Genomic DNA, 115,343 nt, shown 5'->3' with positions numbered 1-115,343 from the left:
TGCTGACAACTGTCGAGATCCAGCGCATCGGTGTTCGCCATGCTCAGATCGTTATCAATGGTCAGACGCTCGACGATGATTTGACGACAGCTAACCAGATGCACGGTCCACATTGGGGCGTGCTCAATCGTAAAATCACACAGGCGAACGTGTTCGCAATCCTCAAAGACTACAATGCGTGGTCGATGTTGCGCAGGCAGGCGATAGCCCTGATCGTCAGATTCTGCCGAGAAATAGGCGTCGGCATTTCCCATGATCTTACCCTGACCGCAGATCGTGACATTGCGTTGCTGATAAGCATAAAGAAATGCACGGTGCGAGAGTTCGGCCATGCTGATGGTGGTGGCCTGCGTAAATTGCTCATAGTCACCGCTGACGATTAACTCTGCTCCCGCTTCCAACAGCAGGCAAAAATTGGACGGCAGCAGCAATCCTCCTAATAGATAGCGCCCTGGCTCGACCGTCAGGGTGCCGCCGCCCTGTGCCGCAATCCGATCGATAGCCTGTTGAAAGACGGCGGTATCCAGCGTGATGCCGTCGGCAGCGGGGGAGTATGACTGAATAGAGTGTTTCATCGTGTCATCCACGGTTTGCCATTAATGAATGGATTGCAGCACGTTTGCTGGTCTTTGGCTGCGCCTGTTGTGATGAAATCTGCGGAGGTTGGAGCGGGCTTCACAGCGTATGGCATGTGGCGTAAGAGAATGTGAAAGGCATAACGAAGAAGGTGAGGCGGTGTTTTATACGATGTGTGTTTCATCACGTTTTTACGCTGCTTTTTCTCTTTTACCGCCCGCGCGGTGCAGTTTTGTTGTTTTTGTGTTTCTTATTTGTGAATTAAATCTCTTTTTAGTGTGGTGCGTCAGTTAATGATGTGAGGCACCTCCCTGCTGTGCCAGATAGCGCTCGCGTCGCGTGGTTGAAACGCCGACTAGCGCGACGCGGCCATCACCATTTCTTCCGCCAGTCCCGCAAATCACGCGTTTTCCCGCCATCGCGGCTGGCGCGACGAAAAGGGTTCTGCCTATCTTGTCAGGGTGAGGGATAGGTTGATTCCCAAAATGCCAGGCGGTTACGTACCCGACCCGCTTTCTCATCCACACACCACACCAGTACGCCAAACACACACAATAATAATGTCGTTGGGGGAAAAATGAGATTACTTGGACTGATTTTCATCGCCTTCTCTGCGCTCTGTTCCGTTGCGCAGGCTGCTGATCCAGTGGAATTACGCCTCTCCTGGTGGGGAGGAAACAGCCGTCATCAGGCGACGTTGACTGCGCTGGAAGCGTTTCAGAAAAAATATCCGCACATCAGCGTGAGGCCGGAATATACCGGCTGGGACGGGCACTTATCCCGTCTGACCACGCAGATTGCCAGCGGTGAAGAACCGGATGTCATGCAGGTAAACTGGAACTGGTTGCCGATTTTTTCCAAAACCGGTACTGGTTTTTATGACCTGAATAAGCTGACCGATACGCTGAAATTGCAGGATTTTCCCGAAGATGCACTAAAACCTGCGACAATTGACGGCAAAGTAAACGCGATTTCCACCTCGCTGAATGCGCTGGTGATGTATTACAACGCGGAAACCTGGAAGAAAGCCGGGCTACCGTATCCCACCACTTGGGATGAGCTGTTCCAGGCGGGCAAGGTATTTAAAGAGAAACTGGGCGATAACTATTTCCCCATCGCCTCGCCTGCACAGGACAGTGGTGAAGGATTACTGGAACTGCTCAACTATTACATGACGCAGAAATACCAGATTGGCATGATCGACGAAAAGAACAAACGCTTTAACTACAGTGATGCGCAATGGATCGAGGCATTTCGCTTCTATAAGCGTTTGATCGACGAACATGTGATGCCGTCCTCGAAGTATTACAATGCGTTCGGCAAAGTCGGGATGTATGAAACGCGTCCCTGGATTAATGGGGAATACGGCGGCGCTCATCTGTGGATTTCGGTTGTGAAGAAATACGCCGATCCGCTGGCGGCACCCGGCAAGCTCGAATTAGGGCCCTACATCATGACGCCGGGGTCGGATAATTCCGGGCAGTTCTTCAAACCCTCCATGCTGTTTGCTATCAGTAAAAATACCAAACATCCGAAAGAAGCGGCGCTGTTGCTGAACTATCTGATGAACGATCCTGAAGGCGCGCTGCTGATGGGCACCGAGCGCGGTATTCCGCTCAGCCGTATTGCCAGACAAGCGTTGGAAGAAAAGCAGAAGCTGGATACGAACGATCTGTCGGTTGTCGGATTATCACTGGCGCTGGAAAAACCGATGCAAACGCCCGTTTCCTCCTATCTTGAAGATCCTCAGCTTGCCAGCTTGATCCTGCAAACTATCGAACAGCTCGACTATGGCAAGAAGAGCGTGGAAGAATCGGCGAAAAACTTCAGCAATTCAGGCGAGCGCATTCTGAAGCGGGTGATTCGCTAAGCATTGACCAGAGAAGGTCGTTACTGACTAAGGTATTTTATTGGCCGGTGCGTTACGTCAGTTCAGCCAACTGCTGTTGCAGGCTATCGGCTAACGCGCGTGGACGCCCGGCATCAAACATCACATGCATGCTCACCGGGTACGCCCGGTGTTGCAGGCAGAAATCTTCCATCTCATGCCCGATCCCGTACAGCGCCTGAATATTGGTTTTGGCGATTTCCCGCAGCGTCCAGTTGTTCTCCACCTGTTTGCAGTAGTGCAACGTAAAGAAGGCTTTCTGCGCGTGAACAAAAGCGCGGCAATACAGCGTCAGGCCGCGCCATTCCTGCTGCCAGCGTTGCCTGAGCGCTTCTGGCATCGTGTGTTCACGAGAAAATTGCAGAGCGGCCTGCTGGCACTGCTCCGCCAGTTGCCACGCGGCATCTTTCTCTTTCGCGATGTGGTAGAGGTTCTGCGAAGCCAGCTCCGCATGCTGCGGATCGAACGTAATATCCTGACCAGAGCCCGGCAACCAGTGGTTACGATTGAGCTGACCGTACAGGCTCCAGATCGCCTGACCAAAGCTGGTTGGCAGCAGGCTGTGGCGATGAAACACGTGGTGGCGTGTGTACAGCGACAGGGAAATGGCCTGATGCGCCTGATCAAGCAAGGCTTGCATTGCGTGCAGCACCGCCTCATCCGGTTGCCACTCATAGCGTGTCATCAGCCATTGTGCAAACAGCGCACTTTCGTTGGTCGATGTGGTCTGGTGAGTGAGTAAACGGGAACAGGCGAACAGCGTAAATTCGCTGAGCGTGCCGATCACGCTGTGATTATCTACGCCCTCCCAACTGATACGACACAGTGCGCTGACAATGGCGGGATTTTTCTCCCGACACCACAGTAGCCGCCCTTGCACTTCGGTGTAGCGCAGGAAGGGGAGGTTACCCCAGCCGACTTCTTCCCCAGCCAAATCCAGCTCAACCCAGACTTCGCGTCCGCTGACATCCAGCAGCGCGGGGTTATTGGGAAACTCAGGCCAGAAGCGTTCCGGCGTGACTTTGATCGCGACAGAGACGGATTCCGGCAGCGTGCGAATGGCGTTCAGGACATTACCGATATCCTGATGGCTGGCGGGAAAGGCACGCAAGACCAGGTGGCGCTGATGGTAGTGCATCACGCGTGCGACGGCGGAGAAGAGGCGGTGATAGATCTGTTCGCTGTCGGCGTTGGTTGGCCAGTGCGTGGTGACGGGAACGACGCCGTTGATCTCATCGCCAGAAGGCGCGGAAAAGCGCAGCAGGCTATCGCTATTGGAGATCGCCAACAGCAGGCCGCTTAACCGCGGGATCTGCTGCATCAGCAGTTCGACTTTGGCGGCAAGGTAGTCGCACCAAAAATCGGTATCCATACGGAGGCTATGTTTGTCGTCCAGTAATTCCGGGTGATGGAGCAGTAAATCCGTAGGGAACGACAGCTCTTTGCATTGCAGATACAGCGCCAGCCCCTGTTCACGGCAGTGCGCCGCGACCTGATTCAGGTAAACACAGCGAGAACGTTGCTGGCTGCTGATGCGATCGTCAAAACGCGCGTTATTGTAGGCTTCTGGCGTGACCAGCTTATCCAGCAAATCTGCTGCGCCTAGCACCAGCGTATTGAAACCCTGTTCGCGGGCATAATCGATGACCGCAAGGACCTGTTGCCAATGCCAAATATCTTGCGTATTGAGTTCCAGCGCGCGCCGTTGCCACATCATTTTTCTCCCGTTGCCACTGGTATGAGTATCGCATTGATGTGCTATCGCAAAGGATAAATTCCTGGAGCGAACGCCAGAAATGTGAGCCTGTTCGCTAATGTCGATCGTGTAAGAGGTTGTTGGTGGGGCGGTTATTGTGGGGATGTCGATTATCGGCGGCATGATGACGCGTTCACCAGCCGACGTAGGGTGACAGAAATGAAGGATATCGGCTAAAAGCCTTCCAACAGCCTTAATTGGCTGAATGTGAGTGGCCGATAGAAGATATATCCTTGAATCCCAATGGGGTGGTATTTGTTTAACCTGTTCAAATCGGTCGCCTTCTCCACGCCTTCACAGATAATGTTTACGCCAAGAGGAATGAGTTTGTTTAATAAGACCTTTAGTTTTTGTGATTTTGTCTCTTCTTTACCGATGCCATCGATAATAGAGCGATCGATTTTTATGGTATCGAAGTCAAACAGGCTCAGGCTGTCTATTTGTAGATTTCCTGCGCCGAAGTCATCTAATGAAAGCATAAAGCCATATTTCTTGGCCTGATTTAAAAAGGGGATCCCGTCTATTAACTGCTGTCGGGTCGTTTTTTCACTGATCTCTATTTCTATATTCTTTGGGCTAACCTGATGCATGACGCATTTTTGGTATAACGTTTCCAGATAGGCAGAGTTATTAAACAGTAAATGTGAAAGATTGAATGATATTGTCATGCTGCTTTTGTTTTTTATTACCTGACAGACTACATCAAACATAAAGTCTGTCACTTTATCAATTGCTTTATACTTCTCTATTTTATCTATTGTTTGTTGAGTCGATATGAGCGTCCCTTCCGAATTATAAAACCTGGCGAGGGCTTCATAGCGGAATATTTTATTGTGAGGGAGATGGATGATAGGCTGGAACTCTGCGGTCAGCCTAAGAATTTTTCCATCAATATTCAATGTTGTTGTATTCATTTTACTGATTACTCACCCTCTCCATAGAAATAGGAATTCCATAGCTTTGCTCGTCTGGATTCTACACAGCAATTTGGAATAGTTGGAAATTGTTTAAAATGATCAATAATTCTCATTTGATAGTTATTGGCTATTGAATGAAAAATAATGATCGTTTAAATCTATGTTGTGATTGGTGTTTAATTCTTATTTTATTAATTTACTTGGTGCTTTAAATTGATTATTTTTGTTTAATTAGTGGTTAAGTTGTTTTTGTTTGAATTTAAATCAATCTGACAGTGGCGTGTGACCGTTGTGACTTCATAGCATCCTTGTTAGGATGATAAACGACGTTAAGATTGCCGTTTCGTAATCCTATCAGGAGGGAGAAAAACTCAGAATTGAATCTGGGTGATGTTCTACTCAGTAAGAATCAGCATTTAATTCCGTGTGAGCATTCATTTTATTAAAAAGAGAAGTCCTTTTTGGATTTTGGGGTATATCACCATCGCGTTAATAGGTAGATATTATAGTGGAACATTTTTCTCCTCCTCCCGCTAAAGTGATTAGCGCATTGCTGCAACATCCCTATGTGATGTCTATCTATGCCAAGGATATGCTATATGCATTAAAGGCTGACGTTGCGGAATTGAATCTGGATAAAAACCGTATTGTGTTGGCAGTAGAATATTCTGGTTCAGATATCGACAGATATCTTGCCGATGGTGGTTTGAATTTTGATTTGGAGGCGCTCAAAGGTACGGAGAACATCGAACGAGAAACTTACAGTCTGTGTAATATTTCTACGCAATTATTCAAGACGGACAGTATGTTTTATCGTCTGGAGTGTCGCCTGCCAGACTCGGTTTTCGTCACTGAAAACCGAGGGGCGATTCGTATTCCTTTTATTCTTGGCATGCAGGCTCGTGTCCGTATCGAAGTTTATATGCATACGCTTAACGTGCCTGGAACGCTGCGTAATTTATCGACCGGTGGTTGTCTGGTTGAAATCGATCTGGTGGAAAGTATTGCGATTGACGTCGGTCAGGATATTCCCGGCATTACGCTGGAGTTTCCTAACGGGGAAAGCTTTTATGCCGAAGGAAGAATCCGCCACATACGGCCCTTTGGGAATAATGGCTATGCGGCTGTCGGTATCCAGTTTATCAATTTGTCTTCATCCCAGTCTGAAGCCCTGCTTCATTATACGCATGAGTCGGAAAGAGAGGCGGCATATCGAACTGGCGTCACTGGCAGCATGGTGTATTCGTCCCCGTTGTTCATTCCGGGCAGCAAGGAGAAAAACCTCTTGCTGCGAGAAAGCCAGGAACGTGAGAAACGTACTCGCCAGACGCCTATGGAACGAGGCGTCATGGAGGTTGCCCATCGGCTTCAGATTGGGCTGATGTACATCAAAACGCGCAATCAACTGCCTGTTGAGATTTTCTATGACTGCGTCGACACCCTGATCTATATGGTCAAAAAAGAGAGAAAGGCTTTTCTGTATGCGCTGTCGTTCCTGCGCGATGAGGCGGATTGGGTCAGGCATGCGGTACAGGTTGCAGGGCGGCTGGCGGATATGCTGCTTCTTGCCGATCCGCACGATCCCCATGTGCGCGAGGCGGTGTTGGGCGCGTTACTCCACACGATGGGCAAGCCGCTGCTGGTTAACGCCCGTCTGCCATCGCTAAAGGTCAACATGAATCCGACGCAGAAAGCGATCCTTAGCGGCCATGTGGAAGTGTTGTGTGCGAAGTTACGTGAACTCGACTGGGCGATCAGCCCCACTTGCCGTGATGTGATTGAGAATGCTAACGAGCGTTTGGACGGAAGCGGCTATCCGCAAGGTAAACGCGCTGAACAATTGTCGCCTTTAGTCCGACTGGTCTCTGTAATCAAGGCGATTAATAAGCTCAGGCATGCGCGCAATGGCGTTTCGCCCCGCACACCATTGGCTGCCTACCGCAAAATCTATGAGGTGAACGCCGCCTATGACAAGGGCGTGTTGGTCAAATATGTCCAGATTTATGGTCTCTACCCGATAGGCAGTCTGGCGAAATATTCGGGAGGCTTCCTCGGGTGGGTAATGGATATTGATAGAAAGGGCCGACCTGTTGCGGTACACCTCGTTAAGAACCTGCGCTTTCCTGATACCAATATCAGCAGCGTCGTCTCTAAAGGCGACTTGTTGCAGGTCGGCCAGCTCGAAAACATCGTGAATCCAGATGATTTCGGCATGAAAGTCCTGAAAATTTAACTCACATCCTGTCTGTATGGGGTTGCGTGGCAGCCCCGCTTTCTCGAATGCATTCTTACTGATATCGCCATGTAACGCGCGTGCCATCAGCCATAACACTTTAAGCAATAAGGATTATCAGAAAAACCATTTAGTCATTTTGGTTATTTAATATTTCCATCATTTCTTTAATTGTTAAGATGCAGATCGTTACCCTTATCCTCCATCCATCTTTTTATTGCATGTTTTTGTATTAGCGTCGTTGGCTAACTGCACAGGCACAAGGAAACAGACATCACAATGACTACTCCGGTTTCCCCCACTTCATTGCTTCCGCTGAGTGCGGAGCAATTAACGCGTTTACAGGCGGCAACCGGTGATTTCTCATCGACTCAGCTGGCCTGGCTATCCGGTTATTTCTGGGGGCTGGTTCAGCAGCCTGGGAATGTGCAGCCGGGGGCGATAACCGCCACGGCAACGACCGCCGCCGCAGTCACGGTGCCAGTACAAACGATCACACTGATCTCCGCCTCACAGACTGGCAATGCGCGCCGGGTCGCGGAACAGCTGCGTGACGATCTGCTGGCGGCCAAGCTGTCCGTCAATCTGGTCAATGCGGGTGATTACAAGTTTAAGCAAATCGGGCAGGAAAAACTGCTGTTGATCGTGACGTCGACGCAGGGAGAAGGGGAGCCGCCGGAAGAGGCGGTTGCGCTGCATAAGTTCCTGCTGTCCAAAAAAGCGCCGGCGCTGAAAGACACGGCATTTGCTGTGTTTGGTCTGGGTGATACCTCTTACGAATTCTTCAGCAAGGCAGGTAAGGATTTCGACAGCCGTCTGGCTGAGTTAGGCGCTGAACGTCTGCTGGATCGCGTTGATGCCGATGTGGATTATCAGACGCTGGCCGAGCAATGGCGCCGCCAGTTAGTTGATATTTTGCAGGCGCGGGTCCCGGTGCAGGGAACGGCGGTAGCACAGCTCGCTTCTCAAGGGGCACTGGATGAAATTACCAGCAGCCCATACAGCAAAGTGTCCCCGCTGCATGCCACGTTTGCGGTGAATCAGAAAGTCACCGGACGTAACTCCGAAAAAGATGTGCGCCATATTGAGATCGATCTCGGGGATTCCGGTTTGCGTTATCAGCCAGGTGACGCGCTGGGCGTGTGGTTTGATAACGATCCCGCGTTGGTGCAGGAACTACTGGAGTTGCTGTGGCTGAAAGGCGATGAGTCTGTCAGCGTTGACGGCAAGATGCTGCCATTATCGCAGGCGCTGAAAAGCCACTTCGAGCTGACGCAGAACACGGCGCCGATCGTCGAGAAATATGCGGCACTGTCGCGTAATGAAACACTGCTGTCGCTGATAGCCGATAAACCTGCGCTGCAACAGTTTGCACAGCGTACGCCGCTGGTGGATATGATGCGACAGGCACCGACTGAACTGACGGCGGATCAACTGCTGGGTCTGCTGCGTCCGCTGACGCCGCGTCTTTATTCCATTGCCTCGTCGCAGGCGGAAGTCGAAAGCGAAGTGCACATCACCGTTGGTGTGGTGCGCTACGACTACGAAGGGCGCGCGCGCGCGGGTGGCGCATCCAGCTATCTGGCCGACAGGCTGAGCGAAGACGATGAAATCCGCGTGTTCATCGAACATAACGATAACTTCCGTCTGCCTGCCAATTCCGACACGCCGGTTATCATGATTGGGCCAGGCACGGGGATTGCGCCGTTCCGTGCGTTTATGCAGCAGCGCGATGCCGAAGGAGCCGGGGGGAAAAACTGGCTGTTCTTCGGTAACCCACACTTCACGGAAGATTTTCTGTATCAGGTTGAATGGCAGCGCTACGTTAAAGACGGTCTGCTGACCCATATCGATCTGGCCTGGTCACGCGATCAAGCACACAAGATCTATGTACAGGACAAACTGCGCGAAAAAGGCGCAGAAGTCTGGCGCTGGATTCAGGACGGGGCGCACCTGTATGTATGTGGTGATGCCAACCGTATGGCCAAAGACGTCGAGCAGGCGCTGTTGGATGTAATAGTTGAGCATGGCGGCATGGACAGTGAACAAGCCGATGAATTTTTAAGTGACCTGCGCCTTGAGCGCCGTTATCAGCGAGATGTGTACTAATGAGTGAAAAATACGTTTTCAGTGAAAAACACCCTGGTCCGTTGGTGGTAGAAGGGAAACTCGCTGATGCTGAGCGCATGAAGCTGGCAAGTCACTTTCTGCGCGGCACGATTGCTGAAGACCTGAATGATGGTCTGACTGGCGGCTTCAACGGCGATAACTTTCTGCTGATCCGCTTCCACGGGATGTATCAACAGGATGACCGTGATATTCGCGCTGAGCGTGCCGAACAGAAGCTGGAACCTCGCCATGCGATGATGTTGCGCTGCCGTTTACCCGGCGGGGTGATGACGCCGGAACAGTGGCTGGGAATCGATAAATTTGCCAGCGAAAGTACGCTGTACGGCAGTATTCGTATTACTAACCGTCAGACTTTTCAGTTTCACGGCATTCTGAAACCGAACGTGAAGCCAGTGCATCAACTGCTGAATCGTCTTGGGCTGGATGGACTGGCGACGGCAAACGATGTGAATCGTAACGTGCTGTGTACGTCCAACCCGGTGGAATCTGAGCTGCATCAGCAGGCGTACGAGTGGGCGAAAAAGATCTCTGAGCATTTGCTGCCGCGCACGCGCGCCTATGCTGAGATCTGGATGGATCAGGAAAAGGTCGCGACGACGGATGAAGAGCCGATTCTGGGGGCGACGTATCTGCCGCGTAAGTTCAAAACCACGGTGGTGATCCCGCCGCAGAATGATGTTGATCTGCACGCCAACGATCTTAACTTTATTGCGATTGCTGATAACGGCCGTCTGGTGGGCTTCAACGTGTTGGTGGGCGGTGGGCTTTCTATCGCCCACGGCGACAAAGAAACCTATCCGCGCACGGCCAGTGAGCTGGGCTATATCTCCGTTGAGCATACGCTGGCCATCGCCGAAGCGGTGGTGACGACGCAGCGCGATTGGGGTAACCGTACCAACCGTAAAAACGCGAAAACCAAATACACGCTGGAGCGTGTGGGTGTCGAGAACTTCAAGCAGGAAGTGGAAGCGCGTGCCGGTGTGAAATTTGAAGCCGTACGTCCTTATGAATTCACCGGACGTGGCGATCGGATCGGCTGGGTAAAAGGTATCGACAATAAATGGCACCTGACGCTGTTTATCGAAAATGGCCGTATTCTGGATTACCCGGGGCGCCCGTTGAAAACGGGTCTGGCGGAAATCGCTAAAATCCATAAAGGGGATTTCCGCTTAACGGCGAACCAGAATTTGATCATCGCGGGCGTTCCTGCACGCAGTAAAGCGAAGATTGAGGCGCTGGCACGTGAACACGGTTTGATTGATGACGGCGTCAGCGAGCAGCGCAAGAATTCGATGGCCTGCGTGTCGTTCCCGACCTGTCCGCTGGCGATGGCGGAAGCAGAGCGTTTCCTGCCAGAGTTCGTCACGAAAGTGGAAGACATCATGCAGCAGCACGGCGTGGGGGATGAACATATCGTTCTGCGCGTCACGGGCTGCCCGAACGGCTGCGGCCGTGCGATGCTGGCGGAAATCGGTCTGGTGGGCAAAGCCGTGGGACGTTATAACCTGCACCTCGGTGGAAATCGCGAGGGAACACGTATTCCCCGCATGTATCGCGAAAACATTAATGAAACCGAGATCCTGGCAGAAATCGATCGGCTTATCGGGCTATGGGCGCAGGATCGCCAGCCGAATGAAGGCTTTGGTGATTTCACCATTCGTACCAACATCATTAAACCGGTGCTGGATCCCGCCCGCGATTTTTATGACTGACAGGAGAGCCTGATGGCCGAATTTAATCTTGAGGCGCTCAACGCGTTACCGAAAGCGGAGCAGGCGGCAGCGCTCGCTGGCGTGAATGGTCAGCTTGAACAGCTGTCGGCGCAGGAAAGAGTGAGCTGGGCGCTGGAGAATCTGCCGGGCGACTATGTTTTGTCGTCCAGCTTCGGCATTCAGGCTGCGGTATCGCTGCATCTGGTGACGCAGCAGCGGCCGGATATTCCGGTCATTCTCACTGATACGGGCTATCTGTTTCCTGAAACCTATCAGTTTATTGATGCGCTGACGGAGCAGTTGAAGCTGAATCTGCAAGTGTTTCGCGCTGCTGAATCTCCGGCCTGGCAAGAGGCGCGCTACGGTAAGCTGTGGGAACAGGGCGTGGAAGGCATCGAGCGCTACAACCAACTGAATAAAGTCGAGCCGATGAATCGGGCGCTGAGCGAATTAAAGGCGAAAACGTGGTTTGCTGGCCTGCGCCGCGAGCAGTCCGGCAGCCGAGGCGAATTGCCGGTGCTGGCGATTCAGCGTGGCGTCTTCAAATTCCTGCCGATTATCGATTGGGATAACCGCACGGTTTATCAGTATCTGAAAGAAAACGGCCTGAGCTATCACCCGCTCTGGGATCAGGGCTACCTGTCTGTTGGCGATACCCACACCACCCGCAAATGGGAACCGGGCATGAGCGAAGAGGAAACCCGCTTCTTCGGCCTGAAACGCGAATGTGGGCTGCACGAAGGGTGAACAGAAACCGGGCACCGCCCGGTTTTTTATCGCCTGAATAACGCTTGTGAACGTATTGTTATTCCATTACGGAACTTGTCATTCCAATTCGGCATTTCATAAGTGTTCTGTCCTCACCGTATAGTCGCATTATCTACTTTTTTGCTTAGTTAAGGCGATTGTGAACTATCTCCCTATATTTGCCGATCTTCGTCAGCGTCCGGTACTGGTTGTCGGCGGCGGCGAGGTTGCTACGCGCAAAATCGATCTACTGCAACGCGCGGGTGCGGAGGTAAAAATTGTCGCGCAGGCACTGGCTGAACCGTTGGCTGTGCAACATCAGGCTGGGCAGATTGAATGGCTGGCGCAGACGTTTACGCCAGAGCTGTTATCCGGCGTGTTTCTGGTGATTGCCGCAACGGATGACGCTGAGCTGAATGCCGCGGTGTTTGAGGCGGCGAATCAGCGTCATTTGCTGGTGAACGTGGTGGACGATCAGCCTAAGTGTTCGTTTATTTTTCCTTCGATTGTCGATCGTTCTCCGCTGGTGGTGGCGATTTCCTCCGGCGGTCAGGCGCCCGTACTGGCGCGTTTGCTGCGTGAAAAACTGGAATCCTTACTGCCGACCAGTCTGGGCACGATGGCGGACATCGCCGGAAGTTGGCGTGACAGAATTAAAACCCGACTGCATTCGATGCCGGCACGCCGTCGTTTTTGGGAGCGGCTATTTGTTGGACGCTTCGCTTCGCTGGTGTCCGCTGGGCAGTTGGCGCAGGCCGAAGATGAACTGCAACAGCAACTGGTTAATCAGCAAGACGAGCAGCAACTGCCCGCGGCAGCACGTGGTGAAGTGGCGCTGGTTGGCGCAGGCCCCGGCGATGCTGGGCTGCTGACGCTGCGTGGATTACAAGTGATGCAGCAGGCGGACGTGGTGCTGTATGACCATCTGGTCAGCCCCGACGTGCTGGATCTGGTGCGCCGCGATGCCGAACGCATCTGCGTCGGAAAGCGCGCCAGTGCCCATTCGCTCCCGCAGGATGAGATTAATCAGCTATTGGTGACGCTGGCGCAAGAAGGTAAGCGTGTAGTGCGTCTGAAAGGCGGCGATCCCTTTATTTTTGGCCGCGGTGGCGAAGAGTTGCAGGCGGTGGCGCAGGCTGGCATCACGTTTCAGGTGGTGCCCGGTGTGACGGCTGCGGCGGGCGTCACAGCGTATGCGGGGATCCCGTTAACGCACCGTGACTACGCACAAAGCGTGCTTTTTATTACCGGTCACTGTCGTCCAGATGGCGACGAACTGGACTGGTCAACGCTGGCCCGTGGGCGTCAGACGCTGGCGATTTATATGGGAACGATGAAAGCTGCGGAAATTGCACAGCAGCTTATCGCGCATGGCCGCTCATCACAGACCCCTGTCGCGGTAATCAGCCGTGGCACTCGACACGATCAGCAGGTGCAAATCGGCACGCTGCACGAGTTAGAACATTTGGCACGGCAAGCGCCGACACCGGCGCTGCTGGTGATTGGCGAGGTGGTGGATTTGCACCATCAGATTGCCTGGTTTGGTCAGACAACGCCGACGGTGCCGCAAGACAGCCGCCCAGCGGTAGTAAACTTGGCTTAAGGAAAGGGTATGGACGAGAAACGACTCACGCATTTACGGCAGCTTGAAGCCGAAAGCATTCACATCATCCGCGAAGTGGCGGCCGAGTTCAGTAATCCGGTGATGATGTACTCCATCGGTAAAGACTCTTCGGTGATGCTGCATCTGGCGCGCAAGGCGTTCTATCCGGGTTCGCTGCCTTTCCCGCTGCTGCACGTTGATACAGGTTGGAAATTTCGTGAAATGTACGAATTCCGCGATCGGACGGCGAAGGCCTACGGCTGTGAGCTGTTGGTACACCGTAACCCGCAGGGCGAAGCATTGGGGATTAACCCTTTTGTACACGGCAGCGCCAAGCATACCGACATCATGAAAACCGAAGGGCTGAAGCAGGCGCTGGATAAATACGGTTTTGATGCCGCGTTTGGCGGCGCGCGTCGTGATGAAGAAAAATCGCGTGCCAAAGAGCGCATTTACTCCTTCCGCGACCGTTTCCACCGTTGGGATCCGAAGAACCAACGCCCGGAACTGTGGCATAACTACAACGGCCAGATTAACAAAGGCGAAAGCATCCGCGTTTTCCCGCTCTCCAACTGGACCGAACTGGATATCTGGCAATACATCTATCTGGAAAACATCGAGATTGTCCCACTCTATCTGGCCGCGCCACGCCCGGTGCTAGAGCGCGATGGCATGTTGCTGATGGTGGATGACGATCGTATCGACCTGCAACCGGGTGAAGTTATCGAACAACGCATGGTTCGTTTCCGCACGCTAGGCTGCTGGCCGCTGACGGGCGCGGTGGCATCCGAGGCGCAGACGCTGCCGGAAATCATCGAAGAGATGCTGGTTTCCACTACCAGCGAGCGTCAGGGAAGGGTAATTGACCGCGATCAGGCCGGTTCAATGGAACTGAAAAAGCGTCAAGGGTATTTCTGAGGAATCGTCGAATGAGCCAAATTTCGTTAAAAGACACAGCCGCAGAAAATGGGGCTGAGAAAGATGCTGTTGCCATCAACAATGCGATTGCACAGCAGATCGCCGAGCAGGGCGGTGTGGAAGCGTATTTGCACGCACAGCAGGATAAAACGCTGCTGCGTTTCCTGACCTGCGGCAGCGTCGACGATGGAAAAAGTACGCTGATTGGCCGTTTACTACATGATACGCGCCAAATTTATGAAGATCAGCTCAGCACGCTGCACAATGACAGCAAGCGTCTGGGGACGCAGGGTGAAAAGCTGGATCTGGCGCTGCTAGTCGATGGGCTTCAGGCCGAACGCGAGCAGGGCATCACGATTGACGTGGCCTACCGCTATTTTTCGACGGAAAAGCGCAAATTCATCATCGCCGATACGCCGGGACACGAGCAGTACACGCGCAACATGGCGACCGGTGCATCGACCTGCGAACTGGCGATTCTGCTGATTGACGCTCGCAAAGGCGTATTGGATCAAACCCGTCGTCACAGCTTTATTGCGACCCTGCTGGGGATTCGCGATCTGGTGGTGGCGGTGAATAAAATGGATCTGGTTGATTATCAGCAAGCGGTATTTGAGCAGTTTAAGCAGGATTATCTGGATTTTGCCCAGCAACTGCCTGCCGATCTGAATATCACCTTTGTGCCGATTTCTGCGCTGGATGGCGACAATGTCGCCACGCCAAGCACAACGATGAGCTGGTATACCGGCCCGACGTTGTTAGGTGTGTTAGAAACGGTAAATGTGGCGCAGCGTAGCCTCGAACAGGCAATGCGCTTCCCGGTGCAGTATGTTAACCGTCCGAATCTGGATTTCCGCGGCTATGCGGGTACGCTGGCCTCCGGCATTATCCGAGTCGGGCAACGGGTTAAGGTGCTGCCGTCTGGCGTGGAATCGACCGTTAGCCGTATTGTGACCTTTGATGGTGATTTACCGCAGGCACAGGCGGGAGAAGCGATTACGCTGGTGCTGGCGGACGAGATTGACATTAGCCGTGGCGATCTGCTGGTCGATAGCAGTGAATCACTGAAAGCAGTGCAGCATGCGTTGGTGGATGTCGTCTGGATGGCGGAGCAGCCGCTGGTGCCGGGACAGAGCTACGACATCAAGATTGGCGGTAAGAAAACGCGTGCCCGAGTCGAGAACATTCAGTATCAGGTTGAGATTAATACGCTAACGCAGCGCGTCGCGGAGAACCTGCCGCTGAATGGCATCGGTTCGGTTGAGCTGATTTTTGATGAGCCGCTGGTGCTGGACAACTATCAGCACAACGCGGTGACGGGCGGGATGATCTTTATCGATCGTCTGAGCAACGTCACGGTAGGCGCGGGTCTGGTACGGGAACCTATCGAGCAGGTGTATCAGGAGCCGGGCGCGTACAGTGCGTTTGAGCTGGAACTGAATGCGCTGGTGCGTCGTCACTTCCCGCATTGGGGTGCGCGCGACCTGCTGGGGGGCAAATAACGTGTCTTTACGCGATGAACCGACTGACGAGAACGTCGTCTGGCATGCGCACGATGTCACCCGTGAGTCGCGCGAGAAGTTGCATGGTCATCAGGGCGTGGTTATCTGGTTTACCGGGCTGTCAGGTTCCGGTAAATCCACGCTGGCGGGAGCGCTGGAGCAGGCGCTACACGCTCGCGGCGTCAGCACTTACCTGCTGGATGGCGACAACGTCCGGCACGGTTTGTGCCGGGATTTGGGCTTTACCGACGACGATCGGCGCGAGAATATTCGCCGCGTGGGTGAAGTTGCCAAACTGATGGTGGATGCCGGTCTGGTGGTCCTGACCGCGTTTATCTCGCCGCACCGCGCCGAGCGTAAAATGGTGCAGGATTTGCTGGGTGAAGGGCAATTCATTGAAGTCTTCGTCGATACGCCGTTAGCGACCTGTGAAGCGCGCGATCCTAAAGGGTTGTATAAAAAAGCCCGTGCGGGAGAACTGCGTAATTTCACGGGGATCGACTCGGCGTATGAAGCGCCGGACGCGCCCGATAGTCACCTGGATGGTGAACAATTAGTAACAAATTTGACAGGCCAATTGTTAGATCTGCTTGGCAAGCGAGCTATTATCAAGCTCTGACATCCCCGCTTTTTTTCACCGCGCTGTTGGGTGATGCAGGGGAAGAATGGGAAAGATTATGCAAAATGCCACGCAGTTAACGATTAGCAAGACTCGGCCAGCGCAAGAAGAGGATGACGGCGTTTCCTACCTGTTTATGGGGGCGGTGACGGGGTTCTCCTTCTATTGGTTGGCCTTTAGCATTCCCTTTCTGGTATACGGCTCCAATACCACGTTTTTCTTCATGCTTTACACTTGGCCGTTCTTTCTGGCGCTGATGCCGTTTTCGGTGCTGGTTGGCGTCGGGTTTAGTTTTTTGCTGAGAGGCTATATTTTTTATACGCTTTTTGCGACGGGGCTGACGGTGATCTGTCTGTTCTGGCTGGTGTTTTCTTTTCTAACGGGGTGGTAAAAGAACAGGCTGCCAGCGCGGAAGACGCTGACAGCCTGATTTTGTAGTATTGAGCGAATTTACAGCACTTTGCTCAAAAACGCCTGCGTACGCGGATTACTTGGATGTGTAAAGATCGCCTCTGGCGTCCCTTGTTCCTGAATGATCCCCTGATCGATGAAGATCACTCTATCGGCGACTTCTTTGGCAAATGCCATCTCATGGGTCACAATGACCATGGTCATACCTTCGTTCGCCAGCGTTTTCATGACGGCCAGCACTTCGCCAACCAGTTCAGGGTCCAGCGCGGAGGTCGGTTCATCAAACAGCATGATGGCCGGTTCCATCGCTAACGCGCGGGCAATCGCGACGCGCTGCTGCTGTCCACCGGACAGGCTGTTCGGCCAGGCATCTATTTTATCCAGCAAACCAACCTTGCTGAGCAAGGCTTTAGCCCGTTCAACGGCCTGTGCACGGGGTAATTTCTTCACATCCATCGGCGCCATGATCACATTTTCCAACACTGTCATGTGCGGGAACAGATTAAAGCGCTGAAACACCATTCCCACGCTTTCACGCATGCGGTTGATGTCGGTTCTCTTATCGTGAATGGCAAAGCCGTTGACCGTAATCTCGCCCGCCGATAGCGTCTCCAGCGCGTTAATACAGCGCAGAAAGGTACTTTTTCCTGAGCCCGATGGGCCAATCAGGCAGAGCACTTCCTGAGGCGCGATGTCACAGGAAATACCGCGCAGGACGTGTGTATCCCCAAACTGTTTTTGCAGGTTTTTAACGTGAATCACTTTTGCCAAACCTCGTTTCCATGTGCCGCACCAGCAGCGAAAGCAGGAAAGTAATAACCCAGTAGACGATAGAGATCGCCAGGTAGGGCTCCCAGTACGTGGCGTAAGCCCCTGATACCGTGCGAGCGGCATAGGCAAGATCGGCCAATCCGATTGCCGACGCCAGCGATGAATCTTTCACAATCGCGATGGCGTTATTGCCCAGCGGTGGCAGCATACGGCGAAATGCCTGTGGCAGAATCACTTTGCGCATGGTTCGGCCATAGCTCATGCCGAGCGATCGTGATGCTTCCATCTGACCACGGTCAATGGATTGAATACCGGCTCGGAATATCTCGGAGACATAGGCTCCCGCATTCAGCGTAATCGCCACAATGCAGGAGAGGAACGCGCCATAATCGGCACGCAGCGTGCGGGCGAAATCGGCCGACATAATATTGCTGGTGACCAGCAGGCCATCACGTGGATTGATGAACAGCGGCACCAGAGCGAAGTGCACCACCATGATTTGCACAAATAGCGGCGTACCGCGAAAGGCGCTGATGTAGATGCGTACTGGCCATTGAACGCCGTAGTGCAGGATATATTTCCACGGGCCGTGCGGCGCTTGCGCTAAGCGGCCTAACCCGAGTGTTAATCCCCAGCAGGTGCCAAGAATGACACAGATAATGGTGCATTTGATGGTCATCCAGGTGCCTTCCATAAAGAGAGGCGCATATTCCTGAATGATCTCCCAACGAAATCCCGTCAAGATCGTTTCCTTTTTTGAATAGGCTAACGTAATGATTGTTCTAAATTAAACCGGACAGGTTGGCTGTCCGGTGAGTGCGATGTCTCGCGTGAGGCGATGGAGACCAGGAGAAGCGCGCCGTGCCTTACTGGCGTTATTCTGCGGGTAAAGTTGGTACGTTGTTATCAAACCAGGTTTGGTAGATCTTGGCGTAGGTGCCGTCAGCAACGATTTTTTTCAGCCCGGCGTTAATCTTCTCACGCAGTTGATCGTTGCCTTTCGCGACGGCGATTCCAAAATACTGACGTTCGAATTTGGCATCGGAAACCAGATTGAACTGTTTTTCAGGGTGAGTCTTAATGTAAAACTTCACCACGCCCACATCGCCAACCGCTGCACCCACGCCATCTTCATACAGCTCTTGTAACATTAACGGCGTGTTATCGAAGCGCTTAATCGATGTACTGTTTTTCCCTAATACATCGGAGACCACGATATCGGCGGTACTGGAGTTTACCACGCCCACTTTGTGATCTTTCAGCGCGGCGATCGAGTCGATCGTTGAGCCTTTAGGAACGACGATCGACTGTTCGGCAGGAAAGTAAGGCGCGGAGAAATCGACCATTTGCTTACGTTTGTCGGTAATCGTGATACCCGAAATGATAATGTCACGGTCACCGGAATTAAGGGTCGCGAAGATGCCTTCCCACGGCGTATTGATCAGCTTGATATTAAAATTCTCTGCCTTGGCGATAGCTTTAATAATATCAATATCAAAGCCTTCCAGCTCTTTCTGCGCGTTTTCAAACTCAAAGGGGCGATAAGTTCCACCAGAACCGACAACGTAAGTAGGCTCAGCGGCGAAGGCGCTGGTAGAGAGTGCGGTGGCGAAGAGCGCACCAACAAATAACAGTTTCTTGAACATTGTGTCTCCTGGTTTAGATATAAAAACGTAAAGGTGAAATTTTCTTTTTTTATGCACTTTGAATGCATAAAAATACACAGATAGCACGAATGGTTCAACCGACGTTTTCCGGTGAACGGTTTTATCTACGTTATTTCTGGACATCTGCGTCTTCTGACAACTGGCGGAGAGTGGGGGATGAATAGAAGATACGAGGGTTTCTGGGAGTGTTGAGTGGGACTTCTTGCCCGAAATCTCCCCCATTTAGGTACGCGGCAGAGCGAATCTTGCCTTCCACTGCCGGACACAGTGGAGTCGAAACAAAAGTTATGGGATGATTAGGCGGTTTTTCAGGGGGCGGGATGGGAAAGCTTACGCTGTTATTATTGATATTGCTTGGCTGGCTTCAGTACTCACTGTGGCTGGGCAAGAATGGCATTCATGATTATGTTCGGGTGAAGGATGATGTTGTTGTCCAGCAGGGGAACAACGCCAAATTAAAAGACCGTAACGAACAACTGTTTGCCGAAATTGACGATCTCAATGGCGGACAGGAAGCGATTGAAGAGCGCGCACGCAATGAACTGGGTATGATCAAACCCGGTGAAAGCTTCTATCGTCTGGTACCAGAATCGAACCACCGTAGCGCGAATACGACTTCATCTAATCCTTCTCCATCCAACAATACACAACGTTGACGCATGCAGACACCGAGCCTTTCCCCGCCTGATATTGTTGCCGTTTTGCCCGCCGCGGGTAACGGCAGCAGAATGCAAAACGATCGTCCTAAGCAGTATCTGACGATTGGTAATGACGCAACCGGCCATAAAACCATTCTTGAACACACTATCGACGCGCTTTTACGCCATCCGCGCGTGCAGCGTGTCGTTGTCGTTATTAGCCCTGATGACGCATTTTTTCATACTCTGGCGATTGCTAACGACCCCCGTATTTTTCCCGTTACGGGAGGGCGGCATCGTGCTGATTCTGTGCTGGCTGGCCTGTCCGCCGTTGCGGATAGCGCGTGGGCGCTGGTGCATGACGCGGCGCGTCCGTGTCTGCATCTGGACGATCTGACGCGTTTGCTGACGATTGTCGAACAGAGTGACGTTGGTGGAATTTTGGCCGCCCCGGTTCGTGATACCATGAAGCGCAGCACGGATGGATTTATCGATCGCACGGTAGAACGTAACGATTTATGGCATGCACTGACACCGCAGCTTTTTCCTGCGGCGCTGTTGAAACAGTGCTTGCAACAGGCGCTTCAGGATGGCGTTGCCGTCACAGATGAAGCCTCCGCGTTGGAATATTGTGGCTATCGCCCGCAAATTATCAGCGGACGTTCGGATAATATCAAAGTCACTCGTCCAGAGGATTTGGCATTAGCCGAATTCTATTTAACCCGTTTGCAGTAACCTCATTTTATTCGCTAAATTTATTCGTTAAATATAGATAAGGAGAATGCGCGATGCGTATCGGTCACGGTTTTGATGTCCATAAGTTCGGTGGAGAAGGTCCGCTGGTGATCGGTGGCGTGCGAATTCCTTATACTCAGGGCCTGCTGGCGCATTCCGATGGGGATGTGGTACTGCATGCGGTGACGGATGCCCTGTTGGGTGCCGCCGCACTGGGCGATATTGGTAAGCTATTTCCTGATACCGATCCGGCGTTTAAAGGCGCGGACAGCCGTGGCTTGCTGCGTGAAGCCTGGCGTCGTATTAATGAAAAAGGCTATCAGTTAGGAAATCTGGACGTCACGATTATTGCGCAGGCACCGAAAATGGCACCGCACATTCCGCAAATGCGCGTGAATCTGGCAGAAGATTTGCTGTGCCATATGGATGACGTCAATGTGAAAGCCACGACGACAGAACAGTTGGGCTTTACCGGTCGTGGTGAAGGCATTGCCTGCGAAGCCGTTGCCTTGCTGGTGAAAAAAGAAACGGGTGAAATTGTTGCGTGGTAAGCCGTTTTCTATCAGTAATGTCTTATCAACATGATCCTATTAATCATAGAAAATTAACAGTATAAGAAACAAGGTCATGGCTGCGCGTCATCCGGCCATGATCGTGTAGGATAACGATGGAAAATAGCGAACAACTCGTTTGGTTGCACGGTGAACCACAGGCTACCGGCTCATTGAAATCGGCTGCGGAAGATTTTGTCGTCGTTGAAGATCTGGGGTTCCAGCCAGACGGTGACGGTGAGCATGTGCTGTTGCGCGTGCGCAAGCGTGGCTGCAATACGCAATTTGTAGCCGAAATGCTGGCGAAATTCGCTCGCTTGCCGCTGCGGGCCGTGAGCTATGCAGGCCTGAAAGATCGTCATGCTGTCACCGAACAGTGGTTCTGTCTGCATATGCCGGGAAAGGACACGCCAGATTTCTCCTCGCTGACGCTTGAAGGCTGTGACGTGCTGGAGTCCGTTCGCCACCGCCGCAAACTGCGTATCGGTACGCTGCGGGGTAACTATTTTACTCTGGTGCTGCGTCAGGTCAGCGATCGACGCGAGGTGGATGCGCGCTTGACGCTGATTGCCGCGAACGGCGTCCCTAATTATTTCGGTAGCCAGCGTTTCGGACGCAACGGAAATAATCTTGAGCAGGCGCGTCTTTGGGCGAATAACGAAATTCGGGTAAAAGAACGTAATAAACGTAGTTTTTATCTTTCCGCCAGCCGCAGTGCGATGTTTAATCAGGTTGCCAGCGCAAGACTGGCGGGAGCGCAGGCGAAAACCGTTTTGTGTGGTGACGCATTGCAGTTGACCGGTCGCGGCAGCTGGTTTGTTGCTAAGCCTGACGAACTGGAAGCCTTACAGACGCGCCTTGATGCTGGCGAACTCCAGGTTACCGCGCCGCTGCCCGGTGATGGTGAACTGGGTACGCAGGATGAGGCGCGAGCATTTGAAGAGCAGGCTTTGGCGGGACAAGAAACGCTGTGGTCGTTGGTCAAGCGTGAACGGGTTGAATCGGCCCGGCGTGCGATACTGCTGTATCCGCAACAGATGCATTGGGAATGGCAGGACGACGCGACTGTTGAAGTGACATTCTGGCTACCTGCGGGCAGTTTTGCGACCAGTGTGGTACGTGAATTGCTGCATTCAGATCAGGATGCCGATATCGGTGTCTGATGTACTTAATGCTGTTCGTTTAAGGCTGAATGTATTAGAGGGAAACACGGTGATGAGGTTCCCGCAGGGAGACCTCACACCGTGGTCGCCCTCGGTATCTCGATCCTTAGGTGGTCGGTATGAGTCTGATGTGCTGCGATGTTTTTGCAGAAAATTGTTGAGAGAAGAAATGCCAGCAACCGCGTGGTCGTGGCGGCGGGCTGGCTCTTGTGCGGTAAAATTGCTGTATTGGTGACGAGGTTAACCAGAGCTGAGGTCGGCGGGGAATGGTAAACAAGCGTATAGAAACGTTGCTGGCGCAGTTGCGTCAGCAGGGCATTCAGGACGAACGTCTGCTGAAGGCGATAGAAGCCGTACCCAGAGAACGTTTTGTTGATGAAGCTTTTGAACATAAAGCGTATGAAAACACCGCTCTGCCTATTGGTTCCGGCCAGACTATCTCGCAGCCCTATATGGTTGCGAAAATGACGGAGCTACTCAGCCTGACGCCGGTATCCCGCGTGTTGGAAATTGGTACGGGTTCGGGGTATCAAACGGCGATTTTAGCGCATCTGGTGCGACACGTTTGCTCGGTGGAGCGCATCAAGGGGCTGCAATGGCAGGCTAAGCGCCGCTTAAAGCAGCTGGATTTGCACAATGTTTCTACCCGCCATGGCGATGGATGGCAGGGCTGGGCGTCGCGCGGACCGTTTGATGCCATTATCGTTACCGCGGCGCCACCGGAAATTCCCCGTGCGCTGCTGGAACAGTTAGATGAAGGCGGCGTAATGGTGTTGCCCGTTGGGGAACAGTCGCAAATACTGCAAGTTGTACAGCGCCATGCCGGTGAATTTATTATTCAAACGGTTGAAGCTGTTCGGTTTGTTCCGCTGGTCAAAGGGGAATTAGCCTGATACCGTGGCGTTGGTGTGCATTTGTTGTTAAGTCTTTAAAATTTCAACACAACTGTTTTATAGTGCGAACTTGTTGATATTGTTAGCCTCTAATCATCGCGGTGCCTTTCCCGTTTTGCTTATGCGCCAGCGATGGTGAAGTAGCGATCTTTCTCGTTCCAATTAACGAATACATGAGCGGATATCGTTTACGCTACAATCAATTACGCAACGGCAGCAATTACGCAACGGCAGTAACTATGCACCGGCAGTAACTACGCAATGGGCAGTTGGGCTACAGCCAGTAAAACGGCAGCAGATGCGAGGCAAACATGTCCGAATTGGGTTCTGAGTATTACGGTTTCTTGAATGTTATCGACACTTTTTTGAACGCTATTTTTTTGAACGTTATAGTTATAGGGGAGTAAGGCGCATGGGAAGCCGAATGATGAATTTGCGTCACATTGCTGCTTGTACGGTGATTGTCTTAGGATTGGCTGGATGTACCAACAATAATTCCAAATCCGCACCGATCAGCAGCGTTGACGGAAATACGGGCAGCCGAGGGGGAATGTTATCTGCGCCACCATCGCGTATTTCAACGACGAGTGAAAGTGTGGCAACGACGCCCGATGGCCGGATCGTTTATAACCGCAGCTACGGTAATATTCCAAAAGGCAGTTACAGCGGTGGCAATTCCTACACCGTTAAACGTGGCGATACCCTGTTTTATATCGCTTGGATCACTGGCAATGATTACCGGGATCTGGCGCAGCGCAACAATATTCCTGAACCGTACAGCCTGAATGTGGGGCAATCATTGAGTTTAGGCAATGGGTCCGGCAACAACGCTTCAGGCGGTGGTCTGACGAGCGGTGGTGGCATGCTGGCAACAACCGATGCCACCCGAGGGGGAGTACCAACTCCGCCATCGAGTGCTCAAATACAAACTACATCGGTTGATTCTCAGTCAACTAATGCGTATTCTGGTAATCAGGGTAAACAGAATGTAGGTAAGATGTTACCTACGGCAGGGGCAACGACAACCGCTCCTGTTTCCGCACCAGCGGCTGTTGCCAGCAGCAATACGGCTGCTGTCGGCAGTTGGCGTTGGCCTACCGATGGGAAAGTCATAGATAGTTTCTCCGATTCCGAAGGGGGAAATAAAGGGATTGATATCGCCGGCTCACGTGGGCAACCGATCACCGCAACCGCCAGTGGGCGCGTGGTGTACGCGGGTAACGCGCTACGTGGTTACGGAAATCTGATAATCATCAAGCATAATGATGACTACCTCAGTGCCTATGCCCATAACGATACGATGCTAGTCCGTGAGCAACAAGACGTCACGGCAGGACAAAAAATCGCTACGATGGGCAGTACAGGCACCAGCTCAGTTCGCTTGCACTTTGAAATTCGTTACAAGGGGAAATCCGTAAACCCGCTGCGTTTTCTGCCGCAGCGATAAATCGGGCAGAGTATTTCGGTATTCTGCCAAGGGATCACGGGTAGGAGCCACTTATGAGCCAAAGTACGCTGAAAGTTAACGAGTTACATGAAGATACCGATTTCGACGAGAATGGACTTGACGTTTTTGACGATAAGGCGCTGGTAGAGGAAGATACCAATGATAATGACTCGGCGGAAGACGAGCTGTTATCACAAGGGGTCCCACAGCGTGTCCTGGACGCAACACAGCTCTATTTAGGCGAAATCGGCTATTCGCCGCTTTTGACCGCAGAAGAAGAAGTTTATTTTGCCCGGCGTGCGTTGCGTGGTGATGTCCCATCGCGCCGCCGGATGATTGAGAGTAATCTGCGGTTGGTGGTGAAAATTGCCCGCCGTTACAACAATCGTGGTCTGGCGCTGCTGGATCTGATTGAAGAGGGTAACCTCGGCCTGATCCGTGCGGTTGAAAAATTCGATCCAGAAAGAGGATTCCGTTTTTCAACCTACGCAACCTGGTGGATTCGACAGACGATAGAACGGGCGATCATGAATCAAACCCGTACCATTCGCTTGCCGATTCACATCGTCAAAGAACTCAACGTTTATCTGCGCACCGCGCGCGAACTGTCTCACAAACTGGATCACGAGCCGAGTGCGGAAGAAATTGCCGAACAGCTCGATAAGCCCGTTGACGACGTCAACCGCATGCTGCGTCTGAATGAACGTATTACTTCCGTCGATACCCCGCTGGGCGGTGATTCGGAAAAAGCGCTGCTGGATATTCTGGCAGACGAAAAAGACAACGGACCTGAAGACACCACTCAGGATAACGATATGAAACAGAATATCGTTAAATGGCTGTTTGAGCTTAACGCCAAGCAGCGTGAGGTGTTGGCGCGTCGTTTCGGCCTGCTAGGGTATGAAGCGGCTACGCTGGAAGATGTCGGTCGTGAAATAGGCTTAACGCGTGAGCGTGTTCGTCAGATTCAGGTTGAAGGCTTGCGCCGCCTGCGGGAAATTTTGCAGGTTCAGGGGTTGAGCATTGAAGAACTGTTTCGTGAATAATGCACGCTAAGTTACTGAAGCCTTGAAATAAAAAATGGTGGGGAAACCCACCATTTTTTTATGTCTGCATTCGCCCTTTCCTGTGAAAGGGCGGTTCGGCAGCGATTAGCGGACGATATTTGCCAGCAGGAAATCGACGATTTCGCTGGTTTTAATCATCTGCTTTTCACCAACCCGGCGGTGCTTATATTCAATCTCTTCACTATCCAGATTGCGATCGCCAATAACGATGGTGTGCGGTACGCCAATCAGTTCCATATCGGCGAACATCACGCCTGGACGCTCTTTGCGGTCATCAAGCAGAACTTCAATGCCCTTAGCGCGCAACTGCTGATAGATATCCTCAGCGACTTCCTTCACGCGGAAAGATTTGTGCATGTTCATCGGCAGAATAGCAACGTGGAAAGGGGCAATCGCGTCTGGCCAAATGATGCCGCGTTCGTCATGATTCTGCTCAATCGCCGCAGCGACAACGCGCGTGACACCAATACCGTAGCAACCCATCGTCAGCGTCTGGTTACGGCCATCTTCACCTTGAACCGTGGCTTTCAGCGCTTCAGAATATTTGCTGCCCAGTTGGAAAATATGGCCCACTTCGATACCGCGTTTAATTTGCAGTGTGCCTTTACCGTCTGGACTGATATCGCCTTCAACCACGTTACGGATATCTGCAACCTGCGGCAGCGCAACGTCACGCTCCCAGTTGATGCCAAAATAGTGTTTGCCATCAATGTTCGCGCCAGCGCTGAAGTCGCTCATGGCTGCAACAGAGCGATCGACAACGACTGGAATCGACAGCTTGACCGGACCCAGTGAACCTGGGCCCGCGCCGATGGTAGCGCGAATTTCTTCTTCCGTTGCGAATGTCAACGGGCTGGCTACCTGAGCAATTTTCTCAGCTTTGATTTCGTTCAGTTCGTGATCGCCGCGAACCAGCAGAGCAACCAGTTTATGGCCGCTTTCTTCTGTTGCTTTAACCAGCAGCGTTTTCACGGTTTTTTCTACCGGCAGCTTAAACTGCTCAACCAGCTCGGCGATGGTCTTGGCGTTTGGCGTATCAACCAGACGCAGCTCTTCCGTCGCTTCGGCGCGGCCTAACTTCGGCGCAACCGCTTCTGCCAGTTCAATGTTTGCCGCGTAGTCGGATTCCGTTGAGAAAACGATATCGTCTTCACCGCTGGTCGCCAGTACCTGAAATTCATGGGATGCATTGCCACCAATAGAACCGGTATCTGCCTGAACGGCTCTGAAATCCAGATCCATACGGCTGAAAATCTGGCTGTAGGCGGCGTACATCGCGTCGTAAGTGACCTGCAATGATTCCTGTGAAGTATGGAAAGAGTAGGCATCTTTCATCAGGAATTCACGTGAGCGCATTACACCAAAACGCGGACGAACTTCATCGCGGAATTTGGTTTGAATCTGGAAGAAATTGAGCGGCAACTGCTTATAAGAGCTGATTTCATTACGAATAAGGTCGGTAATGACTTCTTCATGTGTCGGGCCGAGTACGAAAGGGCGCTCGCCACGATCGACAAAACGCAACAGCTCTGGGCCATATTGATCCCAACGTCCACTTTCTACCCATAAATCGGCAGGCTGAACAACGGGCATGGACACTTCAATCGCGCCTGCGTTATTCATCTCTTCGCGCACGATGTTTTCAACTTTTCTCAAAACACGTAAACCTGTCGGCAACCAGGTGTAAAGGCCGGAGGCTAGTTTACGAATCATTCCTGCCCGGAGCATCAACTGATGGCTGATGACTTCTGCATCGGCTGGCGTCTCCTTGAGTGTGGAGAGCATGTATTGGCTAGTACGCATGGGGTTTTAGTTCCGTTAGAACGACAAATAGCATAGGGCTGCCGCGCAGCCGAAAGCACATAAAAAGTGGCTTAGTTTACCAGCGCAAACGGCACGTCAAAAGAGAGCAGGAACAATTTTAGAATATATTGCTGTGGTTAATGTATTAACACGCGTTTGACGGGGCGAGGCTTAGCACTTCGGTTTGTTCTCCACAGACGCGCCAGCGCACATTGAATTCCAGCAGTAAAACGGCGTATTCCCGCGTGGTGCTTTCACCTTTGCGGTAGGCCGGGCGTGGATCTTGCGCTAATACCTGTGAGATAAAGCGCTTTAAGTTGGGATATTTCTTTTGATGCTGGGCTATCTGGTTTTCCGCAAGGGGCGAAAAAATCACCGGCATTGCCGCATCGGGAGCCATTTGGGCAAAACCCGCTCGTGCCTGAGGATGGCTTTCGGCAAATGGCAAGTAAGGTTTGATATCGATGACCGGCGTGCCATCGACCAGATCAAGGCTGCCTAATTCGAGCGTAATCGCATCGCCTTTTACCCGAATCTCTTTTAATTCAACCAGCGACATGCCAACGGGGTTAGGGCGGAAAGTCGAACGCGTAGCGAAAACGCCTGTCCGTGTGTTTCCTCCCAGACGAGGTGGCCGAACGGTCGGACGCCAGCCGCCTTCCATCGTTTGATGAAAGATGAAGACTACCCATATGTGACTGAAATCTTCCAGCCCTCGCACGCACTCCGCTTGGTTATATGGCGGTAATAGCTGAAGTTCTCCTCCTCCATCTTCAATCAGACCCGGCTGCCGCGGAATGGCAAATTTTTCTTTATACGGTGAGCGGATAATCCCGATCTGATTGAAAACAAACTGACTCATTGTGCAGAGACTTTCAGCGCAGTGCCTTGGCAAACGACCTGACTGTAGCAACCCGCTACACCACTGACGGTTTGGCATTCATGCAGCAAAACTGCATTGGCTTTCATGGCAGTGGCGCGGTTTTGCATTCTTTTACGCGCATTTGCCGCATTAGGAGGGGAATCCTGAGCGCTGACCTGGCATGAGGAGCCTGACACTTCACCCATGTCGCGGAAAGGCTTACCGACTAACTCTTCTGCACTTTTATATAGCACTGCGGGCGTCGGTCGAGCGACTGGCTTCGGTTTAGGCGCGGGTTCTGCGGTTTTGGTTTCAATAACTGGTTGAGGAGCAGGTGCCGGTGGCTTCTGAAATAAAGAACAGCCTGTCAGCGACATTGCCAACAATATAAAGGGAACAGCACGCATTAAGGATTCCTCTGCTTTTTCTCAAAGAGCGAGTATTGAAGCAAGCAATTGCATAAATAACAAGACGGGCCGTAGCCCGTCTTAACAATATCTTTTAATTAAACGCGTTAGGTCTGGATTACCAGCCTTTTACCGCGCCGCCATTAAAGATTTTATTTGCCGCGTCGTTTACTTCATCAGACTGGTAGGCCTGAACGAATTTCTTCACGTTTTCAGCGTCTTTGTTGTCTTCGCGTGAAACCAACAGGTTTACATACGGAGAGTCTTTCTCTTCAACAAACAGGCCATCTTTAGTTGGCGTCAGGTTAATCTGGCTAGCGTAAGTGGTATTGATGACAGCCAGTGCAATTTGCGCGTCATCTAAAGAACGCGGCAACTGAGGTGCTTCCAGTTCAACCAGTTTGATATTTTTCGGGTTCTCGGTCACGTCCAGTACGGTTGGCAACAGACCAACGTTGTCTTTCAGTTTAATCAAGCCGACTTTTTGCAGCAGCAGCAGAGAGCGGCCTAGGTTGGTCGGGTCGTTTGGCAGTGCAACCTGAGCGCCATCTTGCAGTTCATTCAGCGATTTGATTTTTTTGGAGTAACCCGCAATTGGGTAGACAAAGCTGTTGCCGACAGAAACCAGTTTGTAGCCACGATCTTTAATCTGCTGATCCAGATAAGGCTTGTGCTGGAAGGCATTCAGATCGATGTCGCCTTTGCTCAGGGCTTCATTTGGCAACACGTAGTCATTAAATGTGACTAATTCAACGTCCAGACCGTATTTGTCTTTTGCCACTTTCTGCGCGACTTCCGCAACCTGCTGTTCTGCGCCAACAATAACACCGACTTTAATGTGATTAGGATTCTTTTCTTCCTGACCACATCCCGCTAGCGCCAGAGCACCAATAAGTGCACCAATGGTCGCAATAGATTTCAGTTTAATCGCCATATCCTTACCCCTAATTAACTATTCTCTTGGCAAATGCCTTCAGGCAAATGCGTATTGTGGTGATTACTTGTGTGTGACAGCTTTTACTGCTCTGTCGCCGCAGAATTGAATCAGGTACACCAAAACAACCAGTAATATTAATACCGTATTCATGACCGTCGCGTTATAACCAATATAACCATACTGATAACCAATTTGACCTAAGCCGCCTGCGCCCACGGCTCCACCCATAGCAGAATAGCCTACGAGCGTGATTAGCGTGATGGTTGCGGCATTAATAAGGCCTGGTAATGCTTCTGGCAGGAGTATCTTTCTGACGATTTGCATCGGCGTTGCGCCCATTGCACGGGCAGCTTCAATCAGGCCGGTTGGAATTTCAAGCAGCGCGTTTTCCACCATGCGGGCAATAAACGGTGCGGCACCGACGGTGAGAGGAACGATCGCCGCTTGCAGGCCAATGGAGGTTCCAACAATCATGCGAGTGAAAGGAATCATCCATACCAGCAGAATAATGAATGGAATCGAGCGGAAAATATTTACCAGTGCAGAAACGGTCCGGTAGAGCTTTGGATTGGCGATAATCTGCCCTGGACGCGTGGTATACAATAAGACTCCCACGGGTAAACCAAGCACAAAGCCAAAGAAACCAGAAACGAACGTCATTGCGACGGTTTCCCATATTCCCTTAGCCATTAACCACATCATTGCTTCAGACATAACCCAGAACCTCAATTGTAACGTGACTTTCCTGCAGGAATTGGATTGCGGCTTTGATATCCGCATCGTTGCCGTGCATTTCTGCCAGCATGATGCCGAACTTGACGCCACCGGCATAATCCATCTGGGCACTGATAATGTTGTTGTTGACGTTAAAGCGTCGAGCAACCTCGGAGAGCAGCGGGGCATCTACCGATTTGCCGGTAAATTCCATCCGTAATAACGGCGTGGTATCCGGGCGAGAGTCGGGGGACAGACGGGTAAGGTAATCGTCAGGGATGTCCAGGTGTAGCGTTGACTGAATGAACTTCTGTGCCAGTGGTGTTTTCGGATGTGAAAAGACTTCGCTGACCGTGTCCTGTTCGATGAGTCGTCCGTCGCTGATCACCGCAACCTGATCGCAAATGCGTTTCACCACATCCATTTCATGTGTAATAAGAAGAATGGTCAGCCCGAGACGGCGATTGATATCTTTCAATAATTCAAGAATTGATCGGGTGGTTGCAGGATCCAACGCGCTGGTTGCTTCGTCACACAGCAAAACTTTGGGATTGCTGGCCAACGCACGGGCAATGGCGACGCGCTGCTTTTGTCCGCCGGATAGATTGGCGGGATACACGTCGTGCTTATCCGCCAGCCCAACCAGATCCAACAATTCATTGACCCGTTGGGTAATCTCAGCTTTTGGCGTGTTATCTAATTCCAAAGGGAGCGCAATGTTGCCAAAAACGGTGCGCGAAGAGAGCAAATTGAAGTGCTGAAAAATCATGCCGATTTGACGGCGCGCGCGCGTCAACTGGCTATCTGACAGTTGGGTCAGCTCTTGTCCATCTACCAGCACTTTCCCTTCTGTCGGGCGCTCCAATAAATTGACGCAGCGGATGAGTGTACTTTTACCTGCGCCTGATGCGCCGATGACACCATAGATTTGCCCGGTAGGAACATGAAGGCTGACATCAGCAAGTGCGGTAATGGTCCGCCCGTTTTGCTGAAAAACCTTAGTAATATTAGAAAGTTCAATCATATTTTTTATCGTGAGTGCCTATGGCTGGATAAATCAGTTTCTGTATTAACAGAATATGAAATGGATGTTAGGGCGTCTAGACGTCTAAGTCAATCTGGATTGTCACGGCTCTGCATTCTCCCTATGGGTGAAAACATGCGATACTACCGCGTAATTTAGGCCATTCAGGAGCAAAGTCAGTGGCACAAAGCGTTCCAGCAATTTTTCTTGATCGTGACGGCACGATCAATGTCGATCACGGTTATGTTCATGACATTGACCATTTTCAATTTATTGATGGCGTCATTGATGCCATGCGTGAGTTGAAAAGCATGGGGTTCGTGCTAGTTGTTGTGACCAATCAGTCCGGCATCGCCCGCGGCAAGTTTACAGAAGATCAGTTTATGCAACTGACGGAGTGGATGGACTGGTCGCTGGCAGATCGCGGTGTTGATCTGGATGGCATCTACTTTTGTCCGCATCACCCTGAAGCAGGAGAAGATGAATACCGCCAGACTTGTGATTGTCGTAAACCTGAGCCAGGCATGTTCCTTTCTGCACAGCGCGATCTGCACATTGATATGGCGGCGTCTTATATGGTGGGTGACAAATTAGAAGATATGCAGGCTGCAATTGGTGCAGGGGTAGGAACCAAACTGCTAGTTCGCACGGGCAAACCTGTTACTGAACAAGGCGAAACGCTGGCTGATAGCGTGTTGGAAAGCCTCGCAGACCTGCCAAAATGGATAAAAACGCGCACTTAACCAGCGGAACGAATGAAAGATGCGCAAACGGAAAAAACTTTACGAGATTTGCTTGCGCTTCTGAATTGGCTCCCTATAATGCGCCTCCATCGACACGGCGCTGTGAACACACAACCGGGTCGATAAAGAAAGAGAAAACGCTTTAAAATAAACGTTGACTCTGCAGGTGATAAGTGTAGCATACGCCACCTCGCGAAGTGGTTAAGGCCGCAACGCAACGCTCTTTAACAATTTAATCAGACAATCTGTGTGGGCACTCACAAGACCGTATCTTGACGATATAAAAAGTCTTGAAGAGTGAACAACAGTAAATTCATTACGAATAAACAGTGACTAATTCTTTGAGCATCGCTGACGAGTTCAGCAAATCAAACAAATCTTAAATTGAAGAGTTTGATCATGGCTCAGATTGAACGCTGGCGGCAGGCCTAACACATGCAAGTCGAGCGGTAGCACAGAGGAGCTTGCTCCTTGGGTGACGAGCGGCGGACGGGTGAGTAATGTCTGGGAAACTGCCTGATGGAGGGGGATAACTACTGGAAACGGTAGCTAATACCGCATAACGTCTTCGGACCAAAGCGGGGGACCTTCGGGCCTCGCGCCATCAGATGTGCCCAGATGGGATTAGCTGGTAGGTGAGGTAATGGCTCACCTAGGCGACGATCCCTAGCTGGTCTGAGAGGATGACCAGCCACACTGGAACTGAGACACGGTCCAGACTCCTACGGGAGGCAGCAGTGGGGAATATTGCACAATGGGCGCAAGCCTGATGCAGCCATGCCGCGTGTGTGAAGAAGGCCTTCGGGTTGTAAAGCACTTTCAGCGGGGAGGAAGGCGGTGAGATTAATACTCTCACCGATTGACGTTACCCGCAGAAGAAGCACCGGCTAACTCCGTGCCAGCAGCCGCGGTAATACGGAGGGTGCAAGCGTTAATCGGAATGACTGGGCGTAAAGCGCACGCAGGCGGTTTGTTAAGTCAGATGTGAAATCCCCGAGCTTAACTTGGGAACTGCATTTGAAACTGGCAAGCTAGAGTCTTGTAGAGGGGGGTAGAATTCCAGGTGTAGCGGTGAAATGCGTAGAGATCTGGAGGAATACCGGTGGCGAAGGCGGCCCCCTGGACAAAGACTGACGCTCAGGTGCGAAAGCGTGGGGAGCAAACAGGATTAGATACCCTGGTAGTCCACGCTGTAAACGATGTCGATTTGGAGGTTGTGCCCTTGAGGCGTGGCTTCCGGAGCTAACGCGTTAAATCGACCGCCTGGGGAGTACGGCCGCAAGGTTAAAACTCAAATGAATTGACGGGGGCCCGCACAAGCGGTGGAGCATGTGGTTTAATTCGATGCAACGCGAAGAACCTTACCTACTCTTGACATCCAGAGAACTTAGCAGAGATGCTTTGGTGCCTTCGGGAACTCTGAGACAGGTGCTGCATGGCTGTCGTCAGCTCGTGTTGTGAAATGTTGGGTTAAGTCCCGCAACGAGCGCAACCCTTATCCTTTGTTGCCAGCGGTTAGGCCGGGAACTCAAAGGAGACTGCCAGTGATAAACTGGAGGAAGGTGGGGATGACGTCAAGTCATCATGGCCCTTACGAGTAGGGCTACACACGTGCTACAATGGCGTATACAAAGAGAAGCGACCTCGCGAGAGCAAGCGGACCTCATAAAGTACGTCGTAGTCCGGATTGGAGTCTGCAACTCGACTCCATGAAGTCGGAATCGCTAGTAATCGTAGATCAGAATGCTACGGTGAATACGTTCCCGGGCCTTGTACACACCGCCCGTCACACCATGGGAGTGGGTTGCAAAAGAAGTAGGTAGCTTAACCTTCGGGAGGGCGCTTACCACTTTGTGATTCATGACTGGGGTGAAGTCGTAACAAGGTAACCGTAGGGGAACCTGCGGTTGGATCACCTCCTTACCAAGAAGATGTGGGTTGAGTGAAGTGCTCACACAGATTGTCTGATGAAAATAACGAGCAGAAATACCTTAATAGGCTTGTAGCTCAGGTGGTTAGAGCGCACCCCTGATAAGGGTGAGGTCGGTGGTTCAAGTCCACTCAGGCCTACCAACTCTTCCGTGAGTGGTATGTAAGGTATCTGTAAGCAACGATGGGGCTATAGCTCAGCTGGGAGAGCGCCTGCTTTGCACGCAGGAGGTCTGCGGTTCGATCCCGCATAGCTCCACCATTAAAAAGACTTCAGAGCGTATTGGAAACAGTATGCTGCGAAGTATTTTGCTCTTTAACAATCTGGAACAAGCTGAAAATTGAAACATGACAGCTGAACATGCATGACTGCCTTCGGGTGAGTTGTGATGATTCTGTCTGTCAATGAGTCTCTCAAATAATCACAGCACGATGATGACTTTGATTTATCAAAGACACCTTCGGGTTGTGAGGTTAAGCGACTAAGCGTACACGGTGGATGCCTAGGCAGTCAGAGGCGATGAAGGGCGTGCTAATCTGCGATAAGCGTCGGTAAGCTGATATGAAGCGTTATACCCGACGATACCCGAATGGGGAAACCCAGTGTGTTTCGACACACTATCATTAACTGAATCCATAGGTTAATGAGGCGAACCGGGGGAACTGAAACATCTCAGTACCCCGAGGAAAAGAAATCAACCGAGATTCCCCCAGTAGCGGCGAGCGAACGGGGAAGAGCCCAGAACCTGAATCAGTTTGTGTGTTAGTGGAAGCGTCTGGAAAGTCGCACAGTAAAGGGTGATAGTCCCGTACACAAAAATGCACAAGGTGTGAGTTCGATGAGTAGGGCGGGACACGTGACATCCTGTCTGAATATGGGGGGACCATCCTCCAAGGCTAAATACTCCTGACTGACCGATAGTGAACCAGTACCGTGAGGGAAAGGCGAAAAGAACCCCGGCGAGGGGAGTGAAATAGAACCTGAAACCGTGTACGTACAAGCAGTGGGAGCCTACTTGTTAGGTGACTGCGTACCTTTTGTATAATGGGTCAGCGACTTATATTCTGTAGCAAGGTTAACCGTTTAGGGGAGCCGCAGGGAAACCGAGTCTTAACTGGGCGTTAAGTTGCAGGGTATAGACCCGAAACCCGGTGATCTAGCCATGGGCAGGTTGAAGGTTGGGTAACACTAACTGGAGGACCGAACCGACTAATGTTGAAAAATTAGCGGATGACTTGTGGCTGGGGGTGAAAGGCCAATCAAACCGGGAGATAGCTGGTTCTCCCCGAAAGCTATTTAGGTAGCGCCTCGTGAATTCATCTTCGGGGGTAGAGCACTGTTTCGGCTAGGGGGTCATCCCGACTTACCAACCCGATGCAAACTGCGAATACCGAAGAATGTTATCACGGGAGACACACGGCGGGTGCTAACGTTCGTCGTGAAGAGGGAAACAACCCAGACCGCCAGCTAAGGTCCCAAAGTCATGGTTAAGTGGGAAACGATGTGGGAAGGCACAGACAGCCAGGATGTTGGCTTAGAAGCAGCCATCATTTAAAGAAAGCGTAATAGCTCACTGGTCGAGTCGGCCTGCGCGGAAGATGTAACGGGGCTAAACCATGCACCGAAGCTGCGGCAGCGACACTCAGGTGTTGTTGGGTAGGGGAGCGTTCTGTAAGCCTGCGAAGGTGGCCTGTGAGGGCTGCTGGAGGTATCAGAAGTGCGAATGCTGACATAAGTAACGATAATGCGGGTGAAAAACCCGCACGCCGGAAGACCAAGGGTTCCTGTCCAACGTTAATCGGGGCAGGGTGAGTCGACCCCTAAGGCGAGGCTGAAAAGCGTAGTCGATGGGAAACAGGTTAATATTCCTGTACTGGGTGTTACTGCGAAGGGGGGACGGAGAAAGCTAGGTTATCCGGGCGACGGTTGTCCCGGTTTAAGCGTGAAGGTGGGTGACTTTGGTAAATCCGGGTCATCGTTAACACTGAGGCGTGATGACGAGTCACTACGGTGATGAAGTAACTGATGCTACGCTTCCAGGAAAAGCCTCTAAGCTCCAGGTAACACCGAATCGTACCCCAAACCGACACAGGTGGTCAGGTAGAGAATACTCAGGCGCTTGAGAGAACTCGGGTGAAGGAACTAGGCAAAATGGTGCCGTAACTTCGGGAGAAGGCACGCTGGTGTAAGGTGAAGTCCCTTGCGGATGGAGCTGAGACCAGTCGAAGATACCAGCTGGCTGCAACTGTTTAATAAAAACACAGCACTGTGCAAACACGAAAGTGGACGTATACGGTGTGACGCCTGCCCGGTGCCGGAAGGTTAATTGATGGGGTTATCCGTAAGGAGAAGCTCTTGATCGAAGCCCCGGTAAACGGCGGCCGTAACTATAACGGTCCTAAGGTAGCGAAATTCCTTGTCGGGTAAGTTCCGACCTGCACGAATGGCGTAATGATGGCCAGGCTGTCTCCACCCGAGACTCAGTGAAATTGAACTCGCTGTGAAGATGCAGTGTACCCGCGGCAAGACGGAAAGACCCCGTGAACCTTTACTATAGCTTGACACTGAACCTTGAGCCTTGATGTGTAGGATAGGTGGGAGGCTTTGAAGTGTGGACGCCAGTCTGCATGGAGCCGACCTTGAAATACCACCCTTTAATGTTTGATGTTCTAACGTGGGCCCGTAAACCGGGTTGCGGACAGTGTCTGGTGGGTAGTTTGACTGGGGCGGTCTCCTCCCAAAGCGTAACGGAGGAGCACGAAGGTTAGCTAATCCTGGTCGGACATCAGGAGGTTAGTGCAAAGGCATAAGCTAGCTTGACTGCGAGAGTGACAGCTCGAGCAGGTGCGAAAGCAGGTCTTAGTGATCCGGTGGTTCTGAATGGAAGGGCCATCGCTCAACGGATAAAAGGTACTCCGGGGATAACAGGCTGATACCGCCCAAGAGTTCATATCGACGGCGGTGTTTGGCACCTCGATGTCGGCTCATCACATCCTGGGGCTGAAGTAGGTCCCAAGGGTATGGCTGTTCGCCATTTAAAGTGGTACGCGAGCTGGGTTTAGAACGTCGTGAGACAGTTCGGTCCCTATCTGCCGTGGGCGCTGGAAGATTGAGAGGGGTTGCTCCTAGTACGAGAGGACCGGAGTGAACGCACCACTGGTGTACGGGTTGTGATGCCAATTGCATTGCCCGGTAGCTAAGTGCGGAAGAGATAACCGCTGAAAGCATCTAAGCGGGAAACTTGCCTCGAGATGAGTCTTCCCTGGACACTTGATGTCCCTGAAGGGCCGTTGAAGACGACGACGTAGATAGGCTGGGTGTGTAAGCGTAGCGATACGTTGAGCTGACCAGTACTAATGACCCGAGAGGCTTAACCTTACAACACCGAAGGTGTTTTGTGAGGCGACTCATAAAAAACAATACTCAGCTTGTTCGAAGATTGGTTCTGATGGTTGTGCAGAGAGAAGCGAAAGCGACTAAAGTGCGACGGTTGGAATGAAACAGAATTTGCCTGGCGGCGATAGCGCGGTGGTCCCACCTGACCCCATGCCGAACTCAGAAGTGAAACGCCGTAGCGCCGATGGTAGTGTGGGGCTTCCCCATGTGAGAGTAGGGAACTGCCAGGCATCAAATTACACAGGTGCGCTGATATGGCTCAGTTGGTAGAGCGCACCCTTGGTAAGGGTGAGGTCCCCAGTTCGACTCTGGGTATCAGCACCAGTTATTTGGGTTAATGTTCGGCTTAAAAAAGAATTTATCTGGCGGCGATAGCGCGGTGGTCCCACCTGACCCCATGCCGAACTCAGAAGTGAAACGCCGTAGCGCCGATGGTAGTGTGGGGCTTCCCCATGTGAGAGTAGGGAACTGCCAGGTATCAATTAAGACAAAAGGCCATCCTGTTAAGGATGGCCTTTTGTTTATTTCTATTTTGGAATACTGGCTCGTTTCCTTTATCTGAATAAACTCTACTTATCTTCTTATTAACTCTCCTCATAATAACGTTCTGTTTATATCTGCTTTATTTATCCCTGTTTCATTTACGAATAATTAAAAGTGCTGCCTGCGTTGTTACATTAATAAATTATTACAATCAGGAACTTTTTGCCTCAAAGTTTAAGTGCTGCTTTACTATAGCGGGCATCGTTTTATGCCCAGAAAAACAGGAGAATAAAATAGGATGACTGATCTAACGGAAAATGCGAAAGATGCGCGTCAGCGTATCCGAGCTATAGTTGGCGCTTCATCGGGTAATTTGGTTGAGTGGTTTGATTTTTATGTTTATTCCTTTTGCTCAATCTATTTTGCCCATATCTTTTTCCCTTCGGGAAATACCACCACTCAATTACTACAAACCGCAGGGGTTTTTGCAGCAGGCTTTTTAATGAGACCGATAGGCGGTTGGCTTTTCGGTTACATTGCAGACAAGCATGGTCGTAAAAATTCAATGCTAATTTCGGTTTGCATGATGTGTCTTGGATCGCTGGTTATTGCATGTTTGCCGGGATATGAAACTATTGGTACCTGGGCTCCCTTTTTATTGTTATTAGCTCGCTTATTTCAAGGTCTTTCCGTCGGTGGAGAATATGGTACCAGTGCAACATATATGAGTGAGGTTGCCGTTGAGGGAAGAAAGGGATTCTATGCGTCTTTTCAATATGTCACGCTGATTGGAGGCCAATTGCTGGCACTGTTAGTTGTTGTAATCTTGCAGCAGATTCTGAGTGATGAGGATTTGCATGCGTGGGGATGGCGTATTCCTTTTGCTCTCGGTGCTATTTTGGCGATTGTGGCGCTTTATTTACGCCGCTCTTTGAATGAAACATCGGATAAAACGACTCGCGAACATAAAGATGCTGGTTCTCTTGCGGGGCTGTGGAAACATCGCCGCGCCTTTATTACCGTACTGGGTTTTACTGCCGGTGGTTCCTTAGCCTTTTATACGTTTACCACTTACATGCAAAAATATCTGGTGAATACGGCGGGAATGCATGCGAAAACGGCGAGTGGGTTAATGACTCTCGCCCTGTTCATTTTTATGCTGCTGCAACCGTTCTTTGGCGCGCTGTCGGATAAGATTGGGCGGCGTAGTTCAATGCTTTTCTTCGGTGGGCTTGCGGCACTGCTGACGGTGCCTATTCTGACGGTGCTACAGAGTGTGACTAGCCCTGTCATTGCTTTCGCGCTGGTGATGCTTTCACTGATTATTGTCAGTTTCTACACGTCCATTAGCGGTATTTTAAAAGCAGAAATGTTCCCGCCTGAAGTCCGTGCGTTAGGCGTTGGTTTATCTTATGCCGTGGCGAATGCCTTGTTTGGTGGTTCGGCTGAATATGTTGCGCTTTCGCTGAAATCGTTTGGTATGGAAACGGCTTTCTTCTGGTACGTATCAGGAATGGGAGCGATTGCGTTTATTGTATCGCTAACGTTGCACCGTAAAGGCAAAGGGATGAAGCTTTAGTGTTCAGATAATTGCCATAGTGCATAGCCGGTGGTGGCACCGGCTATATCCCAAACAAGATCTTGCCAGCTCCAGCCCGTTCCGCCTTCTCGGCTATCATAAAGCTCTTTTGCCATCCCCATGCTGATTGACAACATAATGCCGAATCCGCCGCTACGATCTGAACTCCAGCGCTGATGCGTGCCATATTCATATCCGGCGGCGCTGATGGCGGCTGAGGCGAGAAAATGTTGGGCTTTATCCTGGCCTGTCCAGCGATCTTGCGCGATGTGACTGCATCCAGAGCAGCAAATTATTGCGGCGACGCACAGTAAGCGCATAGAGCCTCCCCAGAGATAATAAAAAACCCCGGAAGCCGAGGTTTTTCAAAGTATAGCGTGAGTCTTAGAGAATGCGACTGATGAGCCGATCGATACGAATACGGCGCAGGCGTCGTATTAGCTTACGGACTTTCACCGGATATTGCGCGATGCTTTCCAGTTCCATATAGCTTTTTACGATGTGGGTATGCGTTCTGATTTTATCCAGTTCGTCCAGACGTTGCTGTAATAAAACCTGCTGAGGATCGTGAATCAGGATGGCGTTTTCCAGATCCAGACGCCATGCGCGAGGATTAAGGTTATTCCCCGTCAGCAGTTGCCATTTGTCATCGATCCACATGCCTTTCAGGTGGAAGCTGTTGTCGCCGTCTTTCCATAACCGCACAACAAGCTGCTGATTCTCAATGTAGCGTTCCAGACGGCTCAGGAAGCGTCGCAGGTTAATCTCATAGAGATAGGGTAGTGCACCGATGATTTTGAAAGGCTGGTCTTCTGGAATATAGAAATCGTTAGCGGTCTTATCGCCAATAATAATTTCTACTTTCTTGCCGTCCCGCAATAGCCTGATGATATTTCTGACCAGCAGTGCTGGCAGATTGAAATAAGGGGTACAGATGACCAGATGCTCATCAGCGCAATACATCAGGTGATGTATGGTCTTATTCAGCGGGCTTTGCTTTCCCAGTCCGACCAATGGTGTGACGGTTAATTCATTCACATCCGCACGGTGTTCCGGGGCCTGATAACTGGCGGTGCGTAACGCTTGGCGGAACTGCTTGATATCATTTTTGATTTCCAGACTCTTCGGGCGATCAGTATGATCCAACCGCTGCACTGCCGGTGCCGACAGCATTGTCTGGATGTATTGCACCATCGTATCAGCCAATACCGGATTATGGATCAGCTGATAGCGATCATAGCGGTACTTCTGATGCTGATGCAGATAAACATCATTCAGGCTGGCTCCGCTATAGATGACCGTGTCATCGACAATGAACCCTTTCAGGTGCAGCACGCCCAACGCTTCGCGCGTGTTGACTGGAATACCATAGATAGGGAAATGCGTGTCTGGATGTTTTTTCGCCATGTCGCAGTACCAATCGGCATTGGTATTTTCTGCCGCTGCGCCGATCCTGCCACGCTGAGCACGATGCCAGTCTACCAAAACACGGACATCCAGCTCTGGACACTGCCGTTTGGCTTCATAAATTGCGGATAGAATCCCCATGCCGCCATCGTCACGTTCAAGATACAACGCCACGATATAGACGCGCTTTTTAGCGCTCAAAATGGCGTTAATCAGCGTCGTGCGGAAAAGCTCAGGCGAATGCAACGTCTGAACATCATCTGCGTTCTGAGGGATTCTGGGCAGTTGTGCAAGGTGCTGTTGGTATTTATTGCGTTTAAAATTTGACAGCATCACAGTGCGTTTCTTCTCTCATCAGTTTATACCCACCATACTTCGAGCTGCACTAGGGTATATGACCTTCTGGTCATTATCAAAAGTTAAGGAGTAGCCGAATGGGCGATAATACCATTACTTTCCGGCTGTTGTGACCCTGTTTTGTGATAACAATTCCCGCGGCAAGAGCCATGTCACGTCGTGCGATCAGTCTTTCAGCGGCAAGTCCAGCGTCACAATACCCTCTTCTAATTGCACGTCGATATGAAAACCGAGCTTTTTGGACAGCTGGATCATGCCTTGATTATGCGGCATGGTAATGCCGGTCAAGCGAGAGAGACCGTGCGCCCGTGCGTAATCGATCAGCTTTTCTAACAACCGTCTGCCAAGGCCCAGCCCTTTTAGATCGGAGCGTACCAGCACGGCAAATTCCGCGTCCGTATTATCCGGGTCGGAAATTGCGCGCGTCACGCCAATAATCTCTGTTTCCTCACCGAGCTGGCGTACGGCAACAAATGCCATCTCACGATCGTAGTCAATTTGCGTCATATTGGCTAAGTCTTCGTGAGTAAATTCATTAATTTCGCTGAAATAACGGTAATACAGGTCTTCTTTTGTCACCCTTGCGATGAACGAGCTGAGCAGCGGTTCGTCTTCCGGCAAAATCGGCCGAAACAGGCAGGTATCACTATTTTTGAGGATGACCGTTTCTTCCAGTTCATGTGGGTAGGGGCGGATTGCCAGCCTTGATTGGGGATCGCCACTGAACGGTGTTAGATGCAGCGTGACGTCCAGCAGCGTGAACGCATCCCCGGACGCCAGCAAGGGGTGAATGTCTAGTCGGGAAATTTCAGGGCAGTCGAGAATCAGGTTAGAAACCTGAACCAGCAAGCGGCTGAGCGCGGGAATATCCAGCGGGCGCAACGCGCTGTATTCACGAATCTTGCCACCTTTCACGGCTTGCAGCACCAGATAGCGAGCCAGCGTCATATTCAGCGGAGGCAGGGCGACGGCAGCCTGTTGTTCTCGCCACTCAACGCCGCCTTCGCCCAACATAATCAGCGGGCCGAAAACGGGGTCTTGTTCGACGGCAATCCTGAGTTCCTGCGCACCGGCGCGATTTGCCATGCTTTGTACCAACAGGCCGTAAATACGCGCCTGCGGATAGGTACGTTTCACCCGGTCAAGAATGGCATCTGCCGCCTGCTGGACTTCTCTGGCGGTTCGCAGGTATAGCATGACGCCCTGCACTTCCGATTTATGCGGAATATCTGGCGATCTCAGCTTAATCGCGACCGGGTAGCCAATCTGCTCGGCAATATGGACGGCTTCTGCACTGTCGCCAGCAATCCAGGTGGGTAAGGTATTTAAACCATAGGCTTGCAGAATTGGCTGAACTTCATGCGTATCGAGCTGAGTGACGCCATCTGACAGTGCCTGATGAATTAGCGCATGTGCCTGACTGGCGTTGATGCCCAAATCCAGCGGCAGCGCTGGGGTTTCCTTTAACTGTTTCTGATTACGCCGATATTCGACGATATGCATAAAGGCGGTTACCGCGCCTTCTGGCGTGCGATAGGTCGGAATGCCAGCGTCATTAAATAAGCGCCGTGCTTCCTGCGAGGAGAATTCGCCACACCAGTTGGTCAGTAGCGTAATTCTTTTCCCACGCGGATGTTGTTGAAAGAGCGTAATCAGTTGGGCAGCGCTTTCGGTGCTGGGGGCGGCAGCGCTGGGCGCGTGAATGATCAAGAGCGCATCGACGTCGTCACTGTCCAGTAGGACCGAAATCGCTGCCTGATAGCGAGCGGCTGTCGCATCATCACGCAGATCGAGCGGATTACCGATAGTAACGGTCTGCGGCAATGCTTCCTGTAGCGCTTGACGGGTCGCCTCGCTGAGCTGTGCCAGTTTGCCTTGCCGGCTGAGAAGCTGATCCAGTGCCTGTGCGGCCGGTGATGCGCCGTTGCTCACTAGCATCAAGCGTTCACCGCGTAGCGGTCGCAGGTGGCTTAAGGTTTCCACTGCGGAAAACAGCTCATGCGTATCCCGTACTCGCAGCAAGCCTGCTCGTTGAATGGCTGCATCATAGGCGGCATCCAGACCGTGGCGCTGGTCATTCAGTAGTTGCTGTGCCTGCTGGCTGCGCCCGCTTTTGATCACCAATATCGGTTTATTTCGGGAGGCGCTCCGAGAGGCGGAAAGGAAGCGGCGTGCATCGCTAATGTGTTCCAGGTGCAGCAGAATCGCGCTGGTTTTGCCATCGCGTGCCAGAAAATCGAGCAGGTCGTCGACATCAATATCCAGGCTGTCGCCCAAGGCGATAAAATAGGAAAAGCCAATACCGCGCTGCTGCGCCCAATCCAGTATCGTGTTAGAAACGGCGGCCGACTGCGAGATAAATGCCAGTTTGCCTTTCATAATCGGTACTGGCGAGAAACTGGCATTCAGGCCTTGCCAGGGCGCGAGTAGTCCTAAGCTGTTGGGGCCAAGCAAGCGCATGTGATAGCGCACGGCGCAGGCCTTTAATTCGCTGAACTGGGCCGGCGGCGCGGAGAGAATAATGACGGTTTTGCAGCCCTTTTGCCCCAGTTCCTCTAACAGCGTCAGATTACGGCTCGCGTTGGTACAGATCACGGCAAGGTCGGGTGTCATCGGCAGGCTGGTGACTGTCGGATAGGCCAGCACGCCGCAAACCGCGCGATATTTCGGCGTAACGGGCAGCACAGGGCCGCTGAAATGGCCGTCCAGCAGGTTTTTCATCATCAGAAAACCGGCTCGTCCCGGCTTTTCTGATGCGCCGAGAACGGCAATAGACTTAGGGCGTAACAGTGCTTCCAATCCGCGCTGGCTCATGCGTCACTCCTTACACAGCAATCCCCTTTGATACTAAACGCTTTCTGCCGCTTGTGCTGTGACGATGGGTAAATTTTCCCGCACGCTGTGGTGTGATTTCCCGGCCAGATAGTGTCGCCGGAAACGGTCAAAGTGTTGCGATAGCGCGTCAGCTGCAACGGTATCGCCTGCCTGAGCAAGCAGGGCGATAGCAATCTCGGCGGTGCAGTGTTGTCCTGCGCTGCTGGCTTCACGCAACTGATAGCGGGAAAGGGCCTCTACATTCAGCGACAGGATTGGCAGATTGTCCAGATAGGGGCTTTTGCGGAACATCTTGCGCGCTTCCGGCCACGTACCATCGAGTAAGACAAATAGCGCAGGCTTTTCCGTGGCGGGAAGCTGGTGAAACACCTGGCGCCCTTCTTCCGCGGTATCGGCGAGGAAGACCAGATAGGGCTGAACATCCGTGTCTTGCAGAGCCACAAGCAATTGGGGATCGGGCTCGGTGCGTGACCAGAGAAACGCCTGTGTCTCAGGCAGGATATCGGCGATGAGGCGTCCGGTATTGCTTGGCTTTAGCGGCTCGGTATCAAACATCACCAGACAGAAGCGGCTGCGGGATGGCTGTGTCTGAAAGGTGTGGCACAGACAGGTGGTTGCGGGCAACAAACACTGCTGGCAGCGTACGACGCGGCAGCCACGGGCGCGGAACGGTTTGGTTGACTGCTCAAGACGCTGCTGACGCAGGCGAAGTACGGCATTGTCCAGGGTAGGACGGTTGGCCATTAAAGGATGGTTGATCATGAAATAGGTGACGCCATGAGATTCTGCAACGAACCTGCTTCGTTGTAATCATCGGGAAGCAGGTTCAGAAAGGCGACATTCTAATCGACAGGCGGGTTGACCAAAAGGGGAGAGGCAATGATGCCTCACTGTTTTCTACAGTGATTCATCCAGCCACTCTTCAAACTGTGCCTTCGGCAGCGCGCCGTTAAGGATGTCGATCATCTGACCCTGTTTGAAGATCATGAGGGTTGGAATGCTGCGGATGCGGAAACGTGCGCTGAGCGCTGGTTCGGCTTCGGTGTTAACCTTAATAAAACGGATTGTTCCACTACGCTCCTGCGCGACGTTTTCGAACACGGGAGCGAAGTTGACGCAGGGGCCGCACCAGGGTGCCCAGAAATCGACCACAACGGGAAGATCGTCCTGCAATAGTTTATCGAGCGTTGCCTCTGTGGCGTTGATGACGTCGCCGCTGAATAAGGTTTCTCCGCAACGGCCACACTTTGCATGGTCATCAACACGCGCTTCTGGCAAGCGATTGGTTGTTTGGCAAGATCCACATACCGTATTCATAACAGGGCCTCAGATAAAAGGGCTAAAATAAAGATGTCGCTGATAAAATGCGCGTAATGCGGCATTGGAAAGTCAACGGCATGTTGCTTAAAAGTGAATAAATTATGGTGGGGAGACATGATGGCAACAACGTGGTTTGCCCAATAGCTACAATAGCTTCTGACTGTTAGCGCTCTTTTACCACAAGCGTGTGGCTAAGCGGGTGTACATAAGGTAATCTTCGCGCCCAGCGCGTAGGTGGAGAAAACAATGAGCGATTCATTCAATAGTAAAAGCGGCAAAGTCCGTGTGATGTACGTCCGCAGTGATGATGAGGGCGAGAAAGAGAATAAAAACAAGCGCCCAACTGACAAAGATCGTCGTGGCGATCGGCGTGATGGCGGCGGTTCACGGGATCCGCGTGAAAAGCCGAAGCATCCGCGTGACGTTAACCCGCGCTATGCCCGGGAAAATCCGTCCCGCGACGGCGAGAGCAATAAAACGCCGTGGGGCAATAAAGATCGTAACGAACGCAGCGGCGATCGTCCTCGGCGTCCACGCGGTGAAGAAACGGGCGGTTATGAATCTCCGTGGAAAACCGTGTCTCGTGCGCCGGGCGATAGCGAAACGCCGGATCACGGCGGTATTACGGGCAAAAGCCAGATCGATCCTGAGCAACTGCGTCGCCAGCGTCAGGAAGAAACTCGTGTTTACGGCGAGAATGCCTGCCAGGCGCTGTTTAAAAACCGCTCTGAGGTGATTGTTCGCGCCTGGTTCCTGCAAGAAGTGACGCCGCGTTTCCGCGATGCACTGCGCTGGATGGCGGCAAACCGCAAGGCGTACCACGTTGTGGAAGAGGAAGAGCTGATTAAGGCCTCCGGTACTGAACACCACGGCGGCGTCTGCTTCCTGATTAAAAAGCGTCAGGGCATGGATGTGCGTGAGTATCTGAAAACGGCGGGTGAGCACGACTGTGTACTGGCACTGGAAGATGTGGGTAACCCGCACAACCTCGGCGGCATTATGCGCAGTTGCGCACATTTCGGCGTGAAAGGTATTCTGGTGCAGGATTCGGCGCTGCTGGAATCCGGCGCGGCCGTGCGTACGGCAGAAGGCGGGGCGGAACACGTTAAAGCGATTAACGCTGACGATTTCCTGTCCGTGCTGGCGGAATTCCGTCGCGCTGGCTACACCATCGTGACCACATCCAGCCATAAAGGCACGGCATTGTCGCAAGCGACGCTTCCGGCGAAAACCGTGATTGTGCTGGGTCAGGAAGGTGATGGCCTGTCAGATAGCGCCTGGCAGCAAGGGGATGTGAAAGTCTCTATCGGCGGTACTGGTAAGGTTGAAAGTCTGAATATTTCGGTCGCAACGGGCATTTTACTGTCCGAGTGGTGGCGACAGAATCAGGCCTGATAGTACGTGTCGACTGATAGTACGTGTCGGCTGATCGTGCGCATCGGCTCTCAGGGGGGAATGCTCTCCCTGAGAAGGCATAACCACGGATGAGAGAATGATTGATGAAGCAGAACGTTATTGCGGTATCGTTGTTGTTGGGCGCATTACTGGCAAGCGGTTGCAGTTCGTTACCGCGCGCATCCACCGCGGTTGCCGCTGCACCAGTCGTTGAGGCGTGTAAGATTGGCGACAAACAGGTACAGACTACGCTGTATTTTGGTTTGAATCGTCCCGCTGGCCCGGTGATCTCCGATGCTGAGTGGAAAGCGTTTCTGGATGGCGAAGTGACACCGCGCTTTAAAGAAGGGCTGACGGTGTTCGATGCTAAAGGACAATGGCTGGGGAACGATGGGGTTGTTGCCCGGGAGAACAGCAAAGCGCTGATGCTGATTCATGGTTCCGATAAAGAGCGTGATATTGAAGCGCTGCGCACCACCTACAAAGCTCGTTTCGCGCAGGAATCCGTCATGCGGATCGATGCACCCGTCTGCGTCGCGTTCTGATTTTTTTATCAGCCCCTTTTCAGGGGCTGATGATTTTGTTGAAAATCATGGCGATGAGATCGAGATACTCGGGGCTACCACGGGGTAAGGCATCCCTGCGGGAACCTTATCCCCGCGTTTCCCCTAATATGTGATTTCGTCATTATCTGGTTATTAATTTTTTGATTTGTAATTAAAAATTAAAGCACCAGTCCCGCAACTGCCGCAGACAGCAAGCTCACCAGCGTAGAACCATAAACCAGCTTCAGGCCGAAGCGTGATACCACGTTGCCCTGTGCTTCATTCAGCCCTTTGATAGCGCCCGCGATAATGCCGATTGACGCGAAGTTGGCGAAGGAAATCAGGAACACGGACAAAATGCCCAGTCCGCGTGGCGACATCTCTGCCGCGATCTTCTTCAATTCGATCATGGCAACGAATTCATTCGCCACCAGCTTGGTCGCCATGATGCTGCCCGCATTCAGGATATCGGAAGACGGAATGCCGATCAGCCACGCCAGCGGTGAAAAGACATAGCCCATAATTGCCTGGAAGCTAATACCGAAAACGGTGCTGAACAGCGCGTTCACGGCGGCAATCAAGGCCACGAAGCCGATCAGCATTGCCATAATAATCATCGCCACTTTAAAACCAGCAAGGATGTATTCCCCCAGCATTTCAAAGAAGCTTTGGTTTTCATGCAGCTTTTCCAGCTTCAATTCTGGTTCATCGTCAGGCTGGTAAGGGTTGATGATCGACAGCACGATAAAGGTGCTGAACATATTCAGAATCAGCGCCGCAACCACGTATTTGGCGTCCAGCATGGTCATGTAAGCGCTGATGATCGACATCGACACGGTCGACATCGCCGTCGCGGCCATTGTGTACATCCGCCGTGGGGACATGTCGGCGATGATGCCTTTATAGACGATAAAGTTCTCCGACTGTCCGAGCATCAGGGTGCTCACCGCGTTAAACGATTCCAGCTTCCCCATCCCGTTGACCTTGGACAGCAGCGTGCCGATACCTTTGATAATCAAAGGCAAAATTCGCCAGTGCTGCAAAATGCCGATCAGCGCGGAAATAAACACGATAGGGCAGAGCACATTGAGGAAGATAAAAGACAGACCCTGTGCATTCATCCCGCCGAACACAAAGTCGGTTCCTTGATTGGCAAAAGATAAGAGCTTTTCAAATAAACCCGCAAAGGAACTAATCGCGTTAAGCCCGATGCTGGAATGCAAAAGGAAATAGGCCAGCAAAACTTCAATCACCAGCAACTGCACAATAAAGCGCAGGCGGATGCGTTTTCTGTCATGGCTGACGAGCAACGCCAGCAAAAAAATTGCCGCCGTTGCCAAAATGAAATGTAAAACCTGTGACATAGCAGAACCACTCATCCCCGAATAAAAAGAGGCGCATTGTAATCGGAATGTGAAAATATGTTTATCCCGAATCTGTAAATCCTTATTCGCTACTGTGCTATCAGGATTAAGGGCATCTGATTAATCAGGGAAGGGGGAATAATAAGAGAAGGTTCCCCTTCGGCCCGCTGTTGACGGAAGGGGAAAGATAGATTGTGAACGAACTAGTGCGCGCCACCGCCTCCACCGCCGGAGGTAAAGGGGGGCTTAGCGAACCAGACCAGCACCAGCAGCACCAGGAATACGCCCGCGGCGGCCCAGAAAATCTCGTTGGCGGAGATAATCAGTCCCTGTGCGGTAATCTGTTGTGCGATGTAAGCTGAGGCCTGTGTCGGGCTCATTCCCATTGCCTGAAGCTGCTGATACGTTTCCTGCGCGATGGGGTTATACGGCGTGATCGACTCCGTAAGATGCGCATGGTGCAGCGATTCGCGCTGTGTCCAGAGCGTGGTGGTAATCGATGTTCCGATCGAACCTGCCAGCGTTCGGGCAAAGTTCGACAGGCTCGATGCCGCCGCCAAACGTTCCGGCGGAAGCCCAGACAGCGTGATGGTCGTCAGCGGCATGAAGAAGCAGGCCACGGCAAACCCCTGAACGAACTGCGGCCAGGCCGAGGCGCCGAAATCCATCCCCGGCTCGAAGGTGTACGCACGCCAATAGAAACAGACTGCGTACATAATAAAGCTGAACGTCACCAGCTTGCGCATATCCAGACGCGGTGCGAAGCGACCGATAATCGGCGACAGCACCACTGGCATCAACCCAACCGGTGCGGACGCCAGCCCGGCCCAAGTAGCGGTATAGCCATACACCTCCTGCAACAGCTGCGGCAAGAGTACGATCGCCCCGAAGTAGAACATGTAGGCGAGACTGATACACAGACAGCCAATGGTGAAGTTGCGCGACTTAAACAGCGACAAATCCACCACTGGATGGTCGTCCGTTAGTTCCCAGACAATCAGGAATGCGATTGCAATCACCGCCACAACGGTCAGGGTGATGATTTCCGTCGAGTTAAACCAATCCAGCTCTTTTCCCCGATCGAGCATCATCTGCAAGCTACCGATACCGACGATCAACAGCGCCAACCCGATAGTATCGATGGGCTTGATCTCGGTTTTGGTTTCTCGCCCGCGCAGCGTTTGCATAGCAATAAACACCACGGCGATGCCCAACGGAACGTTGATGAAGAATATCCAACCCCAGTGATAGTTGTCGCTAATCCAGCCGCCCAGAATCGGGCCACAGATCGGCGCGACGACCACGGTCATTGACCACAGCGCCAGGGCGATGCTGCGTTTCGCCGGAGGGTAGTTGCTGAGCAACAGACTCTGTGACAGCGGGATCAGCGGTCCGGCGACAATCCCCTGCAACACGCGGGCGAAAATCAGCATTTCCAGGCTGCTGGATACACCACACAGCCAGGATGTCAGGGCGAAGAGCGCCGTTGACCACAGAAACAGGCGGACTTCGCCAAACCGTTTGGCCAGCCAGCCAGTGATAGGGATGGAGATGGCGTTAGCGACACCGAACGAGGTGATGACCCACGTTCCCTGCGAGTTGGACGCACCCAGATTACCGGCGATGGTCGGAATAGCGACGTTGGCGATGGTGGAGTCCAGCACCTGCATGAACGTTGCCAGCGACAGAGCAACGGTCATCCAGGCCAGACTGGCACCTTTAAGCGGTTCTCTCTGCACGTTTCTCTCCTGCCCGATTAACCGGCGTTCGCCTGAATAATGGCGCTGATGTCCTGGTTAACAGGGGTGAGATCCAGCGTCAGCGCATCGCTTTGGTAGGCTGGCGTGGTGCGTGAGGTTTCTGCTAACGCGCTGCCTTCTGTATTGGCGGTATCGACATTAACCAGCGCAGACAGGCCGATACGCAACGGATGTTCGGCGACCTGCTTGGGATCGAGTTCAATACGGACGGGCAGGCGCTGAACGACCTTAATCCAGTTGCCGGTCGCATTTTGAGCGGGCAACAGAGAGAACGCGCTACCGGTTCCCATATCGAGGCCGACGACTTTCCCCTGGTACACCACGTCATCACCGTAGATATCTGCGACCACGGTAGCTGGCTGGCCGATACGCATATTGGCCAACTGTGTCTCTTTGAAGTTCGCATCGACCCACAGGTGATTGGCAGGCACCACGGCCATTAGCGCTGACGTCGGAGAGATACGCGCACCAATTTGTACGCTGCGACGTGAGACATAACCGTCAATCGGGCTGACGATTTTGGTGCGCTGTAGCGCCAGCCAGGCATCGCGCATTGCTACCGAGGCTTGCTGTATCGCTGGCTGCTTCTCAAGCGGCGTATCCAGAATCATCGCTTGATTCGCCTGATATTGCTGTCTGGCGACTTCCAGCGCGGCTTTGGCGGTCGCGACGGCATCACGAGCATGCTGCACTTCTTCACGCCCGATGGCATTGGCGCTGCCCAGCGCTTCCCGGCGGCTCAAATCGCTTTGTGCCTTGTTCAACTCGGTTTGGCGCAGTTCAATGTTAGCCTGATACTGCTTACTGTTAATAATCAATTGGTGCGTCTGGCGCACGCTGTTGGCCAGTTCGGTTTTCGCGCGTTCAAACGCCTGTTGAGCATCGGTAGGATCCAGCTCCACCAGTACCTGTCCCTGCTTAACAAAATCGGTATTGTCGACGTTAACATGGGTGACGCTGCCGCTGACCTGCGCCATGATCTGAATCTGATTACCTGCGACGTAGGCATCGTCAGTGCTTTGGTGGTGTCTGAGTACCAGGAACCAGTAAACCAGCCAAGCGCAGCCCAGCACGACGAAAATAAACGTCATCAGCGATAGCACTCGCTTACGCTGTTGTTTTTTGTTTCTTGGTGGCGTTTTGGGCACCTGATTTTCCACACTTTCACTCATGCTGTTCTCTCTCTTTTTATTCTCTTTGTATCGCCTGTCGCACCAGACTGGGCAGCCTGGCGGTAGTCGCAATGAATTCATCTTGTTGTGCCGCTCGGTGGCGTTTGCAGATCGCCTCGCCCGGAGCCTGAGATTGCCGTTTTGCTAAACCGCACGTCGCGACGGCGGAAAGGTCATGCCTGTTTTTCGCAGCAAAACCCACCTGCCCGATACGCATGCATCGGGTCATTCCGGGTGAAAAAAGTGCCGACTATGATGCTTTGTTGTTTTCTGTTGTTATTAACCGTTGATGTTATTGACTGTCGGCACTATGGAATAGCGACGTTATAGGTTATCGAGGTCGTCCATTTCATCCAGCCGAGCCAGAAGTTTTCTCATCAGGGCTTCAAGCTGAGCTTGTTCACTGGACTCAAGCGCCGAGCACAGCACATGCATGCTGTGGTGCTGTGGTGGCAGTAATTTACCGAGAAAGGCTTTGCCTTCTTCTGTCAGATGCAGGTGCAGGCAGCGTCTGTCATTGCTACTTTCGCGCCGCTCAATCCAGCCTCTTTTCTCCAGATCGTCAGCAATACGCGTCGCATTGGTACGTGATGACCCCAGCGCTGCGCTGAGTTCGGAAGGCTGAATGCTATAAGACTCTTGAGATTCCAGCGTCAGCAATGCCATGAAGAGGGTTTCATTGATGCCCTGATCTTTCAGCATTCTGTTTCTGTGTTCCAGAATTTTGCCTTGGACATGCATGAAAAGGCGCAATAGTAAGACTTCTTGACGTGGGAATCCTGGTTTACGTGAAGCACGCAGGTCGAGCATTTGTTCTATAGGAGTGAATGAACTGTCCATTTTTTATATAAACCTCATTAATCACGGAGTGCATAGTAACTAATGTTACTAAATGGGTAAACGGCATTCAGGTGGGAAATTGTGCTTATTTCTGTGACAGAAAGTAAACGAAGAATAGCGTAAATAAGGAATAACTCGCCGTTTACTTTATTTAAATCAAAATCTTATTTGATAATTCAGGCTGCGAATTCAAAGCAGCTTAAACGCAATTCCATAGCACAGCGCGCCCAGTAACGTTGATAAGACGATGCTGCGGGTTTTATAAAAACAGGCTGTCAGCGTCATAAAGCCGACCAGCGTTGGCAGCAGCTTTTCGTGATGCGCGAGAATATCCGGCACGCTGGAAACAATCAGCAGCGCACAAATAGAAGCAATGCCGATGCTATCAAGCAACAGCGCTTTTTTACCGCGCTGCAACGAGCCGGAGGCGCGTGAGGCGCTCAGCCGCAGGGGCAGATAGCGGAAGAGGTAGTTCACCAGCCCGACAATCAGCCCGATAAGAATGACTTCCGTACTCATGTGTTCACCTGTGGCGTGGCGGGGTTAACCAGCGAAGCCAGACAGCCGCTGAGAATGCCGAGCAGTATTGCGGCGGGAATGGAGGAAAGCAGCAATCCCAGCAGCGCGCCGCCTAGCGCGCAGGCTACGACCAGGCTCTGTTTGCGCTTGAAAGAGGCGAGTAAAAAGCTGAGGAAAAGCGCGGGCAGCATGAAAGACAGCGCGGCTTCGACGGCAGGGTAGTCGTCCAGTGGGCCGTTGCCGAACACGGCGCCGATCACCGTACCGAGCACCCATGAGAGCCAGGCGAGCAGTGACACGCCCATCATCCAGTTTTCTGACCAGCGTCGGTTGTCTTTTGCCAGCCGGGTAGCGGCGGCGGCAAAGACTTCGTCCGTCAGGCCGAACGCCCAGAGCGCGGTTTTGCGGGTCGGCAGCCGCTGTGCAATGCGATGCCGTAGCGCCGGCCCATATAGCACATGGCGAACATCCATCGCCATAACGGTCAAGGCCGCCACCCAGATGGACATGCCGGCGCTAAGCAGGGCGGTGATGACAAACTGGCTGGCACCCGCGTAAATGATGCAGGAGAGGAAAATACCTTCCAGCGGCGTAAATCCTAACTTGACCGCGTTCATGCCAAACGCGAATGCCACGGGCATGTAGCCGATAATAATGGGAAGACTGTCAAAGACGCCTTCGCTAAAGGACGCAGACTTTGTCGGTACTGATGGTGCGGGAGTAATTAATGTCTTCACTGGCCTGATATTTTTTGTACTTAAAGGGAATTAATCGATAACACTAGCAAAGCGTTACCGGAATTTCACGCTATTGCGAAACGGACGTGATAATTTTCAGCGCAATGGTATCGGACGTCACTTTCCCGGAAGAAACGGTCTCAACGGAGAGGGCTCAACCGGGAGAGTGACAAACGCGAGGAGCTACAGCGCCGACATGGCTTCCTGCGTCTCGTGATGATGGCTTCGCCACCACACCATCAGATTCAACAGGCTGATAATCGCGCCCGCGCCACAAACACCCAGCCAGCCCCAATGCTGATAAGCCGAGGCAGAAAGGAGTGAACCCAGCGCGCCGCCAATGAAGTAGCTGGTCATATAACCGGCTGTCAGTCGGTTACGTGCTTCAGGCATCATACGGTAGATGACGCTCTGGTTAGTGACGTGCACGCCCTGAACCGCCAGATCCAGCACGATGATACCAATGAGCAGCGCCGCGATGGAATGAATGCCGAGCCCGATACAGCCCCATGACAGCAAAAGCAGGATAATCCCCACGCTGGTGGTCGGCTTGGCTTTGCCCTGATCGACCAGACGCCCTGCGCGCGATGCTGCTAATGCTCCCGCGGCACCAACCAGACCAAACAGGCCGATTACGCCTTCGGAATAACCGTATGGCGGTGAAGCCAGCAGGAAGGCCATCGACGTCCACAGAATGCTGAAGTTGGCAAAGGACAGGCAGCCCAGAATGGCGCGCGTGCGCAGCAGTGGGGTGTTGGAGAACAGTCGGAAGATTGAGATCAGCAACTGCGGGTAGTTCAGCGTGCTTTGCTGAGGAATACGCGGCAGTGCCCGCCACAGAATCAATGCCATGATGACCATCAGCGTGCTGGCAACCCAGTACACAGTGCGCCAGTCGCCGAGTGAAGCAAGCGCACCCGCGACGGTACGCGCCAGCAGAATGCCAAGCAGAAGACCGCTCATAATCGTGCCGACCACTTTACCGCGCGTTTCCGGCGTCGCCAGCGTCGCGGCGAGCGGCACCAGCAACTGGGCGACAACGGAGAACAGCCCGGTTAACGCCGTACCGGCAATCATTATCCAGAGCGTGGGAGCGGAGGCGGTGAGCAGCATCCCGCCTGCGGCGAGTAACGTCATGCCGACGATCAGCGTCCGGCGTTCAAACATGTCCCCCAACGGAACCAAAAACAGCAGGCCGACGGCATAACCCAGCTGTGCGGCGGTGACAATGAACCCGGCCTGATTGACGGAAAGCTCAAAGACTCTGGCAATGGTTTCCAACAGCGGCTGGGCATAATAGTTACTGGCGACGGCGAGGCCGGTCGCGACAGACATAATCAGGGTCAGCGACAGGCTGAGTCCTGGTTGAGGCTGGGGTGAGATAGATTGTTGCTGAAGAGACATAGTGTGAACGTTAATATGATGTTAAAAGCAGAATCTATAGTATCCGGCAGAGCCGAATGAGATGCCAGAATATCTTTACACGTCTGATGTCTGACGGGGATATTTCGTTTTTTCTGGGATTGATTTAGCGTATCGCTATCACACTATCGACAGGGGACAGTATGTTTAAGGATTATCAGGTGGTTAAGAAAAAAAGCCTTGCAGTATTAATGGGGGGGGCACTTCTGCCAGCCGTAGCGCTGTGGTCGATGGGGGCGCAGGCGGTAACGGCCGTTTACGTCTCGGCGGCCGCTGACGGTGCTATTGACGCCTACACACTCAATACGCAAAGCGGCGAATTGACCGCTATCGGGAAAGTGGCAGCAGGGGCGAAAGTGATGCCGATGGCCGTGAGTCCGGATAAATCGTTCCTCTATGCGGCCACGCGCGGCATTCCCTACTCGGCGGTAAGTTATAAAATCGATCCTAAAAGCGGTGCCCTAAGCCCGTTAGGCAAAGCGGAACTACCGGACAGCATGGCTTATCTTTCGACGGATTTCACCGGAAAATGGCTGCTTAGCGCTTCGTACGGTGGTAATAAAGTTGCGGTTAACGGGATTGATAAAGACGGCAAGGTGAACGCGAGCGTGGTCACGGTGGTGCCGACAGGGGAGAAGGCGCACAGTATTATTGCCGATCGCCAAAATAAGTTCGTCTTTGCCAGCAATCTGGGCAGCGATCAGATCGTTCAGTTCCGGTTTGATGCGAAAACGGGCACGTTGACGCCGAATGAGCCGGCGGAAATTAAACTGCCTGAGGGGAACGGGCCTCGCCATCTGGTGTTATCGCCAGATAACAAAACGCTCTATGTGAGCAATGAGTTGTCTGGCACTGTCGCGCGTCTGGCGTTGAATGAAAAGACGGGGCAACTGACGTTACTGGATTACACGGACACCGTTCCGGCCGATGCTGGCATGCGGGCGGGAACGATCACACCGGATAAAAAGAACGCCGACAGCCGACCGCAGATCTGGAGTGCCGATTTACGTCTGACGCCAAATGGAAAATTCCTGTACGTATCGGAGCGCACCAAAAGCACGATTACGCTGCTGCGGGTAGAACCGAAAACCGGCCAGTTGAAATACATTACGCGCTACCCGACAGAAACGCAGCCGCGCGGTATTCAGATCGATCCAAGTGGGAAATTCTTGATCGCCAGCGGTGAAAAATCGACATCGCTGTCGGTGTATCGCATCAATCAGGACAACGGGGATTTAGTACGCGTCGGGCAATACCCGACTGGAAAAGGTGCGAACTGGGTCGAAATTGTTAACCTGCCGTAATTGCTATTCCTCAATAAAAAGCGCCCTTTTGTTAGAAAGGGCGCTCATCTACAAGGTGATTATTTTGCGGCGTCAGCGGCGGTTTTCACCCAGCCGTCAAACAACTGCTGGTGGGCTTTGATCCAGCCATCAACATGACGCTCGATATCCTGTTGTGAACCCTGACCTTCATGCATACGCAGGTTCTGCGCATTCACATCGGCAATCGGCAGTTTCATGATGGCGAACAGCTTCGCGGCTGCCGGGTTTTTCTCTGCCCATGCCTTATTTGCCGCAATTCTCATGTTGTTAACCGGGAAGCCGTAGTCGGCGCCGTTAGGCAACTTGGTGCTGACGCCTTTCATTTCTCCCGGTTGAGAAGAGAACGGTACCTGCAACCACACCACGTCACGTCCCGGCACCAGCACGTCACTCACCCAGTATGGCGTCCAGGTGTAGTACAGGATCGGCTTGCCTTCTTTATAACGGGTGATGGTGTCGGCGATCATCGCAGCATAGTTACCCTGATTATGCTCAACCGTGTTGCTTAAGCCATAGGCAGGAAGGTGGTGATTGATGACCGCTTCGCATCCCCAGCCCGGCGTACAGCCCGTCAGGTCGGCTTTGCCGTCGCCGTTGGTATCAAACAGCTTGGCGATTTTCGGATCTTTTAACTGCGCAATATTGGTGATTTTGTATTTTTCAGCCGTTTTCTTATCGATCAGGTAACCCTGTGCGGCACCGGAGACATATTCACCCTGACGGTAGAACTTCGCATCCCCGCCTGCGGCTTTATATTGGTCGGCATGCAGCGGATCCCAATTCACAGCAATAAATGTCGCATCGCCGGAGGCGATCGACGTGTAGGCCACGTTGTAGTCCACTTCACGGGGAGGCTGCACGTCATAGCCCAGCTTTTCTAACGCGCGGCTGACCAGCAGCGTCTGGAATGTTTCTTCGGAGATGGTACTTTGCACCGGGATAACGGAAATACCTTTCCCCGGTTGTGCGGTGTCAGCAGCGTAAACGTATGTACTCAACAGTGTGGTCGTCAGGGCGGCAGCCCAAAGTGTGGTGTTACGCATCATGATTCCCTCTGTTTTTTATCGTGTGTTGATTCGTGAATGTTGCTAATAAAATGAATATTACGGATAAAACGAATAGTGAATGTCGCCGTTTGTCTGACGCGTGCCAGACAAACGGGACGAGCGTTATGGCTTGATGAAAGGACGGGTCAGCAGGCCAATCGGGCCGCTGGCATACCAGCTTTTGTTGCCCTTGCTGCGGCGATCGCGTCCCAGAGACTGAGTCAGACGGTCAAGAATAATTGCCAGAATAACGATCCCGACACCGCCGACGGCAGCCAGTCCCATATCCAGACGGCCAATGCCGCGCAGTACCATCTGACCCAGACCACCCACGGCGATCATCGAGGCGATCACCACCATCGACAGTGCCAGCATCAGCGTTTGGTTAACGCCTGCCATGATGGTTGGCATCGCCAGCGGAAGCTGAACCTTAAACAGCATCTGACGCGGGCTGGCACCGAAGGATTCCGCGGCTTCGATCAAATCGGCCGGAACCTGACGAATACCCAGAATCGTTAAGCGAATAATCGGCGGCAGGGCAAAGATGATGGTCACTACGACGCCCGGCACGTTACCGATACCGAACAGCATGACGATAGGCACCAGATAGACAAACGCGGGCGTGGTCTGCATGGCATCCAGCAAGGGACGAATAAACTTCGCGGCTCGTTCGCTACGCGCCAGCCAGATCCCCATGGGTAGCCCGATGAGCACACAGAAGAACAGTGCGGTGAGCACCAGAGCCAGCGTGATCATGGCCTGCGACCAGGCGCCAATGGCACCAATGGCGATCAGCGACAGCAGGGTGGCGACCCCCATGCCGAGGCTGGACATCTGCCAGGCAAGCAGCGAAAACACCAGAATGGCGATTGGCGCTGGCATCCCCAGCAGAAATTGCTGGAAGCCGCCCAGAATAAAATCGACCGGGACGCGAACGCCCTGAAAAACAGGCCTGAAGTGCAGCACAAGCCAGTCGATACCGTGGGTGACCCAGTTGTCCAGCGGGATTAGCGTGTCCTTAAACGGATCGAGCAGGTTGAAATGCTCGGGCGTCGCGGGGGCGGCGTTGTTCAGCCAGTCGCTACCGGACTGAGCAGCCTGATGGGCAGCATCGGCGGAACCATCAGGAGCCGGTGCGCTATTCCAGGCATCGCTGCCGTTAGCCGGTGTATCCTGAGCTGGCGCGCTGGTGGACCAGGGATCGCCCTGCGGGGCGCTATCTGCCGTCGCGTTATGTTGGACTGGGGCAGAATCGGCTGGCGCATTCTGCGTGCTGGTTGCCCACGGATCGTTTGGCGTGGTATTGCCCTGTTGAGAGGCCGCGCCTTGATCGGCGGGCTGGTTTTGTGTGGTGGTGGTATCCCACGGGTTTGACGTTGATTTACTCATTGGTCACTCCTTCCTTATCCAGTGCCTGTAGCAACATTCCTTTGGAAATGATGCCAATGTACTCGTGATTTTCGCCGACGACAGGGACGGCACAGGGAGCCTGTGCGACCTGAGAAATCAGCTCGTTGAGTGACATATCTGCGGGCACGGGAGCAGGTTCGGGCAGTAACGCCTGTTCCAGCGGCTGCTGTTCTTTCAGCGCCTGCTTCAGTGAATCAATAGACACAACGCCAATGAAGCGTTTTCCGCCTTCTAGCACATAGCCGTAATCACGGTCTTCGTCCTGAAGGATTTTCAGCGCAGAACGTGGGCCTACGCCGGGGGTTTTACGGATTAGGGTGACCGGGCGGCGACGGGCGATATCTTTGGCGCTAAACACGTGGCTGATATCGACACCGCGGAAAAAGGTGCGCACGTAGTCATTGGCCGGGTTATTCAGGATCTCATCGGGCGTACCGACCTGAATCACTTCACCGCCGTGCATGATGGCAATCCGGTCACCGATGCGCATCGCTTCATCCAGATCGTGCGAGATAAAGACGATAGTGCGTTGATGACGAGACTGGAGTTTGATCAACTCATCCTGCATTTCAGTACGGATCAGCGGATCGAGTGCGGAGAATGCCTCATCCATCAGCAGGATATCGGGGTCGTTCGCTAATGCGCGAGCCAGGCCGACACGCTGGCGCATCCCGCCTGATAACTCATCCGGGTAAGACGCGGCGTAGGCTTCAAGACCGACCTGCTGTAAGGCATCCAGTGCTTTTTGCTCACGCTCTGCTTTCGGCACGCCAGCGAGCTCCATACCAAACGCGGTGTTGCTGAGAATATTCAGGTGCGGCATTAGCGCAAAGGACTGGAACACCATACTGATCTTCTTGCGGCGCACGTCGCGCAGCGCGGTATCGGATATTTTAGCGATATCCTCACCGTCGATCAGCACCTGACCCCGAGTGGGTTCTATCAGACGATTGAGAAGGCGTACCATGGTGGATTTGCCGGAACCGGATAATCCCATGATGACAAATATCTCGCCTTCTTCAATGGCCAGACTGGCATCTTTTACCCCGACAGTAAGCCCTGTTTTTTCAAATACCTGATCCTTGCTCAGGCCTTTATCAATCAGTTTAAATGCTCTGTCTGGGTGCTCGCCAAATATCTTATAAAGATTCTTTACTTCAAGTTTAATTGCCATGAAATTATTGTTTTCCTGTGTCGTTTATAATTCTATAACGTAGCCCTGATAATGATTAAACATAATCTACCCTACCATACTCAGATTCTGAGACAACCCTTTATTGCCTCGGTAGGGGTTCTGGCTGGGCTAATTCTAGCGATATCTGAAGTGCTATTGATGCTGTGTTATCCTCATGATTTACGCGATCTTTATGATTTCTGTTTTGAAGGTAATTATTTTTATAACAGTACGTTACCTGTTAACTTTTACGTGACGTATTCGCGGGGGATATAACCTTTTCTGATTATGGATAAACCGCGATTTATAGTGAATTCCACTAATCGAATAATAGGGTGAATAAATCACTTTTTTTGGCTTGTAGGCACCCAAATAGGCCGACATAAATAGATTTTTTACTTATGATAACTGTCGGTATTTTATACAGTATAGCAAAGATATAATGGGTGAAATGATAGTGTTAATTCTCACCAATAAATGAGAGTGTTCTGAATAATATATTTGTCATATTCAGAGGAAATACAGGGGAAATAAAAGCAGGGTAGTAATGCGGATTTGATAAGCTGTTTTGCCAGCTATCGCGCCTTTCTATTTTGCCGATCGCGATCATGTTATCCATGTGAAAATTATGGTTATAGTGGCTGGTTATCATCCATCACGACTTCATTCATAATGACTATCGAAAGAGGTTAACGTGTTAGATCACCTGAGCATCCCGGTGAGGGATATTGCCCGCAGCCGGCACTTCTATGAAGCGGCACTCAAGCCGTTGGGTTATTGCCTGATTAAGGATATGTCATTCGCCGTCAGTTTTGCGGTAACGGAAGGGTATGGTCAATCAAGCGATCCCGGTGGTGAATTCTGGATTTACCAGTCAAAGGGCGAGCCCTGCCCGGCAGTGCATTTTGCGTTCAGCGCCGCCTCGCGAGAGCGGGTGGAAGCGTTTTTTTCTGCCGCGATAGCGGCGGGAGGCAGAGATAATGGGCCGCCGGGATTACGTCCGAATTATCATCAGAATTATTACGCCGCATTCGTGCACGATCCCGATGGATACAATATTGAAGCGGTCTATCACCGTCAGCCTTGAAGTATCTACTCAGTAACAGGAGGGGGAAATCCCCCTCCATCACTCGCTCATCAGGCTGACGTGGGCGGCGACAATGCGCCAGCCTTCCGGCATTTTTACCCAGGTTTGCATTTGGCGACCAATCTTCGTGCTGCCTGCGCGGGTGAATTCCGTGCTGGCGACAGCCATATCATGTCCGTAGGTCGTGATAACGGTATTACGCAGCGTTCTATCCAGACCGGCAGAGGGGCGAGCGAGGCGAAAGGCGCGAATTTCCTCAATCCCGTACAGGTTTTCTCCCGCGCCATAGCGCACCGTTTTTTCATCGTGCCAGAACAGTTCATCCAGTATCGCAATGTCATTACCGGTTAAGGCTTTTTCGTAGCGATAGAACGCTTCTGTCACGTCGACCAGCACATCCGGCTGGTTAATATCCTCAGGTAACATATTTTCTTTCCTCTACTGTATAGGTGATGCCCTGCTGCTCAAGCGCCCACGCCGTCCGCAAACACAGATCCTCACGCCACGGTGCGGCAATAATCTGCACGCCGATTGGCAGACCGTTTGCGGTCGCCACCGGCACCGTCACGACAGGCAGACCGACGAAAGAGATCGGCTGTGTCAACATGCCCATATTGGCGCGGACGGGCAGGTCGGTATCATTAATGCGCATGGTGTCCTGCCCGATGAGTGTGGCGGAGCAGGGTGTCGCGGGGGCGATCAGCAGGTCGGTGTGTTCAAACAATGCCAGCGCCTGTTGACGAAAAGCGTGACGGAAGCGCTGAGCCTGCACATACCAGGCGGCGGGGATCATCGCACCAGCCAGCAGCCGCTCGCGTGACAGTGGCTCGAAGCGTTCAGGCTGTGTGCGTAAGGCGGGTAGATACTGATTTCCTCCTTCGCTGGCCGACAGAATAAAGGCGGCGCTGCGTGCCAGTGCGGCATCGGTGAGCGTCAGGCTGTTCTGTGCGCCCAGCGCCTGTGCGATCTGACGAACGGCGGCGTTGGCCTCCTCGTTGGCCCATGTGGAGAAATAGCCATCCAGTACCGCGTAGCGCAATCCGTCGCTGCCCGCTTCTAACTGTGTGGCCGTCTGCTGCGTTTCTCGTTCGGCCTGAAAACGGTCTTTCTCATCGCGGCCTTGTAGTGCATCAAACACTAACGCCAGATCGTCTGTACGGCGCGCCAAGGGGCCGATGTGGTCGAGGCTGGCGACAAACGGGTGGCTACCGTGACGCGATAAACGGCCAAATGTTGGCTTCAGTCCGAAAATACCGCATAGCGACGACGGCACACGGATTGAACCGTTGGTGTCGCTACCCAGCGTGAAATTAACCAGTCCCGCCGCTACCGCCGCCGCCGATCCGCCAGACGAGCCGCCAGCGATGCGCTGTGTATCAAGCGGGTTATGCGTAGCGCCGTAATGACTGTTTTCGGTGGTAAAGCCATAGGCGTAGGCATCCATATTCAACATGCCGGACAGCAGCGCGCCCCGGCTGGCAAGCTGGCGGATGGCAAAGGCATCTTGTGTCGCGGGCGGGCGCTGGCTGAGAAGTTCGGCACCTGCTAGCGTGGTTTCACCGCTGACGTCAAACAGATTCTTTACGGCGTAAGGTACACCGGCCAGCGCTGGCAAACTTTCTCCGCGTTGACGGCTAGCATCCAGATGTTCAGCCTCTGCCAGCATGCGTTCGCCGGTGACATGGGTATAGGCATTAATGGTGGGGTTAGCCTGCTCAATGGCGTCCAGCGTCTGTTGTGCAAGCTCCTTCGCGGAGAACGTGCCAGCCTGCAAACCTTGTTGAATCTGTCGGATCGATAACGATGAGGGCGCGCTTCTCGCGTATAAACTCATAGCGTATAAGCTCCTAGCGTATAGACCCCGGCGATCTCCTGATGCTCATCAAGCGGAAAAGCCATCAGTGGCTGCGCCATGGCGTGGATGCGGCTGAACTGCACTAACAGCTCCTGACGTCGTTCCTGACTCAGTTGCAGCGCCAGTAGCGCTTCCATCTGCTGAAGGTAAGCGGCTAACGTGTCGCTATGGATAGCGGTTGTCGTCATGAGGTGTTCTCCCGGTTAATTGATGATTAAAAGCCTGCCGCACTGCCGTTGCTGCGTGGATCGAAAGCCCCTTCCAGCATGCCATTGGTGTGGCGCACGATGGCGCCAGCGTGGCCGACCGTTTCACTAAAGCTGCCCAGCAGCTCGACATCGTGACCAAGCTGGCGCAGGGCATCGATGGTGGCGGGTTTAAAACGATCCTCGAGCTTCAACGTATCGGAGGTTTGTCCCCAGGTTCGACCCAGCAGCCAGCGCGGGGCGGTAATCGCCTGCTGCAGCGGTAGACCCTGCTGGACGTGGCGGATAAAGATGGCCGCCTGCGTCTGTGGCTGTCCGTCTCCGCCCATCGAACCGTAGACCATCGTCCGGCCATCGGACAGGCGTGCGGCGGCAGGGTTTAACGTATGAAAAGGCTGTTTACCCGGTTCTAACGCCAACAGGTGCGCCGGATCGAGGCTGAACGAGGCGCCGCGGTTCTGCCAGAGCACGCCGGTTCCCGGCAAGACAACGCCGCTGCCGAACTCGTGGTAAATACTTTGAATGAAAGAGACGCACAGGCCGCTGCTATCACATACGCCCATCCAGACGGTGTCCCCTGGGCCTTTACCTTCGCCCCACGGGGCGGCGTTGCGGGTATCGATCTGCCGCGCGAGTGCACCGATCGCATCGTTGTCCAGCAGCGTTTGAACGTCCTGCGTCATCATTTTGGGATCGGTAATGAAACGGTCGCGCAAACCAAACGCCAGCTTGGTTGACTCGACAATGCGGTGGATCGTCTGGCTATCGTTCAAATCTTCCATTGCTAAATGGTCGGTCAGGCCGAGAATGGCGAGCGACACCAGACCTTGCGTCGGCGGCGCGAGGTTATAGATGTCACCTTTACTGTGCTTCAGCACCAGCGGCGCTGTCCGTTTGGCGCGGTAATTCGCCAGATCGTCAGCCGTCAGCGGCATACCGATCAGCGCCATCTGTTTCGATAGTCGGGCAGCGACGGAGCCGCGATAAAAACTGTCCAGTCCTTCAATGCTGAGTGTCGTCAGGGTATCGGCTAAATCTGGCTGTGTGAAACGGCTGCCCGCGCGTGGGACATTCCCCTGCGGCATAAAAATCTGGCTAAAGGCTGGGAAATCACTCAGTTCGTGATAGCGCTGGGTGAGTGCATCTTCCTGTGATTGGGTGACGGGAATACCGTCAGCCGCGTAGCGAATGGCGTCAGATAACAGGCGGGCGAGCGGAATCGGGGAACTGTCCATTTCTTGTGAATAGGTGAGTTCTTGTGAGTAGGCCAGCGCTTCCTGCCAGCCGCCGACGGTGCCCGCGACGGTCAGTGCCGCTTTAGGTCCACGATGCGGAATGCGGCTTTCGCCCTGATAGTATTCACGGCAGGCCAGCGACCCGGCGGCACCGCTGGCATCAATGGCGATCGGTTCGCCGTGTGGTGGAACAATCAGCCAGAAACCGTCTCCGCCGATGCCGTTCATATGCGGGTACACTACCGCAATGGTTGCCGCCGCTGCGACCATGGCTTCAATGGCGTTTCCGCCTTCACGCAGAACCGCCAACGCGCTGGCACTGGCTAAATGATGAGGTGCCACCGCCATGCCCAGCGGGGCGGTATTGCTTTGCATCATTTCAGGATTCCTTTTGTATGTAGGGTAAGTGTGAATTGCTCCATTAACCCTAGCTATAAGCAAACGGCGTTCCAGTTTTTCGGGTGATGAAAAGTCGGTATGCGTGCCCGGAGGGAGAATCTGTATCATCCCGACAATCCTGTGCTATGTTCTGCGACATGAAACAAACGTTACAGTAAGTGCAATGGGTGAGAGACGATGATGCAAATAGATGAACGATTACGGGATCGCTATGGCGAACTTTCACCGCAGGAACAGCGCGTCGCGGATTTCATCTTCGATCACTTTGACGATCTGATTAGCTACAACAGCGCCGAGCTGGCGCGGCTGAGCGGTGTCTCCAAAGCGACCGTCAGCCGGTTATTTAAACGGTTGGGTTACCCCAGCTACCGCGACATGCGCGATGAGCTCAGAACGCTGCGCCAGAGCGGGATGCCGCTGACGGATAACCGCGATGCCGTGCAGGGCAATACGCTGCTAGCGCGGCATTACAAACAGGAAATGGCAAACCTGACGCAGTGGATCAACCAGATTGACCCGGTACAGTTCGGTGCGGTGATTCAGGCGCTGATGCAGGCGCAGCGCCTATGCCTGATTGGGCTGCGCAATAGCTATCCGGTGGCGCTGCACCTGCGTCAACAACTGCTCCAGATTCGTCAACATGTCACCCTGCTGGCGCAGCCGGGGCAGACGCTATCCGAAGAGTTGGTCGATCTCACTGCACAGGATGTCGTCATTGTGGTGGCCTTTCGCCGTCGCCCGCGCCTGATTCAGCCGCTGCTGGCGCAACTGCAAAAACGCGGCGTGCCTGTGCTGCTGCTGTGTGAACCACAAGCCAGTGCGCTGATGTCGCTGGCAACCTGGTCATTGTGCGTCCCGTTGGACAGCGTCTCGGCATTCGACAGCTATTCCTCTGCCATGAGTCTGGTGAACGTGATCAGCAACGCGTTATTACATGAAATGCTGCGTGACGGACGCCAGCGTATTCACCAGATCGCGGATCTTTATGGTGAACTGGAGGAGCTTGAGCAACGTTAATGGGGCGTTAATTTGGTGCTATTGCACTGTTGTGGTGCGCATGAGTTGGCTGCTATATAGCTATGCGGATCGTTTCGGGCGTGATAGCACTGGATTATTTTTGTGACGCAGCGCTGTGGATTGTTTCTCGTTGTTATCTGTTCATAGGCGTAAAAAATTATGATGAGAAACGTTGGGCATCCCGAATGAGCAGCATGGACGCTGCGAAAGCCTGTGCCGCGTCGGACAAAAACGTCACGACGTTTTTGAACAGCACTTGTGCTGACCCGAAGGGCGAGTCCCATTTATGGGGCGAGTAATCGCGTCACAGGCGGTTCGACAGGATGACACGCGTTTCGAATGTACCGCGTAGCGGCATAATTCACGCCGAAAGCCAGGGTTCGTAGGGCTGCGGCGACTGAGCAGTCCTACGTCGGGCGTGGTGTATGAGTTGCATAAATGATCTCTCTGTAATCACGCCCGAAATTGTTCTTCAATATTCCATATCCACAGCTATGCCATATTCCAGCACGATTCTCTGACCTTCTACGTTGTTCCTCACAGTCAAGGGTAACCACGTGATCTGGCATGCTCCTTGCTTAATATCTGTAACGATAGTTTCAGTATTTGTTTTTAAAGAATCTTTCGTTTCAATTACACTAACCGGGGGCAGAGACGATGTTGATCAATAAACTGGGCATCAAAAAAGGGTTACTGGCAGTGATGGGCGCGGCAATGTTACTGGTTCAAGCCGGTAGCGCAATGGCCGATCAGTTGCAGGATATCGAGAAGCGCGGCGTGCTGCGTGTCGCGGTGCCGCAGGACTTCCCACCGTTTGGATCGGTAGGGACAGATCTGCAACCGCAGGGGTATGACATCGATATCGCCCGCTATCTGGCGAAAGAGATGAAACTAAAGTTGCAATTGGTTCCTGTCACCAGCGCCAACCGCGTACCGTATCTGCAAACCAACAAAGTTGATCTGGTGATCTCCAGCCTGGGCAAAAACGCCGAGCGCGAAAAAGTGATCGATTTCAGTCGCGCTTATGCGCCGTTCTTTCTGGGCGTATTCGGGCCAAAAGACAGCACGCTGACATCGTCTGACGCGCTGGAAGGTAAGAGCATCGGCGTGACGCGCGGTGCGGTAGAAGACATGGTGCTGACGGATATCGCGCCGAAGGCTGCCCAGATTAAGCGCTACGAAGATAACAACACGACGCTGTCGGCGTACCTGTCAGGTCAGGTGGAATATGTCGCCACCGGTAACCTGGTGGTTGCCGCCATCGCCGAGCGGAACCCAACGAAAGCACCGGTGGCGAAGTTTATGCTGAAAGATTCGCCGTGCTACATCGGGCTGAAAAAAGACGAGCCAGCGCTGAAAGCAAAAATCGATGCGTTGATCGAACAAGCGCTGAAAGACGACACGCTTAATAGCCTGTCAGAAAAATGGCTGAAAGCGCCGCTGCCAGCCAGCATCAAAGCGTAACGGGAGCACGCCATGACCTATCAGCTTAATTTTTCCGCGCTGTTGCCATTCTGGCCTGAGCTGCTGGCGGGGTTGTGGGTCACCATTGAGCTGACGGTAATGGCAACCCTTGGCGGCATTGCCATCGGTATCTGTGGTGCGGCCTTGCGCAGCGGCAAGCCCACCCTGCTGAGTCGGCTGTGGGGAGTCTATGTCGAGCTGATCCGCAATACGCCGTTTGTGGTGCAGTTGTTCTTTATCGTCTTCGGCTTGCCGAGTCTTGGCTGGAAACTCACCGCCGGGCAGGCCGCGCTGTTGGCGATGTTGATTAACCTCGGTGCGTACAGTACCGAGATTATCCGTGCGGGGATTCAGGTGACGCCGAAAGGCCAGTGGGAAGCCGCCCGTGTGTTGGGGCTGACGCGTGTGCAGACGTTTCTGCGCGTGATTCTGCCGCCTGCGCTCCAGCGGATTTATCCGGCGCTGGTCAGCCAATGCATCATCGTCATGCTGGGGTCGTCAGTGGTATCGCAGGTGTCTTATGAAGAACTGACCTTTGCCGCCAACCTGATTCAGTCCCGTACTTTTCTGAGTTTTGAAGTGTATCTGGCGACCACGCTGTGTTATCTGGCGCTGTCTGTCCTGATGCGGCAACTCTTGCTGCTGGCGGGACGGCGTTTCTTAGGGAGTCAGTCATAATGGCATTTACCGACTGGGATATTGTGCGCAACCTGCTGCTGGCGGCGCGCTGGACACTGTTGCTGTCGCTGACGGCCTTCATCGGCGGTGCGCTGGTGACGTTTCCGCTGATGCTGCTGCGGTTGACCAAACGCAAGTGGCCGACGCGCTTTGTTCAACTGTATTCCGAACTGTTTCAGGGGACACCGCTGCTGATGCAACTGTTCCTCGCCTTTTTCGGGCTGGCGCTGTTCGGTATCGATGTCAGCCCGTGGACGGCAGCGGCACTGGCGCTGACGCTATTTACCAGCGCCTTTCTGGTGGATATCTGGTGTGGCAGCGTGGAAGCCTTGCCGAAAGGGCAGTGGGAAGCCTCGCGCTGTCTCGGGCTGGACTTCGGCCAGACGCTCTATCGGGTGATTGCGCCGCAGGCGATGCGTATCGCCATCGCCCCCACGGTAGGGTTTTCCGTACAGGTGATTAAAGGCACCGCGCTGGCGTCAATCATCGGATTTGTCGAGCTGACCAAAGCGGGAACCATGCTGAATAACGTGACCTATCAGCCGTTTAAAGTATTCGGATTGGTGGCGCTGGGCTATTTCCTGATGTGCTATCCGCTCTCTTATTACAGCCGCTATCTGGAGAAGAAATTCAATGCCGCTCATCACCATTAATCAGGTTCAAAAATATTACGGCCAGAACCATGTCCTGAAAGGCGTCGATCTGGATATTGAAATGGGCGAAGTCATCTCGATCATTGGGCGCAGCGGCTCCGGTAAGAGCACGCTCCTGCGCTGTATGAACGGTCTGGAAGGCTATCAGGACGGCAGCATCAAGCTGGGCGGGATGACGGTCACCGACAGGGATTCACAGGCGCGGGAAATCAGCCGCTCGGTCGGGATGGTGTTCCAGAATTTCAATCTGTTCCCGCATATGACGGCGCTGGAAAACGTGATGCTGGCACCGCGCCGCGTGCTGGGGAAAAGCGCGGCGGAATGCCGTGAGCTGGGTGAGAAGATGCTCAACAAGGTTGGGCTGGGTGAGCGCCTTCACTACTATCCTGCCAACCTGTCGGGCGGCCAGCAGCAGCGTGTCGCGATTGCCCGCGCGCTGGCGATGAACCCGAAAGTCCTGCTGTGTGACGAAATAACCTCGGCACTCGATCCTGAATTAGTCGGTGAAGTGCTGAAAGTGCTGGAACAGCTGGCCGCAGAAGGGATGACGTTGATTCTGGTCACGCATGAAATGAATTTTGCTCGTGAAGTGGGTGACCGCGTGGTGTTTATGCATCAGGGCACCGTCTGGGAGCAGGGTGAGAGCAAAACGCTGTTTGCTCACCCGCAAACGCCGGAATTGAAACAGTTTATCGCCTCGGTCCGAGGACTGTCAGAAGCGTAATGAGCCTCTTTGAAAGGGGATGAGAAACAAGAATTTGGAGCCTATAACCATGAGCAGCGAACTGTACGCGCAAATTAATCCACCTCATCGCTTACTGATGGGGCCGGGGCCGATCAATGCCGATCCGCGCGTATTACGGGCAATGGCAAGCCAGTTGGTTGGCCAGTATGACCCCGCAATGACGAACTATATGAATCAGGTCATGGCGCTCTACCGTCAGCTTTTCCGCACGGAAAACCGCTGGACGATGCTGGTTGACGGCACCTCGCGTGCGGGGATCGAAGCGATTTTACTGTCGGCGATCCGCCCCGGTGACAAAGTGCTGGTGCCGGTGTTTGGTCGTTTCGGTCATCTGCTGTGTGAGATTGCCCGCCGCTGTCGGGCTGAGGTGCATACCATTGAGGTTCCGTGGGGCGAGGTGTTCTCGCCAGAGCAGATTGAAGAGGCGATCAAGGCGGTGCGCCCGCGTCTGTTGCTGACAGTGCAGGGCGATACCTCGACCACCATGCTGCAACCGCTGGAAGAACTGGGCGAGATTTGTCGCCGTCACGGTGTGTTGTTTTATACCGATGCCACCGCATCTTTCGGGGGGAACCCGCTGGAAACGGATCAATGGGGACTGGATGCGGTTTCCGCAGGGTTGCAGAAATGCCTCGGCGGGCCGTCCGGCAGTTCACCGATCACGTTGAGTCCACAGATGGAGGCGGTCATCCGCCGTCGTAAATGTGTGGAACAAGGGATACGAACGGACGCGCATCAGGACGGCGACGACGAAATGATCTATTCCAACTATTTCGATCTGGGCATGGTGATGGATTACTGGGGGCCGGAGCGTCTGAACCACCACACGGAAGCGACGAGCATGTTGTTTGCCGCGCGCGAATGCGCGCGAACGATCCTCGAAGAAGGGTTGGATCGCAGCATTGCCCGCCATGCGCTGCACGGTAATGCGCTGGTGGCGGGGATTCAGGGAATGGGACTGGAAACCTTTGGCAATCTTAAACACAAAATGAATAACGTGCTGGGCGTAGTGATTCCTGACGGTGTCCACGGCGAACAGGTACGTAAGCTGCTGCTGGAAGATTTCGCCATTGAGATCGGCACCTCGTTTGGCCCGCTTCAGGGCAAGATCTGGCGCATCGGTACGATGGGCTATAACGCGCGTAAAGACTGCGTGATGCAAACGCTGACGGCGCTGGAGGCGGTGCTGAATCGGCTGGGCTTCCGCACGGTGCAGGGCGAGGCCTTGCAGGCCGCGTGGAACAGCTATGCGGCGAATGAGGAGCGTGCATGAGTGAACCTCTACTGTCGCCTGCTGCGGCACAAGCAGCGGCTGAGCAGATTATGTCGCGCTGTGATGCGCTGGCAGAAATCAGTGAAACTCCTGGGCAACTGACCCGCGTTTATCTGTCGCTGGAACACCTGCGTGCCAATGCGCAGGTAGGGGAATGGATGCGCGAAGCGGGCATGAACGTCTGGCAGGATAGCGTTGGCAACATTTGTGGCCGCTATGACGGACTCACGCCGGATGCGCCAGCGCTGCTGCTCGGCTCGCATCTGGATACGGTGCGCAATGCCGGACGATACGACGGCATGCTGGGCGTACTGACGGCAATTGAAGTGGTGCGTACGTTTCACCAACAGGGCATTCGTCTGCCTGTGGCGTTGGAGATTATTGGCTTCGGGGATGAAGAAGGGACACGCTTTGGTATTACCCTGCTCGGTAGCCGGGGGGTGACGGGCACCTGGCCGGAGAGCTGGCTGGATTGTCAGGATGCCGAAGGCACCAGCGTGGCGCAGGCCTTGACCATTGCGGGGCTGGATCCGCTTGAGGTGGCGGAGGCGGCGCGCCCGGTCAGTGATATTGTCGCCTATCTGGAATTGCACATCGAACAAGGGCCGTGTCTGGAACAACAGGATCTGGCGTTGGGGGTCGTTACAGCGATCAACGGAGCGCGGCGGCTCAACTGTACCTTCCTCGGTCTGGCTGGACATGCTGGCACGGTGCCGATGACGCAGCGGCAGGATGCGCTGGCGGCGGCGGCGGACTGGATGGCGCAGGCTGAGCGGGTCACGCGGGAAAGCGATCCTCATCTGGTCGCGACGTTTGGCACGTTGCAGTGTTTACCGGGTGCGGCGAACGTCATCCCCGGTGAAGTGAAGATGACGCTGGATATTCGCGGGCCGGAGGATGCGCCGCTGGATGCGTTGCTGGAAAAACTCCTGATGTTGGGGCAGGGTATCGCGCACCAGCGCGGCTGTCAGTTCAGCGCCGAAGAATATTATCGTATTGCCGCCACCCGCTGCGATCCCGCGTTGCAGTCGGTATTAAATGAAGCCGTGACGCAGGTGCAGGGGAAAACGCTGATGCTGCCAAGCGGTGCGGGGCACGATGCAATTGCCATTGCCGAACGCTGGCCGGTAGCGATGCTGTTTGTCCGCTGTCGCGGTGGCATCAGTCACCATCCTGATGAATCCGTGACCACGGCGGATGTGGCGCTGGCGCTACAGGCATTTTATCAGGCGGTATTTAATGCAGCGTGATAGCGTCTCTATTTACATAACAGTTATAGGAAATAATTATATAACAGATCCTAATTATTTAGAGCGTCGAAATAATTATTTGACACATATCTAAATTATGCTCACTCCACATTGAGTTCGTTTTTTCATCTGGCGTAGTCTCATCTCGGGAAGGATATTCAGTTTAAAAATCTCGCGCGTAAATAATGGATGTATTTAAAAAGAGTAATGTCGACTGAGGTGGGCATTACTTTCATCGCGTGATGGATATTTACTTTGATGAGAGTAGCCATAATGAGAAAAAACAGACTGCATTTTGCATTATCTTTAGCAGCACCACTATTTTCCTCCGTACCTTTATTTTTTTCTCCTATTGCTTCTGCAATATCACAAGCGGAATTAGGGTATCGCGATGTGCCAACCATTATGCTGGATGGTCTGACATTTAAAGACTTGAACCGTGATGGAAAGGTCAATCCATATGAAGACTGGCGTTTATCTCCCGATCAACGAGCGAACGACCTGGTTACGCGTATGACGCTGGTGGAAAAAGCGGGATTGATGATGCATGGTTCCGCGCCGACGACGGGGAGTGTGATTGGTGCAGGATCTGCTTATGATATTGATACGGCGAGAAAAATGATTGCTGAGCGGTCAATCAGCAGTTTTATCACTCGCCTGTCTGGTGATGAACCTACGCAAATGGCGGAGGAAAATAATAAGTTACAGCAGATTGCAGAAAATACGCGATTGGGGATTCCGCTGACGATTAGCAGTGACCCGCGCAATGCGTTCCAGTATTTGGTTGGCGCATCGGTTTCCTCTGGAAAGTTTAGTAAATGGCCTGAAACGCTGGGGCTGGCCGCTATTGGTGATGAATCACTGACTCGGCAGTTTGCCGACATTGTGCGTCAGGAATATCGTGCAGTCGGGATCACGGAAGCACTATCACCGCAGGCCGATTTGGCAACGGAACCGCGTTGGTCAAGGAGTAGTGGAACGTTTGGTGAAGATGCGGAGCTGACCAAGACAGTGGTCAGGGGTTATATCGAAGGCATGCAAAATGGCAGAAATGGCCTGAATTCACAAAGTGTCATCAGTATCGTTAAACACTGGGTCGGATATGGCGCTGCGCAGGATGGGTGGGATAGCCACAACGTTTATGGCAAATATGCCATCTTCAAAAAGAACGATCTCCAGCAGCATATCGAGCCTTTTACCGGAGCATTTGAGGCGCGTGTCGCGGGCATTATGCCAACCTATTCCATTTTGAAAGACGCAACGTGGCAAGGAAAGTCGATTGAGCAAGTCGGAGCAGGGTTTAACCGTTTTCTATTAACCGATCTGCTGCGCGGGGTTTACGGATTTGATGGCGTCATTCTTAGTGACTGGCTTATCACCAATGACTGTAAAGATGACTGTGTCACGGGGACCAAGCTGAATGAAAAGCCGGTACCGCGTGGCATGCCGTGGGGCGTTGAAAGTCTGACGGTAGAGCAGCGATTCATTAAAGCAGTGGAGGCGGGTGTCGATCAGTTTGGTGGAGTCACTAACTCTTCGGTACTGATTAGCGCGGTACAGGGAGGCAAACTGACCGAGTCGCGTCTGGATGTTTCTGTCAGGCGTCTACTGAAACAGAAATTCCAAGTTGGTTTGTTTGAAAATCCTTATGTGAATGCTGGGCAGGCAAGCCAGGTGGTGGGTAAGGCTGAATGGCAGAAGCGGGCTAACGAAGCACAGAAACGTGCGTTGGTGCTGTTGCAAAATAAAAATATTTTGCCATTGCGCGCGGGAAGTAAAGTCTGGCTCAGCGGAATCGATAAGAACGTCGCTCAGGCCGCAGGGCTTGTTGTGGTGGAAACGCCAGAGCTTGCCGAGGTCGCGTTGGTTCGTAGCGTTGCGCCGTATGAGCAACCACATAAAAACTTTTATTTTGGCGCTAAACACCATGAGGGCTCACTTGCTTATACCGAGAACAATCCAGAATACCAAGCTATTATCAGGGCGACAGCTAGCGTGCCAACTATCGTGACCGTGTATCTGGATCGCCCGGCTATTCTGACCAATATCGTGGATAAAACACAGGCGGTTATTGCCAACTTTGGCATCAGTGACGACGTGTTACTCAAGCAACTAATGTCTGGAGAGGCATACACAGGGAAACTTCCATTTGAGCTACCGTCTTCCATGAAAGCGGTACTTAATCAGCAACCGGGGGTACCTTATGACAGTAAAGCGCCGCTCTTTCCATTTGGATTTGGCTTAACAAAATAATCATGATTTGATCCACACCAGCGGCCTGTTTATTGACATAAATGGGCCTTTTTTATTCTACCGATATGTCTTTTAACTATATTAAATAATAATTTGTTCTGTCTTATGTTACGCATTAACTCCTTATTTTATCTACAGCATTTACTGTTATAGGTGAAAGCGAAAGGACTGTATCTGTATACGCAGAATTATCGCTGTTTTACTTCGTTTGTATTATTCCAATAAATAATAACGAGTGAGATAGCATAATGAGTGATAAAAAACTGTCGGATAATGAACGGCTTAAAACACAAAGTAATTATCTGCGAGGAACCATTCAAGACGATTTGGCCGACCCGTTAACGGGAGGATTTGTCGCAGATAACTTTCAGCTAATTCGCTTTCATGGGATGTATCAACAAGACGATAGGGACATCAGGCAAGAACGTATCGCTCAGAAATTAGAGCCACTGCATACCGTTATGCTGCGTGTCCGCTTGCCGGGTGGGATCATTACGCCGCATCAGTGGTTAGGTATCGATGCCTTTGCGCGCGAGCACACGCTTTATGGCAGCATTCGTATTACCAATCGACAGACGGTGCAACTGCACGGCGTGCTGAAAGATGACATCAAGCCGGTACATAAACTGCTTAATCATCTCGGGCTGGATTCGCGAGCCACCGCAGGGGATGTTAACCGTAATGTGTTGTGTACGGCTAACCCGGTTGAATCTATTTTGCATCGTCAGGCCTGGGAATGGGCAAAGAAGATATCTGAGCACCTTTTACCGCGTACCCATGCTTATGCCGAAGTGTGGCTGGATAAAGAGAAAATTATTCAGACGGATGAAGAACCAATTTTGGGAAAAAGTTATCTGCCGAGAAAATTCAAAACGGCAGTGGTTATTCCGCCGCAGAATGACGTGGATATTCACGCCAACGATCTGAGTTTTGTTGCCATCGGCGAGGGGGACCAGTTGGTTGGTTTCAATGTATTGGTGGGCGGCGGGTTGGCGATGACGCAGGGAGACACCAGCACGTATCCTCGTCTGGCGACGGAGTTTGGTTTTATCCCATTGGCGCATACGCTGGCGATTGCCGAAGCGGTGGTATCGACCCAGCGCGATTGGGGGAATCGTGAGAATCGCCGTAACGCGAAGACAAAATATACGCTTGAACGTGTCGGGGTCGATGTCTTTAAAGCTGAAGTCGAGCGGCGTAGCGGAGTGACGTTTTCTCCGTTGAGACCTTATGTCTTTTCTGAACGTGGCGATCGTATTGGTTGGGTTGACGGGATTGATGGCAAACATCACCTGACCCTGTTTATTCCCAGCGGGCGTCTGTTGGATAAACCGGGCTTACCGAATAAAAGCGGGATTGCGGCAATTGCCAACGTGCATAAAGGTGATTTTCGCCTGACAGCGAATCAGAACATCATCATCGCTGGGGTGGCAAGTGAAGACAAAGCGCAGATAGATACGCTCGCCCGGCAATATGGGTTATTGGGGACCGCGCTATCGTTACAGCGTAAGGATTCCATGGCCTGCGTCTCGTTTCCCACTTGCCCGCTGGCGATGGCCGAGGCGGAGCGGGTTCTGCCGGATGTGGTTTCAGCGATAGAGCATCTGCTACATCAATATGGCGTAGGTGATGAGTCGTTCGTTTTTCGTATCACTGGCTGCCCAAATGGCTGTGGACGAGCCATGTTAGCGGAGGTGGGACTGATTGGACGCGCGGTGGGGCGCTATAGCCTTTACATTGGTGGCAATCGTGAAGGGACGCGCATTCCTCGCTTATATAAAGATAATATCGACGTACCGACATTACTTAGCGAAATTGAACGGCTGATTGGTTTATGGGCGAAAGAGAGAAAGGCGGGTGAAGGCTTTGGTGATTTTGTTATCAGGGCGAAAATTGTTATGCCTGTGCTTAATGCGCCCGTGGATTTTCATACGGCGCTGTAGCTGAAACGGTTTCCCAACCTCATCTTTATATGACGGGGTTGGGATGATGCGTTCGGTCTCTATAGCGTAAAACGGTCAGCGTCGCGCCAGGCGGGGAAGGATTCCCGGTAGCTTTGCAGCGCTTCCAGCGACAGCTCGGCGTCCAGACAGGCAGGCTGATTGGGGGCGGCAGAGGCCAGAATTTCCCCTTGAGCGTTAATAATCAGGCTATCGCCACGGTAGCTGTGGCCGTTGCCGTCGGTACCGACGCGGTTACAGCCTGCAACGTACGCCTGATTTTCAATGGCACGCGCCGCTAGCAGCGTCTGCCAGTGTGCCGCACGAGGCGCAGGCCAGTTGGCGACATACAGCGCCAGATCGTAATCCTGTCGATTGCGCGACCATACGGGGAAACGCAGGTCGTAGCAGATCATCGGGCAGATGCGCCAGCCGCGCCATTCAATGGTCACTCGCTCTGTGCCTGCCTGATAGTGGTGGTGCTCATCCGCCATGCGGAACAGGTGGCGTTTATCGTAGTGATACACCTCGCCGTGCGGATCGACCAACAGGAACCGGTTCACCGCGCCTTTTGGCGTATTTACCGCGACACTGCCGCCGATCAGCGCATTGGTTTTTTGCGCCCACTGATGCAGCCATGTCTCTACGACTGCCAGATCCAGGCTGCCTTTGGCGGCTTCCATCGCAAAGCCGGTGGTGAACATCTCTGGTAGCACAATAACATCACGTCCGCTCATCTCCGCCAATAAGGTGTCGAAGTGGCGCAGATTGGCTTCCCCATCGCGCCAGACCAGCGGCTGTTGCAGCAATGAAATCTTTAAAGTCGACATAAACGCTCCGCAGCGGCATCCAACGTGGCTTCCTGTTTAGCAAAGCATAGTCGAATCAACGTGTGGGGGAACGGGTCGGCGCAAAAGACGGACAGCGGAATCGCGGCAACGCCAACGTGTTCGGTCAGCCAGCGGCAGAAGCTCACATCGTCCAGATCGGAAATCGCCCGATAGTCCGCCAGCAGGAAGTAGGTGCCTTCGCAGGGCAGAATCTCAAAACGGCTGCCTGCCAGCGCATTGATGAAGCGATCGCGCTTGGTACGGTAAAAATCGGGTAATTCACGCCAGTGTTGCGGCTGTTCACGCAGCATATCGGCAATGGCGAACTGGGCAGGCGTGTTCACGGAGAACGTCAGATACTGATGAACCTTCCGCACTTCTGCACTGAGCACCGCTGGCGCGACACAGTAGCCGACTTTCCAGCCGGTCATATGGAAGGTTTTACCAAACGATGAGACGGCGATAGCGCGCTGACGCAGGGACGGATGTGCCAGCACGCTGGCGTGCCCTTCGCTGTCGAAACAGATGTGCTCGTAGACTTCATCGCTCAGCACGAAGATGTCACGCTCGGCAATCGCCTGCCACAACTGCTCGAAATCCGCCTTCTGCCACACGGTAGCAGACGGGTTGTGCGGCGTATTCAAAATCACCAGCCGGGTGCGATCGCTCAGCACATCGGCAAAATGTGACCAGTCCACGCGAAACGCAGGTGGCTGCAAGGCGATGCGCTTGAGTACGCCGCCCGCCAGCGTAACGGCAGGCGCATAGCTGTCATAGCTGGGATCGAAACAAATCACTTCATCGCCGGGTCGTACCAGTGCCGCAATGGCGGCAAACAGCGCTTCGGTCGCGCCTGCCGTGACGGTGACTTCACTATCGGCATCCGGTCGCCAGCCGTACAGGGCTTCTGTTTTTTCGGCAATCGCCTGACGCAGCGGTGCGACGCCGGTCATCGGCGCATATTGGTTGGCGCCCTGACTGACGTGATACGCCAGCCGCTGCTGTAAATAGTCCGGGCCGTCAAAATCAGGGAAACCTTGTGATAGATTGATGGCCTGATGCTGTTGGGCCAGCGCACTCATCTGGGTAAAAATGGTGGTGCCCAGCGAAGGCAGTTTACTGTCGGGGATTAACGCGGCGCTCATGGCGGGTAGGACTCCTGCAAGCCTGTATTGCCTCGTAATATAACATGCTGCTAGTATTTGGCAATCAAGACGCTTGGACGTTTAAACGGCTAAATTCTGTTATGGACTAAGACATAACGGAATGGTCTATATCTCCAAAAATCATCCAGAAACGTTGTTAGAAAAATGGAGCAAAACAGGAAGCCTCATGACTGAAAATCAACAATTGACGGCGCTGCTTGCGGCCTGCCACTGGATAGGTGAGAAGGGCTGGTGTCCGGCAACGGGCGGCAATATGTCCGTACGCCTTGATGAAGCGCAATGCCTGATTACCGAATCGGGTAAAGACAAGGGCAGCCTTCAGGCAGAGGATTTCCTGCTGGTGGAGATTGCCACGAACCACGTGCCGAGTGGCCGCACGCCATCGGCGGAAACTGGGCTGCACACGCTGCTGTATCGCCGCGAGCCGACTATCGGCGCGGTGCTGCACACGCACTCGGTGAATGCCACGGTATTATCCCGTGTAGAGAAAGGCGCTGAACTGGTGCTGCACGGCTACGAAATGCAAAAGTCGCTGGCGGGGCAGACCACGCATTTGGATCGCGTAGCGATCCCAATCTTCGATAACGATCAGGATATTCCAGCGCTGGCGCAGCGGGTAGCGGAATACGCCAGCCACACGCCGTTGCGTTACGGCTTTCTGGTGCGCGGTCACGGCCTTTACTGCTGGGGTGCCACGGTAAAAGAAGCACGTCGTCATCTGGAAGGGTTAGAGTTCCTGTTCCAGTGCGAGTTGCAGCGCCGATTGCTGGAGGCGAAAGCATGATTAAGGCGATTGTGACCGATATTGAAGGCACCACCAGTGATATCCGTTTTGTGCACCGCGTGCTGTTTCCCTACGCGCGTGAACGTCTGGCGGACACGGTGCGGCGGCACGACAGCGATCCGGAGATCGCGCAGGCGCTGAATGCGTTGCGCCAAGAGCTAGGTCAGCCTGAAGCGGATAGTGAGACGCTGATTGCCGCACTGAACCAGTTTATGGATGAAGATCGTAAATCCACCGCGTTGAAGCTGCTGCAAGGCATTATCTGGCGCGCGGGCTACCGCAACGGTGATTTTCAGGGGCATTTGTACCCTGAAGTGGCGGCGCAGCTCGCCGCGTGGCAGCAGCAGGGTATTCGCCTGTATGTTTACTCATCAGGTTCGGTAGAAGCGCAGCAATTGCTATTTGGCTACAGCAACGCGGGTGACCTGCGTCCGCTGTTCAGTGACTATTTTGATACGCGTGTCGGTGCCAAGCGCGAGACTGACGCTTATCGCACGATTGCACAAGCCATCGGGCTGCCTGCCGAACAACTGCTGTTCCTGTCGGACATTCGTCAGGAGCTGGATGCAGCACAGGAAGCCGGTTGGCACACCTGTCAGCTTATTCGTGATGACGCGGATAACGTAAGCCGCCACCGTCAGGTGGCACGTTTTGACCAGATCGACTTACCGGAGTACGCCCAATGAGTGGATTAACCATTTTTAGCGACAGCGATGCAAGCCAGCCGATTTGGCAAAGTCAGGATGCCGAGGCGATTCAGAAGCAACTGAACGAAATTGGTGTGCGTTTTGAACGCTGGGAAGCCAGCCAGAAACTGAGCGATGCGCCATCGTCTGAAGAAGTGCTGGCAGCCTACCAGCATGAAATTGATAAACTGGTGGCAGAAAAAGGCTATCAGAGTTGGGATGTTATCAGCATGCGTTCTGATAACCCGCAGCGTGCGGAGCTACGCACCAAGTTTTTATCTGAGCACGTGCATCATGAAGATGAAGTGCGCTTTTTCGTGGAAGGCGCGGGACTGTTCTGCCTGCACCTGAACGGTAAGATTTACCAGATCCTGTGTGAAAAGAACGATCTGCTGTCTGTACCCGCGGGCACAGCGCACTGGTTTGATATGGGGCCGGAACCGCACTTCACTGCCATCCGCCTGTTCGATAACCCGGAAGGTTGGATCGCGCATTTTACTGGAGATAAGATCGCGGATGCGTATCCGAGGCTGGAGCGCTAGCGCACCGCTAATTATTTAAGATAAAAGGGCATTTTTATCGGTCAGATGCTTGTAAGCATCTGACCGATTTTTTATAGGCGTAAAAAATTGTGCTGAGGTGGGCATGAGGGCTGGGTGAGCCGCATGGATGCGGCGAGAGCCAGTGCCGCGTCGGGAACGCGTCACTGGCGGCCCTCAAGCAATCATGAACGCCGAAGGCACCGCGCAGCGGCACAATTCACGCCGAAAGCCAGTGGTCAAGGAGCTGCGGCAATTGAGCGCTCCTTGTCGGGCGTGTGATGAAATCACAGAAGAATCGAGCAATTAACACGCCCGAAATATTCGCGCTATCGGACATAGAAAAATGGCGTTTTCTGCCACTCAATTGCTTTGCAACGCCGTCTGAAAGATCCCTTCTTTGACGTCTTGTGGCGTGACCACGCCAGTGTCGAGTACCCAGCCGCTGATTAATTCGGCGGGAGTGACGTCAAAGGCCGGGTTGTAGACCGCCGCGTTCTGCGGTGCCCACTGGCAGTGACCGAAGCTGCCGGATACGCCGGTGACTTCGGCAGCAGCGCGCTGCTCGATAGGAATAGCTCGACCGTCCGGGCACGCGGGATCGTGCGTGGTGTGCGGTGCCGCGACGTAAAACGGAATCTGATGATAATGCGCCAGCACCGCGAGGCTGTAGGTGCCGATCTTATTGGCGACGTCGCCGTTGGCGGCAATACGATCTGCGCCGACCCAAATCGCATCAACCTGACCCTGTGCCATCAGGCTGGCGGCCATCGAATCACAAATCAGTTGATAAGGAATGCCCAGCTCGCCCAGTTCCCAGGCCGTGAGGCGTCCGCCTTGCAAGAGTGGTCGCGTTTCATCGACCCACACCTGAGCGACTTTCCCCTGTTGATGTGCACGCAGCAGTACGCCAATGGCGGTGCCGATGCCTGCTGTGGCCAGCCCGCCAGTGTTGCAGTGGGTCAGCAAGCGGCTGTTTGGCTTCACCAGGGCGGTGCCATGATCGGCGATGCGTTCACACAGCGCGCGATCTTCTTCGACCAACCGCAACGCTTCCTGCACCAGCGCATCGACAAACTGCGGCTGTGCCAGCGCCAGCTTCATGCGATCCAGATTGTTCATCAGGTTGACGGCGGTAGGACGTGATGCCCGCAGCGTCTCCAGCGCCTGCGCCAGCTCGGCCTGCGATAACCCTCTCTCCGCCAATAGCGCGAGCAGCAGGCTGGCGGACAGGCCAATCAGCGGCGCACCGCGTACGCGCAGTGTCTGAATATGTTCAACCAGTGAACTGACATCCGGGCAAGGACTCCAGCGTTTTTCTTGCGGCAGCGCCTGCTGGTCGAGGATCCACAGTTGGTTATCAACAATTTTCAGGCTGGTTGTGTTAAGTGTCTGCATAGGTCGTTAAATCCATGTTGCATCGATATTCTTATTCTGCCAAGATGCCTAATAGATGTATAGACGTCCGAACGTTTTTATGTCCGTATCTTTGGTTTTTGCATGGTTTTGATTAAAGAATACGTTTTGATTAAAGAATACGTTTTGATTGCAGAATAGCGAGGAGTTGGAATGTCACTTTACCGCACTTTTACGGCGGATGACGCTGTTGAATATGCCCGCCAGTTCGGCGGTGTCAGTCAGCCGCAGGCGCTGGTAGCCGCAGAAGAGATCGGCGATGGCAATCTGAATCTGGTGTTTAAAATTAAAGATGAAGCGGGCGTCAGTCGAGTCATCGTCAAACAGGCGCTGCCCTATGTGCGTTGCGTTGGGGAATCCTGGCCGCTGACGCTCGATCGTGCTCGTATTGAGGCCGAAACGTTGCTGACGCACGCACGCTTTTGTCCGCAGCATACCGTGACCGTGCTCTATCACGATCCCGAATTGGCCGTGATGGTGCAGGAAGATCTCTCCGATCATCGCATCTGGCGTAGCGAGCTGGTTAACGGCGCGGATTATCCGCAGGCCGCGGCACAGCTGGGAGAATATCTGGCACAGACGCTATTCCATACCTCTGATTTTTATCAGCATCCGCATGAGAAGAAGGCAGCAGTAAGCCAGTTCACTAACCCTGAGCTGTGTCAGATTACCGAAGATCTGTTCTTTACCGACCCCTATATCGACCATGAAAGAAACCAGTTTGATGCTGCGCTGACGCCGGATGTGCAGGCGTTGCGTGACGATCGGACGTTGAAGCTGGCGGTTGCCGGGCTGAAGCACGGCTTCCTGAGCAAAGCCGAGGCGCTGCTGCACGGTGATATCCACAGTGGGTCGATCTTCGTCGCAGAAGGGCGACTGAAGGCCATCGATGCTGAATTCGGCTTCTATGGGCCAATAGGTTTTGATGTTGGCACGGCAATGGGCAATCTGCTGCTGAATTATTGCGGTCTGCCGGGATTGCTGGCTCCGCGTGAGGCAGCGGCGGGGCGTGAACGACGTCTGGAAGATATTCGTACGCTGTGGCAGACCTTTTCCGCTCGTTTTCTGGCGCTGAGCGCAAATGACAGCCGCGATCCGGCACTGGCGGAATCGGGCTATGCTGCACTGTTTTTACAGCAGGTGTGGCGAGATGCCGTTGGCTACTGTGGCACCGAACTGATTCGGCGCACGATTGGGCTGGCGCACGTCGCCGATCTGGACAGCATTCAGGAGACGGAAGCGCGTTTAGCGTGTCAGCGCCATGCGATTTCACTGGGCAGAACGCTGGTACTGGCGGCTCCGCATATTGCGGATGTGGACGCGCTAGTGGCGCGTGTACGGCAGAGCGGTGCCTGATTCGCGGCACGATTAATGAACTGGGCTATTTAATGCGTCGTGGCACCATGAATTAGTGGCTGTACGATGCAATTCGTCGCTCCCATCGTGAACCGGATGGGAGCGGCAACAGATTACTTCTTCCCTTTATTCATCATTGCCTTCAAATCCGCGAAAGGATTATGCGTGGCGATGCCGACATCCTTCTGCGCATCCTCACCCGCGACGACAGTCGAACCGTACATATCCGCATCGGTATATTTTGAATGCTCATTGTCGTGACAGTAGAGACACAGCATTTCCCAGTTACTGCCGTCTTCCGGGTTATTGCTGTGATCGTGATCGATGTGGTGAACGGTTAATTCACGCAGGTTGGAATAGACGAATTCGCGTGAACAGCGACCACATACCCACGGGAAAAGTTTGAGCGCTTTTTCGCGGTAGCCGCTTTCAAGTCTGGCGTAGTTCTTGGGGATGTAAGCCATGTGTCGGGTTTCATTCAGAAGGAAAGAGGATGTGGATTTTACAACTGCTTGACCTGCAAAGGAAGAATAGGCCGCCATATTGGCGGCCTGATTTTGTTTATGCTGCTTCGGTTTTTCTTTCTGACTGCGCGACCGGTTTAGGTTTGTTGGCGGCCAGTGCATCGAATGCAAAGTCATCCACGTTGATTGAACGTAAGCGGCTGGCTTCGGCTTTGGTCAAAATATTCGCTTCTTCTGCGGTAATCTGACCTTCCACCAGCGCCTGTTCTGCCAACTGATCCAGTCGCATGAACGGCAGTGGTTTGTCGCTGGCTTTCGCCAGACGTTGATAAATCGGCTCGGCGGCGATGATATCCAACAACGCCTCTTCCAACAGCCCGACAGGGTTGTGTTCGCTGGCAACCAGATATTGGCCGCGCCCCAGACGATTACGTGTTTCCGACGGCGTTTGCAGAATCTTCGCGACCTCGTGGTCGAGGCGGTCAGACGGTGCCGGACAGCGCAGACCCAGTGGGAAGATGATGACCGTCAGCAGCCCTGCAACAATACGATTTGGGAAGTTGCGCAGCAAATCGTCCAGCGCCTGCTCGGCCTGATGCAGACTGTCCTGCACGCCCCAGTGCACCAGTGGTAAATCTGCTTTCTGACGCCCTTCGTCCTCATAGCGTTTCAGCGTCGCGGAAGCCAGATAGAGCTGGCTGAGAACATCCCCCAGACGCGCCGAGATACGTTCGCGACGCTTCAGGCTGCCGCCCAGTACCGCCATCGACACATCCGCCAGCAGAGCCAAATTCGCGCTGAGTCGGTTGAGCTGCTGATAGTAGCGGCGCGTTTTGTCGTTCACTGGCGCACGGCTTAGAAGGCCGTTGGTCAGCCCAAGCCAGAAGCTGCGCACCTTGTTGCTACCGACGTGGCCGATATGACCGACCAGCGCACGGTCAAAGCGCGATACATCGTTCTCCTGCGCCGCTGCCATCTCTTCCAGCACATAAGGGTGACAGCGGATGGCGCCTTGCCCGAAGATGATCATACTGCGCGTCAGGATATTCGCCCCTTCCACGGTGATCGCAATCGGTGCGCCCTGATAGCTGCGCGCCAGGAAGTTGGTCGGGCCGAGACAGATACCTTTGCCCCCGGCGATATCCATCGCATCCATTACGCTGCGCTGACCGCGGTGGGTACAGTGATATTTGACGATAGCGGAGAGCACCGCGGGTTTTTCACCCTGCATAATGCCGCTGGTAATTAATGTGGCGGCGGCGTCCATCACATAAGCGTTACCCGCAATGCGTGCCAGCGGCTCCTCAATACCTTCCATCTTACCGATGGAGATCTTGAACTGGCGGCGGATGTGCGCGTAAGCACCGATACCGAGGGCAATCGATTTCAGCCCGCCAGTGGAGTTGGACGGCAGTGTAATACCGCGCCCGACTGACAGACATTCCATCAGCATACGCCAGCCCTGACCTGCCATCTTCGCCCCACCGATGATGTAGTCCAGCGGAACAAAAATGTTTTCACCCTGCGTTGGCCCATTTTGGAACGGAACGTTCAGCGGGAAATGGCGGCGGCCGATTTTAACGCCGTCGGTATCCGTCGGAATCAATGCACAGGTAATGCCTACGTCGTCTTCATCGCCTAACAGATGATCGGGATCGTACAGCTTAAAGGCTAACCCCAGCACGGTAGCGACCGGCGCGAGTGTGATATAGCGTTTATTCCAGGTCAGGCGCATACCCAAAACCTGTTCGCCGTGCCAGTTGCCGTAGCAGACAATACCGGTATCGGGAATCGAGCCCGCATCAGAACCTGCTTCCGGGCTGGTCAATGCAAAACAAGGGACTTCCTGACCACGCGCCAGACGTGGCAGGTAGTGATCTTTTTGCGCGTCCGTACCATAGTGTTGCAGCAGTTCGCCGGGGCCGAGTGAGTTCGGCACACCGACGGTGATTGCCACAATACTGGAGACGCCAGCCAGTTTTTGCAGCACCTGCGCTTGTGCGTAGGCAGAGAATTCCAGCCCGCCGTATTGCTTCTTAATGATCATCGCGAAGAAGCGGTGTTCTTTTAAGTATTCCCACAGTTCCGGTGGAATATCGGCGCGTTCATGGGTGATTTCGAAGTCGTTTGCCATCCGGCAGGCTTCCGCCACCGGCCCGTCGATAAACGCCTGCTCTTCGGCGGTCAACTGAGGACGTGGGTAGTTATGCAGCTTGTTCCAGTCCGGCGCGCCGCGAAACAGGTCGCCTTCCCACCAGGTTGTCCCGGCGTCGATCGCCTCTTTTTCCGTGTTCGACATCGGCGGCATGACTTTCTGAAACATGCGCAGCGCAGAAGCGGAAACCAGCTTTTGGCGCAGAGAAGGAACCGTAATCGGAATCAGCAGAATCACGAGCGGAATCATCAGCCAGACAGGCCACAGCAACATGGCGGACATGGCTGCAAAGTAGGCCAGCAGGATGGCGCTGCCGAGCAGCAGGCTGAGCCGATGATAAAACATCGCGCCGATGATAATCAGTAGGAGGAGGATACTGACAGCAACCATAACGTGTCTCCAGCATTGTGAGCGAATGGAGGGTTTTCATTCTTCCCCTGAGCGTTGTATTGCGGGGGAAAGCGAGAACCGTTTTTATCAGTGAAATAAGGCGTAATAGGTCAATGTCGTAAGAGGTCTGACCTGTTGCTTATATTGGTTGTAGTTTATCTAATTATTTTTATCAATTCGTTTACATCATAATTACAACTCACTTCACAAACCGAACGGCCTTCGTGCGTTTTCTGACGCGCGTCAGCGATCCTCTCGATCCCGTGATTGTGCGCTTCTCGCTGTTAGTACGATCCGCTACACTGCATGGCAGAAGATGATACTGTCACCAGACAAAATGAGAGGATTCCATGTATCAGGATTTAATCCGTAGTGAACTGAAAGAAGCTGCAGAAACACTGAATAATTTCTTGAGTGATGATGCGAACATTCAGTCGATCCAAAACGCTGCGGTGCTGTTGGCTAACGCTTTCAAAGCGGGTGGTAAAGTGATTTCCTGTGGTAACGGTGGTTCACACTGTGATGCCATGCACTTTGCTGAAGAGCTGACGGGGCGCTATCGCGAGAACCGTCCTGGCTATCCGGCTATTGCGATTTCCGATCCGAGCCACCTGTCCTGCGTCAGCAATGACTTTGGCTATGATTTTGTCTTCTCCCGCTATGTCGAATCACTGGGGCGTGAAGGCGATGTGCTGCTGGGCATTTCCACTTCGGGTAACTCCGGCAACATTATTAAAGCGATTGCCGCAGCAAAAGCGAAAGGCATGAAGGTCATTACGCTGACCGGGAAAGACGGCGGTAAAATGGCAGGTTCAGCCGACGTGGAAATTCGTGTTCCGCACTTCGGCTATGCTGACCGTATTCAGGAGATCCATATCAAAGCGATTCACATCCTGATTCAGTTGATTGAAAAAGAAATGGCAGATCAGTAAGCCACGTTAACATGCTCTAAAAAGGCGAGAAGGGAAGGGTAGAAAGTCAGATGTGTGAACTGCTGGGGATGAGCGCGAATGTACCGACGGATATCTGCTTTAGCTTTACCGGGCTGATACAACGCGGTGGGAATACCGGGCCGCATCGGGATGGCTGGGGAATTACCTTTTATGAAGGGAACGGCTGTCGCACGTTTAAAGATCCGCTGCCAAGCTATAACTCGCCGATTGCCCGGCTGGTGCAGGATTATCCTATCAAATCATGTGCGGTGGTTTCACACATCCGGCAGGCGAATCGCGGCGCGGTGTCGCTGGAAAATACCCATCCTTTTACCCGCGAGCTGTGGGGGAGGAACTGGACGTTCGCCCACAACGGGCAACTGAAAGGTTACAACACCCTAAAAACGGGCATGTTTCGCCCCGTAGGCCAGACTGACAGCGAATTTGCTTTCTGCTGGCTGCTCTCTCAATTGTCCGAACGTTATCCGCGCACACCGGGCAACTGGCCTGCGGTGTTCCGCTATATCGCGAAACAGGCGGATGTCCTGCGGGAGAAAGGCGTGTTTAACATGCTACTGTCGGACGGGCGCTTTGTGATGGGGTATTGCTCAACCAAACTCTACTGGATCACCCGTCGTGCGCCGTTTGGTAAAGCGACGCTGTTGGATCAGGATGTGGAGATTGATTTCCAGCAGCAGACGACACCCAATGATGTCGTCACGGTACTGGCGACGCAGCCGCTAACGGGCAACGAAACCTGGCATCAAATCATGCCAGGTGAATTCGTTCTATTTTGTTTCGGCGAGCGCGTACTTTAAGGTTGGCTGGCTGGTCATCAACGGTGGGTTAACGACGTATTGCCCATTAAACACAGTGATGGCTGGCGGCTGATTGTGCTGATTAAAATAGGCATACCCCGGCTGAAGCTGTTTCCAGAAGCTGGCGTAGGTGGAATTACGGTGGCGCAGCATGTTCTGTTCCGTCATACGGAACGGGTAGATGGCAATATCAATCTTCGCCTGCCCGTTGCGTAGCGCTGCTTCGGCATAGCGATAAATCTCATCCATGTAGGTGTTGGTCATGGCATAACAGCCAACTGACACACATTCGCCGTGGATCATTAAATAGCGGCCGGAATACCCCTGTGATTTATCATACTCGTTGGGGAAACCGATATTGATCGCGCGGTAATATTGGCTGTCTGGTTTTAACTGACGCAGATCGACCTGATAGAAACCTTCCGGACTTTTTAAATCGCCTTCAACGCGTTTTGGCCCTAATCCGCCCGAATATTTACAGATTGGGTATTGGTCCAATAAACGGTATTCGTTGCCGACTTTCGCATAGAGTTCGAATATTCGCTCTTCTTTAAAGATCTGAATATAGATCGGAGAGCCTAATAATTGCTGTTTTAATTCTTTTGCTATCGGCGCGAGCGGCGGTGCGGTCTCGCTGGCGGCGCTGGTAACAACAAGAGAAGGCAAAAAAAACAACATCGCAAACGACAGCGCGATTTTTTGCATTATGGTTCCTGATAATAAAATTGCCTGCTACACGCGGCGTCCGCGTCGCGCTACTGGTGTGTTAGCGAAAGTGTTAGGACAGCCGTTATCGGTATATATTTCGTCGGCGAATAGATAACGACGAAAACGAAATCACATTATCATTGGTTTCATATTAATCAAGCGTTGAAAAGCGCTAAAAAATAACATTTACAAAAAACAGCCCGAATGGATACGGGCTGCTACGTGTGAGGTTATTAATGGTAGGAGAAAGCGGGTCAGGCGCGGGTGGCTTCTATCATCATAATGTCGGTGACAAACGAACCGTCCGCCTGTACTTCAAAATGCTGTATCACTTCGTCCGCCAGCGTTTTTTGCAGTTCACGAATCGCCACTGTGAAATGTTCTGGCGTACGCATACGGGCAACCCAACTGCTGAACTCCAGCGTCAGCCTGTCGCTGGTGGCGTTACGCACGATGAACCCGGCTTCCGTAAACAGACTCAGCCACTCGCCCGGTGCGTAATTACGCACGTGTGAAGTGTCGCGCAACTTCTCTACCGTCTGCAAGTAGCTGTCCAGCAGCGGATGTCCGGGCGAAACGACATCCATCATGATTACGCGCCCGCCCGGTTTCAGGACGCGCCGCATTTCACGTAACGCCTGCCCGACATCATGCCAGTGATGCGCAGAGTAACGGCTGATGATGATATCTGCACTGCTATCCTCGAACGGTAAAGACTCGGCTACGCCTTGCTGAACGCGGATGTTATTCAGCCCTTTTTGTGCAGCAGCCTGACTGATAACCTCCAACATTTGAGAAGACAGGTCGTAGGCAACAACCTCTGCGACGGCCTGTGCGGCAACGAAGCTGGCGTGTCCTGCACCGCAGCCGACATCGATGACGCGCGCTTGCGGGAAAGGCGCTAATAAAGCCGCTAACTGGGTTAAATCTTTGCCCTGCGCATGCACCGCGCTGGTCAGGTAGTTCTGCGCTTGTGAGCCGAACTGATGTTCGACGCGACGATTATGATTCTGCTTTTCTTCCATCATTGCTCTCGCTCTATCTGAATTGTTCTTGTTTCATCAGGGGTAAACGGCGGCGCGCCAGCCACTAAAGAAGACGTCGGTCTAAGAACACTGTCTTTGGCTTAAGAACACTGTCTTTGGCTTAAGAACACTATAGTGAGAGAAAAATACGGGTACAATATGAGCATTTATACGGGTATAAAATACTCCCTGTTTGATTAACACCGCTTTCACTGATGCTGCTGCCATCGCAAGTTGCCTGAGCGGGCGGGATAAAAAGGACACCGGGTTATGTCTGCAAATTCGTTTATGTCTGCCAATTCTCTGAGCGGCCCAAAGGCACTGGGGGCTTTTTTACGGGCGCTGCGTGAGCGGACCTCGCCGGAAAGGGTCGGCCTGCCAGCGTCCGGGCGGCGACGCACCAGCGGATTACGCCGCGAAGAGTTGGCGCAAATCGCCCGAATCAGCACCACCTGGTATACCTGGCTTGAGCAGGGGCGTGACGTGTCTGCTTCAGCCTCGGCGCTGACTCGCTTGTCGCTGGCGTTAAAGCTGGAACCCGCAGAGCATGACTATCTTTTTAGTCTGGCTGGTGTGAAGGATCCTCAAAAGCAGAGCAGGGCAACGTCGCTGGATACGCGGGTTGCCGCCAGCCTGCACCATATTACCTGCCCTGCGTATCTTCTGGATGGTTGCTGGAACATGCTGGCGTGGAATGCGCCATCGGAACAGTTGTTTTCCGGATGGCTGGGAACCGATCCCGAACCGAATCTGCTGCGCTTTATGTTTCTCAATCCGCTGGCACGATCGCTGGTGGTTGATTGGCCAGAACGCGCCAAACGGGTAGTGGCGGAGTTTCGGGCGGAATCCAGCCATTACGTGTCTGCCGAGGCTGTGCGGCAAGTCGTGATGGCGCTGTGTGAAGAAAGCCGCGAGTTCAATCTCTGGTGGTCGCAGCAGGCGGTAACCGCCCGTGAAGGTGGCGAGCGACGTTTCCACCACCCTTTGTTGGGGGATGTGGCCTATCACCAACAGACTTTCCATCCTGCCGGACAGGGGGAATTGAAGCTGGTGATGCTGATCGCGCAGTAAACGTGGGCGGTATTGCGCTGCTTGTCTATACTGACTTTGATCTGTATATTTATACAGTGTTGTCAGAGGGCCAGTATGCGCAAAATCATTCATGTTGATATGGACTGCTTCTACGCAGCAATTGAGATGCGTGATAACCCGCGCCTGCGCGATATTCCTCTGGCGATTGGCGGGAGCGCCGATCGTCGTGGTGTCATTAGCACCGCTAACTATCCTGCCCGACGTTACGGTGTTCGCAGCGCGATGGCGACCGCAACGGCCTTGCGCCTGTGTCCTCACCTTACCTTGTTACCTGGGCGTATGGAGGTGTATAAGTCCACCTCCCGCCAAATCCGCGATATCTTCGCCCGCTACACATCGCTTATCGAACCGCTTTCTCTGGATGAAGCCTATCTGGATGTCACCGATAGCCCGCACTGCAATGGTTCGGCGACGCGCATCGCTGAAGAAATCCGTCGAACCATCGCGGATGAACTGAATCTGACCGCCTCGGCGGGGATTGCGCCAATCAAGTTTCTGGCGAAAATCGCGTCAGAGTTAAATAAACCGAATGGACAATATGTGATCACACCCGATCAGGTGGATGATTTCCTGCTGGCGCTGCCGCTGGAGAAAATCCCCGGCGTCGGGAAAGTGACGGCGAAACGGCTGGAAGAACGCGGTCTGCATACCTGTGCGGATGTGCGGGGATATGCGCTGGCGGATCTGCTTAAAGAATTCGGTAAGTTTGGCCGTGTGCTGTGGGAGCGATGCCAGGGGATTGATGAGCGACGGATTTCCCCCGATCGGTTGAGGAAGTCAGTTGGCGTGGAGAAGACGCTGGCGCAGGATATCCACGACTGGGAACAGTGTGAAAGTCTGATAGAACAGCTTTATCAGGAGCTGGAAGTTCGCCTGAAACGGGTTAAGCCCGATCTGCACATTGCGCGTCAGGGGGTAAAGCTCAAGTTTGATGATTTTCAGCAAACGACGCAGGAACATGTGTGGCCGATATTGAATAAACAGGATCTGTTGAAGATCGCGCAACAAACCTGGCAGGAGCGGCGTAAATCCAGAGGCGTCCGGCTGGTGGGGCTGCATGTAACGCTGCTCGACCCACAAATTGAGCGACAGCTGGTGTTTGATTGGGGGTAAAGAGGTGTGGTTGAGGATAAAAAAGGGCGACATCTCCCCGTCGCCCTGTGTTTACTCGTGTGCGTGTTATTCTTTAGCGATCAGGCACGTGGCGGAATCGCTTTCAGCAGTTCTGTCAGCAATTTCCAGTACAGATCCACGCTGCCGATATGAACTTGTTCATCCGGCGAGTGCGGCCCGGTGATGGTTGGCCCGATAGAAACCATATCCATCTCTGGATAAGGCTTCTTGAACAGACCACACTCCAGACCGGCGTGAATCACCATGATGTTCGGCGTCTTGTTGAACAGTTTCTGATACGTTTCGCGCACCAGCGCCATGACTGGTGAATGCGCATCCGGCTGCCAGCCTGGGTAGCCGCCTTTCGGTGACGTTTTCGCACCAGCCAACTGCCCCAGCGACGTCAGCGTACCGACGACGGCATCTTTACCGCTGTCGATCAGCGAACGAATCAGGCAGATAATTTCCGCGTGGTCGTCTTCCATCGTCACAACGCCCAGATTCAGTGACGTTTCCACCACGCCTTTGACGTCGTCGCTCATGCGGATCACGCCGTTTGGCGTGGCATTGAGCAGCGCCAGCAGGCGATCGCGGCTGTCCTGCGTCAGCGGGTGCTCATTGCTGTCGCTGGCTTCCACCAGTACGGTCAGGTTTTTCTCAACGGCGGACAGTTCATTTTTCAGCACTGCCAGATATTCCTGGCTCAGCGTTTTTAACGACTCGACGTTAGCGGCTGGCAGAGACAGCGTGGCGAAGGCCTCACGCGGAATCGCGTTACGCAGCGTCCCGCCGTTCAGATCGAGAATGCGAATATCCAGCGCTTTCGCCTGCTCGAACAGGAAACGTGCCAGCAGCTTGTTGGCGTTGCCCAGTCCCAGATGGATGTCGCAGCCGGAGTGGCCGCCTTTCAGCCCTTTAATCGTCAGCTTCAGCGTGTGGTAATCGGCTGGTGGCACTTCGCGTTCGAGCGGCAGACGGGTAATGAAATCAATACCGCCTGCGCAACCCATGTAGATTTCGCCTTCTTCTTCCGAATCGGTATTGATCAGGATTTCGCCCTGAAGCCAGTTTGGTTGCAGGCCAAACGCGCCATCCATTCCGGCTTCTTCCGTCATCGTCAGCAGCACTTCCAGCGGGCCGTGCTCGACGTTCGGATCGGCCAGCACCGCCAGCGCAGAGGCCATACCAATGCCGTTATCCGCGCCTAGCGTGGTGCCGCGCGCCTTCAGCCATTCACCGTCAATATAAGGCTGGATCGGATCGGTAGTGAAATCGTGTACGGTGTCATTATTTTTCTGCGGCACCATGTCCAGATGCGCCTGCAATACGACAGGCTTGCGATTTTCCATGCCGGCGGTTGCCGCTTTGCGCAGCAGAATATTGCCGACCTCATCGCGCTCGGCATGAATGCCTTTCTCTTTAGCCCACTCCAGAATGTGTGCGGCCAGCGCTTCTTCATGATAAGACGGATGCGGAATGGAACAGATCTTGGCGAAAATATCCCACAGAGGCTGGGGGGAAAGTTGAGACAATTCAGACACTATTTCAGTCTCCTTTTTAGCGGCACGCCTTCGCGTTCTGGCGGGCAGGGCTACAGGTTAAAAGTTAATCGCGGTGAGCCACATAACATGGCGTGTCACAACAGAATATCATTTTCCATCGAAGCAGGGGAATTGCCGTCGGCCCTGCTTGATTTTTCCTGCTGCAATATCAACCAACGGGCTTTGCAGGGCTGCGGTTGACGGGAAAAACTCGGCTCTCACGTTGAGAAAAACTGGTTTTTATGTTGTTGGCTATCTATAATCTCGCGCAACCTTTTTCCCCCCTCAGACTCAAATTAAGCCGATTTTTATCCGGCTGGGATATATTTTATGAGCGAAAAGTACGTCGTAACCTGGGATATGTTGCAAATTCATGCCCGCAAACTGGCACAGCGTTTACTGCCTGCCGATCAATGGAAAGGCATCATTGCCGTTAGCCGTGGTGGTCTGGTGCCAAGCGCACTGCTGGCGCGTGAGCTGGGCATTCGTCACGTTGATACCGTTTGCATCTCCAGTTATGACCACGACAACCAGCGCGAAATGAAAGTGCTGAAGCGTGCCGAGGGAGATGGCGAATGGTTTATCGTGATTGACGATCTGGTTGACACGGGCGGTACGGCGAAGGCAATTCGTGATATGTATCCGAAAGCGCACTTCGTGACCATTTTCGCCAAGCCAGCCGGTAAGCCGCTGGTTGACGACTACGTGATCGATATCCCGCAGGATACCTGGATTGAACAGCCGTGGGACATGGGCGTGGTATTTGTTCCGCCGTTGTCTGGTCGTTAATCGCCTGAGCGAATCTTCGTTTCCACCAATGCCCGGTTTAGCCGGGCATTGTGTTGTTTATGGTGATTGTTGTTTATGGTGATTGTTGTTTTTGATCATGATTATTTTTATCGATAGCGGTTTCTCATCCGCATCATTTCTGCCGCAGGCTTTGATCCAAACGTATGTTTCTGCCGCAGGCATTTGTCTTCTCTGGCCTGAGTTCGTTACACTTTAGCGGGTGACGAAGAAGTCGTCTGATGTCCGCTAACAGCGGTTCACATTAACGGAGGCTGCTGTGGCGCAAGCTAACCTGTCTGAAACGCTATTCAAACCATCCTTTAAACATCCGGAAACCTCGACGTTGGTCCGACGTACGCGGAATAGTCAGGATGTGCAGGGGCTGCATTCTACGCTGGAAGGGGAGAAGACCCGCAACTGGTATCGGATGATTAACCGACTGATGTGGATTTGGCGTGGCGTCGACCCGTGGGAAATTGAAGACGTGCTGTCGCGTATCGCTGCCAGCAAGGCCGACAGAAGCAACGAGCAACTGCTTGATACGGTGATTGGTTACCGGGGTGGTAACTGGATTTATGAATGGGTGAAGCAGGGGGCAGATTGGCAGCAGCGAGCAACAGAGAGCGGCGATGACGCGCAGACCGGGCAGTTCTGGCTGAAGGCTGCCAACCTCTACAGTATTGCCGCGTATCCACATATTAAAGGCGATGAACTGGCAGAACAGGCGCAAACGCTGGCAAACCGCGCCTATGAAGAGGCTGCTAAATACCTGCCTTATGAACTCAAAGAACTAACCTTCCCGATTACGGGCGGTGGCACGCTGACCGGGTTTCTGCATATGCCCTCGCAAGCGAAAGCACCTTTCCCTACCGTTCTGATGTGCGGCAGCCTGGAAATGTTGCAGAGCGATTATCATCGCCTGTTTCAGGACTATTTTGCGCCGGCGGGCATGGCGATGCTGACGATTGATGTCCCCTCCGTTGGATTTTCTTCCCGCTGGAAATTGACTCAGGATTCCAGTTTTCTGCATCAACAGGTCTTGCGTGCGCTGCCGGATGTCCCGTGGGTCGATCACTCCCGTGTGGTCGCGTTTGGCTTCCGCTTTGGCGCCAATATCGCCGTTCGGCTGGCATATCTGGAATCGCAGCGCTTACGCGGAGTGGCCTGTCTCGGCCCCGTGGTGCACCACCTGTTAAGCGAACCAAATCGTCAGCAGCAGGTACCGGATATGTTTATGGATGTGCTGGCGAGTCGGCTGGGTATGCCGTTCTCGACGGATTCCTCGCTGAAAACCGAGCTGGGGCGCTATTCGCTGAAAACGCAGGGGTTGTTAGGACGCCGCTGTCCGACGCCGATGCTGGCAGGCTACTGGGATAACGATCCGCTCTGCCCGAAAGAAGAAGCCAGCCTGATTGTGAATTCATCCGCACAAGGGAAACTGCTGCCGGTTAATTTCTCACCGGTGTACCAGAATTTCCACCGCGCACTACAGCAAATCAGCGGATGGTTGCAGGATAAAGTGTAGAAGAGCAGTTGTAACGCACGGTCTGTGCAGGCGAATCTTCGCTACACGGACCGTTGTTCCTGCCAGATAATCGCCGTCGATCACAGTAATGCCGATCGTTTAAGAATCGAGATACCGGGGGCTACCACGGTGCGAGGTATCCCTGCGGGAACCTCATCACCGTGTTTCCCCCTAAATCCACGCTTAAGTGAACAGTATTACGTCGATCACAGGATCTTTTTGGCGTAGTAAAGTCTTTCCATATCAATCACTTCAACTGTAACCGACAGATCCTTCAATCCAAGTGCTTCGATCTTCTGAAGTACCAGATTGGAGAGATTACTTTTCTGCTCTCCCGTCCGCCCTGAAAGCACCTTGATTACCACATGAATGAAACTGGCTCGTTCGCCACCGGTCGTGTAGCTATCGTAAGCAAGGGATCTGACTTTGATGTCACTGCCGTCACTGGCAAACAAGCCAGATTCGAGTGCACCGCGATAGATCGCAGGGAGCAGGGCATTTACATCAATGTTTGACGAATGTTCGGCGATACAATGTGGCATAAGGTGTCACGTCTCAATTAACGGAAACGAAGAGACCAGAGTATTGAATACTCCGTGTCGGGCGGCAATGCTTTTTCAGGAAAGCCTGCGCGAAAAAGAGGGATAGACGTGAGTTGTCATGCAGGTAGTTGATAAATTGCCATTCTCTGCTAAAAAGAAGGTTCAACCAAAGGAGAGCGTAGATGATATTACCGAGTGGACACTCCAAAAGCCGACTCATGAAAAATTTTACGGCACTGGGACCTTATATCCGTGAAGCGCAGTGCGAGAATACTGGGTTCTTCTTTGATTGCCTGGCGGTTTGCGTCAACATCAAACCCGCACCGGAAAATCGCGAGTTCTGGGGTTGGTGGTTGAATCTGGAAGATACCGGCGAAACGTTTGCCTATGACTATCACTACGGTTTGTTTGATAAACAGGGCAACTGGCGTGAGGAAAAAATCAAGGACAAAGCCGTGATGGAACAGGTGGAAAATGCTAAACAGGCTTTCCATGTCCGACTGGAGAAACTGCTGCACTCGCTGGAACCCGCCTGTACCCTCGTCGCACGACCGTGATGCTTCCCTGACGATCCCCGATTTATTCGCAGGTTTTCGCGTTATGCCTGTTGGCATAACGCGTCTGTCCTGCTACAACGTTTTCCTTATTCTTATTTTTTGACATCCAACGGCAGAGAAATTATGAGCGGCAGCCAGACTTTGGTTGTGAAACTGGGCACCAGCGTGCTAACCGGCGGTTCGCGCCGTCTTAACCGCGCCCACATTGTTGAACTGGTGCGCCAGTGCGCACAGCAACATGCGGCAGGGCATCGGATTGTTATTGTCACCTCAGGGGCGATTGCCGCCGGGCGTGAACATTTGGGTTACCCCGAACTCCCGGCCACGATTGCGACCAAACAACTGCTGGCCGCCGTGGGTCAAAGCCGCCTGATTCAACTGTGGGAACAACTGTTTTCCATCTACGGCATCCACGTCGGGCAGATGCTGCTGACGCGTGCGGATATGGAAGATCGTGAACGTTTCCTTAACGCGCGCGACACCATGCGGGCGCTGCTGGATAACAATATTGTTCCAGTGATTAATGAAAACGACGCCGTTGCCACCGCCGAGATCAAGGTGGGGGACAACGACAACCTGTCTGCGCTGGCGGCGATTCTGGCTGATGCAGATAAGCTGCTGCTGTTGACCGATCAGGCCGGGTTGTTTACCGCCGATCCGCGCAATAATCCTGATGCAGAGCTGATCCGTGAAGTGACCGGCATCAACGATGCACTGCGCAGCATTGCGGGGGACAGCGTGTCAGGCCTCGGAACAGGCGGTATGTCGACCAAATTACAGGCTGCCGATGTGGCCTGCCGTGCCGGTATCGACGTGGTGATTGCCGCAGGCAGCAAGCCAGGCGTTATCGGCGATGTGATCGCGGATATCTCCGTCGGAACGCGTTTTCATGCGCTGGATGCGCCGCTGGAAAGCCGCAAGCACTGGATTTTCGGCGCACCGCCGGCGGGGGAAATCACCGTTGATGACGGCGCGCTTTCGGCGATCCTCGAACGCGGCAGTTCGCTGCTGCCGAAGGGCATTCGCAGCGTGGAAGGGAATTTCTCTCGCGGTGAAGTGATCCGCGTGCGTAGTCTGGCGGGGCGCGATGTGGCGCATGCCGTGACGCGCTATAACAGCGATGCGCTGCGTATGATTGCCGGACACCATTCTCAACAAATTGCCGAGATTCTTGGCTACGAATATGGTCCGGTGGCTATCCATCGCGACGATATGATTATTAATTAAGGAGTTCGCGATGCTTGAACAAATGGGTAAAGCGGCAAAAGCGGCCTCTTATCAGCTGGCGGTCTTGAGTACGGCACAAAAAGATCGTGCGCTGCTGACGATTGCGGATTTGCTGGAAGCCGAGAGTGCGACGATTCTAGCGGCTAACGCGCTGGATTTAACCGATGCGCGCCAAAATGGTATGAGTGACGCATTATTGGATCGGTTGCTCTTAACGCCGGCACGGCTGAGCGCGATTGCCAGCGATGTGCGTCAGGTCTGTCGCCTGACCGATCCGGTAGGGCAGGTGATTGACGGCAGCATGCTTGATAACGGCCTGAAGCTGGAACGTCGCCGCGTGCCGCTGGGCGTGGTCGGTGTGATTTATGAAGCGCGCCCGAATGTGACCATTGATGTGGCATCGCTGTGCCTGAAAACCGGTAACGCGGTGATTCTGCGCGGTGGCAAAGAAACGTACCGCACCAATGCGGCGACGGTAAAAGTGATTCAGCAGGCGCTGTCGCAGTGTGGCCTGCCCGCTGCCGCAGTACAGGCGATTGAAAGCCCGGATCGTGAGTTGGTTAACCAACTGCTGAAGTTGGATCGCTACGTGGATATGCTGATTCCTCGTGGTGGCGCTGGCTTACATAAGCTATGCCGTGAGCAATCGACGATTCCGGTTATCACGGGTGGAATTGGTGTTTGTCACATCTATGCGGATGACAGCATTGATTTCGACAAGGCGCTGACGGTGATTGAAAGCGCCAAAGTGCAGCGTCCTAGCGCCTGCAACAGCCTGGAAACGCTGTTGGTCAACCAACATATTGCTGACCGCTTCCTGCCTGAATTGAGCAAGAAAATGGCGGCGGTAGGTGTGACGCTCCATGCCAGTCCTTCCGCGATGCCTTACCTGACCGGTGGCCCGGCAAGCGTCGTTGCGGTGGAAGAGGCTAACTATAACGATGAATGGCTCTCTAATGACCTGAACGTCACGCTGGTGGACTCCCTGGATGCGGCGGTTGCCCATATTCGCGAGCATGGTACGCAGCACTCTGATGCGATTCTGACGCGCTCCTTGAGCAATGCGGAACGCTTCGTGCGTGAAGTGGATTCTTCAGCGGTGTATGTCAACGCCAGTACGCGCTTCACCGACGGCGGCCAGTTTGGTCTGGGGGCTGAAGTGGCGGTCAGCACCCAGAAACTGCATGCGCGTGGTCCAATGGGGTTGGAAGCGCTGACCACCTATAAGTGGATTGGTTATGGCGACGATTTGATTCGCGCCTAATCGTTTAATGGCTGCGCATAGCAAAGTGATATGCGCAGCGTCATTTTCACTCCGTTCTTTTATTTCGCTATTTTTTAAATAAAACATCTCACCCCAGCCGTGATTCTTTTATTTGTGGTTTTTTTTAATTAAAAATTAATGCAATAATAGAAACCCAATAAAGTAACTACATTAGAGAAATATCCTCCAATAGTAACAAACTATGCTTTGTGTAACGTGTCACAAATACATAGTCTGTCTGGCTATCGGAGGATAAATAGTAATTTTTCCTATGCTGCAATAATGCGTTATTTATTAATGCTGATGCTTCTCTGCTGCATTGTGGACTGAACGGGCCGTTTCACGAGCCTGTTTTTCCGCACGACTGTTAAAATTATCCGCTTTAGTTTTGGCATCAGCCCAGCCTTTTTCGGCATCTTTTCTGGCTTCAGTTTCTCTGGATTTCACATCGGCTTTGACTTTTTCTTCCCTGCTTTTATTTTCTGATTCTCTTGCCTTTATATCGGCTTTGATGGCATTAGTTTTATCCCGGAAGTGAGATTCGCTGTTGCTTGTCTTCTGCGGTTCACCCACAGTACCGGCATGAGCGCTAGCACTGACGTGACTGATCCCTTGACCCGATGATGATTCAGTTTTGGTTACGCGCTCAGTTTTGCCATCATGAGTCGACTGAGCACTGGCGGTTGCTGAGGCAAAGCTATCCGCTGCAGCCATACCGATATAGCTTGTACCCAATAACAAGCCTAAAAATAGTGTTTTCATCTTCATTATTCACACCCTCTCACGGTACTTTCTTGTCATGCCGAAAATAATATTTTGATGGTGAGATATTATTTTGGCATTAACGTATAGACAGCATCCTTATTGCCTTGGCAGTAGTAGAGCAAAATAATAAATAAAAAGAATAGGGATTTCTCCTAAAACAAAATGACCGTTTGGTTGAGACTTATTTCATTTTTATCATAAAGGTAAAAAGTTATTTTTATTGTAACGTTCCTACTCTACTGGGAAATATATTGCTTAAAAATGAGCAGCGTTTGTATAGTCAGATATTATCTGTCTGGAATCGGCTCCCGAAGCAAGGTGATAGAGAAGCCAGATTCTGGCTTCTCCGTTAAGCCCAAAAGCTATAGCATGCGGTATTATTAGTACGGAAAATTATCAGAACCGTATCATCTTCAACAGGATGATGATAAAACCAGCAGACGATCGCCAAACGCTTGACTTGATGTACCATTATCACTAATTTGTCACCCCGTAGTTCGCGTCTGGTTCTTGCCACGACGATCCCAAAGCCGATATAGCTCAGTTGGTAGAGCAGCGCATTCGTAATGCGAAGGTCGTAGGTTCGACTCCTATTATCGGCACCATCCTACCTATTTTAACGTCTCCCTAAGTCTACTCAAACACCCTTTAAACCCTTATAATACGCAGTTTCACGGCCCTTATTGTCTCTGCTTGTCTACTCACGTTCACAGAAATCTACGGTGAGTTGGGGGTATCAATGGGGGTATTCGCTGTTCGGTCTAAAGGAGATACCCCCAGATGAAGCTCAATGCCAGACAGGTCGAGACTGCCAAGCCCAAAGAGAAACCCTATAAGATGGCTGATGGTGGTGGCCTCTACTTATTGGTTAAAACCAACGGGTCACGCTACTGGCGTTTAAAGTATCGCATCGATGGAAAGGAAAAGTTATTGGCGCTGGGGGTATATCCCGATGTGTCCTTGGCTGATGCCAGGGCAAAACGTGATGAAGCTCGAAAGGGTATCGCTGGGGGTATCGATCCTTTAGAGGTGAAAAAAGAACAAAAAGTTGAGCGTGAAGCGCAGGTCAAAAACACCTTTCAAGAAATTGCACTTGAATGGCACAGCATGAAAGTGAAGAAATGGTCTGCGGGGTATGCCTCTGACATTCTTGAAGCGTTCAACAAAGACGTCTTCCCGTTCATTGGTCAACGCCCTGTTGCAGACATCAAGCCGTTGGAACTGCTAAACGTGCTGAAAAAGATGGAAGACAGAGGAGCAACCGAAAAAGCCAAGAAAGTGCGTCAACGTTGCGGCGAAGTGTTTCGCTACGCCATCGTGACAGGCAGAGCCGAGTATAATCCCGCGCCAGATCTCACCAGTGCCATGCAAGGGCATGAGTCTACACATTATCCGTTCCTGACGACTGAAGAGCTTCCTGCTTTCTTTAAAGCCCTTGCTGGCTACTCTGGTAGTGAACTGATGGTGCTGGCAGCGAGATTGCTGATCATTACCGGCCTGAGAACAGGTGAATTGCGCGGTGCGTTATGGTCAGAAATCGATACCAAGAAAGCGCTGTGGGAAATTTCTGCTGAACGCATGAAAATGCGCCGTCCTCATATCATCCCGCTATCTACCCAAGCGTTAGCCATTATCGAACAGATCAGAGCAATGACGGGGCAATTTACTTTACTGTTTCCGGGACGCAATGATCCCAGCAAGACCATGAGCGAAGCCAGTATCAATCAGGTATTTAAGCGAATTGGCTATACAGGCCGGGTTACGGGTCACGGCTTCCGTCATACCATGAGCACCGTTCTTCATGAACAGGGCTATAACACCGCATGGATTGAAACCCAGCTGGCGCATGTTGATAAGAATGCTATCCGTGGCACCTACAACCATGCGCAATATCTCGATGGCAGGCGCGAGATGCTGCAATGGTATGCCGACTACATGGTAAGCCTTGAGAAAGGGGGCAATGTGGTGCATAGAGTTTTTAATCGGCGTAGGTAGGAAAACTGATGATAAATTAAATGAAGGGCTATGTCTCGGTAGAGCGTAGCCCTTTTTTATATCTGCATTTTATATTAATACTTATTCTTTTAAATTTATTCCAGTGCTTGACATTTAATTAACATGTGCTAACTGTTTAAATAATATTCGGGGTATGAGATTTTATTATTCCCTAAATGAATAAAGTGTAAAAAATAAAGCTGAAAATCATTATTAAATTGCGAAATACTTTACGTGAAAATTATAGAGATGAGTGGTGGCAAGGGTTTGAAAGTAATTTAATGGGTATCAGGTAAGTAGAAGACATCTTATATATACCTAATATTTAAAAGTAAATAATAAAACAACAAACCCTTATATTATCTTATCTTAGTGCATTTTTTATAAAAAACTAGTGCAAATATTTTTCAGGGTAAAAATGTAATATGTCGGACTTATATTATGTTTGTAAATTATTTTAATATGAAATGGAACGATGCTTTATTAAATGACACTTACTGATGTTGGTTGTTTAATAATAGGAGAGTGTATGAGTAATATAGTAACAAATATATTTGTAATGAGTAATGGGGAAAGGTATTGCACAGTCATTGATAAAAGAACCGGAATACCTTTGTTTTATCCATCTTTGTATATTACAACAAATCTGAGATGTAAAAGTGATTCAATTTCAACAATTGAACTTCATGCTGGTGGCATTGCTTTGTTTTATCGCTTTATGGATGAAAAGAAGATTGATATTGAAAGAAGAATAATTTCAGGAATGTTTCTTAATAACGCTGAAATAGATTGCTTGAGAGATTATATTGAAAGGAAGGTACGGAAGTCAAAAGTTGTAGGATATGATAACAGTCAGCAATTGGTATCAAGTGGAACAAAACATCTAAGATTAACGGCTATAGCACGCTATCTGGAATGGCTAAGTAATTTAATTTTGAAAGATGTAAAACACAATGGGGTAAAAGTTGATGTTTTTATCAGAAATATAAAAGCAAGACGCCCAAGGGTACGATATAGAAATAAATGTTTGGGGGCCAATAAATCTCTTGACCAAAAACAACTCGATATACTTTTTGAGGTTATAAGAGTTGGTTCTGATTTTAATCCTTTTAAATCGGATGTTCAGGTAAGAAACAGGTTAATTATTTTGATGCTTTATCATCTTGGTGTCAGAGCTGGAGAGCTACTTAATATTAAAATATCAGACATTAATTTTAGTAACCATACTATCTCAATACGAAGACGGGCTGATGAAAAGTCGGATCCAAGAAAAAAACAGCCATTAGTAAAAACTCTGGAAAGAACAATTCCTTTATCAGATGTAGTAATGAAAGAAATACATAATTATATTTTAAAAGAGAGAAGAGGGCATAAGTTAATGAAAGAGGAAGGCTATCTTTTTATTACTCATAAGTCAGGTGCTATAAGGGGATTGCCGTTATCGATGCAGGCGTATCATAAAATCATCAATGTGGTCAGGAAACTGTGTCCCGATTTATATAATTTAACAGGGCATAAGCTCAGGCATACCTGGAATTACCGGTTTTCAAAAAAGATGGATGAAATGGATTTAATTAATGAAGAGCAGCAAGAGCAGATACGCTCTTATCTGATGGGATGGAAAATGGGATCAGGGACAGCAAGGATTTATAATCAAAGATTTATTGAGAAAAAAGCGGGCGAGATAGCGATTAAATTACAAAATTAAATTTATACCCCAAATAATTCGAGTTTCAGGCAGGCGGCAAGAGAAGGGATCCCGATGAGCTTACACAGGTAAGTGATTCGGGTGAGTGAATGTAGCCAACGCACATGCAACTTGAAGTATTACGAGTATATAAAATAAGGTGGGTTATGAATATGAAAAACATATTTTTGAAAGTTGAAGACAAGGAGCTTTATCAAGCTAAAACGGATGGGTATTGCTTCTCTTTGAGTGATGACAAGTGGGAACTGAGCAGGGGTAACACTATAGATATTAAAAGTACAATGAGCTTATTGAATGATGAAACAAAGGATGGGTATATAAAAACAATGGCTTATATGGCTTGTGAATACAGTCCATCTTTTGTGAAGTTATTAAACAGAACATTTTGTATTTTTATTAATAAGACAGGGAAGGAATATGTCGATAAAGCGGGTGTAATGAGATTTAAAGTTGCTCCTGGTTTAGGTATTAATGATTTGTCCTACATTAGGGTTTTGTTTAATAAGTGGTATTCGCTTGGTTACTATGGGATAAGTGAAGAAGTTCATGAAATCATTAATAGCTGGACTATACCGGGTAATAAAAAAGGTGAAGTGGTCAAAAGGAGAGATCCTGAACAAGGCCCATTGACGGATAATGAATTGCAGGGGTTTAATGAAGCGGCGATGAGAGCCTATGAAAAAAATCTTATATCATTGCCCCAGCTAACGATGTCACTTTTAGTCAGCTATACAGGCCGAAGACCATTACAAATATCTCAAATGAAACTAGAAGATATTATAAGCTCGGAATCTGAGGATGGTGAAAAGAGTTATGTTATAAATATACCAAGAATAAAGCAAGGATATGGTTTTAGAAAAGAATTTAGATCGTTCAGAGTAAAGAGTGAAATATATAATCTTCTTTGTGAGCAGGCAAATTTATCTGTCGGAATAATATCTGAAGCTATAGGGCGAGATTTAACAAAAAGTGAGATTAATTCGACTCCACTCTTCGTATCTGAAGATAAAATCGGGGAGTATATTCAAGCTGGAAATATTAGTGGCATTTTTGTTTCAGATAAAACGCATGAGAGCGTTTCGATGTTTACTAATACAGTAAAAAATATAGTGAAAATAGAGAATGTTATTTCTGAAAGAACGGGGCGGAAATTGAATATTAATTCAAGAAGGTTTCGTTATACCCTTGGGACAAGAGTTGCCAGAGAGGGGTATCGTGAAATTATGATTGGAGAATTGCTTGACCACTCAACATTAACCTATACGGGGATATATGTTCAATATAATGCTGATCACGTTAGGAAAATAGACAATGCAGTATCAGATGAAATGGCTAAATACTCAGGGATATTTCAGGGGAAGATAGACGTTAAGAATAATCATCAAGATCCATCCCAAAATATAAGAGATTTTGATGGTGAAAAAACGGGTAGTTGCCAGCAGAATTCTTCCTGCTGGGCAAATGTTCCTATCCCCTGTTATACGTGTATGCACTTCAGACCGTTATTAAATGCACCACACCAGAAAATCTATGATCAATTGAGAGCAGAAAGAGTACGTATTGCAAACATAACAGGTGATGATCGGATAACAGAAGTGTTGGATCGAACTATTTATGCCGTAGCAGAGGTTATCCGACAGTGTGAAAAAATTAACAATGAAAAATCAGGAGAGGTAGGAGTATGACAGAAAAAATTATTTTTTTTAAAGAAAAAATGGAGCTTGATGCAGAAATTAACATGAAGGATTTTATTAATTTTTGCAAATTTGAACTCAGGCCGAATGAGTCAGGAATAGACTGGAATTCTAGTCACTGGTTAAATATATTCACTTTTACCAAATGTAATTTCAAAGGTCGGTCATCAGGGAGAATAAGAAAAGAGGATGAGTTTGATGAGGGTTTTATCGACTTTGCTAAAAGTTATGTTATTTACCATTATTTTAATAATGGTGGTAAAATTAATAAGCTGACCTTTAAAGGTGCTTTGAAATCACTGGAAAATAAACTTATTAAGATAAATAAAAACACTAATGTTATTTATCTTAATATTACGGTTTTAAATGAGTGTATTGAGTATCTCAAGCATAACTATTCGGAAAGCGTAGCTTATCAATGTGGGAATGAGTTACAAAGGATAGTGGTTTTTTTGAACAAGAAAGGGCTTTTGAAAACAGGTTTTTTGTCCTGGGTTAATCCACTAAGACCTCCTGAAACTGATAATGTTATTTCAAAAAAAGCAGATTTAAATCGTTTGAGAAAACTACCAAGTGAACAAGCGATTAGTGCTATAGGAGAAATATTTTCTCTACCAGACGATGATCTTTCTGATAAAGATATGTTCATTACATCAGTTTTTGCGTTGCTTATGTGTGCTCCAAGCAGAATTTCAGAGGTATTAGCTCTCCCTGCCGACTGTGAGATAAGTGAATCAGACCGTGATGGAAAAATGCGGTATGGACTTCGTTTTTATTCGTTGAAAAAATTTAATGGAAATATAAAGTGGATCCCTGACATCATGGTTCCTGTCGCTAAAAAGGCCATTAGCAGATTGCTGAAGCTTTCAAAAAATGCCAGAGACTTATCCCGTTTAATGGAAGAGAATAACAGAACACTCCCTAATAACCATCCCGTTCCAAAAAACTTCCCCTGGTATGATAAAGATAAAAATATAAAATATAGCAATGCACTTTGTGTCTTGAATAAGTACCAGTTAAGCAAAAATAAAACATTGAATAATGTTATTTTTAAACCCACATCAGAAATATTTTCCAATTATTTGGGTGATACCAGAAATAGATCAAGACAGAATATATTTCAAATATATGGTTATGTCAGAAAGAAAGATGCCCCACTTTTTCTCAGAACACACCAGGCAAGGCATCTTCTGAATACTATTGCTCAACGTGGTGGTCTTGGCGAACTTGATATTGCTAAATGGTCGGGAAGAGCAACGGTGACACAGAACAGAGTTTATAACCATATCAGTGAAGAGCAAATGTTACAGAAAGCAAAGAGCTTAAATATTAATGGAGAGGTTTTAACTCCTGGAGTATTAGATGAGACCGATATGAATCTACCGTCTACTTTAAAAGATATTAGTGTATTAAATCATGGTGCTATTCATATCACAGAATTTGGTTACTGCGCTCATGATTACATGATATCTCCATGTGACAAATTCAGAGATTGTATTCATTGTGATGAGCAACTTTGTGTTAAAGGTGATAGTGATAAACTATCCAGAATGAAGGAAGTTTATTCTGCAACGGAAGCTCTTCATTCAAAAGCATTGAGTTCAATGAATGAAGAGGAATTAGGGGCTGATAAATGGTTTCTTCATCAGGATAAGACATTAAAAACTCTTAAAGGGATTATAACTATAATGGAAGATGATAATGTAAAAGATGGTTCAGTAATAAAATTAAATAACAATGGATTTTCGCATTTAAATAGGGTGATTGTTAATAATAAAGTAATAAAACATAAGAAAATATAAATAAGGAAGGCGATTCATGGCTAAACATCTTACAAAAGAAGATATTAATTATATCGTTAATGTAATTAGCGGATGGGATAGTAAAAAATCCGGAGGGCTAACATGGGATGCATTATGTGATAGCATTTCTTCGGTGGTTGGAAAAAGACCGACAAGACAATCTCTGAATATTCACAAAAACATTGTCAAAGCCTTTAATTTTAAAAAAGACATGATCAAATCAGGGAAAAGTGAGATAAGAAGACCTGCTAATTTAAATATTGCATCTCAGCATATAAGTAACCTTGAAAATAAATTAAAAATGGCTGAGGAGGAAAATAGAAGTATAAAGGAAATGTTTATAATATGGCAATATAATGCAGATATTCATGGTCTCAGTGAAGATAACCTTAATAAACCATTGCCAATAATAGACAGGGAAAGAAGTTATTGATCCTATTTAATCTTATTATTACCATTGATTTTATTAATGGATATGTTATTTTTTATATGTTATCAGGATGGTAATTAAATTATTGCAAGGATGCATGGCTATGAAAAAAATAAATATGAGTTTAATGGAAAGGTATCTGCTGTTGCTGGACAGGTTTGTTGATAAGCTCGATGAATCGGGCTTTTCAGAAGCAGAAATCACCGAGCAGTCTTATCTTTTTTGTGCCGGATTTTATATTAAATACCAGCAGGACATAGAAAATCTGACATTCTCAAACAGAGAAGTGGTGCTAAGCTTTTTGCTTCTCTCTTACTACTGCCATATCGAGAAAATCAGTGATGATTTAGAGCCTATCCCAATAGGATTTTATTCCAGACAATAATGCCGCAGGAAAAATGCAGCATCGCCTCATAGTTTTCGACTTTTTTCTCCCAACGAGTCAGAAGCCGACGGAAGCGGTTCATCCAGCTGTGCGTTCTCTCCACTACCCACCGACGGGCTTTGTAATTCATATTCTCTTTGCTGGCATCGGATTCTTCTTTACGCGACTGGATATGCGGTTCATAACGCCGATTTTTCAGTTCACTTTCCAGCCATTCCGCGTCATACCCCTTGTCCAGACAGATATTCAGCCTTCTGCCCGGCCTCCCCGTCTGAAGCGCATCAAGGGTCTCTGTGACTAACCTGATATCGTGGGTATTTGCCCCTGCGACAACCACTGAGAGCGGCAGCCCGTTCGCATCGGTCATCAGGCTACGCTTTACCCCCTGTTTCCCCCGGTCCGTGGGGTTCCGGCCTGTTTTTTTGAGCCTGCTAGCGGGGATTTTGTCATACAGCCGTCCATCGACAACCATGACCAGTCGATGGCTTTCAGTTGCTCGCTGGTCATCAATCCGTTCTGCCAGAAACGCTCAAAAACCCCCGCCGCGCGCCATTCCTGAAAGCGGCGGTGTGCAGAACTCGATGAACATATCCCTGTTTCATTTAGTGCGTTCCATTGGCATCCGGTGCGAAGAACAAAGAAAATGGCGTCCATAGCCACTCGGTCATCAACCCGTTTTCGGTGCGTTCCCAGTGGATGGTTAGTTTTATGTTCAGGAATAAGCGGCGCTATTTTTTCCCAGAGTTCATCACTAATCCGCCACTTGCTGCCAGTCATGCTACGTCCTCAAAAATTCTCAGTTACTTATATTCTAACAATTCCTATTGGGATAGGCTCTTAGTCAGATTACAGAAATATCAACGTTCAAGCACATATCATTTGTATTAGTGCAATGTACTTTCGTCGCTGATATATGCTTGAACAAAGTCATTTCTGATAAAATCTTTACCACTCCAAAATGATGAGGGTACATTTATTTTATTTACTGTATCTTATGGCGTATTTCGATGATTAAGTTACTTTGTGACAAGGTATTAAGTCGTTCATCAATTTCGCTTGTGTTGACAACATCTAGATTTGCATCCCACTCATCTAAAAGGATAATACGATTCCGTACCCCTGATAATGATTCAAGTTGATGCAATTGTTTTTGTCCTGTGGAGCCAAGTATTGTGTTCTCGTCTATATCAATGCCAGGCCCAAAAAATAACGCATCGGAATATTTGCTCTTCAAATATTTTATGAGCGATGATTTACCTGCGCCATTTGTCCCCATGATCAATACCCTTCGATTAGGATTACGATCAATGAAACTGCCACCTAAGATATCCTGTACGTTTATCTCGTTGCCATTATAAAGATCGGTAATTGACAATTTTTCAGGATCAATATTATCAAGATAATCATAACCTTTGAGTGTTGTAGAAAAGGAATACAACTTTGTAATTTTTTGCATCAACAATAAAATCTGGCTTGTGCTCATACTTGCAGCATGAATGTTCTGGAACAACTGTAAACTTCTTGGTAATACAGCAACCAACGCACCGATAGCGACCTCATTAGCAGAAACCTGATAATATGAAAATCCTACCAGTAATGGAATAGAAATAAGAATAGGTGTACAGGAGATTATTTGCTCCAGTAATTTGTACGATTCTTTCCGTTTGAAATAAATAGATGCCTTATCTCGGGCTAACGCCTGTGCTGAAACCAGACGTTCTCGATCACCATAGAACATGCTATCCCATATCTTACTCACAAAATGCAATGTCGTGATTTTATCATTTTGCATGTTTCCAGCCAGCCCGTCGATCTTTCCTTTCGCCAGAAACAAGAGTATGACTGAAAATAGCATGCAGAATACAATCACTCCAGCCAACTCTATGCCCAAAACGATAAATAGCGCAACAGTAGTGAAAATGACGTTAAAATATATGGCTAGGATCTCAACAAACTCAAAGCCGACCTCATCAAAAGTACTGAGCGCTTCACCACTGAACCAAAGTTGTGTCATTCTTTTATTTTCATCTGTAGAAACAGAATGATTAAGAGAAATAACTTCTAAAGTTGATAGATAATAACTCTGCCATAATGAATTCGATAATTTAACACGATAAAATAAAGATAGAGAACCCAAAACATAAGCAATAAAAATAGAAAAGAAGAACAAAGCAGTATAAAAAATGGCCCCTAAGGGGCTTAAACCAATACTTCCTCCAGCTTGCCCAATAAAATACGTCGACAATCCAACAAGTATTTGTTGAAGGCAAACAAGCCCAACACTTATTATAAAAAATTTATTAAAAAAAACGTTATTCATATTTTTTAATAATCATCCCTGTTAGCTTCAGCGCATGTAACATACGGGGTTTTAGATGCGATGGCAAATTATCTATTATACTATAAATTACGTCTTCTGATTTTTCAACACCCAATTGATGAAACATTTTAACTCTATCCTCTTGATTGTAAGAAGCAGCAAGGCAGGACAATATAAGTCGTTGCTCATTGTTATCAAATAGAGGTTTTATTTCATCAATAAAAAATTGAGACGTTTTACGCAATGTTACTGCGGAGACTACTTTTACTTTTCGTTTCTTTTCATCTTCCGTAGTTGCCAAGTTAACGTATTCATTGAGTAACTCTATATTTTCCGAATGATAAATCATCTTTGACAATTTTAGAATTAACCAAAACTGTTCAGTTAATGAAAGCTGTTTTAATTCATGCAACATTTGCTTTCTACACTGGACAGAATCGATCATATTTAAAAGTCTAAAATATTTTATTTTCTTATTAAACATAATATCAGTCGCAGAGTGATTAACTCTCAGCCCAGGAGGAAAATAGTTAAGCTGCGGAGACAATTCCATGACTGGATGAGTCCTTACTATCAAACTGACTGTCGGTTTTTCTAAGTGAAAAACAGCATGTTTTTCCTTTCTGCCATAGGGGATGACCCGACAGTCTCCTTTTTTACTGATATAGGCCTCAGTGAGTTTGATGTCACCTAAACTAAGATTGTGGCTAACTTCGTCGGTTTCATCAAATGAATATATCGCATTCAAAGAACTTCCTTCAAGCTGGAGCAGAACCCCAGAAAATCCATGATCATGAATTGAGGTATCATTATCCCACCAATTAAGTACCTCAATGTAAAAACGAGAATTGTCGAAAAGTTTCAGGTGTAACTCAGAGAATTCAGAGACTATTTGGATTTTAGACATTTCACTATTGTCCAAAACATCGATTAGCCCAGTAAAAGAAAAGAGAGAGGTTAAATCAACCTTATCTAACTCTGATTTAGCGATATCGGCGAAAGTGTAACAACTATAGTCATCCTCACGCCACCGAGCATCAATATTTCTTGCCAAAGACTTAATTAAATTTAACATATCATACCTCATGGCTAAGATTGCTCTGAGCTTTTAATAAAAAACCTCTGGTTCTTTGGGTTATTAGATCATCCAAATTTTTCATTGCTAATGTTTCTGTAATAGAATTCATTGTGTTATTTTTTAATATATCAGTAGCAGGATGAATTGTAACCACATCTGATTCAAGATAATTCCTGCGCGCATTGAGAATTTCATGAGAGACAAGAATACTATGCACAACTTTATCCAATGGCCTTCTTTTCCCAAGCAGAGCAGACATTGAATAATTTTCAGGCTTAACGATTTCCTGATAATTAAATTGCTCGTGGCACCGCTCATCAATAAATAACAAATGGTGCGTCAACTCATGCAACAAAAACTCTGCGACATCATGATATGTCAAGTCACCATGACCACTAATCCAGATACTGCCTATTGCAGTTGAAGAAGAACCACCAAATGATGCAGTATTAAATTCATTAGTAGATTTCCTGAAAAAAATTGTGTGAATAACCAGATCAAAGATTAACTTAACATCAGCATTGCTACTGGATAGTTGATTGTACCCTTTCATAATGAGTTCAGAAAGTTCTCTGTATCTCTCAATACTATGCTTATCGCCTATCATTTTCAATTGATTCAGATCATCAAGCTTGCTTGGTTGATAGGCATTTTTTAGCGCATTTATTTTTTCATCATCGACAACAATGATGTTCTCGCTCACGTTAACAGGTTGATAAGGCTGATGCTTCTGAATAAATTTCAAATAGAATGGTTTAAGCTCATGAGTATTTTTAACTGATTTATCCCCAAGGAATGGCTGGGATAAAAGATAGACATTTTTAACTAACTCTTGCTTACCAAGGATACTTAACATATAGGCTCCAATAAATAAAAGCACCCAAACATCGGGTGCTTATTGTTTACGCATCAAAAGCAAGCATGTTCATTGGCCCAAGAATGGATACTTCTTCACTTTCCATCTTGTTAACTTGATTTTCCGTTGCTTCAATTTCCATTTCCTTCACTGAATTAATCAGATCTTGAATATCCATAGTGTATTACCTCATATATGAAATTTAATACCCATGCAAAATCACCGGGCATTTCGAAAGTACAAAAAAAGACCACAAAAGTAAACAAAAAAAATACAATTAACGTCAAATTACATAACAAATAAATATAATAATTACGGTTAAAAAAATACCATTAAAATAATTTAAAAAGAAATTATTGTAATGATTAAGAGCCTATCCCAATAGGATTTTATTCCAGACAATAATGCCGCAGGAAAAATGCAGCATCGCCTCATCGTTTTCGACTTTTTTCTCCCAACGAGTCAGAAGCCGACGGAAGCGGTTCATCCAGCTGTGCGTCCTCTCCACTACCCACCGACGGGCTTTGTCATTCATATTCTCTTTGCTGGCATCGGATTCTTCTTTACGCGACTGGATATGCGGTTCATAACGCCGATTTTTCAGTTCACTTTCCAGCCATTCCGCGTCATACCCCTTATCCAGACAGATATTCAGCCTTCTGCCCGGCCTCCCCGTCTGAAGCGCATCAAGGGTCTCTGTGACTAACCTGATATCGTGAGTATTTGCCCCTGCGACAACCACTGAGAGCGGCAGCCCGTTCGCATCGGTCATCAGGCTACGCTTTACCCCCTGTTTCCCCCGGTCCGTGGGATTCCGGCCTGTTTTTTTGAGCCTGCCAGCGGGGATTTTGTCATACAGCCGTCCATCGACAACCATGACCAGTCGATGGCTTTCAGTTGCTCGCTGGTCATCAATCCGCTCTGCCAGAAACGCTCAAAAACCCCCGCTGCGCGCCATTCCTGAAAGCGGCGGTGTACAGAACTTGATGAACATATCCCTGTTTCATTTAGTGCGTTCCATTGGCATCCGGTGCGAAGAACAAAGAAAATGGCGTCCATAGCCACTCGATCATCAACCCGTTTTCGGTGCGTTCCCAGTGGATGGTTAGTTTTATGTTCAGGAATAAGCGGCGCTATTTTTTCCCAGAGTTCATCACTAATCCGCCACTTGCTGCCAGTCATGCAATGTCCTCAAAAATTCTCAGTTACTGATATTTTAACAATTCCTATTTGGATAGGCTCTTAATTATTTTATTGTTTTTTATGATCGATTAGAATTATTAGTGGTGTAAATAAAAATACTGAATATGTTATTCAGTATTTTTTTTGTGCGCGTACAAGGGTTTTATTTTATTGTTTCTACGTTGTAATAATGTGGTTAATTTTCTTCTTTAAATTAATGTAAGTTAATGAGGTTATTTTGGATATAATGAACAATGAATTGGTTTCATCGCTAATATTAAGTGAGTTGATCCAATACCGGCGTAGATTTACCCATTCAACGAAGCTGATTAGTGAAGAAGAGTCCCAGGTGACTCAGGTTCAATTACCCAGAATTCGTGCTTTTGTTGAAGAGGGGCGTCGTATTGAACTTATTCTGCCAGCGTTTCCCGTTAAATCTCCTAGCCCCTATAAAGTGCTGGGCAGAATGCCAGATATGGCGGAACGTTTGTCCCTGACCTTCCTTAATTCGTTATGCCAGCGTATTCAGCTTTATTATCCGCCCGGCGCGCATATCCGTATTTGCTCGGATGGGCATGTATTTGGCGATCTGATTGGAACCAGTGACGAAACGATTAACATCTATCAGGATGAGATTGAAAATTTGCTGCATGAACTGGGGGCCGTTCATCTCAGCGTCTTTAACCTTAAAGACGTAGAGAATATGGCATCACTTACTGCTGATTATGATCATCTTCGCCAGCGCCTGGTTGAGGATTACGCCGAGTCAGAAGAGGACATCAAAGTGCAGCTCATGCAGAGCGAAGAAGGGTTACAGCTTTATCGTTCAATAACCCGCTTTCTCTATGAGGATAGTCTGCGGCCTGACTATACCGGATCTAACGCGGCGTTACAGAAGGATGCCAAAAAACGTGCATGCGGCGTGATTCAACGCAGTTGGGCGTGGGGCAACCTGCTTGCTGAGCAATTCCCTGATGCCATCCGTTTGTCTATTCACCCTCAGCCTTCGGACAGCCTGAAGCTGGGTATTCATATGATGCCTACCAAGGATGATTGGCTGACGCCCTGGCATGGTGTTGCCGCCAATGTGAATGGGCAATTTGTGCTGATGAAGAATGTTGAAGCACAGCAGTTGGAGGGTGAGGTTGTGGAGATTCGCGGTACGCCTAGCCATTACTTAGTTAATCAGCCTGATATGGCATGAACGTTATCGTTCACTGAGACGCCGATATTGTCATCTTATAAAGGAATATACACGATGAAAGATAGCATGAACTGCCGCGTTGAACCGCTTTCCCCTTTTGGTGCGCTGCTGACGCCTGTGGAAACGGGGCAGAGCATCGCCACATTGCCGATCGACACACTGCGTGCGCTCGCCCGAGAACATCATCTTCTGGTACTACGTGGGTTTTCTTCCGGGTTTTCCGATCCTGAAATACTGACGGAATATGCTGGTCACTGGGGGGAAATCATGATGTGGCCTTTCGGAGCCGTGCTGGATGTGAAGGAGCATGCGGATACCCAGGATCACATCTTTGATAACAGCTATGTACCATTGCACTGGGATGGCATGTACAAGCCGACCATACCCGAGTTTCAACTGTTCCACTGCGTTTCTGCGCCAGGACAGGATCAAGGTGGACGCACCACCTTTGTTGATACCACGCGTTTGTTGACAGAGACTGACGCCCAGTTGGTTGATGA

Annotated in this window: 101 protein-coding genes, 4 tRNA genes, 4 rRNA genes and 1 pseudogene (2 of these 110 only partly in view); 61 read left to right on the top strand and 49 right to left on the bottom strand. The window is 51.2% G+C overall.

Translation table 11 applies throughout. The annotated features are described in order from the left end of the window. Together LCF41_RS17250 and LCF41_RS17245 are read right to left on the bottom strand one after the other, a co-directional pair. Nucleotides 1-575, bottom strand: the beginning of a protein-coding gene (locus LCF41_RS17250) for a glycoside hydrolase family 28 protein (RefSeq protein WP_225085615.1). It extends 760 nt beyond the left edge of the window; 575 of the gene's 1,335 nt are visible here — the first part of the coding sequence; the start codon lies at nt 573-575; its stop codon lies off the left edge, out of view. 291 nt (nt 576-866) lie between these two features. Further along, nucleotides 867-1,097 carry a hypothetical protein gene (locus LCF41_RS17245; RefSeq protein WP_225085614.1) on the bottom strand — a complete coding sequence of 77 codons (231 nt, stop codon included), beginning with the start codon at nt 1,095-1,097 and terminating at the stop codon, nt 867-869. Between the two features lie 56 nt (nt 1,098-1,153). On the opposite strand from LCF41_RS17245, the gene LCF41_RS17240 reads away from it, so the two are divergent. Further along, nucleotides 1,154-2,446, top strand: coding sequence for an ABC transporter substrate-binding protein (locus LCF41_RS17240; protein WP_225085613.1), 1,293 nt, complete (start codon nt 1,154-1,156; stop codon nt 2,444-2,446). A 52-nt stretch (nt 2,447-2,498) separates the two neighbouring features. Here the strand turns inward: LCF41_RS17240 and LCF41_RS17235 are convergent, their stop codons facing one another. Both LCF41_RS17235 and LCF41_RS17230 read right to left on the bottom strand, forming a co-directional pair. Continuing rightward, nucleotides 2,499-4,178 carry a hypothetical protein gene (locus LCF41_RS17235; RefSeq protein WP_225088214.1) on the bottom strand — a complete coding sequence of 560 codons (1,680 nt, stop codon included), beginning with the start codon at nt 4,176-4,178 and terminating at the stop codon, nt 2,499-2,501. 215 nt (nt 4,179-4,393) lie between these two features. Next, a complete protein-coding gene (locus LCF41_RS17230) occupies nt 4,394-5,134 on the bottom strand; it encodes an EAL domain-containing protein (protein ID WP_225085612.1) in 741 nt (246 codons plus the stop codon). A gap of 511 nt (nt 5,135-5,645) precedes the next feature. Here LCF41_RS17230 and LCF41_RS17225 point away from each other — a divergent pair. The 9 genes from LCF41_RS17225 to LCF41_RS17185 all read left to right on the top strand — a co-directional run bounded on the left by LCF41_RS17225 (nt 5,646) and on the right by LCF41_RS17185 (nt 16,992). Then, nucleotides 5,646-7,370: a PilZ domain-containing protein gene (locus LCF41_RS17225; RefSeq protein ID WP_225085611.1), complete on the top strand. Its 1,725-nt coding sequence runs from the start codon at nt 5,646-5,648 to the stop codon at nt 7,368-7,370. 279 nt (nt 7,371-7,649) lie between these two features. Further along, a complete protein-coding gene (cysJ, locus tag LCF41_RS17220; protein WP_225085610.1) occupies nt 7,650-9,479 on the top strand; it encodes an NADPH-dependent assimilatory sulfite reductase flavoprotein subunit in 1,830 nt (609 codons plus the stop codon). After that, nucleotides 9,479-11,212 carry an assimilatory sulfite reductase (NADPH) hemoprotein subunit gene (gene cysI / locus LCF41_RS17215; protein WP_225085609.1) on the top strand — a complete coding sequence of 578 codons (1,734 nt, stop codon included), beginning with the start codon at nt 9,479-9,481 and terminating at the stop codon, nt 11,210-11,212. Before cysJ ends, cysI (LCF41_RS17215) begins: the two co-directional genes overlap by 1 nt. Nucleotides 11,213-11,224: 12 nt before the next feature. Continuing rightward, entirely contained in the window at nt 11,225-11,959 is a 735-nt protein-coding gene (locus tag LCF41_RS17210; RefSeq protein ID WP_225085608.1) for a phosphoadenylyl-sulfate reductase, read from the top strand. 160 nt (nt 11,960-12,119) lie between these two features. Continuing rightward, nucleotides 12,120-13,562 (top strand): siroheme synthase CysG, encoded by a 1,443-nt coding sequence (gene cysG / locus LCF41_RS17205; RefSeq protein ID WP_225085607.1) that lies wholly within the window; start codon nt 12,120-12,122, stop codon nt 13,560-13,562. 9 nt (nt 13,563-13,571) lie between these two features. Beyond that, nucleotides 13,572-14,480: a sulfate adenylyltransferase subunit CysD gene (gene cysD, locus LCF41_RS17200; RefSeq protein ID WP_180741696.1), complete on the top strand. Its 909-nt coding sequence runs from the start codon at nt 13,572-13,574 to the stop codon at nt 14,478-14,480. A 74-nt stretch (nt 14,481-14,554) separates the two neighbouring features. Beyond that, nucleotides 14,555-15,982, top strand: coding sequence for a sulfate adenylyltransferase subunit CysN (gene cysN / locus LCF41_RS17195; RefSeq protein WP_431191566.1), 1,428 nt, complete (start codon nt 14,555-14,557; stop codon nt 15,980-15,982). Further along, nucleotides 15,921-16,601, top strand: a complete 681-nt coding sequence (cysC, locus tag LCF41_RS17190) for an adenylyl-sulfate kinase (protein WP_225085605.1) — start codon at nt 15,921-15,923, stop codon at nt 16,599-16,601. The genes cysN and cysC overlap by 62 nt, the downstream gene beginning before the upstream one ends. Nucleotides 16,602-16,659: 58 nt before the next feature. Further along, complete coding sequence (locus LCF41_RS17185; protein WP_413775894.1) at nt 16,660-16,992, top strand: DUF3561 family protein; 333 nt, start codon at nt 16,660-16,662, stop codon at nt 16,990-16,992. A 59-nt stretch (nt 16,993-17,051) separates the two neighbouring features. On the opposite strand, the gene LCF41_RS17180 is transcribed toward LCF41_RS17185, so the two are convergent. From LCF41_RS17180 to LCF41_RS17170, 3 genes are all read right to left on the bottom strand, one after another. Then, entirely contained in the window at nt 17,052-17,774 is a 723-nt protein-coding gene (locus tag LCF41_RS17180; protein ID WP_225088213.1) for an amino acid ABC transporter ATP-binding protein, read from the bottom strand. After that, entirely contained in the window at nt 17,761-18,525 is a 765-nt protein-coding gene (locus tag LCF41_RS17175; protein ID WP_225085604.1) for an amino acid ABC transporter permease, read from the bottom strand. Before LCF41_RS17175 ends, LCF41_RS17180 begins: the two co-directional genes overlap by 14 nt. 133 nt (nt 18,526-18,658) lie before the next feature. Further along, entirely contained in the window at nt 18,659-19,429 is a 771-nt protein-coding gene (locus LCF41_RS17170; RefSeq protein WP_225085603.1) for a basic amino acid ABC transporter substrate-binding protein, read from the bottom strand. A gap of 341 nt (nt 19,430-19,770) precedes the next feature. Between LCF41_RS17170 and ftsB the strand changes: the two genes are divergently transcribed. From ftsB to rpoS, 7 genes are all read left to right on the top strand, one after another. Further along, entirely contained in the window at nt 19,771-20,106 is a 336-nt protein-coding gene (ftsB, locus tag LCF41_RS17165) for a cell division protein FtsB (protein ID WP_225085602.1), read from the top strand. 3 nt (nt 20,107-20,109) lie between these two features. Continuing rightward, nucleotides 20,110-20,823: a 2-C-methyl-D-erythritol 4-phosphate cytidylyltransferase gene (gene ispD / locus LCF41_RS17160; protein WP_225085601.1), complete on the top strand. Its 714-nt coding sequence runs from the start codon at nt 20,110-20,112 to the stop codon at nt 20,821-20,823. 53 nt (nt 20,824-20,876) lie between these two features. Then, a complete protein-coding gene (gene ispF / locus LCF41_RS17155) occupies nt 20,877-21,374 on the top strand; it encodes a 2-C-methyl-D-erythritol 2,4-cyclodiphosphate synthase (RefSeq protein WP_039361198.1) in 498 nt (165 codons plus the stop codon). 116 nt (nt 21,375-21,490) lie between these two features. Continuing rightward, on the top strand, nt 21,491-22,537 hold the full coding sequence (gene truD, locus LCF41_RS17150) for a tRNA pseudouridine(13) synthase TruD (protein ID WP_225085600.1): 1,047 nt from the start codon (nt 21,491-21,493) through the stop codon (nt 22,535-22,537). Nucleotides 22,538-22,803: 266 nt separating this feature from the next. Beyond that, nucleotides 22,804-23,430, top strand: a complete 627-nt coding sequence (locus LCF41_RS17145) for a protein-L-isoaspartate(D-aspartate) O-methyltransferase (RefSeq protein ID WP_225085599.1) — start codon at nt 22,804-22,806, stop codon at nt 23,428-23,430. Nucleotides 23,431-23,854: 424 nt separating this feature from the next. Next, the gene (nlpD, locus tag LCF41_RS17140) at nt 23,855-24,877 is read left to right on the top strand and encodes a murein hydrolase activator NlpD (RefSeq protein ID WP_225085598.1); all 1,023 of its coding nucleotides are present in this window, start codon (nt 23,855-23,857) and stop codon (nt 24,875-24,877) included. Nucleotides 24,878-24,930: 53 nt separating this feature from the next. Further along, a complete protein-coding gene (rpoS, locus tag LCF41_RS17135) occupies nt 24,931-25,923 on the top strand; it encodes an RNA polymerase sigma factor RpoS (RefSeq protein ID WP_205947660.1) in 993 nt (330 codons plus the stop codon). Nucleotides 25,924-26,028: 105 nt separating this feature from the next. Here rpoS and proS read toward each other — a convergent pair whose 3' ends face one another. From proS to metN, 6 genes are all read right to left on the bottom strand, one after another. Next, nucleotides 26,029-27,747, bottom strand: coding sequence for a proline--tRNA ligase (gene proS, locus LCF41_RS17130; RefSeq protein ID WP_225085597.1), 1,719 nt, complete (start codon nt 27,745-27,747; stop codon nt 26,029-26,031). 145 nt (nt 27,748-27,892) lie between these two features. Continuing rightward, nucleotides 27,893-28,609, bottom strand: coding sequence for a tRNA (N6-threonylcarbamoyladenosine(37)-N6)-methyltransferase TrmO (tsaA, locus tag LCF41_RS17125; RefSeq protein ID WP_225085596.1), 717 nt, complete (start codon nt 28,607-28,609; stop codon nt 27,893-27,895). Beyond that, nucleotides 28,606-29,016, bottom strand: coding sequence for an Rcs stress response system protein RcsF (rcsF, locus tag LCF41_RS17120; protein ID WP_039497702.1), 411 nt, complete (start codon nt 29,014-29,016; stop codon nt 28,606-28,608). The genes tsaA and rcsF overlap by 4 nt, the downstream gene beginning before the upstream one ends. A gap of 118 nt (nt 29,017-29,134) precedes the next feature. Beyond that, nucleotides 29,135-29,950: a MetQ/NlpA family lipoprotein gene (locus tag LCF41_RS17115; protein ID WP_010681578.1), complete on the bottom strand. Its 816-nt coding sequence runs from the start codon at nt 29,948-29,950 to the stop codon at nt 29,135-29,137. A 63-nt stretch (nt 29,951-30,013) separates the two neighbouring features. Further along, nucleotides 30,014-30,667 carry a methionine ABC transporter permease MetI gene (locus LCF41_RS17110; RefSeq protein ID WP_039497700.1) on the bottom strand — a complete coding sequence of 218 codons (654 nt, stop codon included), beginning with the start codon at nt 30,665-30,667 and terminating at the stop codon, nt 30,014-30,016. Next, on the bottom strand, nt 30,660-31,691 hold the full coding sequence (gene metN / locus LCF41_RS17105) for a methionine ABC transporter ATP-binding protein MetN (RefSeq protein ID WP_225085595.1): 1,032 nt from the start codon (nt 31,689-31,691) through the stop codon (nt 30,660-30,662). The genes LCF41_RS17110 and metN overlap by 8 nt, the downstream gene beginning before the upstream one ends. Nucleotides 31,692-31,870: 179 nt before the next feature. On the opposite strand from metN, the gene gmhB reads away from it, so the two are divergent. From gmhB to LCF41_RS17060, 9 genes are all read left to right on the top strand, one after another. Further along, complete coding sequence (gene gmhB / locus LCF41_RS17100; RefSeq protein ID WP_225085594.1) at nt 31,871-32,434, top strand: D-glycero-beta-D-manno-heptose 1,7-bisphosphate 7-phosphatase; 564 nt, start codon at nt 31,871-31,873, stop codon at nt 32,432-32,434. Nucleotides 32,435-32,815: 381 nt separating this feature from the next. Then, nucleotides 32,816-34,357, top strand: a 16S ribosomal RNA gene (locus LCF41_RS17095). A gap of 73 nt (nt 34,358-34,430) precedes the next feature. Continuing rightward, nucleotides 34,431-34,507 (top strand) — tRNA-Ile (locus LCF41_RS17090). 42 nt (nt 34,508-34,549) lie between these two features. Continuing rightward, nucleotides 34,550-34,625 (top strand) — tRNA-Ala (locus LCF41_RS17085). 210 nt (nt 34,626-34,835) lie between these two features. Further along, a 23S ribosomal RNA gene (locus tag LCF41_RS17080) occupies nt 34,836-37,742 on the top strand. 132 nt (nt 37,743-37,874) lie between these two features. Next, a 5S ribosomal RNA gene (gene rrf / locus LCF41_RS17075) occupies nt 37,875-37,990 on the top strand. Nucleotides 37,991-38,008: 18 nt separating this feature from the next. Then, nucleotides 38,009-38,084 (top strand) — tRNA-Thr (locus tag LCF41_RS17070). Nucleotides 38,085-38,121: 37 nt separating this feature from the next. Next, nucleotides 38,122-38,237 (top strand): 5S ribosomal RNA (gene rrf, locus LCF41_RS17065). The 16S, 23S and 5S rRNA genes sit together here with 3 tRNA genes alongside, the layout of an rRNA operon. 304 nt (nt 38,238-38,541) lie before the next feature. Beyond that, nucleotides 38,542-39,822 (top strand): MFS transporter, encoded by a 1,281-nt coding sequence (locus LCF41_RS17060; RefSeq protein WP_225085593.1) that lies wholly within the window; start codon nt 38,542-38,544, stop codon nt 39,820-39,822. On the opposite strand, the gene LCF41_RS17055 is transcribed toward LCF41_RS17060, so the two are convergent. The 5 genes from LCF41_RS17055 to trxC form a co-directional block, all read right to left on the bottom strand. Continuing rightward, entirely contained in the window at nt 39,819-40,142 is a 324-nt protein-coding gene (locus LCF41_RS17055; RefSeq protein ID WP_225085592.1) for a YfiM family lipoprotein, read from the bottom strand. The two genes, LCF41_RS17060 and LCF41_RS17055, sit on opposite strands and share 4 nt — an antisense overlap. Before the next feature lie 64 nt (nt 40,143-40,206). Next, nucleotides 40,207-41,562: a CDP-diacylglycerol--serine O-phosphatidyltransferase gene (gene pssA, locus LCF41_RS17050; protein ID WP_225088212.1), complete on the bottom strand. Its 1,356-nt coding sequence runs from the start codon at nt 41,560-41,562 to the stop codon at nt 40,207-40,209. A 189-nt stretch (nt 41,563-41,751) separates the two neighbouring features. Continuing rightward, complete coding sequence (locus tag LCF41_RS17045; protein ID WP_225085591.1) at nt 41,752-44,400, bottom strand: bifunctional acetate--CoA ligase family protein/GNAT family N-acetyltransferase; 2,649 nt, start codon at nt 44,398-44,400, stop codon at nt 41,752-41,754. A 33-nt stretch (nt 44,401-44,433) separates the two neighbouring features. After that, nucleotides 44,434-45,165 (bottom strand): tRNA-uridine aminocarboxypropyltransferase, encoded by a 732-nt coding sequence (locus tag LCF41_RS17040; protein WP_225088211.1) that lies wholly within the window; start codon nt 45,163-45,165, stop codon nt 44,434-44,436. Nucleotides 45,166-45,318: 153 nt separating this feature from the next. Continuing rightward, nucleotides 45,319-45,738, bottom strand: coding sequence for a thioredoxin TrxC (gene trxC / locus LCF41_RS17035; RefSeq protein ID WP_225085590.1), 420 nt, complete (start codon nt 45,736-45,738; stop codon nt 45,319-45,321). A gap of 249 nt (nt 45,739-45,987) precedes the next feature. On the opposite strand from trxC, the gene LCF41_RS17030 reads away from it, so the two are divergent. Together LCF41_RS17030 and LCF41_RS17025 are read left to right on the top strand one after the other, a co-directional pair. Further along, nucleotides 45,988-47,136 (top strand): tRNA/rRNA methyltransferase, encoded by a 1,149-nt coding sequence (locus LCF41_RS17030; protein WP_225085589.1) that lies wholly within the window; start codon nt 45,988-45,990, stop codon nt 47,134-47,136. Between the two features lie 104 nt (nt 47,137-47,240). Continuing rightward, nucleotides 47,241-47,681 (top strand): DUF3574 domain-containing protein, encoded by a 441-nt coding sequence (locus LCF41_RS17025; RefSeq protein ID WP_225085588.1) that lies wholly within the window; start codon nt 47,241-47,243, stop codon nt 47,679-47,681. 179 nt (nt 47,682-47,860) lie between these two features. On the opposite strand, the gene LCF41_RS17020 is transcribed toward LCF41_RS17025, so the two are convergent. The 8 genes from LCF41_RS17020 to LCF41_RS16985 form a co-directional block, all read right to left on the bottom strand. Beyond that, nucleotides 47,861-49,045: a NupC/NupG family nucleoside CNT transporter gene (locus LCF41_RS17020; protein WP_225085587.1), complete on the bottom strand. Its 1,185-nt coding sequence runs from the start codon at nt 49,043-49,045 to the stop codon at nt 47,861-47,863. Nucleotides 49,046-49,248: 203 nt separating this feature from the next. After that, nucleotides 49,249-50,745 carry a multidrug efflux MFS transporter permease subunit EmrB gene (gene emrB, locus LCF41_RS17015; protein WP_431191565.1) on the bottom strand — a complete coding sequence of 499 codons (1,497 nt, stop codon included), beginning with the start codon at nt 50,743-50,745 and terminating at the stop codon, nt 49,249-49,251. A 56-nt stretch (nt 50,746-50,801) separates the two neighbouring features. Next, nucleotides 50,802-51,977, bottom strand: a complete 1,176-nt coding sequence (emrA, locus tag LCF41_RS17010; protein ID WP_225085585.1) for a multidrug efflux MFS transporter periplasmic adaptor subunit EmrA — start codon at nt 51,975-51,977, stop codon at nt 50,802-50,804. A gap of 16 nt (nt 51,978-51,993) precedes the next feature. Next, on the bottom strand, nt 51,994-52,194 hold the full coding sequence (locus tag LCF41_RS17005; protein WP_225085584.1) for a hypothetical protein: 201 nt from the start codon (nt 52,192-52,194) through the stop codon (nt 51,994-51,996). Between the two features lie 107 nt (nt 52,195-52,301). Beyond that, entirely contained in the window at nt 52,302-52,817 is a 516-nt protein-coding gene (gene mprA / locus LCF41_RS17000; protein WP_225085583.1) for a transcriptional repressor MprA, read from the bottom strand. A gap of 189 nt (nt 52,818-53,006) precedes the next feature. Next, the gene (gene ygaH, locus LCF41_RS16995) at nt 53,007-53,336 is read right to left on the bottom strand and encodes an L-valine transporter subunit YgaH (RefSeq protein WP_225085582.1); all 330 of its coding nucleotides are present in this window, start codon (nt 53,334-53,336) and stop codon (nt 53,007-53,009) included. Continuing rightward, nucleotides 53,333-54,073: an AzlC family ABC transporter permease gene (locus tag LCF41_RS16990; protein WP_225085581.1), complete on the bottom strand. Its 741-nt coding sequence runs from the start codon at nt 54,071-54,073 to the stop codon at nt 53,333-53,335. Before LCF41_RS16990 ends, ygaH begins: the two co-directional genes overlap by 4 nt. Before the next feature lie 183 nt (nt 54,074-54,256). After that, on the bottom strand, nt 54,257-55,477 hold the full coding sequence (locus tag LCF41_RS16985; protein WP_225085580.1) for an MFS transporter: 1,221 nt from the start codon (nt 55,475-55,477) through the stop codon (nt 54,257-54,259). Between the two features lie 161 nt (nt 55,478-55,638). On the opposite strand from LCF41_RS16985, the gene LCF41_RS16980 reads away from it, so the two are divergent. After that, the gene (locus LCF41_RS16980; RefSeq protein WP_225085579.1) at nt 55,639-56,799 is read left to right on the top strand and encodes a lactonase family protein; all 1,161 of its coding nucleotides are present in this window, start codon (nt 55,639-55,641) and stop codon (nt 56,797-56,799) included. 59 nt (nt 56,800-56,858) lie between these two features. Here LCF41_RS16980 and proX read toward each other — a convergent pair whose 3' ends face one another. The 3 genes from proX to proV all read right to left on the bottom strand — a co-directional run bounded on the left by proX (nt 56,859) and on the right by proV (nt 60,450). Further along, the gene (gene proX / locus LCF41_RS16975) at nt 56,859-57,863 is read right to left on the bottom strand and encodes a glycine betaine/L-proline ABC transporter substrate-binding protein ProX (RefSeq protein WP_225088210.1); all 1,005 of its coding nucleotides are present in this window, start codon (nt 57,861-57,863) and stop codon (nt 56,859-56,861) included. Nucleotides 57,864-57,989: 126 nt separating this feature from the next. Beyond that, the gene (gene proW, locus LCF41_RS16970; protein WP_225085578.1) at nt 57,990-59,255 is read right to left on the bottom strand and encodes a glycine betaine/L-proline ABC transporter permease ProW; all 1,266 of its coding nucleotides are present in this window, start codon (nt 59,253-59,255) and stop codon (nt 57,990-57,992) included. Continuing rightward, nucleotides 59,248-60,450, bottom strand: coding sequence for a glycine betaine/L-proline ABC transporter ATP-binding protein ProV (gene proV / locus LCF41_RS16965; protein WP_180740705.1), 1,203 nt, complete (start codon nt 60,448-60,450; stop codon nt 59,248-59,250). Before proV ends, proW begins: the two co-directional genes overlap by 8 nt. Nucleotides 60,451-61,144: 694 nt before the next feature. Here proV and LCF41_RS16960 point away from each other — a divergent pair. Beyond that, the gene (locus LCF41_RS16960) at nt 61,145-61,537 is read left to right on the top strand and encodes a VOC family protein (RefSeq protein ID WP_225085577.1); all 393 of its coding nucleotides are present in this window, start codon (nt 61,145-61,147) and stop codon (nt 61,535-61,537) included. A gap of 39 nt (nt 61,538-61,576) precedes the next feature. Here the strand turns inward: LCF41_RS16960 and hpxZ are convergent, their stop codons facing one another. From hpxZ to LCF41_RS16940, 4 genes are read right to left on the bottom strand one after another with little or no spacing between them, the layout of a single operon-like run. Then, entirely contained in the window at nt 61,577-61,963 is a 387-nt protein-coding gene (gene hpxZ, locus LCF41_RS16955; RefSeq protein WP_225085576.1) for an oxalurate catabolism protein HpxZ, read from the bottom strand. After that, a complete protein-coding gene (locus LCF41_RS16950) occupies nt 61,953-63,371 on the bottom strand; it encodes an AtzE family amidohydrolase (RefSeq protein ID WP_225085575.1) in 1,419 nt (472 codons plus the stop codon). Before LCF41_RS16950 ends, hpxZ begins: the two co-directional genes overlap by 11 nt. After that, the gene (gene hpxX, locus LCF41_RS16945; RefSeq protein WP_225085574.1) at nt 63,368-63,580 is read right to left on the bottom strand and encodes an oxalurate catabolism protein HpxX; all 213 of its coding nucleotides are present in this window, start codon (nt 63,578-63,580) and stop codon (nt 63,368-63,370) included. The genes LCF41_RS16950 and hpxX overlap by 4 nt, the downstream gene beginning before the upstream one ends. A gap of 26 nt (nt 63,581-63,606) precedes the next feature. Continuing rightward, nucleotides 63,607-65,211, bottom strand: coding sequence for a gamma-glutamyltransferase family protein (locus LCF41_RS16940; RefSeq protein ID WP_225085573.1), 1,605 nt, complete (start codon nt 65,209-65,211; stop codon nt 63,607-63,609). Between the two features lie 198 nt (nt 65,212-65,409). On the opposite strand from LCF41_RS16940, the gene LCF41_RS16935 reads away from it, so the two are divergent. From LCF41_RS16935 to cysI (LCF41_RS16895), 9 genes are all read left to right on the top strand, one after another. After that, a complete protein-coding gene (locus LCF41_RS16935; RefSeq protein ID WP_225085572.1) occupies nt 65,410-66,249 on the top strand; it encodes a MurR/RpiR family transcriptional regulator in 840 nt (279 codons plus the stop codon). A 678-nt stretch (nt 66,250-66,927) separates the two neighbouring features. Next, a complete protein-coding gene (locus LCF41_RS16930; protein ID WP_225088209.1) occupies nt 66,928-67,713 on the top strand; it encodes a transporter substrate-binding domain-containing protein in 786 nt (261 codons plus the stop codon). Nucleotides 67,714-67,725: 12 nt separating this feature from the next. After that, nucleotides 67,726-68,391 (top strand): amino acid ABC transporter permease, encoded by a 666-nt coding sequence (locus LCF41_RS16925; protein WP_180740698.1) that lies wholly within the window; start codon nt 67,726-67,728, stop codon nt 68,389-68,391. Continuing rightward, the gene (locus LCF41_RS16920; RefSeq protein ID WP_180740697.1) at nt 68,391-69,044 is read left to right on the top strand and encodes an amino acid ABC transporter permease; all 654 of its coding nucleotides are present in this window, start codon (nt 68,391-68,393) and stop codon (nt 69,042-69,044) included. The genes LCF41_RS16925 and LCF41_RS16920 overlap by 1 nt, the downstream gene beginning before the upstream one ends. Continuing rightward, entirely contained in the window at nt 69,025-69,768 is a 744-nt protein-coding gene (locus LCF41_RS16915; protein WP_225085571.1) for an amino acid ABC transporter ATP-binding protein, read from the top strand. Before LCF41_RS16920 ends, LCF41_RS16915 begins: the two co-directional genes overlap by 20 nt. Nucleotides 69,769-69,817: 49 nt before the next feature. Next, nucleotides 69,818-71,062, top strand: a complete 1,245-nt coding sequence (locus LCF41_RS16910; RefSeq protein ID WP_225085570.1) for a pyridoxal-phosphate-dependent aminotransferase family protein — start codon at nt 69,818-69,820, stop codon at nt 71,060-71,062. After that, a complete protein-coding gene (gene hpxK, locus LCF41_RS16905) occupies nt 71,059-72,312 on the top strand; it encodes an allantoate amidohydrolase (RefSeq protein ID WP_225085569.1) in 1,254 nt (417 codons plus the stop codon). Before LCF41_RS16910 ends, hpxK begins: the two co-directional genes overlap by 4 nt. A 273-nt stretch (nt 72,313-72,585) precedes the next feature. Continuing rightward, nucleotides 72,586-74,565 (top strand): glycoside hydrolase family 3 protein, encoded by a 1,980-nt coding sequence (locus tag LCF41_RS16900; protein ID WP_225085568.1) that lies wholly within the window; start codon nt 72,586-72,588, stop codon nt 74,563-74,565. Between the two features lie 248 nt (nt 74,566-74,813). After that, nucleotides 74,814-76,508 carry an assimilatory sulfite reductase (NADPH) hemoprotein subunit gene (gene cysI / locus LCF41_RS16895; protein WP_225085567.1) on the top strand — a complete coding sequence of 565 codons (1,695 nt, stop codon included), beginning with the start codon at nt 74,814-74,816 and terminating at the stop codon, nt 76,506-76,508. Between the two features lie 59 nt (nt 76,509-76,567). Here the strand turns inward: cysI (LCF41_RS16895) and LCF41_RS16890 are convergent, their stop codons facing one another. Next, entirely contained in the window at nt 76,568-77,335 is a 768-nt protein-coding gene (locus tag LCF41_RS16890; protein ID WP_225085566.1) for an amidohydrolase, read from the bottom strand. Then, nucleotides 77,323-78,480: a pyridoxal phosphate-dependent aminotransferase gene (locus LCF41_RS16885; protein ID WP_225085565.1), complete on the bottom strand. Its 1,158-nt coding sequence runs from the start codon at nt 78,478-78,480 to the stop codon at nt 77,323-77,325. The genes LCF41_RS16890 and LCF41_RS16885 overlap by 13 nt, the downstream gene beginning before the upstream one ends. Before the next feature lie 187 nt (nt 78,481-78,667). Between LCF41_RS16885 and LCF41_RS16880 the strand changes: the two genes are divergently transcribed. The 3 genes from LCF41_RS16880 to LCF41_RS16870 are packed head-to-tail and all read left to right on the top strand — an operon-like array spanning nt 78,668 to nt 80,513. Beyond that, entirely contained in the window at nt 78,668-79,285 is a 618-nt protein-coding gene (locus tag LCF41_RS16880) for a methylthioribulose 1-phosphate dehydratase (RefSeq protein WP_225085564.1), read from the top strand. Next, the gene (gene mtnC / locus LCF41_RS16875) at nt 79,282-79,971 is read left to right on the top strand and encodes an acireductone synthase (protein ID WP_225085563.1); all 690 of its coding nucleotides are present in this window, start codon (nt 79,282-79,284) and stop codon (nt 79,969-79,971) included. Before LCF41_RS16880 ends, mtnC begins: the two co-directional genes overlap by 4 nt. Continuing rightward, nucleotides 79,968-80,513, top strand: a complete 546-nt coding sequence (locus LCF41_RS16870; protein ID WP_225085562.1) for a 1,2-dihydroxy-3-keto-5-methylthiopentene dioxygenase — start codon at nt 79,968-79,970, stop codon at nt 80,511-80,513. The genes mtnC and LCF41_RS16870 overlap by 4 nt, the downstream gene beginning before the upstream one ends. A 360-nt stretch (nt 80,514-80,873) precedes the next feature. Here the strand turns inward: LCF41_RS16870 and mtnA are convergent, their stop codons facing one another. After that, nucleotides 80,874-81,908 carry an S-methyl-5-thioribose-1-phosphate isomerase gene (mtnA, locus tag LCF41_RS16865; protein WP_225085561.1) on the bottom strand — a complete coding sequence of 345 codons (1,035 nt, stop codon included), beginning with the start codon at nt 81,906-81,908 and terminating at the stop codon, nt 80,874-80,876. Nucleotides 81,909-82,079: 171 nt separating this feature from the next. Between mtnA and mtnK the strand changes: the two genes are divergently transcribed. Continuing rightward, entirely contained in the window at nt 82,080-83,282 is a 1,203-nt protein-coding gene (gene mtnK / locus LCF41_RS16860; RefSeq protein WP_225085560.1) for an S-methyl-5-thioribose kinase, read from the top strand. A gap of 113 nt (nt 83,283-83,395) precedes the next feature. Here mtnK and yajD read toward each other — a convergent pair whose 3' ends face one another. Together yajD and fadE are read right to left on the bottom strand one after the other, a co-directional pair. Next, the gene (gene yajD, locus LCF41_RS16855; protein ID WP_225085559.1) at nt 83,396-83,746 is read right to left on the bottom strand and encodes an HNH nuclease YajD; all 351 of its coding nucleotides are present in this window, start codon (nt 83,744-83,746) and stop codon (nt 83,396-83,398) included. Between the two features lie 97 nt (nt 83,747-83,843). Beyond that, the gene (gene fadE, locus LCF41_RS16850) at nt 83,844-86,291 is read right to left on the bottom strand and encodes an acyl-CoA dehydrogenase FadE (protein ID WP_225085558.1); all 2,448 of its coding nucleotides are present in this window, start codon (nt 86,289-86,291) and stop codon (nt 83,844-83,846) included. Nucleotides 86,292-86,641: 350 nt separating this feature from the next. Between fadE and lpcA the strand changes: the two genes are divergently transcribed. Together lpcA and LCF41_RS16840 are read left to right on the top strand one after the other, a co-directional pair. Then, a complete protein-coding gene (lpcA, locus tag LCF41_RS16845) occupies nt 86,642-87,223 on the top strand; it encodes a D-sedoheptulose 7-phosphate isomerase (protein WP_005975726.1) in 582 nt (193 codons plus the stop codon). A gap of 50 nt (nt 87,224-87,273) precedes the next feature. Beyond that, on the top strand, nt 87,274-88,041 hold the full coding sequence (locus tag LCF41_RS16840; protein ID WP_225085557.1) for a class II glutamine amidotransferase: 768 nt from the start codon (nt 87,274-87,276) through the stop codon (nt 88,039-88,041). On the opposite strand, the gene dpaA is transcribed toward LCF41_RS16840, so the two are convergent. Together dpaA and LCF41_RS16830 are read right to left on the bottom strand one after the other, a co-directional pair. Continuing rightward, on the bottom strand, nt 88,012-88,746 hold the full coding sequence (dpaA, locus tag LCF41_RS16835; protein WP_225085556.1) for a peptidoglycan meso-diaminopimelic acid protein amidase: 735 nt from the start codon (nt 88,744-88,746) through the stop codon (nt 88,012-88,014). The genes LCF41_RS16840 and dpaA overlap by 30 nt on opposite strands. Nucleotides 88,747-89,003: 257 nt before the next feature. Next, entirely contained in the window at nt 89,004-89,774 is a 771-nt protein-coding gene (locus LCF41_RS16830) for a class I SAM-dependent methyltransferase (protein ID WP_250160561.1), read from the bottom strand. Nucleotides 89,775-90,044: 270 nt separating this feature from the next. On the opposite strand from LCF41_RS16830, the gene LCF41_RS16825 reads away from it, so the two are divergent. After that, on the top strand, nt 90,045-90,845 hold the full coding sequence (locus tag LCF41_RS16825; protein WP_225085554.1) for a helix-turn-helix transcriptional regulator: 801 nt from the start codon (nt 90,045-90,047) through the stop codon (nt 90,843-90,845). 75 nt (nt 90,846-90,920) lie between these two features. After that, the gene (gene dinB, locus LCF41_RS16820) at nt 90,921-91,979 is read left to right on the top strand and encodes a DNA polymerase IV (RefSeq protein WP_225085553.1); all 1,059 of its coding nucleotides are present in this window, start codon (nt 90,921-90,923) and stop codon (nt 91,977-91,979) included. A gap of 80 nt (nt 91,980-92,059) precedes the next feature. On the opposite strand, the gene pepD is transcribed toward dinB, so the two are convergent. Then, nucleotides 92,060-93,520, bottom strand: a complete 1,461-nt coding sequence (pepD, locus tag LCF41_RS16815) for a beta-Ala-His dipeptidase (protein ID WP_225085552.1) — start codon at nt 93,518-93,520, stop codon at nt 92,060-92,062. A 330-nt stretch (nt 93,521-93,850) separates the two neighbouring features. On the opposite strand from pepD, the gene gpt reads away from it, so the two are divergent. Together gpt and frsA are read left to right on the top strand one after the other, a co-directional pair. After that, nucleotides 93,851-94,309, top strand: a complete 459-nt coding sequence (gpt, locus tag LCF41_RS16810) for a xanthine phosphoribosyltransferase (RefSeq protein ID WP_225085551.1) — start codon at nt 93,851-93,853, stop codon at nt 94,307-94,309. 277 nt (nt 94,310-94,586) lie between these two features. Then, complete coding sequence (frsA, locus tag LCF41_RS16805; protein WP_225085550.1) at nt 94,587-95,834, top strand: esterase FrsA; 1,248 nt, start codon at nt 94,587-94,589, stop codon at nt 95,832-95,834. 206 nt (nt 95,835-96,040) lie between these two features. Here frsA and LCF41_RS16800 read toward each other — a convergent pair whose 3' ends face one another. Next, nucleotides 96,041-96,376, bottom strand: coding sequence for a 5-carboxymethyl-2-hydroxymuconate Delta-isomerase (locus LCF41_RS16800; protein WP_225085549.1), 336 nt, complete (start codon nt 96,374-96,376; stop codon nt 96,041-96,043). A gap of 182 nt (nt 96,377-96,558) precedes the next feature. Between LCF41_RS16800 and crl the strand changes: the two genes are divergently transcribed. The 3 genes from crl to proA all read left to right on the top strand — a co-directional run bounded on the left by crl (nt 96,559) and on the right by proA (nt 99,424). Beyond that, nucleotides 96,559-96,933, top strand: coding sequence for a sigma factor-binding protein Crl (crl, locus tag LCF41_RS16795; protein WP_225085548.1), 375 nt, complete (start codon nt 96,559-96,561; stop codon nt 96,931-96,933). Between the two features lie 123 nt (nt 96,934-97,056). Continuing rightward, on the top strand, nt 97,057-98,160 hold the full coding sequence (gene proB, locus LCF41_RS16790) for a glutamate 5-kinase (RefSeq protein WP_180740672.1): 1,104 nt from the start codon (nt 97,057-97,059) through the stop codon (nt 98,158-98,160). Between the two features lie 10 nt (nt 98,161-98,170). Next, entirely contained in the window at nt 98,171-99,424 is a 1,254-nt protein-coding gene (proA, locus tag LCF41_RS16785) for a glutamate-5-semialdehyde dehydrogenase (protein WP_225085547.1), read from the top strand. Nucleotides 99,425-99,718: 294 nt separating this feature from the next. On the opposite strand, the gene LCF41_RS16780 is transcribed toward proA, so the two are convergent. After that, complete coding sequence (locus LCF41_RS16780) at nt 99,719-100,192, bottom strand: hypothetical protein (RefSeq protein WP_225085546.1); 474 nt, start codon at nt 100,190-100,192, stop codon at nt 99,719-99,721. A gap of 526 nt (nt 100,193-100,718) precedes the next feature. On the opposite strand from LCF41_RS16780, the gene LCF41_RS16775 reads away from it, so the two are divergent. The 7 genes and pseudogenes from LCF41_RS16775 to LCF41_RS16745 form a co-directional block, all read left to right on the top strand. Beyond that, nucleotides 100,719-100,794: transfer RNA gene (locus LCF41_RS16775), tRNA-Thr, on the top strand. 175 nt (nt 100,795-100,969) lie between these two features. Further along, the gene (locus LCF41_RS16770; RefSeq protein ID WP_225085545.1) at nt 100,970-102,184 is read left to right on the top strand and encodes a tyrosine-type recombinase/integrase; all 1,215 of its coding nucleotides are present in this window, start codon (nt 100,970-100,972) and stop codon (nt 102,182-102,184) included. Nucleotides 102,185-102,713: 529 nt separating this feature from the next. Then, complete coding sequence (locus tag LCF41_RS16765; protein ID WP_225085544.1) at nt 102,714-103,892, top strand: tyrosine-type recombinase/integrase; 1,179 nt, start codon at nt 102,714-102,716, stop codon at nt 103,890-103,892. A 146-nt stretch (nt 103,893-104,038) separates the two neighbouring features. Beyond that, nucleotides 104,039-105,577, top strand: a complete 1,539-nt coding sequence (locus LCF41_RS16760) for a site-specific integrase (RefSeq protein WP_225085543.1) — start codon at nt 104,039-104,041, stop codon at nt 105,575-105,577. Next, the gene (locus LCF41_RS16755; RefSeq protein WP_225085542.1) at nt 105,574-107,388 is read left to right on the top strand and encodes an integrase; all 1,815 of its coding nucleotides are present in this window, start codon (nt 105,574-105,576) and stop codon (nt 107,386-107,388) included. The genes LCF41_RS16760 and LCF41_RS16755 overlap by 4 nt, the downstream gene beginning before the upstream one ends. A 16-nt stretch (nt 107,389-107,404) precedes the next feature. After that, a complete protein-coding gene (locus LCF41_RS16750) occupies nt 107,405-107,821 on the top strand; it encodes a hypothetical protein (RefSeq protein ID WP_103184747.1) in 417 nt (138 codons plus the stop codon). Between the two features lie 100 nt (nt 107,822-107,921). Then, a pseudogene (locus tag LCF41_RS16745) lies at nt 107,922-108,167 on the top strand (hypothetical protein); the annotation flags it as partial. Nucleotides 108,168-108,171: 4 nt separating this feature from the next. On the opposite strand, the gene LCF41_RS16740 reads toward LCF41_RS16745, so the two are convergent. The 6 genes from LCF41_RS16740 to LCF41_RS16720 form a co-directional block, all read right to left on the bottom strand. After that, a protein-coding gene (locus LCF41_RS16740; RefSeq protein ID WP_225085541.1) for an IS5 family transposase occupies nt 108,172-108,980 on the bottom strand; the annotation gives its coding sequence in 2 pieces (ribosomal slippage) (nt 108,172-108,627 and nt 108,630-108,980; 807 coding nt in all). A gap of 205 nt (nt 108,981-109,185) precedes the next feature. Next, nucleotides 109,186-110,523, bottom strand: a complete 1,338-nt coding sequence (locus LCF41_RS16735; RefSeq protein ID WP_225085540.1) for a hypothetical protein — start codon at nt 110,521-110,523, stop codon at nt 109,186-109,188. Continuing rightward, a complete protein-coding gene (locus LCF41_RS16730) occupies nt 110,516-111,598 on the bottom strand; it encodes a cupin domain-containing protein (protein WP_225085539.1) in 1,083 nt (360 codons plus the stop codon). Before LCF41_RS16730 ends, LCF41_RS16735 begins: the two co-directional genes overlap by 8 nt. 1 nt (nt 111,599) lies before the next feature. Then, entirely contained in the window at nt 111,600-112,457 is an 858-nt protein-coding gene (locus tag LCF41_RS16725) for an aKG-HExxH-type peptide beta-hydroxylase (RefSeq protein ID WP_225085538.1), read from the bottom strand. 46 nt (nt 112,458-112,503) lie between these two features. Further along, entirely contained in the window at nt 112,504-112,635 is a 132-nt protein-coding gene (locus LCF41_RS22295) for a hypothetical protein (protein ID WP_258305550.1), read from the bottom strand. Between the two features lie 195 nt (nt 112,636-112,830). After that, a protein-coding gene (locus tag LCF41_RS16720) for an IS5 family transposase (protein WP_225085537.1) occupies nt 112,831-113,639 on the bottom strand; the annotation gives its coding sequence in 2 pieces (ribosomal slippage) (nt 112,831-113,286 and nt 113,289-113,639; 807 coding nt in all). Nucleotides 113,640-113,877: 238 nt separating this feature from the next. Between LCF41_RS16720 and pvcA the strand changes: the two genes are divergently transcribed. Further along, a complete protein-coding gene (pvcA, locus tag LCF41_RS16715) occupies nt 113,878-114,843 on the top strand; it encodes an L-tyrosine isonitrile synthase (RefSeq protein ID WP_284144927.1) in 966 nt (321 codons plus the stop codon). A 66-nt stretch (nt 114,844-114,909) separates the two neighbouring features. Continuing rightward, a protein-coding gene (locus LCF41_RS16710) for a TauD/TfdA dioxygenase family protein (RefSeq protein ID WP_225088208.1) crosses the window boundary here: on the top strand, nt 114,910-115,343 show its 5' portion. Its footprint extends 406 nt past the window's final position; 434 of the gene's 840 nt are visible here — the first part of the coding sequence; the start codon lies at nt 114,910-114,912; its stop codon lies off the right edge, out of view.

The sequence above is a fragment of the Pectobacterium colocasium genome (assembly GCF_020181655.1).
GTDB classification, from domain to species: domain Bacteria; phylum Pseudomonadota; class Gammaproteobacteria; order Enterobacterales; family Enterobacteriaceae; genus Pectobacterium; species Pectobacterium colocasium.
The sequence above is the reverse complement of the archived record's forward strand: the minus strand, read 5'-3'. Positions and strand labels throughout refer to the sequence as shown.

Coding starts and splice junctions, on each gene's coding strand:
- LCF41_RS17245 (WP_225085614.1), bottom strand. CDS start 1,097: ATGAGAAAGCGGGTCGGGTACGTAACCGCCTGGCATTTTGGGAATCAA.
- LCF41_RS17240 (WP_225085613.1), top strand. CDS start 1,154: ATGAGATTACTTGGACTGATTTTCATCGCCTTCTCTGCGCTCTGTTCC.
- LCF41_RS17235 (WP_225088214.1), bottom strand. CDS start 4,178: ATGTGGCAACGGCGCGCGCTGGAACTCAATACGCAAGATATTTGGCAT.
- LCF41_RS17230 (WP_225085612.1), bottom strand. CDS start 5,134: ATGAATACAACAACATTGAATATTGATGGAAAAATTCTTAGGCTGACC.
- cysJ (WP_225085610.1), top strand. CDS start 7,650: ATGACTACTCCGGTTTCCCCCACTTCATTGCTTCCGCTGAGTGCGGAG.
- cysI (WP_225085609.1), top strand. CDS start 9,479: ATGAGTGAAAAATACGTTTTCAGTGAAAAACACCCTGGTCCGTTGGTG.
- LCF41_RS17210 (WP_225085608.1), top strand. CDS start 11,225: ATGGCCGAATTTAATCTTGAGGCGCTCAACGCGTTACCGAAAGCGGAG.
- cysD (WP_180741696.1), top strand. CDS start 13,572: ATGGACGAGAAACGACTCACGCATTTACGGCAGCTTGAAGCCGAAAGC.
- cysC (WP_225085605.1), top strand. CDS start 15,921: ATGCGCTGGTGCGTCGTCACTTCCCGCATTGGGGTGCGCGCGACCTGC.
- LCF41_RS17185 (WP_413775894.1), top strand. CDS start 16,660: ATGCAAAATGCCACGCAGTTAACGATTAGCAAGACTCGGCCAGCGCAA.
- LCF41_RS17170 (WP_225085603.1), bottom strand. CDS start 19,429: ATGTTCAAGAAACTGTTATTTGTTGGTGCGCTCTTCGCCACCGCACTC.
- ftsB (WP_225085602.1), top strand. CDS start 19,771: ATGGGAAAGCTTACGCTGTTATTATTGATATTGCTTGGCTGGCTTCAG.
- ispD (WP_225085601.1), top strand. CDS start 20,110: ATGCAGACACCGAGCCTTTCCCCGCCTGATATTGTTGCCGTTTTGCCC.
- ispF (WP_039361198.1), top strand. CDS start 20,877: ATGCGTATCGGTCACGGTTTTGATGTCCATAAGTTCGGTGGAGAAGGT.
- truD (WP_225085600.1), top strand. CDS start 21,491: ATGGAAAATAGCGAACAACTCGTTTGGTTGCACGGTGAACCACAGGCT.
- LCF41_RS17145 (WP_225085599.1), top strand. CDS start 22,804: ATGGTAAACAAGCGTATAGAAACGTTGCTGGCGCAGTTGCGTCAGCAG.
- nlpD (WP_225085598.1), top strand. CDS start 23,855: ATGATGAATTTGCGTCACATTGCTGCTTGTACGGTGATTGTCTTAGGA.
- rpoS (WP_205947660.1), top strand. CDS start 24,931: ATGAGCCAAAGTACGCTGAAAGTTAACGAGTTACATGAAGATACCGAT.
- proS (WP_225085597.1), bottom strand. CDS start 27,747: ATGCGTACTAGCCAATACATGCTCTCCACACTCAAGGAGACGCCAGCC.
- tsaA (WP_225085596.1), bottom strand. CDS start 28,609: ATGAGTCAGTTTGTTTTCAATCAGATCGGGATTATCCGCTCACCGTAT.
- rcsF (WP_039497702.1), bottom strand. CDS start 29,016: ATGCGTGCTGTTCCCTTTATATTGTTGGCAATGTCGCTGACAGGCTGT.
- LCF41_RS17115 (WP_010681578.1), bottom strand. CDS start 29,950: ATGGCGATTAAACTGAAATCTATTGCGACCATTGGTGCACTTATTGGT.
- LCF41_RS17110 (WP_039497700.1), bottom strand. CDS start 30,667: ATGTCTGAAGCAATGATGTGGTTAATGGCTAAGGGAATATGGGAAACC.
- metN (WP_225085595.1), bottom strand. CDS start 31,691: ATGATTGAACTTTCTAATATTACTAAGGTTTTTCAGCAAAACGGGCGG.
- LCF41_RS17060 (WP_225085593.1), top strand. CDS start 38,542: ATGACTGATCTAACGGAAAATGCGAAAGATGCGCGTCAGCGTATCCGA.
- LCF41_RS17055 (WP_225085592.1), bottom strand. CDS start 40,142: ATGCGCTTACTGTGCGTCGCCGCAATAATTTGCTGCTCTGGATGCAGT.
- pssA (WP_225088212.1), bottom strand. CDS start 41,562: ATGCTGTCAAATTTTAAACGCAATAAATACCAACAGCACCTTGCACAA.
- LCF41_RS17045 (WP_225085591.1), bottom strand. CDS start 44,400: ATGAGCCAGCGCGGATTGGAAGCACTGTTACGCCCTAAGTCTATTGCC.
- LCF41_RS17040 (WP_225088211.1), bottom strand. CDS start 45,165: ATGGCCAACCGTCCTACCCTGGACAATGCCGTACTTCGCCTGCGTCAG.
- trxC (WP_225085590.1), bottom strand. CDS start 45,738: ATGAATACGGTATGTGGATCTTGCCAAACAACCAATCGCTTGCCAGAA.
- LCF41_RS17030 (WP_225085589.1), top strand. CDS start 45,988: ATGAGCGATTCATTCAATAGTAAAAGCGGCAAAGTCCGTGTGATGTAC.
- LCF41_RS17025 (WP_225085588.1), top strand. CDS start 47,241: ATGAAGCAGAACGTTATTGCGGTATCGTTGTTGTTGGGCGCATTACTG.
- LCF41_RS17020 (WP_225085587.1), bottom strand. CDS start 49,045: ATGTCACAGGTTTTACATTTCATTTTGGCAACGGCGGCAATTTTTTTG.
- emrB (WP_431191565.1), bottom strand. CDS start 50,745: ATGACCGTTGCTCTGTCGCTGGCAACGTTCATGCAGGTGCTGGACTCC.
- emrA (WP_225085585.1), bottom strand. CDS start 51,977: ATGAGTGAAAGTGTGGAAAATCAGGTGCCCAAAACGCCACCAAGAAAC.
- LCF41_RS17005 (WP_225085584.1), bottom strand. CDS start 52,194: ATGCGTATCGGGCAGGTGGGTTTTGCTGCGAAAAACAGGCATGACCTT.
- mprA (WP_225085583.1), bottom strand. CDS start 52,817: ATGGACAGTTCATTCACTCCTATAGAACAAATGCTCGACCTGCGTGCT.
- ygaH (WP_225085582.1), bottom strand. CDS start 53,336: ATGAGTACGGAAGTCATTCTTATCGGGCTGATTGTCGGGCTGGTGAAC.
- LCF41_RS16985 (WP_225085580.1), bottom strand. CDS start 55,477: ATGTCTCTTCAGCAACAATCTATCTCACCCCAGCCTCAACCAGGACTC.
- LCF41_RS16980 (WP_225085579.1), top strand. CDS start 55,639: ATGTTTAAGGATTATCAGGTGGTTAAGAAAAAAAGCCTTGCAGTATTA.
- proX (WP_225088210.1), bottom strand. CDS start 57,863: ATGCGTAACACCACACTTTGGGCTGCCGCCCTGACGACCACACTGTTG.
- proW (WP_225085578.1), bottom strand. CDS start 59,255: ATGAGTAAATCAACGTCAAACCCGTGGGATACCACCACCACACAAAAC.
- proV (WP_180740705.1), bottom strand. CDS start 60,450: ATGGCAATTAAACTTGAAGTAAAGAATCTTTATAAGATATTTGGCGAG.
- hpxZ (WP_225085576.1), bottom strand. CDS start 61,963: ATGTTACCTGAGGATATTAACCAGCCGGATGTGCTGGTCGACGTGACA.
- LCF41_RS16950 (WP_225085575.1), bottom strand. CDS start 63,371: ATGAGTTTATACGCGAGAAGCGCGCCCTCATCGTTATCGATCCGACAG.
- hpxX (WP_225085574.1), bottom strand. CDS start 63,580: ATGACGACAACCGCTATCCATAGCGACACGTTAGCCGCTTACCTTCAG.
- LCF41_RS16940 (WP_225085573.1), bottom strand. CDS start 65,211: ATGATGCAAAGCAATACCGCCCCGCTGGGCATGGCGGTGGCACCTCAT.
- LCF41_RS16935 (WP_225085572.1), top strand. CDS start 65,410: ATGATGCAAATAGATGAACGATTACGGGATCGCTATGGCGAACTTTCA.
- LCF41_RS16925 (WP_180740698.1), top strand. CDS start 67,726: ATGACCTATCAGCTTAATTTTTCCGCGCTGTTGCCATTCTGGCCTGAG.
- LCF41_RS16920 (WP_180740697.1), top strand. CDS start 68,391: ATGGCATTTACCGACTGGGATATTGTGCGCAACCTGCTGCTGGCGGCG.
- LCF41_RS16915 (WP_225085571.1), top strand. CDS start 69,025: ATGCCGCTCATCACCATTAATCAGGTTCAAAAATATTACGGCCAGAAC.
- LCF41_RS16910 (WP_225085570.1), top strand. CDS start 69,818: ATGAGCAGCGAACTGTACGCGCAAATTAATCCACCTCATCGCTTACTG.
- hpxK (WP_225085569.1), top strand. CDS start 71,059: ATGAGTGAACCTCTACTGTCGCCTGCTGCGGCACAAGCAGCGGCTGAG.
- LCF41_RS16900 (WP_225085568.1), top strand. CDS start 72,586: ATGAGAAAAAACAGACTGCATTTTGCATTATCTTTAGCAGCACCACTA.
- cysI (WP_225085567.1), top strand. CDS start 74,814: ATGAGTGATAAAAAACTGTCGGATAATGAACGGCTTAAAACACAAAGT.
- LCF41_RS16890 (WP_225085566.1), bottom strand. CDS start 77,335: ATGTCGACTTTAAAGATTTCATTGCTGCAACAGCCGCTGGTCTGGCGC.
- LCF41_RS16885 (WP_225085565.1), bottom strand. CDS start 78,480: ATGAGCGCCGCGTTAATCCCCGACAGTAAACTGCCTTCGCTGGGCACC.
- LCF41_RS16880 (WP_225085564.1), top strand. CDS start 78,668: ATGACTGAAAATCAACAATTGACGGCGCTGCTTGCGGCCTGCCACTGG.
- mtnC (WP_225085563.1), top strand. CDS start 79,282: ATGATTAAGGCGATTGTGACCGATATTGAAGGCACCACCAGTGATATC.
- LCF41_RS16870 (WP_225085562.1), top strand. CDS start 79,968: ATGAGTGGATTAACCATTTTTAGCGACAGCGATGCAAGCCAGCCGATT.
- mtnA (WP_225085561.1), bottom strand. CDS start 81,908: ATGCAGACACTTAACACAACCAGCCTGAAAATTGTTGATAACCAACTG.
- mtnK (WP_225085560.1), top strand. CDS start 82,080: ATGTCACTTTACCGCACTTTTACGGCGGATGACGCTGTTGAATATGCC.
- yajD (WP_225085559.1), bottom strand. CDS start 83,746: ATGGCTTACATCCCCAAGAACTACGCCAGACTTGAAAGCGGCTACCGC.
- fadE (WP_225085558.1), bottom strand. CDS start 86,291: ATGGTTGCTGTCAGTATCCTCCTCCTACTGATTATCATCGGCGCGATG.
- lpcA (WP_005975726.1), top strand. CDS start 86,642: ATGTATCAGGATTTAATCCGTAGTGAACTGAAAGAAGCTGCAGAAACA.
- LCF41_RS16840 (WP_225085557.1), top strand. CDS start 87,274: ATGTGTGAACTGCTGGGGATGAGCGCGAATGTACCGACGGATATCTGC.
- dpaA (WP_225085556.1), bottom strand. CDS start 88,746: ATGCAAAAAATCGCGCTGTCGTTTGCGATGTTGTTTTTTTTGCCTTCT.
- LCF41_RS16830 (WP_250160561.1), bottom strand. CDS start 89,774: ATGGAAGAAAAGCAGAATCATAATCGTCGCGTCGAACATCAGTTCGGC.
- LCF41_RS16825 (WP_225085554.1), top strand. CDS start 90,045: ATGTCTGCAAATTCGTTTATGTCTGCCAATTCTCTGAGCGGCCCAAAG.
- dinB (WP_225085553.1), top strand. CDS start 90,921: ATGCGCAAAATCATTCATGTTGATATGGACTGCTTCTACGCAGCAATT.
- gpt (WP_225085551.1), top strand. CDS start 93,851: ATGAGCGAAAAGTACGTCGTAACCTGGGATATGTTGCAAATTCATGCC.
- LCF41_RS16800 (WP_225085549.1), bottom strand. CDS start 96,376: ATGCCACATTGTATCGCCGAACATTCGTCAAACATTGATGTAAATGCC.
- crl (WP_225085548.1), top strand. CDS start 96,559: ATGATATTACCGAGTGGACACTCCAAAAGCCGACTCATGAAAAATTTT.
- proB (WP_180740672.1), top strand. CDS start 97,057: ATGAGCGGCAGCCAGACTTTGGTTGTGAAACTGGGCACCAGCGTGCTA.
- proA (WP_225085547.1), top strand. CDS start 98,171: ATGCTTGAACAAATGGGTAAAGCGGCAAAAGCGGCCTCTTATCAGCTG.
- LCF41_RS16780 (WP_225085546.1), bottom strand. CDS start 100,192: ATGAAGATGAAAACACTATTTTTAGGCTTGTTATTGGGTACAAGCTAT.
- LCF41_RS16770 (WP_225085545.1), top strand. CDS start 100,970: ATGAAGCTCAATGCCAGACAGGTCGAGACTGCCAAGCCCAAAGAGAAA.
- LCF41_RS16765 (WP_225085544.1), top strand. CDS start 102,714: ATGAGTAATATAGTAACAAATATATTTGTAATGAGTAATGGGGAAAGG.
- LCF41_RS16760 (WP_225085543.1), top strand. CDS start 104,039: ATGAATATGAAAAACATATTTTTGAAAGTTGAAGACAAGGAGCTTTAT.
- LCF41_RS16755 (WP_225085542.1), top strand. CDS start 105,574: ATGACAGAAAAAATTATTTTTTTTAAAGAAAAAATGGAGCTTGATGCA.
- LCF41_RS16750 (WP_103184747.1), top strand. CDS start 107,405: ATGGCTAAACATCTTACAAAAGAAGATATTAATTATATCGTTAATGTA.
- LCF41_RS16735 (WP_225085540.1), bottom strand. CDS start 110,523: ATGAATAACGTTTTTTTTAATAAATTTTTTATAATAAGTGTTGGGCTT.
- LCF41_RS16730 (WP_225085539.1), bottom strand. CDS start 111,598: ATGTTAAATTTAATTAAGTCTTTGGCAAGAAATATTGATGCTCGGTGG.
- LCF41_RS16725 (WP_225085538.1), bottom strand. CDS start 112,457: ATGTTAAGTATCCTTGGTAAGCAAGAGTTAGTTAAAAATGTCTATCTT.
- LCF41_RS22295 (WP_258305550.1), bottom strand. CDS start 112,635: ATGGATATTCAAGATCTGATTAATTCAGTGAAGGAAATGGAAATTGAA.